This is a genomic window from Cyanobacterium aponinum PCC 10605 (assembly GCF_000317675.1).
GTDB lineage: Bacteria > Cyanobacteriota > Cyanobacteriia > Cyanobacteriales > Cyanobacteriaceae > PCC-10605.
In genome coordinates this window covers 2,652,888-2,768,230 of the sequence record NC_019776.1, presented here as the reverse complement: position 1 = coordinate 2,768,230, position 115,343 = coordinate 2,652,888, and the positions used below count along the sequence as shown (strand labels likewise).

At 35.1% G+C, this 115,343-nt stretch carries 110 protein-coding genes (2 of these 110 cut by a window edge); 56 read left to right on the top strand and 54 right to left on the bottom strand.

What is annotated here, in order from left to right:
- Nucleotides 1-256, top strand: the 3' portion of a protein-coding gene (locus CYAN10605_RS17880) for an ATP-binding protein (RefSeq protein WP_015220130.1). The gene continues 3,479 nt to the left of window position 1, outside the view; 256 of the gene's 3,735 nt are visible here — the last part of the coding sequence; the start codon falls outside the window, past its left edge; the stop codon is at nt 254-256.
- Here the strand turns inward: CYAN10605_RS17880 and CYAN10605_RS11570 are convergent.
- A complete protein-coding gene (locus CYAN10605_RS11570) occupies nt 211-627 on the bottom strand; it encodes a DUF4332 domain-containing protein (protein ID WP_015220129.1) in 417 nt (138 codons plus the stop codon). The two genes, CYAN10605_RS17880 and CYAN10605_RS11570, sit on opposite strands and share 46 nt — an antisense overlap.
- Nucleotides 628-945: 318 nt before the next feature.
- Here CYAN10605_RS11570 and psbB point away from each other — a divergent pair, with 318 nt between their 5' ends.
- The 8 genes from psbB (at nt 946) to mutT (ending at nt 8,457) form a co-directional block, all read left to right on the top strand.
- Entirely contained in the window at nt 946-2,478 is a 1,533-nt protein-coding gene (gene psbB / locus CYAN10605_RS11565) for a photosystem II chlorophyll-binding protein CP47 (protein WP_015220128.1), read from the top strand.
- 125 nt (nt 2,479-2,603) lie between these two features.
- The gene (locus CYAN10605_RS18185) at nt 2,604-2,699 is read left to right on the top strand and encodes a photosystem II reaction center protein T (RefSeq protein ID WP_015220127.1); all 96 of its coding nucleotides are present in this window, start codon (nt 2,604-2,606) and stop codon (nt 2,697-2,699) included.
- An 877-nt stretch (nt 2,700-3,576) separates the two neighbouring features.
- Nucleotides 3,577-4,110 carry a transcriptional regulator NrdR gene (gene nrdR, locus CYAN10605_RS11560; protein WP_015220126.1) on the top strand — a complete coding sequence of 178 codons (534 nt, stop codon included), beginning with the start codon at nt 3,577-3,579 and terminating at the stop codon, nt 4,108-4,110.
- Between the two features lie 433 nt (nt 4,111-4,543).
- Nucleotides 4,544-5,584, top strand: coding sequence for a 30S ribosomal protein S1 (locus tag CYAN10605_RS11555; RefSeq protein WP_015220125.1), 1,041 nt, complete (start codon nt 4,544-4,546; stop codon nt 5,582-5,584).
- 66 nt (nt 5,585-5,650) lie between these two features.
- Nucleotides 5,651-5,809: a hypothetical protein gene (locus tag CYAN10605_RS18880; RefSeq protein WP_165776041.1), complete on the top strand. Its 159-nt coding sequence runs from the start codon at nt 5,651-5,653 to the stop codon at nt 5,807-5,809.
- Nucleotides 5,788-6,147 (top strand): hypothetical protein, encoded by a 360-nt coding sequence (locus CYAN10605_RS11550; RefSeq protein WP_015220124.1) that lies wholly within the window; start codon nt 5,788-5,790, stop codon nt 6,145-6,147. Before CYAN10605_RS18880 ends, CYAN10605_RS11550 begins: the two co-directional genes overlap by 22 nt.
- 261 nt (nt 6,148-6,408) lie before the next feature.
- Complete coding sequence (ffh, locus tag CYAN10605_RS11545) at nt 6,409-7,851, top strand: signal recognition particle protein (RefSeq protein WP_015220123.1); 1,443 nt, start codon at nt 6,409-6,411, stop codon at nt 7,849-7,851.
- 204 nt (nt 7,852-8,055) lie between these two features.
- Nucleotides 8,056-8,457, top strand: a complete 402-nt coding sequence (gene mutT, locus CYAN10605_RS11540) for an 8-oxo-dGTP diphosphatase MutT (protein ID WP_015220122.1) — start codon at nt 8,056-8,058, stop codon at nt 8,455-8,457.
- Between the two features lie 34 nt (nt 8,458-8,491).
- Here the strand turns inward: mutT and CYAN10605_RS11535 are convergent, their stop codons facing one another.
- From CYAN10605_RS11535 to CYAN10605_RS11515, 5 genes are all read right to left on the bottom strand, one after another.
- Nucleotides 8,492-8,743, bottom strand: coding sequence for an HNH endonuclease (locus tag CYAN10605_RS11535; RefSeq protein WP_015220121.1), 252 nt, complete (start codon nt 8,741-8,743; stop codon nt 8,492-8,494).
- A 50-nt stretch (nt 8,744-8,793) separates the two neighbouring features.
- The gene (locus CYAN10605_RS11530; protein WP_015220120.1) at nt 8,794-9,093 is read right to left on the bottom strand and encodes a KGK domain-containing protein; all 300 of its coding nucleotides are present in this window, start codon (nt 9,091-9,093) and stop codon (nt 8,794-8,796) included.
- Nucleotides 9,094-9,157: 64 nt separating this feature from the next.
- Complete coding sequence (locus CYAN10605_RS11525; RefSeq protein ID WP_015220119.1) at nt 9,158-11,545, bottom strand: dynamin family protein; 2,388 nt, start codon at nt 11,543-11,545, stop codon at nt 9,158-9,160.
- A 47-nt stretch (nt 11,546-11,592) separates the two neighbouring features.
- On the bottom strand, nt 11,593-12,174 hold the full coding sequence (locus tag CYAN10605_RS11520; protein WP_015220118.1) for an MFS transporter: 582 nt from the start codon (nt 12,172-12,174) through the stop codon (nt 11,593-11,595).
- Between the two features lie 337 nt (nt 12,175-12,511).
- A complete protein-coding gene (locus CYAN10605_RS11515; RefSeq protein ID WP_015220117.1) occupies nt 12,512-13,564 on the bottom strand; it encodes an aromatic ring-hydroxylating dioxygenase subunit alpha in 1,053 nt (350 codons plus the stop codon).
- Between the two features lie 260 nt (nt 13,565-13,824).
- Between CYAN10605_RS11515 and CYAN10605_RS19165 the strand changes: the two genes are divergently transcribed.
- From CYAN10605_RS19165 to CYAN10605_RS11500, 3 genes are all read left to right on the top strand, one after another.
- The gene (locus CYAN10605_RS19165; RefSeq protein WP_015220116.1) at nt 13,825-17,340 is read left to right on the top strand and encodes a DNA methyltransferase; all 3,516 of its coding nucleotides are present in this window, start codon (nt 13,825-13,827) and stop codon (nt 17,338-17,340) included.
- A gap of 555 nt (nt 17,341-17,895) precedes the next feature.
- Nucleotides 17,896-19,278, top strand: a complete 1,383-nt coding sequence (locus CYAN10605_RS11505; protein ID WP_015220115.1) for an aldehyde dehydrogenase — start codon at nt 17,896-17,898, stop codon at nt 19,276-19,278.
- A gap of 28 nt (nt 19,279-19,306) precedes the next feature.
- Complete coding sequence (locus CYAN10605_RS11500; RefSeq protein WP_041922844.1) at nt 19,307-20,278, top strand: DUF4351 domain-containing protein; 972 nt, start codon at nt 19,307-19,309, stop codon at nt 20,276-20,278.
- 148 nt (nt 20,279-20,426) lie between these two features.
- On the opposite strand, the gene gcvP is transcribed toward CYAN10605_RS11500, so the two are convergent.
- The 3 genes from gcvP to CYAN10605_RS11485 form a co-directional block, all read right to left on the bottom strand.
- Entirely contained in the window at nt 20,427-23,453 is a 3,027-nt protein-coding gene (gene gcvP, locus CYAN10605_RS11495) for an aminomethyl-transferring glycine dehydrogenase (RefSeq protein WP_015220113.1), read from the bottom strand.
- Nucleotides 23,454-23,846: 393 nt separating this feature from the next.
- Entirely contained in the window at nt 23,847-24,998 is a 1,152-nt protein-coding gene (gene devC / locus CYAN10605_RS11490) for an ABC transporter permease DevC (RefSeq protein ID WP_015220112.1), read from the bottom strand.
- Between the two features lie 99 nt (nt 24,999-25,097).
- Nucleotides 25,098-26,375, bottom strand: coding sequence for an HlyD family efflux transporter periplasmic adaptor subunit (locus tag CYAN10605_RS11485; RefSeq protein ID WP_150109001.1), 1,278 nt, complete (start codon nt 26,373-26,375; stop codon nt 25,098-25,100).
- 163 nt (nt 26,376-26,538) lie between these two features.
- Between CYAN10605_RS11485 and CYAN10605_RS11480 the strand changes: the two genes are divergently transcribed.
- The 3 genes from CYAN10605_RS11480 to CYAN10605_RS11470 all read left to right on the top strand — a co-directional run bounded on the left by CYAN10605_RS11480 (nt 26,539) and on the right by CYAN10605_RS11470 (nt 29,763).
- Nucleotides 26,539-27,114 carry a TetR/AcrR family transcriptional regulator gene (locus tag CYAN10605_RS11480; RefSeq protein WP_015220110.1) on the top strand — a complete coding sequence of 192 codons (576 nt, stop codon included), beginning with the start codon at nt 26,539-26,541 and terminating at the stop codon, nt 27,112-27,114.
- A gap of 491 nt (nt 27,115-27,605) precedes the next feature.
- On the top strand, nt 27,606-28,562 hold the full coding sequence (locus tag CYAN10605_RS11475; protein ID WP_015220109.1) for an RNA polymerase sigma factor, RpoD/SigA family: 957 nt from the start codon (nt 27,606-27,608) through the stop codon (nt 28,560-28,562).
- A gap of 109 nt (nt 28,563-28,671) precedes the next feature.
- Nucleotides 28,672-29,763, top strand: coding sequence for a pyridoxal-phosphate-dependent aminotransferase family protein (locus tag CYAN10605_RS11470; protein WP_015220108.1), 1,092 nt, complete (start codon nt 28,672-28,674; stop codon nt 29,761-29,763).
- 248 nt (nt 29,764-30,011) lie between these two features.
- Here CYAN10605_RS11470 and CYAN10605_RS11465 read toward each other — a convergent pair whose 3' ends face one another.
- A complete protein-coding gene (locus CYAN10605_RS11465) occupies nt 30,012-30,467 on the bottom strand; it encodes a phosphoribosyltransferase (RefSeq protein WP_015220107.1) in 456 nt (151 codons plus the stop codon).
- Between the two features lie 141 nt (nt 30,468-30,608).
- Here CYAN10605_RS11465 and CYAN10605_RS11460 point away from each other — a divergent pair, with 141 nt between their 5' ends.
- Nucleotides 30,609-33,566 (top strand): UPF0182 family protein, encoded by a 2,958-nt coding sequence (locus CYAN10605_RS11460; RefSeq protein WP_015220106.1) that lies wholly within the window; start codon nt 30,609-30,611, stop codon nt 33,564-33,566.
- A gap of 94 nt (nt 33,567-33,660) precedes the next feature.
- Here the strand turns inward: CYAN10605_RS11460 and CYAN10605_RS18875 are convergent, their stop codons facing one another.
- The 4 genes from CYAN10605_RS18875 to CYAN10605_RS11445 form a co-directional block, all read right to left on the bottom strand.
- Complete coding sequence (locus CYAN10605_RS18875; RefSeq protein ID WP_015220105.1) at nt 33,661-33,831, bottom strand: hypothetical protein; 171 nt, start codon at nt 33,829-33,831, stop codon at nt 33,661-33,663.
- Between the two features lie 339 nt (nt 33,832-34,170).
- Entirely contained in the window at nt 34,171-35,283 is a 1,113-nt protein-coding gene (locus CYAN10605_RS11455) for an AI-2E family transporter (protein ID WP_015220104.1), read from the bottom strand.
- Between the two features lie 369 nt (nt 35,284-35,652).
- On the bottom strand, nt 35,653-35,991 hold the full coding sequence (locus CYAN10605_RS11450; RefSeq protein WP_015220103.1) for a hypothetical protein: 339 nt from the start codon (nt 35,989-35,991) through the stop codon (nt 35,653-35,655).
- Nucleotides 35,992-36,015: 24 nt separating this feature from the next.
- Nucleotides 36,016-36,585: a hypothetical protein gene (locus CYAN10605_RS11445; RefSeq protein ID WP_015220102.1), complete on the bottom strand. Its 570-nt coding sequence runs from the start codon at nt 36,583-36,585 to the stop codon at nt 36,016-36,018.
- Nucleotides 36,586-36,736: 151 nt separating this feature from the next.
- Between CYAN10605_RS11445 and purN the strand changes: the two genes are divergently transcribed.
- Both purN and CYAN10605_RS11435 read left to right on the top strand, forming a co-directional pair.
- Nucleotides 36,737-37,375: a phosphoribosylglycinamide formyltransferase gene (gene purN / locus CYAN10605_RS11440; protein ID WP_015220101.1), complete on the top strand. Its 639-nt coding sequence runs from the start codon at nt 36,737-36,739 to the stop codon at nt 37,373-37,375.
- 94 nt (nt 37,376-37,469) lie between these two features.
- Entirely contained in the window at nt 37,470-38,225 is a 756-nt protein-coding gene (locus CYAN10605_RS11435) for a PD-(D/E)XK nuclease family protein (RefSeq protein ID WP_015220100.1), read from the top strand.
- Between the two features lie 50 nt (nt 38,226-38,275).
- On the opposite strand, the gene thrB is transcribed toward CYAN10605_RS11435, so the two are convergent.
- Nucleotides 38,276-39,187, bottom strand: a complete 912-nt coding sequence (gene thrB / locus CYAN10605_RS11430; protein ID WP_015220099.1) for a homoserine kinase — start codon at nt 39,185-39,187, stop codon at nt 38,276-38,278.
- Between the two features lie 49 nt (nt 39,188-39,236).
- Entirely contained in the window at nt 39,237-39,839 is a 603-nt protein-coding gene (locus tag CYAN10605_RS11425; RefSeq protein WP_041922842.1) for a Tll0287-like domain-containing protein, read from the bottom strand.
- A gap of 290 nt (nt 39,840-40,129) precedes the next feature.
- Here CYAN10605_RS11425 and CYAN10605_RS11420 point away from each other — a divergent pair, with 290 nt between their 5' ends.
- Nucleotides 40,130-40,645 carry a hypothetical protein gene (locus CYAN10605_RS11420; protein ID WP_015220097.1) on the top strand — a complete coding sequence of 172 codons (516 nt, stop codon included), beginning with the start codon at nt 40,130-40,132 and terminating at the stop codon, nt 40,643-40,645.
- A 39-nt stretch (nt 40,646-40,684) separates the two neighbouring features.
- Nucleotides 40,685-41,572 carry a hypothetical protein gene (locus CYAN10605_RS11415; RefSeq protein ID WP_015220096.1) on the top strand — a complete coding sequence of 296 codons (888 nt, stop codon included), beginning with the start codon at nt 40,685-40,687 and terminating at the stop codon, nt 41,570-41,572.
- Nucleotides 41,573-41,712: 140 nt separating this feature from the next.
- Here CYAN10605_RS11415 and CYAN10605_RS11410 read toward each other — a convergent pair whose 3' ends face one another.
- On the bottom strand, nt 41,713-42,747 hold the full coding sequence (locus tag CYAN10605_RS11410; RefSeq protein WP_199295581.1) for a ribonucleotide-diphosphate reductase subunit beta: 1,035 nt from the start codon (nt 42,745-42,747) through the stop codon (nt 41,713-41,715).
- 196 nt (nt 42,748-42,943) lie between these two features.
- Between CYAN10605_RS11410 and CYAN10605_RS11405 the strand changes: the two genes are divergently transcribed.
- Nucleotides 42,944-44,728 (top strand): serine/threonine-protein kinase, encoded by a 1,785-nt coding sequence (locus tag CYAN10605_RS11405; protein ID WP_150108951.1) that lies wholly within the window; start codon nt 42,944-42,946, stop codon nt 44,726-44,728.
- Nucleotides 44,729-44,745: 17 nt separating this feature from the next.
- Here the strand turns inward: CYAN10605_RS11405 and CYAN10605_RS11400 are convergent, their stop codons facing one another.
- Nucleotides 44,746-45,894, bottom strand: coding sequence for a glycosyltransferase (locus CYAN10605_RS11400; protein WP_015220093.1), 1,149 nt, complete (start codon nt 45,892-45,894; stop codon nt 44,746-44,748).
- Between the two features lie 76 nt (nt 45,895-45,970).
- Here CYAN10605_RS11400 and CYAN10605_RS11395 point away from each other — a divergent pair, with 76 nt between their 5' ends.
- A complete protein-coding gene (locus CYAN10605_RS11395) occupies nt 45,971-46,657 on the top strand; it encodes a Uma2 family endonuclease (protein ID WP_015220092.1) in 687 nt (228 codons plus the stop codon).
- Between the two features lie 285 nt (nt 46,658-46,942).
- Here CYAN10605_RS11395 and typA read toward each other — a convergent pair whose 3' ends face one another.
- Nucleotides 46,943-48,736 carry a translational GTPase TypA gene (gene typA, locus CYAN10605_RS11390; protein ID WP_015220091.1) on the bottom strand — a complete coding sequence of 598 codons (1,794 nt, stop codon included), beginning with the start codon at nt 48,734-48,736 and terminating at the stop codon, nt 46,943-46,945.
- 410 nt (nt 48,737-49,146) lie between these two features.
- On the opposite strand from typA, the gene CYAN10605_RS11385 reads away from it, so the two are divergent.
- Nucleotides 49,147-49,743 (top strand): chorismate lyase, encoded by a 597-nt coding sequence (locus CYAN10605_RS11385; protein WP_015220090.1) that lies wholly within the window; start codon nt 49,147-49,149, stop codon nt 49,741-49,743.
- Nucleotides 49,744-49,794: 51 nt separating this feature from the next.
- Here the strand turns inward: CYAN10605_RS11385 and CYAN10605_RS11380 are convergent, their stop codons facing one another.
- Nucleotides 49,795-50,004 carry a hypothetical protein gene (locus CYAN10605_RS11380; protein ID WP_015220089.1) on the bottom strand — a complete coding sequence of 70 codons (210 nt, stop codon included), beginning with the start codon at nt 50,002-50,004 and terminating at the stop codon, nt 49,795-49,797.
- Nucleotides 50,005-50,459: 455 nt separating this feature from the next.
- Here CYAN10605_RS11380 and CYAN10605_RS11375 point away from each other — a divergent pair, with 455 nt between their 5' ends.
- The gene (locus CYAN10605_RS11375) at nt 50,460-50,858 is read left to right on the top strand and encodes a hypothetical protein (RefSeq protein WP_015220088.1); all 399 of its coding nucleotides are present in this window, start codon (nt 50,460-50,462) and stop codon (nt 50,856-50,858) included.
- 20 nt (nt 50,859-50,878) lie between these two features.
- Here the strand turns inward: CYAN10605_RS11375 and panB are convergent, their stop codons facing one another.
- From panB to CYAN10605_RS19160, 3 genes are all read right to left on the bottom strand, one after another.
- Nucleotides 50,879-51,652 carry a 3-methyl-2-oxobutanoate hydroxymethyltransferase gene (panB, locus tag CYAN10605_RS11370; protein WP_015220087.1) on the bottom strand — a complete coding sequence of 258 codons (774 nt, stop codon included), beginning with the start codon at nt 51,650-51,652 and terminating at the stop codon, nt 50,879-50,881.
- 171 nt (nt 51,653-51,823) lie between these two features.
- Nucleotides 51,824-52,822, bottom strand: coding sequence for a sirohydrochlorin chelatase (locus tag CYAN10605_RS11365; RefSeq protein WP_015220086.1), 999 nt, complete (start codon nt 52,820-52,822; stop codon nt 51,824-51,826).
- A 358-nt stretch (nt 52,823-53,180) separates the two neighbouring features.
- Nucleotides 53,181-53,351, bottom strand: coding sequence for a four helix bundle protein (locus CYAN10605_RS19160; RefSeq protein WP_241212833.1), 171 nt, complete (start codon nt 53,349-53,351; stop codon nt 53,181-53,183).
- Between the two features lie 321 nt (nt 53,352-53,672).
- Here CYAN10605_RS19160 and prs point away from each other — a divergent pair, with 321 nt between their 5' ends.
- The 5 genes from prs (at nt 53,673) to ruvA (ending at nt 58,764) form a co-directional block, all read left to right on the top strand.
- Nucleotides 53,673-54,506: a ribose-phosphate diphosphokinase gene (gene prs / locus CYAN10605_RS11360; protein WP_015220085.1), complete on the top strand. Its 834-nt coding sequence runs from the start codon at nt 53,673-53,675 to the stop codon at nt 54,504-54,506.
- A 143-nt stretch (nt 54,507-54,649) separates the two neighbouring features.
- Complete coding sequence (locus CYAN10605_RS11355) at nt 54,650-56,155, top strand: nicotinate phosphoribosyltransferase (protein WP_015220084.1); 1,506 nt, start codon at nt 54,650-54,652, stop codon at nt 56,153-56,155.
- Nucleotides 56,156-56,243: 88 nt separating this feature from the next.
- Nucleotides 56,244-57,170: a diadenylate cyclase CdaA gene (cdaA, locus tag CYAN10605_RS11350; RefSeq protein WP_015220083.1), complete on the top strand. Its 927-nt coding sequence runs from the start codon at nt 56,244-56,246 to the stop codon at nt 57,168-57,170.
- Nucleotides 57,171-57,478: 308 nt separating this feature from the next.
- Complete coding sequence (gmk, locus tag CYAN10605_RS11345) at nt 57,479-58,063, top strand: guanylate kinase (RefSeq protein ID WP_015220082.1); 585 nt, start codon at nt 57,479-57,481, stop codon at nt 58,061-58,063.
- Between the two features lie 68 nt (nt 58,064-58,131).
- On the top strand, nt 58,132-58,764 hold the full coding sequence (gene ruvA / locus CYAN10605_RS11340; protein ID WP_015220081.1) for a Holliday junction branch migration protein RuvA: 633 nt from the start codon (nt 58,132-58,134) through the stop codon (nt 58,762-58,764).
- 13 nt (nt 58,765-58,777) lie between these two features.
- Here the strand turns inward: ruvA and CYAN10605_RS11335 are convergent, their stop codons facing one another.
- The 3 genes from CYAN10605_RS11335 to psb30 all read right to left on the bottom strand — a co-directional run bounded on the left by CYAN10605_RS11335 (nt 58,778) and on the right by psb30 (nt 61,363).
- A complete protein-coding gene (locus tag CYAN10605_RS11335; protein WP_015220080.1) occupies nt 58,778-59,323 on the bottom strand; it encodes a deoxycytidylate deaminase in 546 nt (181 codons plus the stop codon).
- A 234-nt stretch (nt 59,324-59,557) separates the two neighbouring features.
- On the bottom strand, nt 59,558-61,072 hold the full coding sequence (gene malQ, locus CYAN10605_RS11330) for a 4-alpha-glucanotransferase (protein ID WP_015220079.1): 1,515 nt from the start codon (nt 61,070-61,072) through the stop codon (nt 59,558-59,560).
- Nucleotides 61,073-61,231: 159 nt separating this feature from the next.
- A complete protein-coding gene (gene psb30 / locus CYAN10605_RS11325) occupies nt 61,232-61,363 on the bottom strand; it encodes a photosystem II reaction center protein Ycf12/Psb30 (protein ID WP_015220078.1) in 132 nt (43 codons plus the stop codon).
- Between the two features lie 140 nt (nt 61,364-61,503).
- On the opposite strand from psb30, the gene CYAN10605_RS11320 reads away from it, so the two are divergent.
- Nucleotides 61,504-61,851, top strand: a complete 348-nt coding sequence (locus CYAN10605_RS11320) for a YkgJ family cysteine cluster protein (RefSeq protein ID WP_015220077.1) — start codon at nt 61,504-61,506, stop codon at nt 61,849-61,851.
- A 204-nt stretch (nt 61,852-62,055) separates the two neighbouring features.
- Here CYAN10605_RS11320 and CYAN10605_RS11315 read toward each other — a convergent pair whose 3' ends face one another.
- Complete coding sequence (locus CYAN10605_RS11315; protein ID WP_015220076.1) at nt 62,056-63,225, bottom strand: pyridoxal phosphate-dependent aminotransferase; 1,170 nt, start codon at nt 63,223-63,225, stop codon at nt 62,056-62,058.
- Between the two features lie 336 nt (nt 63,226-63,561).
- Between CYAN10605_RS11315 and CYAN10605_RS11310 the strand changes: the two genes are divergently transcribed.
- The gene (locus tag CYAN10605_RS11310) at nt 63,562-64,782 is read left to right on the top strand and encodes a molybdopterin molybdotransferase MoeA (RefSeq protein ID WP_015220075.1); all 1,221 of its coding nucleotides are present in this window, start codon (nt 63,562-63,564) and stop codon (nt 64,780-64,782) included.
- A 119-nt stretch (nt 64,783-64,901) separates the two neighbouring features.
- Here CYAN10605_RS11310 and zds read toward each other — a convergent pair whose 3' ends face one another.
- Complete coding sequence (zds, locus tag CYAN10605_RS11305; RefSeq protein ID WP_015220074.1) at nt 64,902-66,353, bottom strand: 9,9'-di-cis-zeta-carotene desaturase; 1,452 nt, start codon at nt 66,351-66,353, stop codon at nt 64,902-64,904.
- Between the two features lie 163 nt (nt 66,354-66,516).
- Nucleotides 66,517-66,642: a hypothetical protein gene (locus CYAN10605_RS19310; RefSeq protein WP_277422475.1), complete on the bottom strand. Its 126-nt coding sequence runs from the start codon at nt 66,640-66,642 to the stop codon at nt 66,517-66,519.
- Between the two features lie 15 nt (nt 66,643-66,657).
- On the opposite strand from CYAN10605_RS19310, the gene CYAN10605_RS11300 reads away from it, so the two are divergent.
- The gene (locus CYAN10605_RS11300) at nt 66,658-68,871 is read left to right on the top strand and encodes an APC family permease (protein ID WP_015220073.1); all 2,214 of its coding nucleotides are present in this window, start codon (nt 66,658-66,660) and stop codon (nt 68,869-68,871) included.
- Between the two features lie 97 nt (nt 68,872-68,968).
- On the opposite strand, the gene leuD is transcribed toward CYAN10605_RS11300, so the two are convergent.
- Nucleotides 68,969-69,556: a 3-isopropylmalate dehydratase small subunit gene (gene leuD, locus CYAN10605_RS11295; protein WP_015220072.1), complete on the bottom strand. Its 588-nt coding sequence runs from the start codon at nt 69,554-69,556 to the stop codon at nt 68,969-68,971.
- 281 nt (nt 69,557-69,837) lie between these two features.
- On the opposite strand from leuD, the gene CYAN10605_RS11290 reads away from it, so the two are divergent.
- Nucleotides 69,838-70,917 carry a universal stress protein gene (locus CYAN10605_RS11290; protein ID WP_015220071.1) on the top strand — a complete coding sequence of 360 codons (1,080 nt, stop codon included), beginning with the start codon at nt 69,838-69,840 and terminating at the stop codon, nt 70,915-70,917.
- Here CYAN10605_RS11290 and CYAN10605_RS11285 read toward each other — a convergent pair.
- The gene (locus tag CYAN10605_RS11285) at nt 70,907-71,530 is read right to left on the bottom strand and encodes a response regulator transcription factor (protein WP_015220070.1); all 624 of its coding nucleotides are present in this window, start codon (nt 71,528-71,530) and stop codon (nt 70,907-70,909) included. The genes CYAN10605_RS11290 and CYAN10605_RS11285 overlap by 11 nt on opposite strands.
- A gap of 69 nt (nt 71,531-71,599) precedes the next feature.
- On the bottom strand, nt 71,600-72,670 hold the full coding sequence (locus CYAN10605_RS11280; protein WP_015220069.1) for a sensor histidine kinase: 1,071 nt from the start codon (nt 72,668-72,670) through the stop codon (nt 71,600-71,602).
- Nucleotides 72,671-73,220: 550 nt separating this feature from the next.
- Between CYAN10605_RS11280 and kdpA the strand changes: the two genes are divergently transcribed.
- From kdpA to kdpC, 6 genes are all read left to right on the top strand, one after another.
- The gene (gene kdpA / locus CYAN10605_RS11270) at nt 73,221-74,906 is read left to right on the top strand and encodes a potassium-transporting ATPase subunit KdpA (RefSeq protein WP_015220067.1); all 1,686 of its coding nucleotides are present in this window, start codon (nt 73,221-73,223) and stop codon (nt 74,904-74,906) included.
- A 64-nt stretch (nt 74,907-74,970) separates the two neighbouring features.
- A complete protein-coding gene (locus CYAN10605_RS11265) occupies nt 74,971-75,300 on the top strand; it encodes a hypothetical protein (RefSeq protein ID WP_015220066.1) in 330 nt (109 codons plus the stop codon).
- Nucleotides 75,288-75,506: a DUF2283 domain-containing protein gene (locus tag CYAN10605_RS11260; RefSeq protein ID WP_015220065.1), complete on the top strand. Its 219-nt coding sequence runs from the start codon at nt 75,288-75,290 to the stop codon at nt 75,504-75,506. Before CYAN10605_RS11265 ends, CYAN10605_RS11260 begins: the two co-directional genes overlap by 13 nt.
- Nucleotides 75,507-75,544: 38 nt before the next feature.
- On the top strand, nt 75,545-77,608 hold the full coding sequence (gene kdpB, locus CYAN10605_RS11255; protein ID WP_015220064.1) for a potassium-transporting ATPase subunit KdpB: 2,064 nt from the start codon (nt 75,545-75,547) through the stop codon (nt 77,606-77,608).
- An 80-nt stretch (nt 77,609-77,688) separates the two neighbouring features.
- Nucleotides 77,689-77,895, top strand: coding sequence for a K(+)-transporting ATPase subunit F (kdpF, locus tag CYAN10605_RS11250; RefSeq protein WP_015220063.1), 207 nt, complete (start codon nt 77,689-77,691; stop codon nt 77,893-77,895).
- 76 nt (nt 77,896-77,971) lie between these two features.
- Nucleotides 77,972-78,568 (top strand): K(+)-transporting ATPase subunit C, encoded by a 597-nt coding sequence (gene kdpC, locus CYAN10605_RS11245; protein WP_015220062.1) that lies wholly within the window; start codon nt 77,972-77,974, stop codon nt 78,566-78,568.
- A 526-nt stretch (nt 78,569-79,094) separates the two neighbouring features.
- Here the strand turns inward: kdpC and CYAN10605_RS11240 are convergent.
- The gene (locus CYAN10605_RS11240; protein WP_015219919.1) at nt 79,095-79,388 is read right to left on the bottom strand and encodes a four helix bundle protein; all 294 of its coding nucleotides are present in this window, start codon (nt 79,386-79,388) and stop codon (nt 79,095-79,097) included.
- A 65-nt stretch (nt 79,389-79,453) separates the two neighbouring features.
- On the opposite strand from CYAN10605_RS11240, the gene CYAN10605_RS11235 reads away from it, so the two are divergent.
- The 5 genes from CYAN10605_RS11235 to CYAN10605_RS11215 all read left to right on the top strand — a co-directional run bounded on the left by CYAN10605_RS11235 (nt 79,454) and on the right by CYAN10605_RS11215 (nt 85,312).
- Nucleotides 79,454-79,822, top strand: a complete 369-nt coding sequence (locus CYAN10605_RS11235; RefSeq protein ID WP_083887257.1) for an SDR family oxidoreductase — start codon at nt 79,454-79,456, stop codon at nt 79,820-79,822.
- A gap of 50 nt (nt 79,823-79,872) precedes the next feature.
- Nucleotides 79,873-81,099 carry a glycosyltransferase gene (locus CYAN10605_RS11230; protein ID WP_015220061.1) on the top strand — a complete coding sequence of 409 codons (1,227 nt, stop codon included), beginning with the start codon at nt 79,873-79,875 and terminating at the stop codon, nt 81,097-81,099.
- Nucleotides 81,100-81,272: 173 nt separating this feature from the next.
- Nucleotides 81,273-82,457 carry a glycosyltransferase family 4 protein gene (locus tag CYAN10605_RS11225; RefSeq protein WP_015220060.1) on the top strand — a complete coding sequence of 395 codons (1,185 nt, stop codon included), beginning with the start codon at nt 81,273-81,275 and terminating at the stop codon, nt 82,455-82,457.
- Nucleotides 82,454-84,217, top strand: coding sequence for an ABC transporter ATP-binding protein (locus CYAN10605_RS11220; RefSeq protein WP_015220059.1), 1,764 nt, complete (start codon nt 82,454-82,456; stop codon nt 84,215-84,217). The genes CYAN10605_RS11225 and CYAN10605_RS11220 overlap by 4 nt, the downstream gene beginning before the upstream one ends.
- Before the next feature lie 18 nt (nt 84,218-84,235).
- Entirely contained in the window at nt 84,236-85,312 is a 1,077-nt protein-coding gene (locus CYAN10605_RS11215; RefSeq protein WP_015220058.1) for a phosphotransferase, read from the top strand.
- 507 nt (nt 85,313-85,819) lie between these two features.
- On the opposite strand, the gene pstS is transcribed toward CYAN10605_RS11215, so the two are convergent.
- The 3 genes from pstS to CYAN10605_RS11200 form a co-directional block, all read right to left on the bottom strand.
- The gene (gene pstS, locus CYAN10605_RS11210) at nt 85,820-86,848 is read right to left on the bottom strand and encodes a phosphate ABC transporter substrate-binding protein PstS (RefSeq protein ID WP_015220057.1); all 1,029 of its coding nucleotides are present in this window, start codon (nt 86,846-86,848) and stop codon (nt 85,820-85,822) included.
- A gap of 265 nt (nt 86,849-87,113) precedes the next feature.
- The gene (gene speB / locus CYAN10605_RS11205) at nt 87,114-88,013 is read right to left on the bottom strand and encodes an agmatinase (RefSeq protein WP_015220056.1); all 900 of its coding nucleotides are present in this window, start codon (nt 88,011-88,013) and stop codon (nt 87,114-87,116) included.
- Nucleotides 88,014-88,160: 147 nt separating this feature from the next.
- The gene (locus CYAN10605_RS11200) at nt 88,161-89,582 is read right to left on the bottom strand and encodes a DUF2079 domain-containing protein (protein ID WP_015220055.1); all 1,422 of its coding nucleotides are present in this window, start codon (nt 89,580-89,582) and stop codon (nt 88,161-88,163) included.
- Between the two features lie 42 nt (nt 89,583-89,624).
- Here CYAN10605_RS11200 and CYAN10605_RS11195 point away from each other — a divergent pair, with 42 nt between their 5' ends.
- Nucleotides 89,625-90,224 (top strand): pseudouridine synthase, encoded by a 600-nt coding sequence (locus tag CYAN10605_RS11195; RefSeq protein ID WP_015220054.1) that lies wholly within the window; start codon nt 89,625-89,627, stop codon nt 90,222-90,224.
- 138 nt (nt 90,225-90,362) lie between these two features.
- On the opposite strand, the gene CYAN10605_RS11190 is transcribed toward CYAN10605_RS11195, so the two are convergent.
- Nucleotides 90,363-90,848, bottom strand: a complete 486-nt coding sequence (locus tag CYAN10605_RS11190) for a GNAT family N-acetyltransferase (protein WP_015220053.1) — start codon at nt 90,846-90,848, stop codon at nt 90,363-90,365.
- 306 nt (nt 90,849-91,154) lie between these two features.
- Here CYAN10605_RS11190 and CYAN10605_RS11185 point away from each other — a divergent pair, with 306 nt between their 5' ends.
- Complete coding sequence (locus CYAN10605_RS11185) at nt 91,155-92,042, top strand: AEC family transporter (protein ID WP_015220052.1); 888 nt, start codon at nt 91,155-91,157, stop codon at nt 92,040-92,042.
- Nucleotides 92,043-92,054: 12 nt separating this feature from the next.
- Here the strand turns inward: CYAN10605_RS11185 and CYAN10605_RS11180 are convergent, their stop codons facing one another.
- From CYAN10605_RS11180 to CYAN10605_RS11145, 8 genes are all read right to left on the bottom strand, one after another.
- Nucleotides 92,055-92,462: a type II toxin-antitoxin system VapC family toxin gene (locus CYAN10605_RS11180; protein WP_015220051.1), complete on the bottom strand. Its 408-nt coding sequence runs from the start codon at nt 92,460-92,462 to the stop codon at nt 92,055-92,057.
- On the bottom strand, nt 92,459-92,722 hold the full coding sequence (locus CYAN10605_RS11175) for a hypothetical protein (RefSeq protein ID WP_241212763.1): 264 nt from the start codon (nt 92,720-92,722) through the stop codon (nt 92,459-92,461). The genes CYAN10605_RS11180 and CYAN10605_RS11175 overlap by 4 nt, the downstream gene beginning before the upstream one ends.
- A 420-nt stretch (nt 92,723-93,142) precedes the next feature.
- Entirely contained in the window at nt 93,143-94,024 is an 882-nt protein-coding gene (locus CYAN10605_RS11170) for a hypothetical protein (protein ID WP_015220049.1), read from the bottom strand.
- A 28-nt stretch (nt 94,025-94,052) separates the two neighbouring features.
- Nucleotides 94,053-94,652, bottom strand: coding sequence for a DUF1517 domain-containing protein (locus CYAN10605_RS11165; protein WP_041922494.1), 600 nt, complete (start codon nt 94,650-94,652; stop codon nt 94,053-94,055).
- A 108-nt stretch (nt 94,653-94,760) separates the two neighbouring features.
- Nucleotides 94,761-95,603, bottom strand: a complete 843-nt coding sequence (locus CYAN10605_RS11160) for a universal stress protein (protein WP_015220047.1) — start codon at nt 95,601-95,603, stop codon at nt 94,761-94,763.
- Nucleotides 95,604-96,099: 496 nt separating this feature from the next.
- Complete coding sequence (gene lhgD, locus CYAN10605_RS11155; RefSeq protein WP_015220046.1) at nt 96,100-97,287, bottom strand: L-2-hydroxyglutarate dehydrogenase; 1,188 nt, start codon at nt 97,285-97,287, stop codon at nt 96,100-96,102.
- Nucleotides 97,288-97,297: 10 nt separating this feature from the next.
- Complete coding sequence (locus tag CYAN10605_RS11150) at nt 97,298-98,221, bottom strand: ribonuclease D (protein ID WP_015220045.1); 924 nt, start codon at nt 98,219-98,221, stop codon at nt 97,298-97,300.
- A gap of 98 nt (nt 98,222-98,319) precedes the next feature.
- Nucleotides 98,320-98,751 carry a hypothetical protein gene (locus CYAN10605_RS11145; protein WP_015220044.1) on the bottom strand — a complete coding sequence of 144 codons (432 nt, stop codon included), beginning with the start codon at nt 98,749-98,751 and terminating at the stop codon, nt 98,320-98,322.
- 303 nt (nt 98,752-99,054) lie between these two features.
- On the opposite strand from CYAN10605_RS11145, the gene CYAN10605_RS11140 reads away from it, so the two are divergent.
- The gene (locus CYAN10605_RS11140) at nt 99,055-99,414 is read left to right on the top strand and encodes a hypothetical protein (protein ID WP_015220043.1); all 360 of its coding nucleotides are present in this window, start codon (nt 99,055-99,057) and stop codon (nt 99,412-99,414) included.
- Nucleotides 99,415-99,432: 18 nt separating this feature from the next.
- Here the strand turns inward: CYAN10605_RS11140 and upp are convergent, their stop codons facing one another.
- From upp to sodN, 7 genes are all read right to left on the bottom strand, one after another.
- Nucleotides 99,433-100,086, bottom strand: coding sequence for a uracil phosphoribosyltransferase (upp, locus tag CYAN10605_RS11135; RefSeq protein WP_015220042.1), 654 nt, complete (start codon nt 100,084-100,086; stop codon nt 99,433-99,435).
- A 422-nt stretch (nt 100,087-100,508) separates the two neighbouring features.
- Nucleotides 100,509-101,081: a Uma2 family endonuclease gene (locus CYAN10605_RS11125; RefSeq protein ID WP_015220040.1), complete on the bottom strand. Its 573-nt coding sequence runs from the start codon at nt 101,079-101,081 to the stop codon at nt 100,509-100,511.
- Between the two features lie 37 nt (nt 101,082-101,118).
- Nucleotides 101,119-102,192 carry a small ribosomal subunit biogenesis GTPase RsgA gene (gene rsgA / locus CYAN10605_RS11120; RefSeq protein ID WP_015220039.1) on the bottom strand — a complete coding sequence of 358 codons (1,074 nt, stop codon included), beginning with the start codon at nt 102,190-102,192 and terminating at the stop codon, nt 101,119-101,121.
- A gap of 184 nt (nt 102,193-102,376) precedes the next feature.
- Nucleotides 102,377-102,595: a sulfurtransferase TusA family protein gene (locus CYAN10605_RS11115; RefSeq protein WP_015220038.1), complete on the bottom strand. Its 219-nt coding sequence runs from the start codon at nt 102,593-102,595 to the stop codon at nt 102,377-102,379.
- A 140-nt stretch (nt 102,596-102,735) separates the two neighbouring features.
- A complete protein-coding gene (gene dnaJ, locus CYAN10605_RS11110) occupies nt 102,736-103,866 on the bottom strand; it encodes a molecular chaperone DnaJ (protein ID WP_015220037.1) in 1,131 nt (376 codons plus the stop codon).
- 105 nt (nt 103,867-103,971) lie between these two features.
- A complete protein-coding gene (gene sodX / locus CYAN10605_RS11105; protein ID WP_015220036.1) occupies nt 103,972-104,322 on the bottom strand; it encodes a nickel-type superoxide dismutase maturation protease in 351 nt (116 codons plus the stop codon).
- 32 nt (nt 104,323-104,354) lie between these two features.
- Nucleotides 104,355-104,840 (bottom strand): superoxide dismutase, Ni, encoded by a 486-nt coding sequence (gene sodN, locus CYAN10605_RS11100; RefSeq protein WP_015220035.1) that lies wholly within the window; start codon nt 104,838-104,840, stop codon nt 104,355-104,357.
- Between the two features lie 227 nt (nt 104,841-105,067).
- Between sodN and CYAN10605_RS11095 the strand changes: the two genes are divergently transcribed.
- From CYAN10605_RS11095 to CYAN10605_RS11065, 7 genes are all read left to right on the top strand, one after another.
- Entirely contained in the window at nt 105,068-105,703 is a 636-nt protein-coding gene (locus CYAN10605_RS11095) for an ExbD/TolR family protein (RefSeq protein WP_015220034.1), read from the top strand.
- A gap of 153 nt (nt 105,704-105,856) precedes the next feature.
- Nucleotides 105,857-106,120 carry a phosphoribosylformylglycinamidine synthase subunit PurS gene (gene purS / locus CYAN10605_RS11090; protein ID WP_015220033.1) on the top strand — a complete coding sequence of 88 codons (264 nt, stop codon included), beginning with the start codon at nt 105,857-105,859 and terminating at the stop codon, nt 106,118-106,120.
- A 20-nt stretch (nt 106,121-106,140) separates the two neighbouring features.
- Nucleotides 106,141-106,821, top strand: a complete 681-nt coding sequence (gene purQ / locus CYAN10605_RS11085; RefSeq protein ID WP_015220032.1) for a phosphoribosylformylglycinamidine synthase subunit PurQ — start codon at nt 106,141-106,143, stop codon at nt 106,819-106,821.
- 101 nt (nt 106,822-106,922) lie between these two features.
- Entirely contained in the window at nt 106,923-107,603 is a 681-nt protein-coding gene (locus CYAN10605_RS11080) for a uracil-DNA glycosylase family protein (protein ID WP_015220031.1), read from the top strand.
- 20 nt (nt 107,604-107,623) lie between these two features.
- A complete protein-coding gene (locus CYAN10605_RS11075) occupies nt 107,624-108,922 on the top strand; it encodes a phospholipase D-like domain-containing protein (protein ID WP_015220030.1) in 1,299 nt (432 codons plus the stop codon).
- A gap of 182 nt (nt 108,923-109,104) precedes the next feature.
- Nucleotides 109,105-110,322, top strand: coding sequence for a zinc ribbon domain-containing protein (locus tag CYAN10605_RS11070; protein ID WP_015220029.1), 1,218 nt, complete (start codon nt 109,105-109,107; stop codon nt 110,320-110,322).
- Nucleotides 110,323-110,374: 52 nt separating this feature from the next.
- Nucleotides 110,375-111,211 (top strand): MBL fold metallo-hydrolase, encoded by an 837-nt coding sequence (locus CYAN10605_RS11065; protein ID WP_015220028.1) that lies wholly within the window; start codon nt 110,375-110,377, stop codon nt 111,209-111,211.
- Nucleotide 111,212: 1 nt separating this feature from the next.
- Here the strand turns inward: CYAN10605_RS11065 and CYAN10605_RS11060 are convergent, their stop codons facing one another.
- Nucleotides 111,213-111,788 (bottom strand): DUF4340 domain-containing protein, encoded by a 576-nt coding sequence (locus CYAN10605_RS11060; RefSeq protein ID WP_015220027.1) that lies wholly within the window; start codon nt 111,786-111,788, stop codon nt 111,213-111,215.
- 160 nt (nt 111,789-111,948) lie between these two features.
- Here CYAN10605_RS11060 and nblS point away from each other — a divergent pair, with 160 nt between their 5' ends.
- Complete coding sequence (gene nblS / locus CYAN10605_RS11055; protein WP_015220026.1) at nt 111,949-113,913, top strand: two-component system sensor histidine kinase NblS; 1,965 nt, start codon at nt 111,949-111,951, stop codon at nt 113,911-113,913.
- A gap of 258 nt (nt 113,914-114,171) precedes the next feature.
- Here the strand turns inward: nblS and CYAN10605_RS11050 are convergent, their stop codons facing one another.
- Complete coding sequence (locus tag CYAN10605_RS11050; protein WP_015220025.1) at nt 114,172-114,600, bottom strand: single-stranded DNA-binding protein; 429 nt, start codon at nt 114,598-114,600, stop codon at nt 114,172-114,174.
- A gap of 230 nt (nt 114,601-114,830) precedes the next feature.
- Here CYAN10605_RS11050 and cobU point away from each other — a divergent pair, with 230 nt between their 5' ends.
- On the top strand, nt 114,831-115,343 hold the 5' portion of the coding sequence (gene cobU / locus CYAN10605_RS11045) for a bifunctional adenosylcobinamide kinase/adenosylcobinamide-phosphate guanylyltransferase (RefSeq protein ID WP_015220024.1). It continues 72 nt past the right edge of the window; the window shows 513 of its 585 coding nt (coding positions 1-513); the start codon lies at nt 114,831-114,833; the stop codon falls past the right edge of the window.

Genomic DNA, 115,343 nt, shown 5'->3' with positions numbered 1-115,343 from the left:
TAAAACCTATCAATTAATTTTTATGGATATGCAAATGCCGTTACTAGATGGTGTTGCCACTACCAAAGAAATTAGAAAGTTAGGAAACCAGATTCAACAACCTTGGATTATTGCCATGACTGCTTCTGCTTTATCTACCGATAGAGACAGTTGTTTAGAGATTGGCATGAATGATTATTTAAGTAAGCCCGTAAAATCAGATACTATTATTCAAGCCTTAAAACGATTTGAGTCTTTATCTTGTTTAGCTTCTTGAATCCAACTTTGAACTAGGGAAAAAGAGGGGCATAAATCCCGACGACGTAAGTTTGCAACCTGTAATCTTAAAATTTGTTTTTGTAATTGAGGTGCATTACATTGGCTCAATTGAGCAACGGAAATAATACCAGAATGTAAAATTAAACCGCAATATTCAACCCCAACACTAGGCAAACGAGCTAAATCTGCCAAAGCAAACCATTTATGAACATAACGGGGGCTAACACCCATTTTTTGTGCTAATAATTCTCTATCCTGTTTATTTTTACCCATAACTAGCAACTGTTGTATATTAGTGATTCCTAGATTTTGTAATCTATCAATATCCGTTTTTTGCATACCGGGTAAGTCAGAAATTGCGATCGACATTTTTAATTCAAATATTATTTAGTCACGACTCTTTTATCCTCTAAGCTCAGAACCAGAAGTCAATAAAGGTCAAGGAGCAAAGATAGATAATGTTATATAGGGTTGGGGTGAATAATTAATAACTTCTAACTCTGAACTGCTAACTCCCGACTCTTGCCATTATTTCTAAGAAAAGATAGAATTTTTAACATAAAATTAATACTTTAGGGATATTCTATCAAAAAACCATAAAAGCGAAAACCCAAAAAGGTTATACTAAACTAGATCTATCCCCAAATTTAGAAAAAAAAATTAAATCAAATAGGAGGAGCGTAGTCGATGGGACTACCCTGGTATCGAGTACACACAGTTGTAATTAACGATCCCGGTCGCCTGATTGCGGTACATTTAATGCACACCGCACTAGTCGCAGGTTGGGCGGGATCTATGGCGTTATATGAATTAGCCGTTTTTGATCCTAGTGATCCCGTGTTAAATCCCATGTGGAGACAAGGGATGTTTGTATTACCCTTCATGGCACGTTTAGGAGTCACTGGCTCTTGGGGTGGCTGGAGTGTAACTGGCGAAACCGGTGTTAATCCCGGTTTTTGGTCTTTTGAAGGAGTTGCGATCGCACATATCGTCCTCTCTGGATTACTTTTCTTAGCCGCCGTATGGCACTGGGTATTCTGGGATTTAGAATTATTTACCGATCCCCGTACAGGTGAACCCGCTTTAGATTTACCCAAAATGTTTGGGATTCACTTATTCTTATCTGGCTTACTCTGTTTCGGTTTTGGTGCATTCCACCTTACCGGATTATGGGGACCTGGAATGTGGGTATCAGACCCCTATGGACTAACAGGACACGTTCAACCCGTAGCACCTGAATGGGGACCTGCAGGATTTAACCCCTTTAACCCCGGTGGTGTTGTTGCCCACCATATTGCCGCAGGAATTGTTGGTATCATTGCCGGATTATTCCACCTCAGTGTTCGTCCCCCCGAAAGACTTTATAAAGCATTACGGATGGGTAACATTGAGACCGTTCTTTCTAGCAGTATCGCCGCAGTATTTTTTGCCGCTTTCGTCGTGGCAGGTACAATGTGGTATGGAAATGCTACCACCCCTGTAGAATTATTCGGACCTACTCGCTATCAGTGGGACCAAGGATACTATCAACAGGAAATTCAACGTCGTGTACAAGCTAGTATTGCCGACGGAGCAACCCCCGAAGAAGCATGGGAAGCAATTCCTGAAAAATTAGCTTTCTACGATTACGTTGGAAACAGCCCCGCAAAAGGTGGTTTATTCCGTACCGGTGCTATGAACAAAGGTGACGGTATTGCTCAAGGTTGGTTAGGACACCCTGTCTTCCAAGATAAAGAAGGACGTGAGTTAACTGTGCGTCGTCTTCCTAACTTCTTTGAAACCTTCCCAGTTGTCTTAACTGATGCTGACGGCGTAGTTCGTGCAGATATTCCTTTCCGTCGTGCAGAATCTGCTCTTAGTATCGAGCAAACTGGCGTAACTGTTAGCTTCTTAGGCGGTGAATTAAACGGTCAAACTTTCTCCGATCCTTTAGATGTAAAACGTTATGCTCGTAAAGCACAATTAGGTGAACCCTTTGAGTTTGATACAGAAACTCTGAACTCTGATGGTGTTTTCCGTACCAGCACTCGTGGTTGGTTTGCTTTTGGTCATGCTTGTTTTGCCCTCTTATTCTTCTTTGGACATATCTGGCATGGCGCTCGTACTCTATTCCGTGACGTATTTGCAGGTATTGATCCTGACTTAGATCCTGAACAGGTAGAGTGGGGTATGTTCCAGAAAGTTGGTGACAAATCCACTCGTCGTGCAGAATCTGCATAATTTTTGGTTTTTATAGTAGGATGGATAGAGACAAGTTAATCTTATTTTCTTTGTCATTTATCCTCCTAAATGTAAACTCAGTGCATTTTCATCTTGTCCAATTCAGATAATATAGAGGAATAAAAATGGAAAGTGTAGCTTATATTTTAGTGTTAGCGATGATGATCGCCGTCTTATTCTTTGCAGTAGCGTTCCGTGAACCTCCCAAGATTCAAAAATAAATCATCTGTGAAATGGGACGTTTTCACAAACTTATAATCAAACTTTTTAACTTTAGAGAAGTCTTTTTCATCTATTCCTGACTATGGAGTAGAAAGAGAAAGGCTTTTTTCATTAAATGTTGAAAAAATAATAACTGCAACCTACCTGAGTTCAGACTTTAGATTTCGGAGTTAAAGTTAATAGATTTTTATCAAAATAGTCGATAAAAGGACTCAGTAGTCGGTAGCTAATACCTCAAGTTGGAAAATTAAGCATTTATTTAGCACAAAAGAAGCCATTTATTATGACTCCTAAATTTTATTGACAAATTGATTTTCTTGTTTTCAATATGAGTGAGTAATAAGTCTATCTTTTAAAAATCAAGTCTGAAAACTACTCTTATCCGATATTCTCCTAAGCCGAACTGAGGTTATTTAAGCTAGAATAGTTCATCTTTATCTTTTTAAAATTTAACTCATTAATTAAAAACAATTACATAAATAATAATAATAATTAACAACAATAAATATAGTTATTACTAATATTTTAACTTTATTATTTGTTTCGATAAATTTATTCACGTAAAAAAATCCATAAGGGGTGTTGAAAACGTAATTTTCTTTTATCTAATAAAGTGACGGTAAAATAAATTATTTTGTCTGTGAGATAGAAGCAAAGAGACTTGAACAAGTAGTAAAAACAATAATAAACTATATATTCTTTTCCGAAAGCTAATGGATATTTTAGCTCAACTTTCTATTTTTACTCATAAAAAATGATACATAAATTTTTTAATATTACTTTTTAATTATTATTTTTCTCTACTGGGAATGAGTTTGATACCCCCTTGCTAATCATCAACAATTTTATTGCGATTTTGTCATCTAATTAAAAATTATGCAATGTCCTTCATGTCATTTTAATCAAACAAAAGTAATAGAGTCACGAACTACGGAAAAGGCACAAAGCATCAGACGTAGAAGAGAATGCCTCCAATGTCATCACCGCTTTACAACCTATGAAAGAATAGAATTTGTAGCAATTACAGTGATCAAAAAAGATGGTAGTACAGAATCTTTCGATCGCTCTAAAGTTCTTAGAGGAATAGTAAGAGCTTGTGAAAAAACGGGCATTGAGTCAGAATTACTAGACTCTATTGTGGACAACCTAGAATCAGAAATCGAAAATCAATTTCCGAGAGAGATTACCAGTAAACAAATTGGGAACTTAGTATTAAAACAACTGAGCCAAATTTCCCAAGTAGCATATATTCGATTTGCATCAGTTTATGAAAACTTTACCAGTATTGAAGATTTTGTGGCAACCCTGAAAAAATTGCAAAATTCACCAGAAAATTCAGGAAATAACCCTGAGCCTCAATCTCCCATTTCAGAAAATGAAAACAAAAAGAATCAGACAACAAATCAATAATGATTAACACTTGTCAAAATCTCAATTATAGTGTAGAGTAAAAATTCTGTATAATAATACTATTAATTAAAGATTTTTTATCTTTATATAAGTATTCGGTAGGGAACGACAAATCCCAAACCAATTCCGAGAGGAGTTAAAGGCTTAGGGAGAGAGGCTTTCAGGAAGTTAAAGCAAACGCCTTAGCTTTGATGAAACAACTCGTGCAACTAAGAATGTCCTAACTTTTTTAGTAGGGCTTTGTCTAAATTAACCCTCTAGTGTTTTACTAGAAGGCTTTAAACAAAACTTATTGAAAAACGATAGAGTAGTAAATTTTATATTTAATTCCTATATCTATCTAATCCTGTAAACTTGAAATTTTTTAAGTTTCTGAGGAGGGATCAGAATTATCGCAATAGTAATTGAAAATCAAAAAATAGAAGAAATGCCTATGGTCAATCAAACAGAAACCCTAAATAGTAATGTTAGCTTTACCCATGAGGAGTTTGCTGCCCTCTTAGATCAATATGACTATCATTTCAGTCCTGGGGATGTAGTTCCGGGGACTGTTTTCAGTATTGAGCCTAAAGGTGCTTTGATTGATATAGGTGCAAAAACTGCCGCTTATATTCCTGTACAGGAACTTTCCATCAATCGTGTGGATGATCCTAGTGAAGTCTTACAAGCTAACGAAACCAGAGAATTTTTTATTCTCACTGACGAAAATGAAGATGGACAATTAACTCTTTCTATCCGTCGTATAGAATATATGCGTGCATGGCAAAGAGTTCGTCAGTTACAAGAAGAAGATGCTACCGTTTATTCTAACGTGTTTGCTACTAATCGTGGTGGTGCATTAGTGAGAGTGGAGGGTTTAAGAGGGTTTATCCCCGGATCTCACATCAGTGCTAAAGACACTAAAGAAGATTTAGTTGGTCAAGATTTGCCCCTGAAATTCTTAGAAGTGGATGAAGAGCGCAATCGTCTAGTTTTAAGTCATCGTCGTGCGTTAGTTGAACGCAAGATGAATGGTTTAGAAGTTGGACAAGTGGTTATCGGTTCTGTACGTGGTATTAAACCTTACGGTGCGTTTATCGATATTGGTGGCGTTAGTGGTTTATTACACATTTCCGAAATTTCTCACGATCATATTGATACTCCTCATAGTGTCTTTAATGTCAATGATGAATTGAAAGTGATGATTATTGACTTAGACGCAGAAAGAGGTCGTATTTCTCTCTCTACCAAGCAGTTAGAACCCGAACCGGGTGATATGCTCAAAAACCGTGAGTTAGTCTTTGAGAAAGCAGAGGAAATGGCTCAGAAGTATAAAGAAAAATTATTAGCTGGTGATGCTGAAGAAGCTAATGTTGATTCTGATTCTGTGCAAGAAGTAGCAGAAGGAGAAGAGGTTACAGCAACTGAGACAACTGAAACTTCAGATATTGAAAATCAGTCTGAGGAAGAATTAACCACTACAGCAGTAGAGTAAATTACTTTCTAATCAGTCAGTGGACTTTCAGTTCGTTAAATTTACCTGAGAGTGTAGCTGACTGTTATGAGTAAATTGGAGCATAAATTTAATGCTTTTTATCAATCATCAACTATTATTAAGCAAGGGGTTTACTTTTTTATCCCTTGTTTTTTATTGTCTGTAAAAGATGACAAAAATCTGATAAATTATGATGATGGTTTATGGCTTCTTCAAAAATGTTAACGACTAAAAAAGAAACTGTTAAGATTGTTCCTCTGCCTGAATTAACTTCTGAAGAAAAACTGTTTCAAAAACAAAGGATGAGGGATGTTTATTTGTTGTTGGAAAATTTAACTTTAAAAGAAGAAGCAACCATTAAATTAATTATCGATTGTTTATATGATGTAGGTATCATCAATTTAATTAATAAAAAAATACAGAATCGCCCTTTAAATAAATTAGCGAAGATAATGGCAAGTACCCCCAAACCAATTTTTAAAATTCTTGCTTGGCGGTGGGTGAGGAAAAATTTATCGAATAAAGTGGCAAATTGGCTTAATAATAAAGTGAAATTTAAGTAAGAACCTGAGTTCAAGATAAAATTGTTGGTTATAGTCGGCAATAAGAAAACCCCTCTGTGTCTCCCCTTAAAAGGAGAGAAGGGCAAGGATGCACCGAGGTAACAGTAATTAAGAATTAAAAACACTTGACACCTGCCACCTGCCACCTGAAACCGACCCAAATCGATATTCTTATATCAAACTAAGGTAAAATAAGGGTTTAGTGCCATAACGGTTGCGTTAATAGAATTACTATATATATTTATTTAGATTAAGATTATTATGTTTGACGCTTTAGCAGAACGTTTAGAAGATACATGGAAAAAACTAAGAGGACAAGGCAAGATTAGTCAATCTAATATACAAGAAGCCTTACAGGAAGTTAGAAAAGCCTTATTAGAAGCAGATGTTAATTTTCAAGTCGTCAAAAGTTTTGTTGCCGAGGTAGAAAAAAATGCTCTGGGTGCGGAAGTTATTTCTGGGGTTAATCCTCAACAGCAATTCATCAAGATTGTTTATGATGAGTTAGTGAAGGTGATGGGGGAGAGTAATGCCCCTCTTGCGGAGGCTGATAAACCTCCTAGAGTGGTTTTGATGGCTGGTTTACAGGGTGCTGGTAAAACTACGGCAACGGCAAAATTAGCTTTATATCTACAAAAACAAAAGCGTAGTTGTTTGATGGTGGCAACGGACGTTTATCGCCCTGCGGCTATTCAACAGTTAATTACTTTAGGGACGCAAATTTCTGTTCCTGTGTTTGAATTAGGCACTGGGGCGAATCCTGTGGATATTGCCCGTCAAGGTTTGGAAGAGGCAAAAAATAAAGGTATTGACACTGTTATCATTGATACTGCGGGTCGATTACAAATTGATCAGGAAATGATGGCAGAATTAGCTCAGGTGAAAGATGCTGTTAATCCTGATGAAGTGTTATTGGTGGTTGACTCCATGACGGGGCAAGAAGCGGCTAATGTTACTCGCTCTTTTCATGAGGAGATTGGTATTACTGGGGCTATTCTCACGAAGATGGATGGAGATAGTCGTGGGGGGGCGGCTTTATCTATTCGTACTATTTCTGGGCAACCCATTAAGTTTATTGGGGTTGGAGAGAAGGTTGAGGCTTTAGAGCCTTTTTATCCTGATAGGATGGCTTCTCGTATTCTCAATATGGGGGATATTGTCACATTGGTGGAAAAAGCTCAAGAGGAGTTGGATATTGCCGATGTGGAGAAGATGCAGAAGAAGATGATGGAGGCAAAATTTGATTTTAATGACTTCCTCAAACAGATGCGTCTTTTGAAGAATATGGGGTCTTTTGCCGGGGTAATGAAGTTGATTCCGGGGATGAATAAGTTGGGAGCGGGAGCATTAGAGCAAGGAGAAGTACAATTAAAGCGTACGGAAACAATGATTAATTCCATGACGAAGGAGGAAAGGGCTAATCCTCAATTGTTGGCTCAGTCTCCTAGTCGTCGTCGCCGGGTGGCAAAGGGTTCAGGCCATCAAGAAAAGGATGTTTCTCGTCTTGTTAGTGATTTTACAAGGATGCGATCGATGATGCAACAAATGAGTATGGGCGGTGGTTTGCCCGGTATGGGAGGTATGCCGGGCATGGGCGGTTTAGGTGGCTTATTGGGGGGGGGAATGCCTCGCCCGGGTTATCGTAATCAACCGAAGAAAAAAGCGAAAAAAACTAAGAAGAAAAGAGGTTTTGCTGATTTATAAGTAATTAGGAGATTAGGAAATTGGGGTGTTGGGGGGATGAGGTGTCAAGGAAGACAAGTTAGGAGTTAGTTAGGGGCGAATGGCCATTCGCCCGTACAGGGGTTCGGGGTTTTTAATTCTTAATTCTTAATTCTCAACTATTCACCATTGCCCTTTACTCTCTTTGCCCGTTGCTCTTTTTCTGACAAAATTTATGGTTTAAAAATGAATAAATCTCATAAACATATAGGTGTTGCCATTATTATTAATGATAAAAAGGAAATTCTAATTGATCGTCGTTTACCTACGGGGGTTATGGCGAATTTATGGGAGTTTCCGGGGGGAAAAATAGAAAGGGGAGAAACGCCAGAAGATTGTATTATTCGAGAGATAAAAGAGGAGTTAGGGGTTGTGGTGAGATGCGATCGCATCTTTGCTGAGATTACTCATGATTATGAACAATTTACGGTGACTCTATATGTATATCTTTGTCATATTTGTCAGGGAAAACCTCAACCTTTAGAGTGTGCAGAAATATTATGGGTAAAACCTCATGAATTAAGCCAATTTGAATTTCCCTCAGCTAATCAAGAAATAATTAGTAAGTTGCAAAAAGAGTTTTCTTGATGTGATAATTTTTGGAGAAATAATGGGGTTAATTTTAAGTAAAATAACGACGAAAACGAGGATCAAAATTTGCTTTTTTCCTTTGGTTACATTGATAGCAGAGAGTTTGTAAGTTACTTAAATCATTACTTCCCCCTTTTGCTAAAGGAATTATATGATCGATATTTAACTGAGTTTCATTTTCTTTTTTACCACAACTTTGACACTGAAATTTATCTCTCTCATAAATATATTTTCTCACTGATAAAGGAATGTTTATTCTTTCTGTTTTTATATTATTTCTCATTTATTTCTTAGTAAAATATAGTCAGATATTATTTTTTATCCATTCATAACTTATAAATTGGTTTTTTGTCTAAAATCATCTAGGGGTGATTCTATTTCCGATTCATCAGGAATAAACTCGATCGATAATCTTATTTTACCTTTTCTCCAGGGTTTTCTTGGCACTAAAACTTCAGCTTCCACACCATTGTTACACCATTCTTTTGCTTCAGCGTCTGAGATATAACAATTAGAAAGAGTTGAGATAAAATCATTTACAGTAAAAGTTGTCTGTTTCATTACCCATCTACTTTTATCCTTTTTCATTTGAATTACGTCGTTTTTTTCTAAATGTTCTATTTTTTGATCCATAGTTTTTTCGCTTTAATTTTTAATTAGAAATGGTGGGCAATGCCCACCCTATAGTTTTATATTGTTAGTCGAGAAGGTTAATTAAGGGGAGTTTATTCTCAAAAACTTTCATCGCTTCTAAGCAGTTATTAATTCCAGAAATAGCTTCATTATATACTAGAATATCTTGTTGAATTTCTGTCATTAATTTTTGATTATAGGCGATTTTTTCTTTGGCTTCTTGTTCTAATGTTTGCTGTAAATTATCTCTGGCAATGTCATATTGTTGCAGAATATTATCTGCTAATTGTTTGGCTAAAGGTAGCAAATTTGTCTTGATATTTTGATTGATTGTTTGTCGAAAAACTTGCCGAATTGTTGTGTTTACTTTTGGTTCAAAATCTAGTTTTAATAGTTGTCGAATTGCTGGTTCAGCTTCTACCATTGAAGAAGCATCATAGGCTTGTGATGTCTGTTTTAAGGTTTCTCGGAATTGATAAATGGAAAATGTACCTTCACTATAAAACTGAGGTGTTTCTCTGACATAGCGATCGCATTCTGAGGTTGCAACGGCTTTTAATGCTTGATATAGCTTGTTTTCGAGAGCTGATAACTCATCATAAATTCCCGCATCGCCATTTAATAAGCGAGTCAATTCGAGGTAAAATCCCTGTTTTCTTACTGCCGTCACCAAGTCATTGACGTAATTAAAGACTAAATATTGCAATTCCTCAATCAAGACATCTTCGAGGGAATTGGAGATATAGTATAAAGCCTCTACTAAAACGGCAATTAGAGGGGCTGTTTGATTACGAGGATGAGCTTTAACTGCTAGGCTATAGGTTTCACTGACGGAAAAAGCGTCTAACAATTCGTCAAGGTGATTAACAAAACGACTTTGCAACTGTTGAAAATCCTGATTAAATTGTTTATTTTCTTGATTAATTAGGCGGTTTACTTCTTCATCAAGATAGCTATAAAAATCATTGCCAATTTCCTGTAGTTTATTATTTAAACGAGTTAATTCTTGTTGTTTCATCAACTCAATTTCTTGGGGTTGACTATCTAATTCTCTTTGTTGAGTTTGATAATCTTTCTTTAATGCCAAGCATAAAGGTTGTAAATCATCGGCTAAATTTTTAAACAATTCAGGGCGTTTTTCTTCTGTTAAATAACGGGTGATTTCTTCCTTAAAAAAGATAATGCCACTATCTTGAATTAATTTATCTATTAAAGGCATTCCCCACTCTTTTAAAATTCTGACATAGTTTTGATTTGGGGTATCATAACCATTGACTGATACTCGAAAATTAGTAGCCGTTAACTTACCTGAATTAGCACAATAATTGTTAAATTCACTAACAAATTGAGGGGTTTCTTCTTCTCCACCAATACCTTTAATACTATCAGTAAAAATGCTATCTAAACCAAAGCGATTTACTTCTGATGTGTTTTTAATTTGACTTCCATAAAAGCCTAATAAACCACTGGTTTTATAGACTCGATTAGTATGGCTAAAATCAGAGTTAATCAAATTATCTAATCTTTGTCTTAATTGTCCAGAATACCACGTTTCATCAATGCGATTAAAGACATAAAAAACTCTGTTTCTGATGGCGGGATTTGATTTAATTGTTTCTAGTAATTCTGTTTCTTTTTGGGTTAAATCTCCAGCCGAAGCAGGTTTCAAAACACAGATAACTAAAGAGGTATCAGGATTAGCTATTTTATCAAGGGAGAGTTTAGCATCTTTTTCGATGGGGGCGTCAATACCGGGTAAGTCAACCAAAACGTTACCATCTTCTAAAAGGGGATGATAGCAATAATAGTCAAGGCGTTTTAAGACGGCGGAATTTTTGCCTCGTCTGGCATAACTGGCGGCTTCGGTGAGGTTATTAAAATTAAACTGCTCCATTGAGTAGGTGGCGTTATCATGGGGTTTAATCTTGTCTTTGTTGGTTTCAAAACCCTGTGCTAATAACATTAAGGCGTTTGCCTGTTTTGCCAATTCCGATTTATTTACCCCTCCTTCTTTGTCAATAATTTCCTGACACTTTTGCTTAATGCCGTCAATGATATAGGAGTCGGTAATAGATACGTCTTGGAGGTTAATGTTTACCCTTTGAGAAATGGTGATAATTTGCTGTAAAATCTCCGTTTCACTTAAAAAAGTCATCACAACCCTTTCTTTATCCAAAGGTGCATACTCGATATAACATTCAATACCTGTGGCGTGACCTTCTGCACTATAGAGTAATTCACGCTCTAATAAGGCATTGATTAACATGGATTTTCCTGCACTAAATGCCCCTGCAAATACTATCTCAAAACGGGGTGAAATGGCTTTTCTCAGAGATGTTTCTACAGGATAAGTGTCAAGGTGCGATCGCATCTCCTGATTTTTCTGTAATAATTCTAGTACCTGATTAACTTGAGAGGCAAGGTTTTCGCAGTGAGGGTGAATTTTTGTCATAGTCACAAACATTTAATGCTTTAATATTACTATGATAAATTACCCTGTTAATCATTAATAATTAAAAATTCCTTAATTGCCGTGCCAAGAAAAAGCCAACGCCATCCGATATATGGTTCGAGAATTGCCCCTCCGGCTGAACCTGCGGCCATTCCTCCTTCCATTGCGGCAAATACTAATCCTAATTTTACCCCTCTTTGATCAAAAGGGAATAAATCTCCAATAAGGGCAAAAGTAAGAGGTATTACACCACTAGCTCCAATTCCTGTTAATAAACGCCATGTTGCCATTTGACTAGCAGTTTGAGAAGTTGCAATCAAAGCAGTACACACTACAAAAATAATAAGAGAGAGGCGAATAATTGACCAACGACCAAAACGGTCGGATAATAGTCCATAAAATAATGCCATTAGTGCATAAGAAAGCATATAGGCAGGAACAATAAAACCAATCTCCTGCACCGGCACATTAAACACTTCTGAGAGTCTGGGTATAAGAGGGGCTATCATATAGCCTTGTAAAAAGATTAAACCCGCCGCAATTGAAAGTAAATTAAATAATTCCTTATGTTTTTTTAGCCTTCGGGCTTTGTCTGCTTCTTCGATATGCTGTAGTTGTTTTTTGCTCATCTCCGTTTTTACGATGGTAAACCCTCTACATTTTACATCCTCTCATTTCTCTTTATGCAAAAATTGCATTTTACTTTTTTCGTTTTGACGGAAAAATATCTGATTATTCGCAATTATTAACCTTTACCTGATACCTTGCGTCAGTATATTAATGCAAAAAACAATATCTTTAAAATCAATTTTAATAATTTTTTTGTCAATTATTATCGCTTTTCTCTATTCTAAGCCTTGCCTTGAAAGGAGAGATATAGAGGTGTTGCCCCTATTCCCTACCTTCATCAGTCCATTTTTGGCTAGATGCAAAATCTAAGTTTACTGTTTTTAGCCCTTTGCCTTTTTATAATCTATTCACTGATTGCCATTGGTTTATAATTAGTTTTTGTACAGGTGCGATCGCACCATTTAGTTCATAATTACGCCGTAAAGGATTACGATTAAAAGCCTCTTGTTCTTGTTTTATCATTGCAATATCTTGCTCTACCAATCCATCTAATAAACCCTTTGCCGCATTAAATAAACTATTTTTCACAAAACGACGAAACCACACGGGTAACTTATGTAAACGCCAAAAAGCCTGTAAAGAAGTAAAATGAATTAGATAAGCCTTCGTAGTAGTTTCATCAATGGGGCAGAATAAACAATAAATTTTGAAATCTTCCCCTAAACTTGAACTCCAATGAGGATAAATATAACTTACCCTTAAAGGTTCAGGATGTAAACGTCTTAGGGCAGGAAAAAATAATTGAGAAACAGACCATATTTTATCAATACGATAATAACTTTGAGCAGTATATAAAACATCTATGCGTTGAGAAGTTGTCTCAATTTCCTTTAAATTCGCTTCTGCCCATGCCTGATAATTGTCATGTAAATGCCCGTGATACATATCCATTAAATTTTCGATTAAATAAGAAAAATGTCCGGGGCAGTTAATAGTAGTTACACTAGCAATATAGTTAAGATGCTCCCATTCAGGCAAACCCATAGGCTTAATTTTTTCCGAGTCACCATCACCTAAAAACAACCAAATAAAACCATCTAATTCCTGTACGGGATAAGCCTTTAACTTACAACTTGGCAACCTTTGATTTTCCTGTAAATAAGGTACAAAAGAGCATTTACCCTCCCCATTAAACCGCCAACCATGATAAGCACATTCAATATCATCACCCACTACTACACCATCACTTAACTTTACCTGACGATGGGGACAACGGTCTTCTAAAGCCTTAATTTTTCCTTGAGCGTTACGAAAAATTACAATATTTTCATGCCAAAGAGTCACACAATAGGGTTTATCTGTTACTTCCACACTTCTAGCAACCACATACCAATGATTAGGATTAATTCCACAAGTACGAATATTTGGCTTAACTTCTAGTTGTCCCATACAATATTGAATATTAAATGATTATCTTTAATTCTCTTACAAATATTATCGGAAAATCTCTGTAATTCTCCTTAAAATCCCAAAAAGGTTTTTGAAGGATTAGAGTATTGGGGTGTTGGGTATTAGGGAGAAACAAGTAACGAGTTAGGAGTTATTAATTATCAACTATTTACCTTTGCCCTTTGCCCCTTGCCCTTTTAACTTTACCCTTTCTATCACAAGCAATAATTCAGATATACTCAAAGCAAGAGAGTCAAAATATGCCCTTATTAAGTTGGAATGAAATTAAAAATAGAGCCTTAATTTTTAGTCAAGAATGGCAAGGAGAAATATCAGAAAAAGCTGAATCGCAATCATTTTGGAATGACTTTTTTAATGTGTTTGGTATTTCCCGCCGAAGGGTGGCAACTTTTGAAGAGTCTGTGAAAAAATTGGGCAATAAGCAGGGATTTATTGATTTATTTTGGAAAGGGGTAATTTTAATTGAACATAAATCAAGAGGTAAAAATTTAGATAAAGCCTATCAACAAGCCATTGATTATTTTCCTAATTTACAAGAATTTGAGTTACCAAAATATATTTTAGTTTCAGATTTTGAGCGGTTTAGATTATATGATTTAGACAGTAATAATAATCATGAGTTTTTGCTTAAAGATTTTATTAATTATGTTCACTTATTTGATTTTATAGCAGGATATAAAAAACGAGAATATAAAGAAGGAGATCCAGTTAATATTCAAGCGGCGGAGTTAATGGGAGAATTGCACGATCGCCTCTTAAATATTGGTTATAATGGACATAATTTAGAAGTATATTTAGTGCGTTTATTATTCTGTTTATTTGCCGATGATACGGGCATATTTAATAAAGGCATTTTTCAAGAATATATAGATTTATATACGAAAGAAGATGGTAGCGATTTAGCTATGCACTTGGGTTATATTTTTCATATTTTAAATCAACCAGAAAATAAAAGACTGAAAAATTTAGATGAAAATTTAGCTCAATTTCCCTACATTAATGGTAAACTTTTTGAGGAAGTTTTACCCCCTGCTTCCTTTGACAGTGAAATGCGTCAAATGCTTTTAAAAGCCAGTGCTTTAGATTGGGGGAAAATATCTCCTGCAATTTTTGGCTCAATGTTTCAGGCGGTGATGAATCCCCAACAAAGACGCAATTTAGGGGCGCATTATACCTCAGAGAAAAATATTCAGAAAGTAATTAAACCTCTTTTTTTAGATGATTTATATGAGGAGTTTTATAAAATCAAAAATAGCCAGAATAAGTTAAAAGAATTTCAAGCAAAATTAGCTCAATTAAAATTTTTAGATCCTGCTTGTGGTTGCGGTAACTTTTTAATTGTTTCTTATCGGGAGTTACGAGATTTAGAAATTTTAGTCTTAAAAGAATTACAAATAAAAGGACAATTAGAGTTAGATATTAGTAATATTATTAAAGTTGATGTAGATCAATTTTATGGCATTGAATATGATGAATTTGCCGTTAGAGTGGCAGAAGTTGCAATGTGGTTAATTGACCATCAAATGAATATGAAAGTTAGTAATGAATTTGGTCAATATTTTGTCCGTTTACCTCTGAAAAAGTCGGCTAATATTATTCATGGTAATGCTTTACAAATTGACTGGCACTCCCTCTTAAATCCCCCTCCTTTGAAGGAGGGGTTAGGGGGGGTAGAATCTAAATCTTTAAAGGATGGATTAGGGGTATTTGAATTAACATCTGGAAAAGAAACAACAGAAAATAATTATCCTATTTATAAATCAATAAGCAACCTTAAAGATAAAAAAGAGTTGAGAAAATCTCTAAGAAACAATGCAACTTCAGCCGAACAATTACTTTGGAAAGCCTTACAAGGAAAGCAATTAGATGGTTTTAAATTTCGCAGACAACATTCTATTGGTAATTACATCTTAGACTTTTTCTGTCCCAGTGTTAGTTTAGCCATTGAATTAGACGGTGAAACTCATTATACCCCTGAAGCACAAGAATACGATCGCATCCGAGATAATTTTCTTGCCAATGTCGGAATTAGGGTAATTCGTTATCACAATCATGATGTATGTGATAATTTGACGGGGGTTTTAGAGGATATTCGGCAATATCTTTATAATCCTGATGCTTCTTTCACTCAACGTAAATCTATCACTTCCAACCCTTCTAGCATAGGAGAGTCTAACACCCCTAACCCTTCTAGCATAGAAGAATCTACCACCCCCAACCCCTCCTACATAGAAGAATCTACCACCCCCAACCCCTCCTACATAGGAGAATCTACCACCCCCAACCCCTCCTACATAGGAGGGGAGAATAATGGGCTAGGGGAAGTAAATAACTTTGATTTTATTTTTGGTAATCCTCCTTTTGTGGGTCAAAGTTATCAAAATGCTCAACAAAAAGCGGATATGAGTTTAGTTTTTAATGGAGTTAAAAATGCAGGTGTTTTAGATTATGTGTGTGCATGGTATTTAAAAGCATCTCAATATCTCAACCCCCCTCAATCCCCCCTTGGTAAGGTGGGAGGTTTTACCGTTAACTCCCCTCAATCTTCGATAAATTTCCCTACTTTGAAGGAGGGGTTAGGGGTAGTTAAAACCCGTTGTGCTTTTGTTAGTACAAGTTCTATTTCTCAAGGTGAGCAGGTAGGGGTTTTATGGCAGGAATTATACACTAAATATAAGATTAAAATTCACTTTGCCCATCGGACTTTTTCTTGGAGTAATGAAGCAAAAAATAACGCAGGAGTCCATTGTGTTATCATCGGTTTTGGGTTAGAAAATATGGAGAATAAGCGACTTTTTTCCTATGAAAATATTAAGGGTGAAGCTAGTGAAATTAATGTAAAAAATATTAATCCTTATTTAACAATGGGAGAGGATATATATGTGTTATCAAAATCATCGCCATTGTGCGATGTACCTCCTATTAAAAGAGGAAATTCTCCCTACGATGGCGGTAATTTTTTATTAGATGAGATAGAGAAAGAAAACTTATTAAAATTAGAACCACAAGCCGAGAAATTTGTCAAAAATTTTATAGGTGCAAAAGAATTTATTAATGGAAAAAATAAATATTGTATATGGTTATTAAATGCTAATCCTGCTGATGTAAAACAATGTCCGTTAATCTTGGAAAAAATAGACAAAGTAAGAAAATTTAGACTTAATGCCAAAGGAGCGGAAACCCGTAAATATTCAGCTTTTCCTAGTTTATTTAGAGATAAAAACAACCCTCAAACATTTATTGTTATACCTCGTGTGTCATCAGAAAATAGAAAATATATTCCTATGGGATTTTTTTACAAAAATAGTATTCCTGGTGATACTTGTATGATTATTCCTAATGCAGATTTATATTTATTTGGAATCTTAACCTCAGAAATGCACATGACATGGGTTAAATATGTGTGCGGAAGATTAGAAAGTCGTTTCCGTTACTCAAAAGATATTGTTTATAATAATTATCCTTTCCCTGAAAATGTGACGGCAAAACAGAAAGAAAAAGTAACTAATTTAGCTCAAAAAATACTCGATATAAGAAACAAATATCCTGATAGTAGTTTAGCGGATTTGTATGACCCTTTAACCATGCCTCCCGACTTATTAAAAGCTCATCAAGCCCTTGACAAAGCAGTAGATTTATGCTATCGAAAACAGTCTTTTTCCAGTGAGTTAAATCGCATTGAATTCTTATTTAATTTATATGAAAATCTTACTAATCCTCTCCTGAAATCACAAGGCAAAAAGAGCAAAAAATAATCCTAAAACTTCTCCTCTTTTAAGGGGAGATACAGAGCAGGGTTTTTTCATTCTCAAAAATGTCAATTTTTGCAACTAACAAATAATCTCAGTTCGGTTTAAGAATATCTGATAAGGTTAGGTGTCAGGTGTCAGGTTGCAGGTTGCAGGTTGCAGGTGGTAGGGGTTTTTAGCAAGGGTCTTAAGCCCCTTGTTTAAGTCAGTTCGGATTAAGGCAATTTTATCGTTATTTCTAAGTTATTTCTAAGAAGCTATAAGGTTTTTTGACTACGAGTTGGTCTGCTTTCAGCTTATCCAAAACTCAGGTTAACAAATAGTAACAGATACAGGAGTTTTTAAGTATTAATTAATCAATTATTAAGAAAAAACGCTCCCCTCTACTGTGGGAGAGGGGGTGGGGGTGAGGGCAAGATAATTTTACCCAGACTTTGAAAAAACCTTGGATACAAAGGGGTTTCCCTTTTTCTTACCTCAATGAAATTTATTGCACTCAAAGCAAGAGAGTCAAAAATGTTAAATTAGCAATGTTTAGTTTTATTAAATTTATTTGCCATTATGCTTACTTCTAATTATTCCATTGCTTCTCTACTAGATAAACAAAGACAGTATTTTGCCACAGGGGAAACCAAGTCTGTTGATTTTCGTTTACAACAGTTAAAAAAATTAAAAAGTGCGATCGCATCTCGTCAAGATAAGATATTAGAGGCATTAAAAGCGGATTTAGGCAAACCTACCTTTGAGGGATGCTTTGAATTAGCAGTTTTACAAGATTTAACCTATGCCATTAAAAACCTGAAAAAATGGGTTAAACCCCAGAAAGTAAAAACAGGGCTTGAACTTTTTCCCGCCCAAGCCAAGATTCATCCTGAACCTTTAGGCGTAGTATTAATTATAGGTCCTTGGAATTATCCCTTTTCTTTGATGATTTCTCCCCTTATTGGTGCGATCGCATCTGGTAATTGTGTACTGCTAAAACCCTCGGAAATCGCCCCTCATACCTCTGCTTTACTCACGGAATTAATTAGGGATACATTTCCCTCCGAATATATTTGTATCCAAGAAGGTGGCGTAGAAGTAGCTCAAGAATTATTAGCCTGTAAATTTGACCATATTTTCTTTACTGGGGGTACAAAAATTGGACAAATCGTCATGGAAGCGGCGGCGAAACATTTAACCCCTGTCACCCTCGAATTAGGAGGAAAAAGCCCTTGTATTGTCGATACACAAATCAATCTCACGGAAACCGCAAAACGCATCACTTGGGGTAAATTTATTAACGCAGGACAAACCTGTATTGCTCCTGATTATATCCTTGTGGATGAGAAAATCAAAGCAGATTTAATTAAGGAGATGAAAAAATGTGTTGAAAGCTATTTTGGTGATAATCCTGCTGATAGTCCCGATTTTGCCCGAATTATTAATCATAAACAGTTCGATCGCCTTCAAAATTTATTAACCGATGGTAAGATTATTATTGGTGGTAACTATAACCGTGAAGAAAAATATATTGCTCCCACCATCTTAGATGAAATTTCCCCCGACTCTCCCATTATGCAAGAGGAAATTTTTGGACCAATTCTCCCTGTTTTATCCTATCAAACCCTAGAAGATGCGATCGCGTTTGTCAACAGCAAACCCAAACCCCTTGCCCTGTATTTCTTCTCCCATAACAAAGACAAACAGCAGAAAATCTTGAGAGAAACCACATCAGGGGGATTATGCTTTAACGAAACAATTATGCACGTAGGAGTCACCGAATTACCCTTTGGAGGAGTAGGAGATAGCGGTATTGGTGCATACCATGGAAAAGCAACCTTTGATACTTTTTCCCACCATAAAAGCGTTTTATCCCGCCCATTTTGGGGAGATTTAAACTGGCGTTTTGCTCCCTATAGCGAAAAAAATGTCAAGTTATTTAAACAAATATTTACAAAATAACCTGAATCCAGAAACTTATCGGATAGTAATGACGGAAATCAACGCTAATTATGATGAACCTTGGAAAGAAGCCATAGGAGAATACTTCGATCGCTTCTTGGAGTTCTTTTTCCCACAAGTATATCACTTAATAGACTGGTTAAAACCACCAATTTCTTTAGACAAAGAATTACAGAAAATTACTGCTGATTCTGATGATAGTAAAAGATTGGTAGATAAATTGTTTCAAGTATGGCTAAAAAATAATCAACCAGTGTGGATTTTGGTTCATATCGAAGTACAAAGTCAATATGATAGCGATTTTAATCAACGAATGTTTATCTATCATTATCGCACCTTTGATTTATACCGAAAACCCGTAATTAGCCTTGCTATACTAGGAGACGAAAAAGAAAAATGGCGACCATCGAATTATGGCTATGATTTAGGTGGATGTAAATTAAACTTAGATTTTCCCGTAATTAAACTATTAGATTATCAAGAAAAATGGGAAGAATTAGAAAGAGATTTAAACCCCTTCGCCATAATGATAATGGCACATTTAAAAACCAAGACAACCACAAGTAATTTAACAGAAAGAGAACAATGGAAATGGTATTTAATCAGAAGTTTATACGATAAAAATTTCAGTAAATTGGAAATAGTAAAACTGTTTAAATTTATTGATGCGATGATGACATTACCACCATTGTTACAACAAAGTTTAAATAAAAAAGTTATTGAATACGAGGAGGAAAAAGTGATGCCCTTAATTAGTCCTTTCGAGCAAATGGCGGAAGAAAGAGGTTTAGCGAAAGGTTTGGAAAAAGGTTTAGAGCAAAGAATTGAAAAGGAAAAAGAATTGATTATTCGCTTATTAACACGTAAATTGGGAACAATAAATACTGATTTACAAACTCAAGTAAAAGCTCTAAATATCGAAGATTTAGAAACCTTAGCAGAGGATTTATTTGATATGAATTCCATTGAAGATTTACAACAATGGTTAAGTAATTACTAATTTTTATATCAGACAAAAATCTTGATAGTAGCTTGAAATATAGCTACTTTTTTTATTTCAAAATAATTAAGTAAGCTAATGTTTTTGGTCAATTTTCTCACCTGACACCTAACACCTAACACCTTTTCAACAACGATACTTTTATAAGCTAAGACGCAGTATAACTCTCCATGCCTACACAAGAACATACCAAATTGCGATCGCCTTTAGCATTATCAATACGAGCCACAGAAGTCCAAAATTTATGCTCTTTAGTCCATTTATCAGGATAAGCGGCCATTTCTCTGGTGTAAGGGTGATTCCACTCAGATTTAAGCAACATTTCGGCCGTATGGGGGGCATTTTTTAAGAGATTATCATTTTTATCCATTTCCCCTTTTTCAATGGCTTCAATTTCCTTACGAATGCTAATCATAGCATCACAAAAACGATCTAATTCGGCTTTTGATTCACTTTCTGTAGGTTCGATCATCATTGTACCTGCAACAGGCCAAGACATGGTAGGAGCATGGAAACCATAATCCATTAATCGTTTTGCCACATCTTCCACGGTTATATCCGCAGTTTTACGAAAATGACGTAAATCAATGATACACTCATGGGCAACTAAACCATCTTTACCAGTAAATAGAATAGGATAGTAAGGGGCGAGACGATGTGCCATATAATTAGCACTGAGAATGGCTATCTTCGTGGCATGGGTTAACCCTTCTCCTCCCATCATGGCAATATACATCCAAGAAATGGGCAAAATACTAGCACTTCCCCAAGGGGCGGCGGAAATCATACCAATAGACTCCTCCACATTTCTTTCCTCATTAAGGATAGACTCCTGCGCATCTCCCCCCTTATTAAGGGGGGTTAGGGGGGTTAAAGAAGTAGAAGGTAAAAAAGGTACTAAATGAGAGGCGACACCAATGGGGCCAACCCCGGGGCCACCCCCACCATGAGGGATACAAAAGGTTTTATGTAAATTGAGGTGACAAACATCCGCTCCAAAATCTCCCGGTTTACATAAGCCAACTTGGGCATTCATATTCGCACCATCGAGATATACTTGCCCACCATAACTGTGGATGATACCGCATATATCCTTAATCCCTTCCTCAAATACCCCATGAGTAGAAGGATATGTCACCATTAATGCCGCTAATTTATCTTTATGTTTCTCGGCTTTTGCCTGTAAATCAGCAATGTCAATGTTGCCTTCCTCATCACATTTAACCGCAACCACTTTTAAACCACACATCACCGCACTAGCAGGATTTGTACCATGAGCAGATTCTGGAATAAGACAAATAGTGCGATCGCCCTCTCCTCGACTGTCATGATAACGACGAATAACTTGTAACCCTGCATATTCCCCCTGAGAACCAGCATTGGGTTGTAAAGAGACTCCCGCAAAGCCCGTAATTTCTGCTAACCATGTTTCTAACTGAGAAAAAAGAGCCTGATAACCCTTTGTTTGAGACAATGGTGCAAAAGGATGAATATTATTAAATTCAGCCCAAGTAATAGGTAACATTTCTGAAGTCGCATTTAACTTCATTGTACAAGAGCCTAGAGGAATCATGGAAGTTGTTAAGGATAAATCCTTGCTTTCTAAACGGTGTAGATAGCGTAATAATTCCGTTTCGCTAGTGTGTTGATTGAAAACTGGTTCTGTGAGAAAACGACTTTGACGCTGTAAAGAAACAGGAATCCCTAAACGGCTAATATTATCATCTCCCTGATAGATAGAAGCATCCAATAAAGGAGATTTATTTTCTAATAAGCGAATATAGACAGTATTTTGAGCAAAAATTGCACAAATCTGATTAACTTCTGTGAGAGTGGTTGCCTCATCCAGACTAATACCAACACCATCACGGTAATAGCGGAAATTAATCTGCTGATTTTCTGCTAATTCCCGAATAGAGGCAATTAACTCATTATCATCGATTTTAACCTTGATAGTGTCGAAGAAATGTTCAGATTGTAACTGATAACCTAATTTTTCTAAACTATTGGCTAAAATACGGGTTAATTGATGTACTCTGGTGGCAATATTTTTGATCCCTTTTTCCCCGTGATAAACTGCATAACTAGAAGCAATTACCGCCAATAAAACCTGTGCTGTGCAAATATTACTGGTAGCCTTATCTCTGCGAATGTGTTGCTCTCTAGTTTGTAATGCTAATCTTAAAGCAGGTTTACCCTGGGCATCTACCGAAACTCCCACTAAACGCCCCGGTATCTGTCGTTTATATTCTTCTTTCGTGGCAAAATAACCAGCATGGGGACCACCATAACCTAATGGTACACCAAAACGTTGACTATTTCCCACTGCAATATCAGCATTTAATTCTCCGGGGGATTTTAATAATGCCAATGCTAATAAATCGGCGGCTAGAATCACTAAGCCTTTTTCTTGATGAATTTGCTCAATAATGGCTTGATAGTCGTAAATAGTGCCGTCAGTGGCAGGATATTGAAGTAAACAACCGAAAACGGCGTTTGTAAAGTCATAAGTAAAGGGATTGTCAATAATTAACTCAATATCTAAATATCTCGCCCTTGTTTTAATTACTTCAATGGTTTGAGGATGACATTTTTCATCAACAAAAAACAGCTTTGACTTACTTTTACTTGCTCCATAACTCATCGTCATGGCTTCTGCGGCGGCAGTGCCTTCGTCTAAGAGGGAGGCGTTAGCAATTTCTAATCCCGTTAAATCTATTACCATTGTCTGAAAGTTTAACAAGGCTTCTAATCTTCCTTGGGCAATTTCAGGCTGATAGGGAGTATAAGCAGTGTACCAATTGGGGTTTTCTAAAATGTTGCGTTGAATCACCGCAGGGGTGACACAATTATAATAACCCATACCAATAAAAGAACGATATACCTGATTCTCAGATGCGATCGCACTTAATGTTTTTAATGCCTGAGTTTCAGTTTGAGGAGAAGGTAAATTAAAGGGTTTAGAGAAGCGGATAGATTGAGGTATCGCCCTATCAATGAGAGAGTCAAGGCTATCATAACCCAGTTGTTTTACGATCGAATCTTCTTCATAACTATCGATACCGATATGACGATGAATAAATTGATCTTCCCTAGGTATGCTAACATCACTATTGACTTTCTGCTCACTGTTTTCTGAGACAAAAGAGGAAGCAATATTTTCTAAGTCAAGCATATTTTTTGCAGAGGAAATAAATCTCATATTTACATATCTTAATGTTAACGAAATATTAAGAGATTCGAGCAATGGATTTTCTTCGCTACCAGGAGAGGGTATTGGGGGGGAGAGGGAGACAAGGTGTCAGGTTTCAGGTTTCAGGTTGCAGGTGTTGGAGAAAGTAATAAGTAACGAGTAATGAGTAATGAGTTTTGATAATTTATTATGATTAATTGATTGTTTCAAGATTTTTTATTCTTACTTAAAATCTGCAAGTCAAAAATCCCCCCATCTCCCTCTCCCCTTATCCCCCGCTCTTTTTTCTTTCTCGAAAATGAAACAGCCCTGGGGGATAAAGGGGGGTTTGCCCTTCCCCGTTGCCCCTTCCCGAGTATAATTAAAAATTAGAGCTTAAAAAATATCAGCAGGATCAGCAGATTTTAATTTATTAACTGCGATCGCACCTGAGAAGCCACACATAAACAAAGTTAACAGAAAAACAGAAATAATTAAAGACTTACTTAAAAAAATCGGTAAGCCCGTAGCTTTAGCGGTAACAGAGTAAAGAAAGGCAGAAAATCCTAAGCCGGGTAAAAATCCAATACAAGCGAGAATAATTGCCTGTTGAAAAACCAACACTAACAGATAATTGTTGGTGTATCCCATGGCTTTGAGAGTGGCATATTCGGGCAAATGATCCGCAACATCTGTGTAAAGTATTTGATATACAATTACCGTTCCCACAATTAACCCCATTACCGTGCCAAGGGTGAAAACAAAACCCACGGCAGTAGTATTTTCCCAGTAACTACGCTCATAGTTAACAAATTCATCTCTGGATAAAACTAAAACATCTCCGCTACTGAGTTTGTTTTTGAGAGTTTTTATTACAGCCTCTGTATTGGCATCTTCTTCAAGGTTAATTACCCCTACATCAATTAAACCTTTATCTCTTTGGGCAAATATTCTTAAAAAGTTTAAATCGCTAGTGATGATATTTCCATCTGCACCAAAAGTTGCACCAATAGTGAATAAACCAGCTACTTCAATTTGACGATTACTTATTTCCGTTTTAACTGTTTTTCCTTCTTGAAAAAGCTCAGGAATAGGTCCAAATTCTGGACGAGAATCTGTATCAAATAATACCTGATCTGGTTGTTTTAATTTATCTAAGTTTTTTTGTACTCCTGATAAGTTAAAAATTGGTTCCTTGGGGTTAAATCCCATAATCATTATCTGTCTAGTTTTTTGATTAAGAGGATTTTTCCAAGTAGTGAAACCTATATATAAAGGGTTAATTGATTCAACTTCTTTAACAGCTAAAGCCTCATATAAACGGCGACTAGAAAAACTTTTCATCCCAATTAAAGCATCAGATTGAGGGCTAATTAAAAATATATCTCCTTTTATATTTTCATGAATTCTTACTGCACTATTTAACAAAGCTGTCTTAAATCCTAACTGCATAAACATCAAAATATCAGCAAAACTAATACCTGCGATCGCAATTAAAAGGCGGATTTTTTCTTTACTTAATTGTAGCCATGCAAGGGGAGTTTTCATAATTAATTTTTTATCTAAAATTATTAATAATGGTAAGGAAATAAGAAATAAAAATTTTGATAATTGTCAGTTATTATATTAATTAAGTACAGTTTTTATTTATAAGAGAATATTCACAATGACTTGGGAATAAATTAGGTTTTTTATCTTATTATTATCTTCTGGATTAATCGCAATTTTTACCTCTACTACCCTGGCATCAACGCTGGCGGCTGGATCGGTTTCTAAAACGTCTTTTTTACCTATTTTAGAGCTTATTTCCGTAATTTTGCCCGTAATTATACCATCAAAGCTATTATTCTCACTCCTTATCTGGGTTTCTTGCCCTAACTTTACTTTGCTAATATCGCTCTCATAAATTTCTGCGACAACTATCATCTCCTGAGTATTGCCTATTTCTACTATCCCTTGGTCACTACTGATATTTTCTCCCGGATAAGCATTTATATCGATTATTTCCCCATCTATGGGGGCTTTAATGATAGTCAAATCTAAATCGACTTCTGCTTGATTAACCAGTGCGATCGCACTCTCTACTTGTGCTTGAGCTTGTGCTACATCCACAGGGCGAATTTCCGAAATTTCATTTAAAGTAGCTTGGGCAGAGGCTATCTGTTTATTTAGGGTATTAACTCTTTGAGTGGCAAGGGCTTGAGCCTCGTTAATTTCCTCCGATAGGGTGCTAATGGTTTTTCGATAAATAGCTAAGGCTTCTTGATAACGTTTATCGGCTGTCTCAAGGGTTAATTGACGATCATCTAATTCGGATGCAGAAATTACCCCCTCTTTTGCTAATTGTTCATATCTATTTAATTGGGCTTGAGCGTTATTTTTTTCTGCTTGTAATCGGTCTATGGTAGCTTGTCTTTCCTCCCTTTCAGAAGCTAATTGGGCTTGTAAACGATTGATTTTAGCTCGATCAGTTGCGATCGCACCTTGTAATTCAGCTTGAAGTTGAGAAACAATAGCTTTTTGAGCATTGATTGAACCTTCCTTTGCTCCAGCTTTAACGATATTAAGATTTTCTTGGGCAACAGTTAACTCTTTTTTTGCTCGTTCTAATTCTGCTTTTTTCAAATCATAATCGGAAGTATAGGCAATAATATCACCCTTTTTTAGCCAATCTCCTTCTTTCACTAAAAGAGTTTTGACCCTTGCCCCTGCCAAACTAGGACTAGGGGAAACATTGATAACCTCTGTTCGGGGTTCTATTCTACCTAAACCACCGATGGAAGTAATAGGAACAGGTTGGCTAATCTCATTTTCTGAGGAAACATTCGGCTTTCTTTGACTAACCACATAAAGACCTAGACCAACCATCATTATTACCCCAAATGCCGTTGCAATTATCGTAATGGATTTGCCATATTTTTCCATTATTGAAATTTTAGCTTCCCCCATATTCCCTTTTATGATTTAATGAATGTATAAATAAAAATGGTTTTTCTACCCTGTTATCATACTAGACGGTCTAGTCTAATCTTGTCAAGACAAAAATATTGTCAAGAAAATCAAGAACTTTAAGAAGAAAAAGAAAAGAATGGAAGAAAAAGCGGAAAAAATTTTGCAGGGTGCATTATCACAGTTTTTATCTTATGGTTATGCAGGTACGACCATGGATAAAATAGCTAAATCATCTGGAGTTTCAAAACAAACTTTATATAGTCATTTTGGAGATAAAGAAGGATTATTTTATGCCTTAGTTAGTGACATGGCTTCCCGTAAATTTAAGTTAGTCTGGGAAAAGCCCTTAGAAGGAAAACCACAATTAGTATTAAAAAACCTAGCAGAAACCATCATAAAAGAAGTTAGTGATCCTCTTTATTTAGATTTTATTCACCTCATTGTTACGGAAGTAAAAAACTACCCAGAAGTTGCTCAATTATGTTTTAAAAACCTTGCTAAACCTGCCATCAATCAACTTACTAACTATCTACAAAATAGTCCAGATTTAACCTTAGATGACCCAGAAGCGATCGCACATATTTTTGTCAATAGCATCTTACACTATGTTTTAACTCAAGAAAAACTACAGGCAAAAAAAGTCATTCCTTTAGAGCAAGAGCGTTTAATCAATAATTTAATTACTCTCATCGTTACACCAAAGGGCAATTAGTGAATAGTGAATAGTGAATAATTAATAACTCAGAACACTCATTACTCATTACTCATTACTCATTACTTTCTCCAACACCTGCAACCTGAAACCTGAAACCTGACACCTTGTCTCCCTCATCCCCCAAACACCCTGATACTTAAACTTATCCGATATTCTTAAGCCGAAATGAAGTTAATTATTCTTTGTTGAAGATTTTTAGTATAATTAATCACATTTGCAAAGAAAGCCCAAACCTTAATTAAATCAACAAAGGGAGAAATAGTCAAAAAAAAATTTTACAAAAATTAAATCTATGCTTTATGATGATATAGGGTCAACTTTTCTATTATGCCGTAAGAAAAACAGATAAGACAAGGTTGACTCATTGTATTTGAACTATTGTTCAGCATAAAACCTAAAAAAATTGCTGACTTTTGCACTTTATTTTGTATAATTTTAATTCTCGGAAATATTATTAACTGAAATATATAAAAAAAAATAGAACAATTATGCAAGCACTACCTAAAAATATTGATACCATTAGAGTATATCTCAAGGAAATAGGCAGAATTCCCCTTTTAACTAAAGAGGAAGAAATTGTTTTAGCCAAACAAATTCAAGAGTTAGTTGCGTTAGAAAAAAAACGAGAAACTTTGAAGAAAAAGTTGGAAAGAGAACCTTCTAAAAAAGAGTGGGCAGAAGCGGCAAAAATCTCTGAAAAAAATCTCGATATAAAAATTAGTCGAGGAGAAAAAGCCAAACGTAAAATGGTTGAAGCGAATCTTCGTCTTGTAGTTTCTATTGCGAAAAAGTATCTTAAACATAATTTAGACCTACTCGATTTAATTCAAGAAGGTACTATTGGTATGCAAAGAGGGGTAGAAAAATTCGATCCCAAAAAAGGTTATCGTTTCTCTACTTATGCTTACTGGTGGATTCGTCAAGCTATTACTCGTGCGATCGCAGAAAAAAGCAGAGCAATTCGTTTACCCTTACATATTACAGAAAAATTAAATAAAATCCGTCAAACTCAAAGAAAATTGTCTGAGGAAAAAGGTCGTCCAGCAACCATTGCTGAATTATCCGAAGCCTTAGAGTTAACTACAGAGCAAGTGAGAGATTACTTAGGTAAAGCCCGTCAACCCCTCTCCTTAGATTTAAAAGTAGGAGACAATAACGATACTGAATTAGGAGAGTTATTAGAAGATAAAGGGCAATCTCCCGAAGATTTTACTGACTACTCTTGTCTTCAGTTTGATTTGCGTCGTATGATGTCCGATTTGACTCAACAACAACAAGATGTCATCAGACTTCGTTATGGGTTAGATGATGGAAAACCTTTGACCTTGTCAAAAATTGGTACTATCCTCAATATTTCCAGAGAAAGAGTTAGACAAATTGAAAGAGAAGCCTTAACCAAATTGCGTAAACGGAAAGAGGTTATTGAGGAATATATTGCTAGTTAGTTTAATTAGGAATTAGGTTTAATTAGGAATTAGGAATTAGTAATCAATCATGTTTTTTGTTAAAAATTAATCTATACAATTAACCTAAATACAATAAGGGAAAAAGTTAATGCAAGATAAATTAATGTTAATGATTCCAGGTCCTACTCCCGTGCCTGAGAGGGTATTATTAGCCATGGCACAGCACCCAATAGGGCATCGTAGCGGGGATTTTAGCAAAATCATTGCGGAATTGAATGAAAATTTGAAGTGGCTACATCAAACTAAAAACGAAGTTTGTACCCTTTGTGCTTCTGGTACTGGAGCGATGGAAGCTGGTATTATTAATTTCTTGAGTAAAGGCGATCGCGTTTTAGTCGGAAATAATGGTAAATTTGGTGAACGTTGGGGTAAAGTAGCAAAAGCCTTTGGTTTAGATGTAGAAGAAATTACCGCCGAATGGGGCAAGGGCTTAAATCCCGATGATTTCAAGGCAAAATTGGAAGCCGATACAGAGAAAAAAATTAAAGCAGTAATCGTTACTCACTCTGAAACTTCCACAGGTGTTTTAAACGACTTAGAAACCATTAACAAATACGTTAAAGCCCACGGAGAAGCCTTAATCATTGTCGATGCTGTTACCAGTTTAGGAGCTGTAAATGTACCTGTGGATGAATGGGGCTTAGATGTAGTTGCCTCTGGTTCTCAAAAAGGTTTCATGATTCCTCCCGGTATGGGCTTTGTTGCAGTGAGTGAAAAAGCATGGAAAGCCTATGAAACCTCAAATTTACCTAAATTTTATTTAGATTTAGGAGCATACAAAAAAGCCAATGCCAAAGATAGCTCACCTTTCACCCCCCCTATTAATCTCATGTATGGCTTAAAAGCCGCTTTAGAGATGATGAAAGAGGAAGGTTTAGAAAATATTTTTGCCCGTCATAAATATCTTACTCAAATTACCCGTGAGGGAGTTAAGGCTTTAGGATTACCTTTATTTGCCAGTGATAACGATGCGGCTTTAGCAATTACTGCTGTCGCACCAGATAACCACGACGCAGAAGCAATTCGTAGCGCCATGAGAAAAAGATTTGATATTGCTTTAGCGGGTGGACAAGATCACTTAAAGGGTAAAATCTTCCGTATTGGGCATTTAGGCTTTGTTTCCGAAAGGGATGTTTATACTGCACTATCTGCCTTAAAAGAAGTAATTTCATCTCTCTAGTTCATTTTGGGGACTAGGTTTTGGGGATTGGGGTGTTAGGGAGATAAAGTGTCAGGTTTCAGGCTTCAGGTTTCAGGTTGCAGGTTACAGGTTTCAGGGGGATGAGGGGAAAATTAATTAAACATTGTTGCCCTCCCCCCTCTCGAGGGGGGATAAAGGGGGGTTTGCCTCTTGCCTATTGCCTTGTATTAATTACTAATTACTAATTACCATTGCCCTTTGAACTTTGCCCCACTGCAAAAAGTTTATTAGTCAAAAGGTTGAACTATCCAAACCGAAGCAGGTGTTATCTCACAAAAGTAATCTGCCTGACATTGACTGTGGGATTTTTGCCAAATAACTGCCGTATCCACCTTGACTTGCCATTGATTTTCTAGGGCTTTTTTCACCGCTATCATTGTTACTCCCGTATCTAATAAGTCATCTACTAATAAAACTCTGTTGGTGGGAGGCTCAATACAAGATAGTTGTCCTAATAATAAATTTCCTTGTTGATTCTGTTCAGAATAACTTTTCGCTACAATAGCCGATAAGGGGATATTTAACCTTCGGGAAAGATAATCTCCTAAATAAAAACCTCCTCTTAAAATAGAGATAATTTGAGAATATTCTTGGTTTTCTTGTATGATTTTTTCGGTTACTTTCTGACAATATTGCCAAAATTCATCCCAAGTAAATATCAGTTTTTGATTTTCTTCTAACATTTTTTCTATATCAATGTCCTTTGAATAATATCACTAGAGCTAAAATTTTATTATTAACTCTGAAATTTAAATTAAATTGTAATTATTTTTTTCAGTAAACTACCTAATTCAAATTTTATTATATTTTTTGAATAACCTTTGATGAAAACGATTAAGTCCCCTTTTAATATCTTATTTTTTGCAGTATTTAGTCTATTAATAATTTGGATTATTCTTTTATTAATTAGTTATTTTACTGTTAATGTTCTTTGGTTTGAAGAGTTGGGCTATCCGCAAACTTTTTTTACTCAATTTCTAAGTAAGTTTACTATTGGGGGTCTTGCTTTTATTATTTCCACTTCTTTTTTATGGTTTAATTTAGCGATCGCATCTAGGCAAAGAAAGCAACAAGAACAATTTTTTGCTAAAGGAAAAGATAAATTAACTCCTCAATCTCCTCCCTTAAAATTACGTTTATTATTACCAATAGTAATCAGTTTTTCTGGTCTAATTAGCTTAACTTTATTCTATTATACAAAGTTTTTCACTCAAATTTCTGGGGCTAGTTTATTATTACCAAATTTAAGATCTCCTTCTTCACTACCTTTACAATTAGCTATTTTTACCGATATTGCTAATAATTTACCTCTGAGAATATGGCAGATTATTTTAACAATACTTGTTACTTTATTTTTAATATTTAAACCCAGACAATGTTTTAAATTTATCTGTATTTATTTTAGTATCATAACTAGCTTAATTATTGGTGATTATTGGTCAAGATTTCTTCATTATTTTTATAGTATAAATCTAGGAAAAACCGATCCTATATTTAATATTGATTTGAGTTTTTATTTATTTAAAATTCCTGCTCTTCAGATTCTCGCACTGTGGTTACAGAGTTTATTTATTTTTACAATTTGCACTGTTACCTTAACTTATTTACTATCTAATAAAAGTATTTCTGAGGGAAAATTTGAAGGTTTTTCTCGCTATCAATTAAGGCATTTATATGGTTTAGGTGGCGGTTTAATGATTATCTTAGGGGGAATTCACTGGCTAAATCGTTATTTACTCTTACTTTCTCCCGATGGAGTTGTTTATGGTGCGGGTTATACAGATATTCACATTAATTTGCCAAGAGAAACTATTGCTACAGCTTATGCTTTATTAATGGGCATTTGGTTATTAACTAAGTCTTTTACTGGTTCAGGAAAAAGAAATCATCCTCATTTACAAGCAGAAAAAAAATATTCTTTACCTTTTTCGACTTTACCTTTTATTGGTTATTTCGTCTTATATTCTTTCGGAATTTTATTGGCTGTGATGGTGCAAAATACCATTGTCCAACCCAACGAATTAGCGCTAGAAACTCCCTATATAATTAATAACATTAAAGCCACAAGATCTGCTTTTAATTTAGATGAAATAGAAGTAAAAACGTTTAATCCTGAGGGGAATTTAACCGCCGAAGACATCAAAAAAAATCACCTTACTATTGATAATATTCGTCTTTGGGATACCCGCCCTATTTTACAAGCTAATCGTCAATTGCAACAGATTCGTCCTTACTATGTGTTTGCGGATGCGGATATTGACCGCTATCAGTTAAAGAGTAGTATTAATAGTGATATTAACGAAAATACTCAAGTTATTCTCGCTCCTAGAGAGTTAGACTCCCAACTATTGCCGAATCAAGCACAAACATGGGTAAATCAACATTTAGTTTATACTCATGGCTATGGATTTACCATGTCTCCTGTTAATAGAGTGGCACAGGGAGGACTACCTTATTATTTTATCAAAGATATTGGTACGGCTCAGGATCCGGGGGAATTAAATACTTCTTCAGCAAGAATTAGAGAGAGTATCCCCTTTTCCCGCCCTCGTATTTATTACGGGGAGGTAACAAAAAACTACGTCATGGTAGATACGAAAGTGCCTGAATTTGATTTTCCTAGTGGGGAAGATAATGTTTATCATACCTATACTGGCGATGGGGGAATTAAAATTGATTCTTTTTGGCGCAAGTTTATTTTTTCTGTCTATCTTCGGGATTGGCGGATGTTGTTAACTCCCAATTTTACCCCTGATACTCGCATTCTTTTTCGCCGTAATATCACAGAAAGACTAGGTGCGATCGCACCTTTTTTATATTATGATCGAGATCCATACCTAGTAATAGCACAAACAAACCCTGAAGATAAAAATTCCCTACATTGGCTTATAGACGGTTATACCATATCTGACCATTATCCCTATTCTGACGGTGGAGAAAACCAATTCAACTATATTCGCAATTCAGTAAAAGTCTTGATTAATGCGGAAAATGGCAATACCCATTTTTATGTGAGTGATTCCACAGATAGAATTATTCAAGTATGGCAAAAAATATTTCCCGAATTATTCAAACCTCTTTCGGCAATGCCACCAACTATTAAACAACATATTCGTTATCCCACTGACTTGTTTAATACCCAATCAGAAAGACTTTTAACCTATCATATGATAGATCCTCAAGTATTCTATAACAGAGAAGACCAATGGCAAGTACCCGAAGAAATTTATGGCAATGAAATATTGTCCATGCAACCTTACTATCTAATTATGAAACTGCCCATCGGCAAACAAGAAGAGTTTATTCTTCTTCATCCTTATACCCCTATTTCCCGTGCCAATTTAATTGCGTGGTTAGCGGCTCGTTCTGACGGAGAAAACTATGGTAAACTTTTACTATACCAATTTCCAAAACAAAAATTGATTTATGGACCTGATCAGGTAGAAGCCTTGATAAATCAAGATCCTGTCATTTCTGGTCAAATATCTTTATGGAATCGTCAGGGTTCAAAAGCTGTTCAAGGACACCTGTTAATTATACCCATCGAACAATCATTATTATATGTTGAGCCTGTTTATTTAGAAGCGGATAAAAATAGCGTACCAACTTTAGCAAGGGTGATTGTAGTTTATCAAAATAAAATTGTTATGGCAGATAGTTTAGAAAATGCGATCGATAATATTTTCTCCGATGGAAAGGAAGATAGTTCAGCTATTATTCGCCTTTTGGAAGATGCAGCAATTCCGCTATTAGAACCAAACTTGAATAATACTAACCAATGAGAAAGCAAAGACCTTTTTTTGTTAAGATCCTGCTTTATCGTATAATATAGTTAAATGATTTAAAGTAAAAGGTAGAGCGTTGTTATTCCCCTATTTATCTGGCTAATGAGAAGGTTGAGGGCGAAGAATCTCTACCGTTTTTTGTTCCTTGATTCACTTGACAGTCGGGGCAAGGTACAGGATAATAATCAAAAGAGTTAACGTAGTCAGACAATCTTTGTTCAAGAATCCTACCAGTATTTTTACATTTTAAACAAAACTTCATGATTCCACCTCAAATTTAATAAATGAATAAATGAATATTTGCATCAGACATTTCATATTGTAAATCTTTTGGTTGTAACTATGATCGTTGATATTACTTAATTTTAGACATTTTTAAATGTTAATTTATATTAAGTATTTGGCATTAATTATAAAAAAAATATTAAATTAGTATATTAATTTTACAATTCGTTTAACTTAATTCTATATTTAGTTTTCTCAGATACATTTTTGTCCTAGTAATCCTCAGTAAATTTGCTTAATTTCTGATTATTATTCATTAGTTAATACAGAGAAATTTACTTTTACAAATATCAACTATTAGTTTCTATAAATAGCTCTAAAGCTCATCATCATCATCCAAATTAGCTGATAACTTAAGAGAAGACTCATCAAGAATCATTTTTGGTGGTCTTAAATCGTCAATAATTTTTTTGATGACACTAGCTACAGGTACAGCTAAAAATATGCCTAACAAACCACCTATTTTTGCCCCGAGAAATAAAGAAATAATCAACCAAATAGGATTTAAACCAATTAACTCTCCCATTAAACGAGGTGCAACTACATTATCGGTAACTTGGTCAATAATAGTAGCTGAGACAAAGAAAAATAAAGCTAATTTACCACTCTTAAAAACAATAATTAGAGTACATAATATAGTCAAAAATCCTCCTAAAAGAGGTACTAAACTAGCAATACCAATACCAAAAGCAAATAATAAAGCCGAAGGTACACCTAATAATATAAAGACGACAAGACGAACCACACTAGCAATGCCCACTAAAATTAAACGGCTAAAAAAGTAATCTTTAAAAGTCTGACGAAAATAACGGGGAATTTTCACATTCCAAGGTTCAGGGAAAAAACTATATAAACCCTGCCAAAATTTATCCCCTCCTATCAATAAAAATATGGTAAAAATAACAATAAATAAAACGTCAAAAACGCTATTAATTGTAGTTACAACAATATTGAGAGTTTGAGTTCCTAAAGTCTTAAGAATAGAAGATATTTTATTTGTTATTTCTTGAATAATACCGTCTAAATTAATGGAAAACTTTTCAAATATGGGTAAATCAGAAAGAGATATTAAATATTGATTAGCCTGTTTTATCCAAGTGGGAGAGTTGATAATTAGCTCATTTAGCTGTTGAATTAAAAGAGGAATTAAGATAAAACTATTAACAATGAGGAATATTAAGGCAGATAACAAAACGATTGTAATAGCGATCGAGCGATTTACACCTTGTTTGATTAATAATTTAATGACTAATTCTAGTAAAAAAGCAATAATACTAGCAATAATTAAAAAACTAACTAAAGGCTGTAGATAATCAATAAGAACAAACAGTAAAAAACCGTTAAGAAAAAGAAGAGGAAATAGAAAAAATATTTTCAACCATTGGGGTATTTTATTCCACAATTCAAAAAATTTAAAGTTATCTTTCATTAGAGAAATAATCTAAAGATTTTATGTTTTAGGGAGTGAAAATTGGAAACTTTAATATATAACCTGAGTTCGGCATAAATTTTTATCTATGAGTGATGGCGAAAAGGTCAAAGGGCAAAGGTAAATAGTGAATAGTGAATAATTAATAATTAATAATTAATAATTAATAACTCTGAACACTCATTACTCATTACTCGTTACTTATTACTTTCTCCAACACCTGCAACCTGCAACCCTGTACGGGCGAATGGCCATTCGCCCCTACTTCTCCCTCATCACCTCATCACCTCATCCCCCCAACACCCTCACACCTGCAACCTGACACCTTTTTTTTTGGGATAATTTATCATCTCCAAAGTAAGAGAGCCATTATCTTTTTCCTTGTCTAATTCTTAAACCTTCTTGAAAACCTCGATCATAATCAGGGGAATTTCTTGGATTATCATATCTTAAACCGTTAATACCGTCACTGCGTCCTCGAAAATACTCTTGCTCAGGTGGTACGGGGCGATACCTGTCTTCATTGGCACGACGGTTATTGTTAATAATTACACTTGTACCAACTCCTGCACCTACTCCTAACATAAAATCACCAAAACTAGCCTGTGCAGGTTTGATATTTATAGTACCAAAAGAAGCAAAACTGGTGGCACAAATACTGAAGGTAATTAGCTGATTTTTTAAACTGTATTTTGACAAATTTTTCATGGTTATTTAATATTATTTATTGATTTAAAATTGAGCTTGATCAGAAATAGGTTCTAACCATCCAGAACTTTCTATGTTGATAATTTTTGGTTCATTATCTATCATGGCAAAACGAATTTTATCGGTGCTTAAGGATAGGTAACGATTTCCTGTTTCTGTATCAACTTCTCTGGCTCTTACTCTGGTTAACAATGCCATTTCTCCACTATCATTAATTTTTGTGGTGGTATAAGAAGAAATTATTTTTTTCCCTTTCACTTTTTTGAAACTATCGTTTAAAAAGCCCTCATGATCGTCTTTTCCTTCTACGAAAGTAGTAATTTTTTGATTATCTATTTCCACTGTGATAGAAGTAATAACATAGGGAGCAAGATATTCTAAAATACCTGCAATATTTTCTTCTGCTTCCGCTTGTTCTATTTCTGTCATAATTTGAGTTAAAGTGTCTTCTGTTAGCCCTGTTTGTGTTTCTTGAACTAACAACAATGGTTTTTTCTCTGATACAGTTTCGGCTTTAATAGAATCAGAGAAGGGTATTAATTGACTGGCAATAAAACCCATAATTAAAACACTGATTAAATTATTTTTTTTCACTTTTTGTTACTTATTTTTATTGATTTTGAACTCCTAGAAAATTATATCTTTTATTATGATGATGGAAAGAAATTATAATATTTATTTAAAAATGATAATTATGAAAAAATAGATGTATAATATTATGTTTATGTTTATTAAAGGTTAAATTATGGATCATTCTTCTTCCTCTTTTATTATTTCTCCTTATCCCCAGTCCATCAAGTTAGATAAAACCCTTAAATTAGGGGTTATGGCTTCGGGTAGTGGCAGTAATTTTGAAGCGATCGCGCGTTCTATTGATGAGGGAGAATTAAATGCTAAAATTGAATTGTTGATTTATAACAATCCTGAAGCTACGGTAAAAAATAGAGCTCAAAAGTATCAAATTCCTTCACTTTTATTGAATCATCGGGATTTTTCCAACCGTAAAGCCTTAGATAGGGCAATAGTAGAAGAATTTAAAGCCCGTGATGTGGAATGGGTAATCATGGCAGGTTGGATGAGAATTGTTACAGAAGAATTGTTAAAGGCTTTTCCTCAGAGAGTGATTAATATTCATCCTAGTCTCTTACCTAGTTTCAAAGGGATTAACGCCATTGAACAAGCATTAGAAGCACAGGTGAAAATAACTGGTTGTACTGTACATTTAGTGGATTTAGAGGTGGATAGTGGCCCTATTTTAGTTCAAGCCGCCGTACCAATTTTACCCAATGACACCCCTGAGACTTTACATCAACGAATTCAGATTCAAGAACATCGTATCATAACTCAAGGAATTGCGATCGCAAGCGCACTTCAGGGAAGCTGAGATTGCACATCACCACTTCGTGAATACAGCTAGTGCTGATAGAGAGTAAACTATAGAAAATTCCAAAGTTATCTTTTATTTGCATCCGATAAAAATGAATAAATATTGGAAATTATCTCAAAGTCAACTCAATTTACTGCAAACTTGTCCTCCCCAATTTCAAAAAGTTTATATAGAAAAATATACGTCGATTCCTAATCTTAGCAATGAAGAAAAAACTGTTTGGGGAAAAAAATTTCATTATCTAATGCAACAATATCAATTAGGAGTAAATATAGAATTATTAAAAGATGAAAATCCTGATTTAATTAGAAGTGCAAAAACATTAATCGAGGCAACAGAAGATATTTGGAGTAATCCTAAGATAAAGCTAAGAGAAGCAGAATATCAAATTAATTATCAACTAGATAAATATCTATTCACTGTTATTTATGATTTGTTAGTTTTTTATGATAATAAAGCTATTATTTTTGACTGGAAAACTTATCCATTACCAGAAAACAATAATAGAATATTACATAATTGGCAAACAAAACTATATTTATATATTTTAGCAGAAAATAGTAATTACTTACCTGAACAAATTTCCTTTACTTATTGGTTTGTTAAACAGTCTGATAAGCTCCAAAATTTAACTATTAATTATGATCAGAAAAAACATTCTAGTACAGAAAAAGAATTAAAAAACCTCTTAGTTAATTTAGAAAAATATTATCAAAATTATCGAAATAATAATATAGATTTTCCTCATCATTCAAAATGCGAAACTTGTTTTTATCGGAAAAATTTTGCTCATTTATTTGTTTCTAATAATGAGTTTATTCCTCAATCTCTCGATGATATTTTTTAACCTGAGTTCAATATAAAATTGTCAGTTAACTATTAACTATTAACTATTAACTATTCACTAATTGCTCCCTGAGTGTTCAGATTAAGGCATTTGACGATCGCATTTACACCTAAACTAGCCCAAGTTTGTGCCATAGCCTGAGTAACAGTTTCTTGATGTTGCTCACTGGTAAGAGCCAGTAAAGTAGGCCCCGCCCCACTAATTACCATACCATATCCCCCACCTTTGACAACGGCTTGATAAATCTCGTCATAGCCTTTGATTAAACTTTTACGATAGGGTTGATGAAGTTTGTCTTCTAATGCTTCTCTCAACCAATCTTCGTTTCCTGTCTCTAAGGCTTTAATTAACAAGCCTAAATGGGCTATGTTATAAACAGCTTCACTATAAGTTAAATGAGGGGGTAAAACTTTTCTAGCGGATTCGGTAGATAATTCAAAGTCGGGAATAGCAACTATAAATTTGATCTTTTCATGACAATTAATAGGGACAAAATGCCAATTTCCTTTTTCTCCTACAGATAAAATACAATTACCGAGGAGGGCAGGTACAACGTTATCGGGATGTCCTTCTAGTGCGATCGCCATTTCTAGTAATTCTGTTTGGGTTAATGAATTAGAAGAAAAGTGATTTGCCCCTAATAACCCCGCAATAATAGCTGTTGCAGAACTTCCCAAACCTCTGGCTAAGGGTACATTGATTTTAATAGAAATGTTAACTTTAGGAGGAGTTAAATTAAGTTGTTGATAATAGTAAAGAAAAGACTGATATAAAAGGTTATTTTCATCTAAAGTAATTTTATCTGCCCCTTCCCCTTCAACGGTAAAGGTTGTATCATCTTGACTCAAACTAAATGCAAACTCATTATAAAATTCTAGTGCCGCCCCAATACAGTCAAAACCTGCCCCTAAATTAGCGGTGGTTGCAGGTACTTTTACAACAATAGAATCAGGGTTACTCATGCAATAATCTCTCCAAAAGCAAACATAAATTATTGTACCCTTAAAGATGTTAGTTGTCTTTTAAAGCCTCGATAGCATCTTCGGGAATAAATACCGAATACATACCTCTTAAATCTCCCACATGGAAATTATAGGCTAAATCTTGAGGATATTTTTGTTGAACAAAGCTAGGACGCTCATTTTTTAAGCCATGACAAGCTAAACAACTTGATTCTACGTTAATACGGCGATAATATTTTGTGCCTTTGACTCCATCTACAATTTCTGGTTGCCAAAATCCTTTTAGATTTTCGTCTTGTTCAAATTTGGCTAATGCCATGACTTCCTGTAAATTTTGGGGAGCATGGTTAGGATTACGATATTTTTTCGCTATTTGCTTTGTTTGCCAACCATTTTCTTCCCCCAGTTGTTTCATCTTCATACCCACTGGTTTACACACTTGTTTAAAAGTATCTGGAGTTGGTTTGTCTGGGGTTGATTCCAAAAAACTAGCAAGATGCGATCGCATTTCATCCAAATTTTCAATTTCTGTCACTGCTTTTCCCAAATCATTGGGAAGGGTATCCGCATGAAGTATCTTATTCCCACCACTAAACCAAATTAGAGAAACACAAAGAATGCTCAACACCATTTTCCATAATTTTTTTATCATAAAGACCTCAAAATTTAAAGCTACAATATCAATTATATAACTCAATAACCATATGGTTTTAATTAAACGTAAGATAGGCTCGGTTAGTAGTAAGGGCTCGGTTTCATTATTTCAAGAACGTTTAAAACCTCTAAAGGGGTAACTACAAACTTTCTTTTATTTAATTGGCTCTACTTATCATCGCCAGTAAACAAAAATGCACTCCTAGCTTATCTATATTTTTTATTTACCTAAAATTTTCTGAAAAATCTCAATATAATATTGCTATCAAGATAAATTTAACTGAGCCAATGTTTAAGAAAAAAATATCTCATTTAATAGTTTCTGTTTCTTTACTTTTTCTATTAACATTAACTGCTTGTTCTCCTCAACCTCCTTCTCGTTTTGAACAAGCACAACAAGATAGTATTGCCGCAGGAAATAAAAACACGGCGGTGAGTAAAGATGCTGTTAAAGGGGCTAGTTTTAATCAATTTTTTCCTGTTAGTAGTGGTGATTATGAACGGGTTTTCACTCAAGAAAAAACAGGTTTTGTTCAAGCAAAATTAAAATTTCAAGGGCAAGATGTTGCTACCTTAGCTATTTTTGATACCATCAGCAATCCCACTGCTAAAAACGATTTTGCCAATGCCACAGAAACAATTAAGGGCTTTCCCACTGTGGAAAAGGGGTCTAATAACACTGCTGTTTTAGTAGGCGATCGCTATCAAGTAAGTATCAGATCCAGTGATCCTAATTTTACCGCAGAAGAAAGAAAAGAATGGTTAAATAAATTTGATTTAGCCAATTTAGCTCAACAAAAATAAACAAAAAACAGCATTTTTTAATATTCAAAAAAAAATATCATGAGCAAAGCAATTTACGAATTAGTTAACGAATTACCCCAAAATAATATTACGACTTTAGCTCTAAAAAGTCTGGATAAATTCATCCCCGGACAATGGGAAAATATTACGAATTTTGAAGAAATGATTCGTCAGGTAACAGGGGAAAACGATGAAGAAATGATCCAAAAAATAGGCGATCGCGCTGTCTGGTTATTTAACGATAAGACTCAAGGGTATCAAAACGCCCTTTGGCTATATCAAACCGTAGATAAAACCGATTACGCTTTAGGGGCGGCGGCATTAGCCAATAAAGTAGGAGAAAAAATCAAGTTACTAGGTTTCCTTAACCGTCTCACCCCCAATAACGAAAAAGCCCAAGCCATCGATTTAGCCATTAAATTAGTGGTGGAAGTGGTGGCATTTTGTCAGATTAACGGTTTACCCGGAGATAGCATTAGTGACTTTGTCAAAGCATTAGGAGAATACGAAAAAGAAGCCCTAATTCGTATGGGAGGGTTAGTTTGTTTTGATGGTTTAATTCCCTTTGGAGGAGATTTTATCCTGCAAATCGAGTCAACCTTGAATAATCTTTCAGGAAAAGAATTGAGTAATAATTCCTCTTTTTCTCAAGTTAGTCGTTTAATTCCGGGAGATAATCCCGCAGGACAATTACAATTTATTCACGATAGCTTTTCGGCGGTAAAAGGTTGGATGACAGGATTTGTCGCCAATCATAGCCTAACCAGAGATAAACTCTTAAGCAGTCTTCATAATTTTATTGAATTTTCTGAGGATCAATTTGACTATGTGGCCGCCTTTCTTGATATGTCCACTAATTATTTTGAACACACAGGCACTCAATCCATTGCTAAAAGTTTAATTTCTCGTGCTATGTTTGAAGTTTAATGCTTTGGCATCATAGCAAAGGGCAAAGGGCAAACCCCCCTTCATCCCCCCTCTCGAGGGGGGAAGGCAAGGTAAATAGTTTATAATTAAAGATTAAGAATTAAAAGCTCCTAAACCTAGCACCCTAAGCCCTTATCTAATTAAATTTCTTCCCAACCAGCAACTCCAGAAGACATCACATAGCTAGTAACACTAGACTCAAAGAAATTAGCTTTAGTATTACCATCTTTTTTCGTGTCTGAGAATTTTTCTAAATGGGTGTAAGGACTTTTGCTATACTCAGGATCTGTATAGAGAGGATCAAGTCCGATCGCTCTTAGTCTAATATTTGCTAGATATTTTGTATAGCGTTCTGTGCTTGATTGGGTTATTCCTAGGATATTATCCCCTACAATGTGATTAGTCCAACGACATTCATGCTGTACCGCAGTATCAAACATTTCATAAATTTGATCAAGAGAATGTGGAAACGATCGCATCGCTTCAGGGATCAATCTTTGATATAGTCTAACGTGGGATAATTCATCACGATTAATCATTTTGAATATATCTGCACTCCCGGGCATCAACATTCTTGCGGCGAGATTATAAAAGTAAATAAAGCCGTTATAGAAATAGAGACTCTCTAATAAATAATCAGCTAACAAGGCAATAAAATAATTCTCCTCAGTGGGATTATCAATGTATTTTTGATACATCCGAGCAATAAATTCACACCTACCTGCTAATACTTTATCTGTACGCCAAAAATCATATACCTTATCTCTCTTTTCACTGGGAATAATGGTTTCAATCATGTATTGATAAGCGTGATTGTGCATCCCCTCTTGAGAAATTTGTTCTGCCATACATAAGCTGATTTCAGGGGCAGTAATGGAACTTTTTAAGTGGGGGATATTGCAGGTTTGAACAGAGTCTAAGAAGGTTAAATATGATAAAATCCCCTCAAAGGCACGACGTTCATCATTAGTCAAATTCCAGTAATCTGTGACATCTTGTGTAATATCTAGTTTCTGGGGAATCCAAAAATTTTCCCGCATCTGTTGATAAAGTCCAATCGCCCATGAATAGCGTACATCATTAAGTTGCATCAAGTTTGTAGTGTTACCGAACCAAATAGTTCTGTTTTCGATGCGATCGTCCCCTTGGGGGTTAAAAATCGGTGTTAGGGGCATTCTATGTTTATTTTCTGGGAATATGGCGACCATAAATAAATGTTTCAAAAATATAATTGCGGTGTAAATTAAAATTATAACTTTCTATGACTTGTAATAAACACAGTTTACAAATCTCTATGTATTGTAAGATACATAATGTCATTATTACATGATAAACTCAAAATTTACGTCGGTTCGTTGTGAGATAAAATCCGTGCAAAATTCACACTACAGAATAGTTGGTTTGGCAGGAGAAGGACAATTTGGGAAAGTCTATGCCGCTATACATCGTCAAACAGGAGAATTAGTGGCACTGAAAGAATTAAATCCTTTTAAATTCTCGACAAAAAAATTCTTAAGAGAGATTCGCATTTTACTAAGTTTAGATCATCCTAACATTATTCGTTGTTATGGAGTAGAGCATTATCAGGACAAAAGATATTTAGTCACAGAATATTGCGATGGAGGCACTTTAAGAGATTTACTCGCTGCAAATAATAATAGGGTGAATATTGAATATAAGCTAAAAATCATTATCGATATATTAGAAGGTTTAAGTCATGCTCACAAAGAGGGAATCATCCATCGAGATTTAAAGCCAGAAAATATTTTACTCTCCGTTACTTCTCAGGGATGGAAAGCTAAAATTTCCGATTTTGGTATCGCTAAAATTGAGGTTGAAGATGCGATCGCAAACATTAGTAATATGGGTGATACTGGTTCTCCTGCCTATATGGCACCAGAGCAATTTTACGGTAAATATTCTTATGGGTCTGATATTTATTCTGTGGGTATTATCTTATATGAGTTAATTACAGGAGTTCGTCCTTTTTCTGGCACTCCTTCAGAAATAATGTTTGCCCATTTAAACAGACAACCCAAATTTCCTAAAAATTTATCTCCCAATTTGCGTTTAATTTTAAGAGAAGCCTTACAAAAATTACCACAACATCGTTTTCGCACCGCCTCAGAAATGAAAGCACAAATTTTACAATGTGTTTTAGATTTAGAAAATAAAGATGTTGGTTTCTATGAAGAAATTAGAAAAAAGCCCCTTTATTTAGAATTAATACAAGAAGAACTAAATGATAAAGAAGACATTATTTGTTTAAAAACTCAAGGCAACTTATTATATCAAACCAGTGCAAAAAAAGTAACGGTTAAAACATTTAATTTTCATCATCAAAAAATTAATTTTTGCTTTAAAAATAACTATCTTTTTCCTGAGAATATTATTGATTTAAAAATCATTAATAATGGCTGTGTTGTTGTTACCAAAGATAGCAAAGAAAGAGATGTATATAAACTCCATTTATGTCAAGATAAAAAAAGAAGTTTAATTCATATAAAAAGTGATTATTTTCATTATGGAATAGATAGTAATTGTCGTTGGTTTGCGGTGACGAAAACTGAGGGTAATGAGCAGGGCTTTCAAATAATCAAAACACAAGATTTATCCCCGATTACTCCTTTAATTACTGATTTTATTCCCTCAGAAATTATTATTCTTGATTCCTGTCATGGAATTGTTATTTATACTCAAAATGATATTGATAAAAACCGAACTTATTTTAGATTATTTAACCGTCGAGGAGTTTGGTATGATACTTATACCGTATTTTTACCATTAAGAAGAATCGTTTATCATTCCCGACATTCTAAGACTTTATTGGCAGGAGAAAGAAAAACAAATAATTTAATTTTGCTTAAGTTTTATCCCTTTTCTGTTAAGCGCATTCCCCTTCATTTTTACCCAGATTTTTATTATCCCATGACCACCGGCTTTATTTGTGCTAGTACTTCGGGAAATGTTGCTTTATTAAATTTAGAGGGAAACTTACTAGGTTTATCCCATTTTCAACATAATATAAGAGCGATCGCACCTTTAAATGAAGATACCATTATTACTATCACTGGGGATAATAGTGAGCAAAAACAACTAATTTACCGCTTTAAAACCATTAAAAATAATAAAGTTATTCCTATTAATTTTTCTTAGCATAAATACAGTTTTTACTAAGCAAGACTAATAAGAAACTGATGGGCGAAATTGTGGATATTATGAATATTGCGATAGCTTTCCTGCATTTTTTTTAACTTGCATCTCGTTTCCTGACAATGAAAAACTTTTTCTATATGTTGCCACACAGATTCAGGATTTTCCCAACTAATTATTAAATTATCTAAACCAAATTTTAACAATTCCCTTGCCATCCAAGTATTCGTAGTTGTTAAAGGAATATTTCCCGCCATAACTGCCTCAGTGAAAACACCTGATGTTCTCTCTTGATATGCGATCGCATCATAGGGTATCAACATAATATCAGTTTTTTGCAACCAATGAATATAATCGAGACGAGACAAATTATCATCAGTAGTAATAACTTTTACTCCCCCATTAATAGAGATTAAATCAGCACTTTTTGCTGTAACTAAAACGAAATTATCGCCATTTTTTATCGGATAGTCTGCCAAACTTCTAATTACTTGCCATCCTTTCTCTTCACGAGGAGGACCTGCCCACCAACAAATGATAGAATTATTTTCAAGATCCCTATTTTTATCCACAAATTCTGTATGAGGAATAGGCATTACCGTAAAACTTTCATTAAAATACTTCTCCATAGAATTAGCCAATAACTCGCTGTCACTAAAAAGATGGAAATGGTCTTTTTTTACAGACTTTTTGAGAAGTTTATTTAATAGTTTATATATGCCTTTAGTTTTATGCTGATGAAAATTATGACGATATAAAACCCAAATATATAAATTATCCTTTGGCAAATTATTAATAGCTAATAATAAAGAAAATAATTGTAAATGAATAAACCTTTCAACAAAAATAATTATCGGTTGATTACTATTAGAAATTAGCCTTTGTTCCAGAAAAATTTTGATAGTTTTAGCAAATAAATCTACATCCTTAATAGTTTGAAAAATATTAGCTTTTTCTTCTAGTTGATTACCCTTAACACAACCCTGCCAATGAGAAGGTAAAGAAGGTAAATTATCCTCCGTTGAATAAATAACTTCATGGTGCCACCCCAAAATATTCATCGCCTTAGTAATTGACTGATGATAGGGGATAATATGCCCTTCCCCTCCCATTAAATTGGGTATTAAAGAAATAAACAGAGGATTATTTTTTGTTTGGCTATTAATCATAAAGTTGAGTTCAGAATTGGGAGTTAAAATTAAATATAGAATATCCCCTTTAACAATTATATATAGATTGTCTATTATGACTCTCTCCGTAGAACATCAAATCATTTATCCCGAAAGCGATGGGCAACCGATGGCAGACAATACAAAACAATTTCGCTGGATTGTATTTTTGAAAGAAAATTTGGAATGTTTATTTGCTAACAACTCTAATGTATTTGTCGCCGGTGATTTACTCTGGTATCCCCAACAGGGAAAACCTGATATTCGGGTTGCCCCCGATGTTATGGTAGTATTTGGTAGAGCTAAAGGTGATAGAGGTTCTTATCGTCAATGGGAAGAAGATAATATCGCCCCTCAAGTGGTATTTGAAATCATCTCACCCAGCAACACCATGAAAGAAATGTTGAAAAAACAGCAATTTTATGAACGTTATGGGGTCGAAGAATATTACATCTATGATCCTGATCGCCATGACTTCACTGGATTTCAACGAATCAATGATAAATTAACCCTCATCGATCATATTAATACTTGGATTAGTCCGAGATTGGGGATAAAATTTGTCTTCACCCAAGAAAATTTAAAAGTCTATTACCCCGATGAGAGTCCGTTTTTAACCACCATTGAATTAAAACAAAAGGCAGATGCGGAAAAACAACGGGCGGACATGGAAAAACAACGGGCAGATTCAGCCGAGTTGGAATTAGAAAAATTAAAACAGTTTTTGCAACAACAAGGTATTGATTTACCCAAATCTGAGTAACCTCAGTTCGATTTAAGAATATCCGATAAGGTTAGGTGTTAGGGTGATGAGGGGAGAGGGTGAGAGGGGGAAGTAGGGGCTGAATATATTTTTAACGTCAGTTCGGGTTAAGGCAATTTTATCGTTATTTCTAAGAAGCTATAAGGTTTTCTGACTAGGAGAAAATAAAATAACGCTTTCAGCTTATCCAAAACTCAGGTTGAGCAACAAATAATGGTGGGCAATGCCCACCCCACAATAAAAAATAAAAGTGAAACAGGCATCTTGCCTGTATTATCCAGAGATTTATCTTTTAGCTAATTTCTTACTAGGTAACTTGCGTAAACGAATAGACTCAGGAGTAACCTCCACTAACTCATCAGGTCCAATATATTCCAACGCCCTTTCTAAAGTCATTTCTACAGGAGTTTGCAACTGCACTAATTCATCCCCTGTGGCAGAGCGATGGTTAGTTAACTGCTTAGTTTTACAAACGTTTAACTCTACATCTTGGGCACGGTTACTTTCTCCGATAATCATACCCTTATAAACTTTAGTACCGGGGTGAATGAAGAATACTCCTCTGTCTTCAGCGTTTTTCATAGCGTAGAAAGTAGAAACACCCTCTTCAAAAGCGATTAAAACACCGTTGTAACGGGTTTCTAACTCACCAACTAAAGGACGATATTCATGGAAACTATGGTTCATGATACCTTCACCCTTAGTCATGCGAATGAACTCACCACGGAAACCAATTAAACCCCGTGCAGGAATAATAAATTCCATCTGAGTACGTCCATTGCCACCAGACTGCATATCTTGCATTTCAGCTTTTCTTTGACCTAAACGCTCAATACAGCTACCCTGAGCCTCTTCTGGAACGTCTAAAACGAGATATTCAAAGGGTTCGTAGGGTTGTCCATTGACTTCACGGTAAATAACTTGAGGCTGAGATACTTGGAACTCAAAACCTTCACGGCGCATATTTTCGATGAGGATACCTAAATGTAACTCACCACGTCCAGAGACGATAAATTGTTCTGCAGATTCACCATCTTCTACCCTTAAAGCTACGTTGGTTTCTAACTCACGGGTAAGTCTGTCTCTGATTTGACGAGAAGTAACGAATTTACCTTCTTGCCCTGCAAAAGGAGAGTTATTAACAGAGAAGGTCATTCTTAAGGTAGGTTCATCCACCTTAATTAAAGGTAAGGCTTGAGGTTCATTGGGGCAAGTGATAGTTTCACCGATATTTGCATCAGAAAAACCAGCAACCGCTACGATATAACCTGCACTAGCTTTTTCTAATTCAACTCTTTGTAAGCCTTCAAAGCCTAATAATTTGCTAATTCTGGCTTTAACCATGCTACCATCTTCTTTCATTAAAGCCGCTTGTTGTCCTGCTTCAATGGTTCCATTATGGATTCTGCCAATGACAATACGTCCTAAATATTCGGAATAGTCGAGGGTGGTAACTTGTAATTGTAAAGGCTTTTCGGGATCTCCTGCTGGGGGTGGAACATGGTGTAAAATTGCCTCAAATAGAGGTTGCATATCCACTTCCTCATCATCGAGGTTCGCTTTGGCAAATCCTGCTAAACCAGAGGCATAAAGGGTGGTAAAATCGCATTGATCATCATCTGCACCTAGTTCGACAAATAAGTCAAATACTTTATCTACAGCAGTATCAGGTTCAGCACGGGGGCGATCGATCTTATTAACAACAACAATAGGACGTAAACCTTTTTCAAGGGCTTTTTTGAGTACAAAACGGGTTTGAGGCATAGGTCCTTCATTGGCATCCACAATCAAGATACAGCCATCAACCATTCCTAAAACTCGTTCTACTTCACCACCAAAGTCAGCGTGGCCGGGGGTATCAACAATATTAATTAAAGTATCTTTATAACGTACTGCGGTGTTTTTAGATAAGATGGTGATTCCTCTTTCTCTTTCAATATCATTGGAATCCATCACGCAGGTGGGTATTTCTTCTCCTTCTCGGAAGATACCAGATTGTTTTAATAAAGCATCAACTAAAGTGGTTTTGCCGTGGTCAACGTGGGCAATAATCGCAACATTGCGAATGGGGAGAGACATAAATATTATTTAACTTAATGTAATGATTATTCATATATCCTTTTCATCTTAACCGATCATTGTTATTTTTTGTTAAATTGTTTACCTATTTTGACTTGTCTAAGCTAGGACTCTCAAAAAAAGTCAGGATGAGTTCACCTGATTTAAGTAACCTTAGTTTGGGGTTAGGAGCTCGGAGGTGATGAGGTGATGAGGTGATGAGGGGAGAGGGAGACGTAGGGGCGAATGGCCATTTGCCCGTACAGGGTTTCAGGTTTTAGAAGAAAGTAATGAGTAACGAGTAATTATCAACTATTCAGTATTCACTCAGAAATGAAAATTTATCCCGAACTCAGGTTAAGTATCTCGAAAAATAGCCATCACTCTCTCATATTGCTAAGATAATATTAAGTTTTGTAAAGACAAGAGGCATGATTTTGAAAACGGAAAACATCGTAACCTCATGGCATAAATTGGAGAATATTTGGCAAGGAGGAGAGGAATTAGTCAAGATAGGTTTACCTCATAGTCAACTTGCACCCCCATGGCAGATACTTTTATTGGGGGATGGTTCACCCACTCGACACTTAAGACTTTTAACCAGTGAAACCATTAAAGTTGACATCATTGATATGTCATTGGTGGGTAATAGTCATGATAATGCACCTGCTGATATAGAAAAAGTACCAGGTCCTAGACTCAGAAGGCAAGTATGGTTAAAAACTGCTAGTGGTAAGAGATTAGCTTATGCCTCTTCTTGGTGGGAAGCTAGTCAGGTAGATGATTATTTACAAAATCGCAATTTACCTATTTGGGAGAGTTTATCTAGCCTACACACTGAGTTATACCGAGACATTCAGGGGATTTATTATGGTCATAGTCAAGCCTTAGAAGAAGGTTTTGGGGAAAAAGGCGCATTTTGGGGGCGACATTATCTTTTTTGGCACGCTAGAAAGCCTTTAACCCTAATTTACGAAGTTTTTTCTCCTTATCTTACTAAATATTTAGGAGATATGAATTATAGTTAAAGTATTGTTTAATTCCAATCTAACTAAGTTTTGTAACAAAAATAGTAGTGATTATTTTAATTTATGAGAAATGGACAAACCACCCTTAATAATTTGCTTTAAGATAGGTTTTGCCATTTTTGCTGTGGCTGGAATTACTACTGTGCCTACTAAAATTGCTCCTAATCCTGCTAAAGCGGTGCGATCGCCTCTATTATGATCTTCAATAATTTCTTTTAAATGTAAACTCAAAACCGATTTATCCCAATGAACAACAGACATTAGCTATTCTCCTAATTAATAAAACTTATTATATATTGATTTTATTATTGCATAAGATTTGCATTTGTAAAGAGGATAAGGTTAAATTTTATCAACAGGAGTATTTTCCTCTGCTTGTTGTCTTCTGCCTTTTGCTTAACTCTTCCTGATGATTTAGATGGTTTCTAGCTTAATAATTAAGTTAAATAATAATTAAGTTAAAACAGACATATTGCTGTGTAATTTAAAATCTTTTGCAAAACTAAACTGTGTTATTCCATATATTTAGTAATTATCATTAAGAAAAACTTTGATTATGCGATTAATTCTATGAACTTTGAAATAAAAAGTCTTTAGAAAAAGACACAAAATCAAAATAAGGAACTATAATGATAAGTGTAAAGGTTAAACTCCCTAAGAATGCTAAATAGTGGGAAAACCAAAATTAGTTTTAGTTTAAGAATAAGGAGATATTCATGATGAAAAGAAGAGGTGGATTTCGCCAAGGTGCAGGACGTAAACCCATGTGGCAAAATGGAGAAACTCAAACTATTCGTGTGCCTGTCGCTCTTAAAGATGATTTAATTACTATTGGTAGAGAATTAGATCAAGGGCGAGGGGTGATAATGGGAAAAACCTGCTCCCAGTTGGAAAATATCGTGGAACGATGGGAGGCTAAGTGCGAAGAAAATCAGGGTCAGGAATGGGATAATATTCGGCAGTTAATATTGGAAATCAAAGAGGTTTTAGCTCAAAGACAGAATAAGGGTAGAATGGGGAACAGACATCAACATCAACAAGGACAATGTCATAAAAAACAAATGAGAAGGGGTAATCCCAATTGGGTTGACACAGAGGCGGATATTGTTGACTAAAACTATTCGTTACTGTTGAGTTAAGGAAAGCGACGATTTCTAACATCTTCGGCAAAATAGTTCACTGATGTTAGGATAGTTTCTCTTAAATTGGCGTAGGGTTTGGCAAAGGGAGGCAGTTTATCGGATAAGCCAAGTAAGTCAGAAGTGACTAAAACTTGTCCATCACAGCTATTTCCTGCACCAATTCCAATGGTGGGGATAGTTAACTCTTTAGTTATCTTTTGGGCTAAATCTGCGGTAATGTGTTCTAAAACAATGGCAAATGCACCGGCTTCTTGAAGTGCGATGGCTTGATGAAAAATTTTTTCCTGTTGTTCGGGGGTTTTTCCTTGTTTTTTATAGCCTAAAATCCTTACTGATTGAGGAGTTAAGCCCACATGAGCCATAACAGGAATGCCAACTTCTGTCAAACGGGTTACAGTATTGATCATGGCAGGATAGCCCCCTTCTAATTTAACTGCTCCTGCGTTGGTTTCTTTGATTATTTTTCCTGCGGATTCTATGGCTTGACTTACATCTCGTTGATAGGTTAGAAAGGGTAAATCACATACCACTAAAGCCCGATTAACTCCTCTACAAACAGCTTTTGTATGATGGATCATTTCTTCTAGGGTGACGGGCAGGGTACTAGAATGACCTAGTGCTACCATACCCAGTGAATCCCCTACTAAGATTAAATCAACTCCTGCTGAATCTAATAATTGTGCGATCGCATAATCCCAAGCAGTTAAAGAAACAATAGGGCGTTTTTCCCCTTTCCATTGTTGTAAATTTTGAATTGTTACCTTCATTTAAGAAATTAGAAATTAAGAATTAGATTTCAATTAGGAATCAGGAATTAGGAATAAAAAACCCTCGTCTCTTGCCTTTCCATAAGTGCCGAATATCTCTAGTATCTTTTATTTTGTTATAGAGTAAACCATTATATATCCCTCATTCTACATTTTACATTAGACCTTTGCTTAAGGGGTTTGCCAAATACGTTCATGATAAGCAGTCGGATCTATTAAGGGATCGTTATCATGATGATGGTGATGATGCCCATGGGAATGATCATGGTGGTGATGGTGATGATCATTATTTTGTAAAGCATTGAGACGGAATTTGCACATTTCACAATTCATCTTTACTTCTCCTAATTGGGTTTCTATTTCTCTTTCTCTCACCAATTGCAATAATTCTGGTTGAATACCCATTTCTGGTAAGCATTTAATTTCTATTTCAGGATAAGTTGTTTGATGCTCTTGTGTAATAGTAAATATTTTTTTCATCAATGCACCCATAAAAAGAAAGTAGGGTAAAACAATAATACGCTTCGGTTGATAGAGTAAGGCACGACGGAAACCTTCTTCCAAACGAGGGTGAGTAATGCCAATAAAACAGGTTTCTACAGTTTTGTAGCCACTTCCTTCCCACAAAATACGGGCTAATTTATAAACGTCTCCGTTGGCATCTGGATCACTTGAGCCTCTACCCACAAATAGTAAAACCGTATCTTCTCTGGTAATTTGATGAGGGTTATATTCTTTTGAGTCTAATTGATTTAAACGCTCTTGCCACAAATTGATAATACTGGGGTTTATACCAAAATGTCTGCCATAGTGGAAAGTTAGTTGAGGATATTTAAGACGGGTGCGATCGAGTTCATTTGTAACATCAAATTTATTATGACGAGCGGCAAAAAGCAATATCGGTAAAGCAGATATATCTGTGTATCCTTGCTCTACACAATAGTCAACTCCTGTCATAATATTGGGTTCAGTTAATTCTAAAAAACAAGGAATGACAGGACGAGATGTGTCTAATTTTTGATAAGTTTCTACAAATTCGAGAAAGATTTGTTTACCATGAGGATCTTTTGTACCATGACCAATCATTAGAAGCGGACGTTGATAAGGTAAAGGAGTTAAAGTAATTTCTTGCTCTTGTCTGGGTAATTGTTCGATAATTGCAGTTTGCATTAATTAAATTTTTTAATCCATGAGATAAATAAAATTCCTTTTAAATTATAGCCATACCCTGAAATGACGGTAAATGCCTTCAGGGGGGGATTAAGAATTAAGAACTGATGTTACGCAAAAAGATAATTAGTTGTTGTTTTGAGGTATCAGGTGTCAGGTATCAGGTGTCAGGTTTCAGGTTGCAGGTTGCAGGTGTTGAGAGAAAGTAATGAGTAACAAATAATGAGTGTTCGGGGTTTTTAATTCCTAATTCTTAATTTTTCCTTTGCCCTCCCCCCTCTCGAGGGGGGATAAAGGGGGGTTCGCCTCTTGCCTCTTGCCTTTTGCCTTTTTTTCTCCATCATTCATAGATGAAAATTTATCCCGAACTCAGGTTAAGATAGCCTAATCGTCCTACAATCATCAAATGAGTTTCTAATTCTTTGAGTGAGCCATTTGCCATAGAAAGATGACGAATATAATCACCCAAATGATTTCTCCCTTTTCCTTCTGCGATGTTGGCAGGAATTGAAACTGCGGCTCTTTGTATTTGACTACTTAAACCATAAATTTCTGTTTTGGGAAATTGAGAAGTTAATTGATAGATAACATATTACTACCAAATCCATTGATTTTTGCCAAACCGTTAAATCTCGATAACTTTTTAGTTCAATCATTTTTATTATTTCCTGAAACCTGAAACCTGAAACCTGAAACCTCCCTTAACTTAACACATCAATAAGTGCGTAACGTCAGTTAATAATTGAGATATTTCTAGGTTTTCAGTTCATTTATACTCTTGTCAATATTATTGTCTCTGTGCCATCATTAAATTAATTGGCTTAAAGCCATTTAAAGAGAGGAGCAAAAAATGCCTATTTTTATCAATGATGAGCAGATTTTTTCCTTCGTTTTTCCTGCAGGAGAGTCTCACGTCAGGATTTCCCCCGAAATGATTAAACCCATAACGGTGATAGAGGCATGGTTGTATAAAGCAGAGGATATTATGGCTTTATTATTATCTGTTGATGCGATTCATCGTTTTTCTTTGGGTGTCAAAATTCATTTAACTATTCCCTATTTTCCCTATGCTAGACAGGATCGAGTTTGTAATCAGGGAGAGGCGCTCAGTGTTAAGGTAATGGCAAATTTAATTAATAGTCTCAGGTGCGATCGCATCTTAGTTATTGATCCCCATTCTGATGTAACCCCTGCCCTATTAGATAACTGTCAAGTCAAAACCCAAGCAGATATTATTTTTGATAGTGTTTTAAAAAATATCTTAATTGAAGATAATTGGGCGTTGGTTGCTCCCGATGCGGGGGCAGAGAAAAAAGTTTTGACAGTGGCACAACGTTTAGGATTAAGAGATGTTTTCTGTGCAAGTAAAATTCGTGACTCAAAAACAGGAAAAATAACTGACACCACTTTTCATGATGAGGTTAAAGGGAGGAAAGTCTTAATAGTGGACGATATTTGTGATGGAGGTAGAACTTTCATTGAATTGGGTAAATTATTACGAGAAAAACAAGCAGAAACAATTTATTTATATATCACCCACGGTATTTTTTCTAAAGGCTTACAGGCTTTAAATCCCTATTTCGATCATATCTATTGCTATCACTCTTTTTTACCCATAACAGAAGAAAATCAAGATTTTATAACAGTTATATCGTCTCATGACAGGCACTCTCAGCCATCATAAAAAACCTCAGCTTGATAACAAGAATATTTAATTGAGGCAGGTGTCAGGTTTCAGGTGTTTTTAATTATTAATTACTAATTGTTAATGGGTATGAGGTTAAAGAATTTAGAAAAAAGTTTGAATCATTAAAAGGAGTAAAAGCCATGAATATAAATCCTCTTCACGCCATTGATTTTTATAAAACCGATCATCGTCGTCAGTATCCTCAAGGTACAACGGAAGTCTATGCTAACTTTACCCCTCGTAGTGGACGTTTAGCTAAAGTTTTAGATTCTGATGATGTCAGTGTTATTTTTTTCGGGTTACAGTATTTTATTCAAGACTATCTTATCGATTGTTGGAATGAAAATTTCTTTAAGCAAGACAAGCAAAAAGTAATCTCAGCTTATAAAAGACGCATGGATAATTCCCTTGGTGTGGGTGCAATTCCAACTAATCATATTGAAGCCTTACACGATTTGGGTTATTTACCCCTAAGAATTAAAGCCTTACCTGAAGGAAGTAAAGTTGATATTGGTATCCCCTTACTAACAGTGGTTAATACTCATCCTGATTTTTTCTGGTTAACCAACTATATTGAATCAGTTATGTCAACTTATCTTTGGAAACCAATTACTTCGGCAACTACTGCTTTTCAATATAAGAAACTGCTGACAAGATATGCTTTAAAAACAGGTACATCCCTAGATTTTGTTCCTTTGCAATGTCATGATTTTTCTTTTAGGGGTTTATCTGGCATTCAAGATGGAATCATTAGTGGTTCGGCTCATCTTACCTCATTTTATGGCACAGATACGGTACTTGCGATCGATCTTTTAGAAAATTATTATCATGCTGATGTAACTAAAGAAATAGTAGGTGTTTCTGTTCCTGCAACGGAACATTCAGTCATGGCAATGGGTTTACAAGATGGAGAATTAGAGACATTTCGTCGTTTAATTGAAGATTTATACCCCAGTGGAATTATTTCCATTGTTTCGGATACATGGGATTTTTGGAAGGTGGTAACAGAATATACTGCTATCTTGAAAGAAAAAATTTTAAATAGAGATGGCAAAGTTGTTTTACGTCCTGATAGTGGCGATCCTGTTAAAATAATTTGTGGGGATGAAAAAGCACTCCCCTACACCCCGGAAAATAAAGGGGCTATACAATGTCTGTGGGAAATTTTTGGCGGTACAATGACCCCTCAAGGTTATAAAATGCTTGATTCTCATATTGGACTTATCTACGGAGATTCTATTACTCTTGATCGCGCTTCACAAATATTATCTAAATTAGAAGAAAAAGGATTTGCATCAGGAAACGTAGTATTTGGCATCGGCTCTTATACTTATCAGTATGTAACCCGTGATAACTTCGGTTTTGCCGTCAAAGCCACTAGCGGAGTAGTCAACCATCAACGCCGTAATATTTTTAAGAACCCAAAAACTGATAATGGGGTGAAAAAATCGGCAAAAGGATTACTAAGAGTTGAGCAAGAGGGGGATAGATTTGTGTTATACGAAGAACAAACAGAAGCACAAGAAAAACAAGGGGTATTGGATACGGTATTTTTGAATGGAAAACTAATCAAAAGCCATAGCCTTGCAGAAATTCGTCAAAGAATATGTGAACTATCTTTTTGCCCAACAGAGAATTATCTCTAAATCACTAAAAAATATCGTACCTGAATGGTCAATAGTTTGTTATTCTTGGTGTGAGCAAGTAAACATAGTAACGGTGGGTTAAAATTTGATGTTTGGGTCGGGTTTTCCTGACAATTTATCTTCTTTTATTGTTTTTTTCCGTCAATTTCTCGATTTAGGTTTTGCAGTTTTCTCTTTTTACTATATTTCAGTTTTAATTAGAGAACGTCGTGCACAACGGATGATTCGGGGATTATTTTTCCTTTTTATCATTTTTTATGTGAGCGATCGCATCTTTCAGTTAAAGTTATTTAGCTTTTTCTTAGAAAGACTAATTTTAATATGCTCGTTGTCACTGGCATTAGTATTCCAGTCCGATTTCCGCCGTTTTTTGGAACAAATAGGCAGATGGCAATTTGATTTTTCTTCTTCTAATTCTTCACTACCAAAAGAAGATAGTGCCATTGATGAAATGGTAGAAGCAGTCAAAGACCTTTCTCAGAATAGGGTTGGAGCATTAATTATTGTAGAAACATTTAATACTCTTGAAGAAAGAATTTTTGTCAATCCGGGGGTACAGTTAAACGCTATTGTCAGTAAAGAACTATTACAAACTATCTTTCAAACAAAAAGCCTTCTCCATGATGGCGCAGTATTTGTCAGAGGAAATGAAGTGGTTTCCGCAGGGGTAATATTACCATTATCAGATCGTAGTGCTTCTCGTCAATTAGGAACTCGTCATCGTGCGGCAATGGGAATCACGGAAAGAGTTGATAATTGTATTTGCATTGTAGTCTCAGAAGAAACAGGATCGATTTCTTTGGCGGAAAAAGGTACTTTAAATCGTCCTTTAACCAGTACAAAATTAAAAGAGTTACTAGAGGAAAAATTATCTCAACCTTCCGAGGGAGAAGTTGTCACGGGAGTTAGTCGTTTAAGTAAAAAATTGAGTTTTGGCGGTCGAAAATTTTTGGCAAATCTGTTTAAATTCGGGAAAAAGAAAAAGTTACTTGAACAACAAAAAAAAAGAAATTAAGACAAGGCAATAGTGAATAGTGAATAGTGAATAGTGAATAGTGAATAGTTGATAATTAAAAACTCCTAACTCTCATCCTCATTACTTATTACTCCCCGAAAGGGTTGAATATATTCAACCCCTACAACCTGAAACCTGCCACCTGCAACCTGATACCTCTTTCCTAACTCCAAACTCGCCTCTGTTTCCCCAAACTTAAGTAACTTTCTTGCATCGTATCGTAATTAGTCATTACACTATTAAACTTATATCTAAAAAACTTTTTTTTACAACAAAAACCAATCAGAAAAGTATTATATTGACACATAATGAACCAACAAGAAAAACGAGGGAAACTAATTGTTATTACCGGACCTAGCGGTGTGGGAAAAGGAACAATAGTTAAGCAATTACTGGCTAAACACTCACAAATTTTTATTTCGACTTCGGCTACGACTCGTAAACCCCGTGAGGGAGAAATTCATGGTCAGGATTACTTTTTCCTCTCTCAAGATGAGTTTAAACAGATGATTGATAACTCTCAATTGTTGGAATGGGCAGAATATAACGGTAACTATTATGGGACTCCGAAACAACCAGTTATTGAACAAATTGAACAAGGGAAAATCGTTATTTTAGAAATTGAGGTTTTGGGGGCAAGACAAGTTAAGGAAACTTTTCCAGATGCTCTCAGAATCTTCATTTTACCTCCTTCAGAAGCGGAATTGGAGCGAAGATTAAGAGGTAGAGGAACAGACTCAGAATCGGCGATTATAAAGCGTTTAGAAAAAGCTAAATTTGAGTTATCCACCTGTAATGAATTTGACTATCAAGTTATTAATGATCAATTAGAAAATGCGATCGCATCCGTTGAGAAAATCATAACAGGAGTTCGGGGTTTTTTTAATTCTTAATTCTTAATTCTTAATTACTAACTCCTATCTAAATCAAGACACTCTTGCTGAACAAATGAGATTAAATTATGTTTAATTATTTTAAGGGAATAGTTAATAGTATAAATGCTAATAATAATCGTTATTTTTTAATATTAGAAGTTAATAATATTGGCTATGAAATTCAAGTTCCTAGTCGCTTTACCAGACAATTAGAGTCAAATTCAGACCAGATTATTAGTGTTTTTACCCATTTTCAAGTAAGAGATGATCAATATATACTATATGGTTTTGAAAATTCTGCTCAACGAGATTTATTCCGACAATTAATTAGTGTTTCTGGGGTTGGTTCTCAAACTGCGATCGCACTTATTGATACTTTAGGATTAGAAGAATTAGTTCAAGCTATTGTCACGGGAAACATTCGTTTATTATCAAAAACTCCCGGTATCGGACAAAAAACCGCCGAAAGAATAGCCTTAGAGTTAAAAACGAAACTTGCCCAATGGCGGGTTAATGCAGGGGTTAGAGTTGACAGTGGTAATTTTTTACCTAGTGAGGAAATTATGGCAGATTTAGAAATGACTTTATTGGCACTAGGATACACCAACAACGAAATTCAACAAGCGATTTCTGTTATCAGTCAAGATAATTTATTACAGAAAAATCCCCATGTAGAAGAATGGATTAGAAGCGCGATCGCATTTTTATCCCTGAATTGATAAATCTTGATTTTTATTTAAAATCTAACAGAGAAACTGGTTCTAAAAGAAAACGACTGGCATTAGAAGCGATAGCCTCCCTAACATTCATTTGTTTTAAGGTAACTAAATTATCAGCAACAAAAGCATCTCGCACTAATAACTTATTTCCTGAATTAAAATTAGTCTCGTAAAATACTTCTCTAATTCCTGCTGAAATAATTAATTTCAAACAAGCAATACAGGGTTCAAGAGTTACGTAAATAGTTGCCCCTTGGGTAGCAATACCGTGTCTAGCCGCCTGTGCGATCGCATTTGCCTCCGCATGAACCGCCCGAGAAGGTAGAGTTTTACTTGCATCACAACTGCTCAAGCCCTCATAACAATAACCCTGTGCAGTACAATGAGCAGAGCCTGATGGTGAACCATTATAACCTGTAGCTAACACTTGACGATCCTTAACAATTACCGCACCAACGGGAAAAGCAAGACAAGTTGATCTAGTCGATGCTAACTTAGCCATCAACATAAAGTATTCATCCCAAGTTGGGCGATGTATTTCTCTTTCTAATGTGGACATGATTTTGAGTTCAGAGTTCGGAGTTGGGAAAGAGGTTTCAGGTTTCAGGTGACAGGTTTCAGGTGTTTTTATTATTTATTATCAACTATAAACTATTGCCTCTTGCCTATTGCCTTGTTTTAATTACTAATTACTAATTTAATTTTTAATTACCTTTGCCCATTGCTTTCCCCCCTCTCGAGGGGGGATAAAGGGGGGTTTGCCCTTTGCCCATTCATTGCCCATTGCCCTTCATCAATTATTTTTCCTACCATAAAGATAAGTTAAATAACGAAAATGACCAGTAACATCAAGGTTTAAAGCCCCTTCAGGAAAACGCCAAGTCCAATTATTCTCTATAGTGCCGGGGGTGTTCATTTTTGCATCTGAACCTAAGCCTAATAAGTCTTGTAAGGGGAATATTGCCCAGTTAGCAACAGAGGATAAGGCTAATTGAATCATACTCCAGTGAATACCGCGATCGCAAACTGCCCCTAAATAATCAATTACTTTTTGTTTATCTTCGTGGGAGCGTTTTTCAAACCAACCGATAGTCGTATCATTATCGTGAGTACCAGTATAAACAACGCAATTGTTTTGGTAATTGTAAGGTAAAAAAGGATTATCACGATCAGAATCGAAGGCAAAATGTAAAACTTTCATCCCGGGGAAACCATATTTATCCCTCAAAGCCTCCACTTCAGGAGTAATAACCCCTAAATCTTCCGCCACAATGGGTAAAGTACCTAATTCCTGCTTTAACACCGCAAAAAATTCATCTCCGGGGGCTTCCTTCCACTCTCCATTCATAGCAGTGGTTTCCCCTTGAGGTACAGCCCAATAAGCCTCAAAACCCCTAAAATGGTCAATGCGCATTACATCTACATATTCCAACATTCCTTTAATGCGTTTAATCCACCATGCAAACTGAGTTTCCTGGAGCTTTTGCCAATTATAAACAGGATTACCCCAAAGCTGACCAGTAGCACTAAAATAATCTGGTGGTACACCTGCCATCGAAGCCGCTTCTCCTGTTTCTTCATCTAAACAAAAAATACTTTGATTCGCCCATACATCGACGCTATCGTGAGCAACGTAAATAGGAATATCGCCAAAAATATGGATTCCTCTTTCATTGGCATAGTCTTTTAAATTACGCCATTGACGAAAGAAGCTAAACTGTAAAAATTGATGGAAAAGCATTTCTTCTGCCAGTTTTTTCTGCCAAGTTTTAATGGCTTCTGGTTTTCTTCTGGCAATATCTTCATCCCACTGAAACCAAGGTTTATCTTGGTAGTAATCTTTTAAAGCCATGTACAGGGAATAGTTTTCTAGCCAGTCTTTATGAGTTTGGCAAAAATCAATAAATTCTTTGGTGTATTCGTCTTTTTCTCTTTCCTGAAAGGCATTAAAGGCTTTGCGTAAAATAGGATACTTAGTTTGAATGACTAAATCATAATCAATATGAGTAGGGGAATGAGAAGCGAAAGCATTGCTAAGACTATCTAAATCTTCTTGAGTTATTAAGCCATCCCCAAATAAAATATCAACACTGATTAAAAGAGGATTCCCCGCTAAAGCAGAATAAGCTAAGTAAGGTGAATTTCCAGCCCCCGTAGGACCTAACGGTAAAATCTGCCATACCCCTTGATCACTTTCGTTCAAAAAATCGACAAAACGATAAGCACTATTTCCTAAATCTCCAATACCGTAAGCATTGGGCAAAGAGGTGGGATGGAGCAAAACACCGCTCAATCTACGATTTAACATAAAAACTATATCCTAAAAATGTTGTCTATAAGCCTGTGTACGTAACTTGCAGGGGGAATGAAAAATAAAAACAAAGAATATTCTGACTCTACAAAGGGGTTTTGTGTTGTCAACTGTCAAGGGTCAATTGATAGTAATAATTACTCGAATTATCGTAATTTAGAGATCTCCACGCAAAGCATAAAGAATAAACACAATTACAGGACCGGCAATTAAGATAAAACTAACAGAGGTCAATTGTAAAATGACTTCTAAGTTTAGATTACTAAAAAAATTGCTAATAAAATCCATAGTAACTCCTAGCTTTTTAATTGATAATTTTAAATTTTATTTCTTAGTCTCACCAGAATATATCATACTAGGAAAAGTTCTCCTATTCATCTGTCTGTTTAGGGAAAATTTATTAAGTTTTGTTACAGATTTTATCTTCTATGAATCAATGGCGTTGTATTGAAAACTGTGGTGCGTGTTGTAATTTAGATCCGAGCGATCGCCCCGATTTAGAGCAATATTTAACTCAGGAGGAATTAACCTTATATTTGAGTATGGTGGGAGAAGATGGTTGGTGCATTAACTATAATCATGAGCAACGTAGGTGTAATATTTACGATGATAGACCTCGTTTTTGTCGTGTAAAACCTGATATTTTTGAGCAGATGTATGACATACCCTTAGAAGAATTTGAAGAATTTGCGATCGATTGTTGCCATCAACAAATTGAGGCTGTTTACGGTGAGGAAAGTGAAGAAATGGAGAGATATATTAGTCAAGTAGGTTAGAAGATGCTTAAACACTATATTTTTGCTGTTGCCCCACCCTGTAATAAATTATAAAACAGAGTTTGTAGTTACCCCTTTAGGGGTTTCAAAGTTTCCGAGAATAAGGGAACCGAGCCCTCACTACTAACTGAGTCTATCTACGTTATTTAACCCCTACCACCTGACACCTGTTTCGTAACCCTGAACTCCGAACCCGGAAAACCCCTAATTAATTGACTGAATAAAGTTGTTTAACCTATTAATTCCTTTTTCAATGGTTGTCATATCTGTTGCATAAGAAAGACGGATACAATTATCATCGCCAAACGCAATACCGGGAATAGCGGCAACTTTTTCTTGTTGTAAGAGTTTTTCGCAAAATTCGAGGGATTTTAAGCCTGTTGAGCTAATATCCACAAATAGATAAAATGCTCCATAGGGTAAAGGGCAACTAATACCCTGAATAGATTGTATGGCAGAGTACATAAATTTTCTTCTTTCGGTGAAGGCTTCTAGCATTTCTTTCACGCAGTCTTGGGAAGATTCTAAAGCTGCGATCGCACCATATTGAGCAAAGGTACAAACATTAGAGGTGGTATGACTTTGAATCGTTGTCATGCCTTTTATTATGTCCACGCTACCTGCAATATAACCCACACGCCAACCAGTCATAGAATAGGCTTTGGCAAATCCATTACAAACAATAGTGCGTTTAAAAACTTCTTCGCTGACAGCACCGATACTCAGATGGGTTGCTCCTTCGTAAAGGATTTTTTCATAAATTTCATCTGAGACTACTAATATATCGTGTTTGATCACAATTTCTGCAAGAGAGTGGATTTCTTCGGGGGTATAAACTGCCCCTGTGGGATTAGAAGGGGAATTGAGAATTAAGAGTTTGGTTTTAGGAGTGATAGCCGATTCTAATTGCTCAGGAGTAATTTTATAATTGTTTTCTGCGGAGGTAGTAACAAAAATGGATTTTCCTCCCGCTAACGTGACCATTTCAGGGTAACTTAACCAATAGGGTACGGGGATTATAACTTCGTCTTCAGGCTCAATTAGGGCGAATATAAGGTTAAATAAGGCGTGTTTTCCCCCATTGGTAACAATGACATTTTCCGCTTGATAGTTTAAATTATTATCCCTCTGTAATTTAGATGCGATCGCATTTCTTAAGGCTAATTCTCCAGCCGCCGCTCCATATCTAGTTTTACCCTCATCTAGGGCTTTTTTCGCCGCTTCTTTAATATGATTGGGGGTATCAAAATTTGGTTCTCCTGCACTAAAACTACATACGTCTAAGCCCTCAGCTTTCATTGCTTTAGCTTTTGCAGAGATAGTTAAGGTAATAGAAGGAGTTACTTGGGAGATGCGATCGGCTAATTGTGTCATGGAATTTATTATAAGAAAAAAATTATCTATTAGTAAATAATAATTATTTAATCTTGATCAGTAAAAAACATTACCATAATTTGCTAAAAAAGTATTAGCCATGTTCAGGATTTGGGCTTCGGAAAGAGGTGTCAGGTTTCAGGTTTTACTGTTGCAGGTGTTAGGGTGTTAGGGTGTTAAGGTTAGTGTTAATTAACCACTTTTGCCCTTCCCCCTCGAGAGGGAGGATAAAGGGGGGTTTATTTTAAGGGGAGATACAGAGGGGTTTACCTCTTACCTCTTGCCCTTTCGCTGTTAGAATCTTACAAATTAATCAAATCAATCTCTAATTAATTCATGTTAAATGTTAATGAAGTAGAACAAATTATTTCTGATTTAATTAAACCCATTAAAGATATAGAATTAGTTTCTCTCTCTTCAGTTGATAATCGTGTTTTAGCTCAAGATATTACCTCTGATTTAGATTTTCCCTATTGGGATAACTCGGCAATGGATGGCTATGCAGTTAAATATAGTGATGTTGCCCTTACATCTGAAAAAAATCCCGTAATTTTAAAAGTAATAGAAGAAATTAAAACAGGATATAGTCCCCAAAAAAAACTAAAAATGGGAGAAGCTGCCCGAATTTTTACGGGGGGGATGTTACCTCAAGGGGCGGATACTATCGTTATTCAAGAAAATACCCTCCGTCAAGGGGATAATGTCTTAATTACTCATCCCCCTCTCAAAGGAGAATTTGTAAGGCATAAAGGTTCATTTTATCAGGCAGGAAAATGTTTAATTCCCGCAGGAAGTCGTATTAATGCCCCTGAAGTTGCCATTTTAGCCACAGCACAATGTTTAGATATACCTGTAGTGCGATCGCCTCGTATTGCCATTATTTCCACTGGAGATGAATTAATTAGTCCTCAAGATACCCTAAAAACAGGGAAAATTATCGACTCTAATCAATACTTAATCGCTAGTTTCTTGAAACAAAATGGGGCGATTCCTTTACCATGGGGTATTATTCCCGATGAATTAGATGCCCTTGAAACCGAGGTAAAAAAAGCCTTAGCCGAAGCTGACTGGATTATTTCCACTGGGGGAGTATCTGTAGGAGAATATGACTATGTGGACAAAGTGATTGAAAAATTAGGAGGAGAAATCAAGGTTAAAAATGTCAGAATGAAACCGGGTAAACCCTTAACTATAGCCACATTTGGCGAAAATAAACTATATTTTGGTATTCCAGGAAATCCCGTTTCCACCATGGTTACTTGTTGGCGTTTTCTAAAAAGTGCGATCGCAAAATTATCAGGGGAGATAAATCCTTCTTCTTTACCCATTGTTAAAGGTATAACTTGTAATCATTTGCGTTCTCAAGGAACAAGAGAAACTTATTTATGGGGCTATACTAATCTTGTGGATGGTTATTATCAATTCACTATGGCAGAAGGTTCTCATAATTCTGGTAATTTAATTAATCTGCAAGGAGTAAATAGTTTAGCCATTATTCCAGTGGGGGTTAATTTAATTGAAATGGGAGACGATGTTTCTATATTTCTTATAAAGTAAAAGTTATTTTTTGATACTACAAAAAGCAAAGGTGAATAGTGAATAGTGAATAGTTGATAATTAAAAACTCCTAACTCCTGTACGGGCGAATGGCCATTCGCCCCTAACTGACTTCGAACTTATGAGATTGCGGCCACTTTTTGATTACTCTTAAGAATCGCTCTCGCCGCTTGTAATCCAGAAATTGTCGCTCCTTCCATACTGTCGATATAGTCTTGTTGAGTATAACTACCTGCAAGGAAGAAATTAGAAATAGGTGTAGCCTGAGAAGGGCGATAAACATCCATCCCCGGAGCTTCACGGTAGAGAGATTGAGCTAACTTAACCACGCTATACCAAGTCATATTTAATTCACGAGAAGAAGGAAATAACTCATGAACTTGTTTTAAGACATGATTAGCAATATTTTCATTGCTTTCTTTGATAAAAGGATCACCGGGAGTTAAAACTAATTGTAATAATGATCCTTGTCCCTCTCGATAATAATCTGCAGGACTAGATAAAGCTAAATCAGAAAAACAAGAAAAATCAGCATCCGCAGTATAGAGTAAATTATCAATCCCCTCTGCTTTCTCTAATTGACGGCGTTTTTGAGGATCATTTAATTCTGTTACCCAACCATCAAATCTTAGTTGTACTGTAGCTACTGGTACAGCCGTGAGCTTGTAGATATTATCAAACTCTGACCACTTACGCCAACCATCAGGAATTAATTTTTGAATACCCGGTACATCACAAGCACAAACGTAAGTATCTGCTATAATAACTTCTTCGGTTTCTCCTTTAGCAATTAATAAACCTGTGACAGTGGTATCATCTCCTTCTTGATATAAAATTTCTCTAACACGACGACGGGTATGAATTTTTACGCCCCTCGATTCCAAATAGTTAATAATGGGTTTATGTAAATATTCGTGGGGTGAACCTTCTAACATTCTTAATACAGAAGCCTCAGTTTTTGCCGCAAAAAATTGGAAAATGGTTAACATACAACGGGCAGAAATATTTTCTGTATCGATAAATCCTAAAGCATAGGCGATGGGATTCCACATTTTATCCAAACTGCCTTGATTACCCCCGTGTTTACGAAACCAATCAGCAAAACTAATACTGTCTAAATTTCTAATTTGACGCATTGCCCCATGAAAATCAATCAAACCTCTAACAATAGGGCTAGTGCCAAGGGCTAGAGAATTGGCAATCTTATCCACCGTTGAGAGTTGAGAAGTGGTAAAAAAGGCTTTTAAACCATTGAATGGAGCACCAGTGGGAAAACGAAAATCTAATTCCCCGACTCTACCACCTTGATTAATAAAAGTGTGAGTATGCTCTTTTAAACGCAAATTTTCGATCGCACCTACTTTTTCCATTAAAGCAAAAAGATTATAGTAACAACCGAAAAAAACGTGTAAGCCCATTTCAATATGATTACCGTCATTATCAACCCAACTGCCGACTTTTCCACCAACAAAAGGGCGAGACTCAAATATTTCCACTTCACAACCTGCATCAACTAATTCAATGGCTGTGGCTAATCCTGCTAATCCAGCACCTACTATGGCAACTCGCATTCTCTATCCTAAATATTTGCTTAACTTTTCTTTACATATTTTACTCGATTGTGGGGTCATTCGGAGTTCAGAATTAGGAGTTATAAAATAGGTTTCAGGTTGCAGGTTGCAGGTGGTAGGGGTTGAATATATTCAACCCTTACGGAGATGGGGTTAGTGTTAATTAAGCACTTTTGCCGTTTGTCTCTTGTCTCTTGCCCCTTGCCCTTTTCACTTTGCCCTTTTTTTCTGGATAGTCTATGAGGTAGGCTATATTGAGAAAGGTTTGTCCATTTTCAATCACTACCATAGTTAATAATCTTATATGAATACTAACCAGCAAAAAACATCGGGTTTAGGCACTTTTGGCGGTGTTTATACCCCCTCTATTCTCACTATTCTGGGGGTAATCATGTATCTGCGTTTTGGTTGGGTAGTGGGAAATGTTGGTTTATTCGGTACTTTTATTATTGTCACTCTTTCTAATCTCATCACCTTTCTAACCGCTTTATCTGTATGTGCGATCGCAACTGACCGAGTAGTTAGGGCAGGAGGGGCATATTATATGATAAGTCGTTCTTTAGGCATAGAAACAGGGGGAGCAGTGGGTATTCCTTTATATTTTGCTCAAGCCTTATCCGTTGCCCTTTATACCCTCGGTTTTGCTGAAAGTGTGGTGCAAATTTTTCCTAGTTTGGAAGCCTATGAAGTTTATATTGCCTTAGCGGTGACGATTGGGGTGGGAATTTTAGCTTTAACCAGTGCCCAAATTGCCATTAAAGCCCAATATTTTATTATGGCGGCCATTGCACTTTCTTTAATTTCTTTCTTTTTAGGGCATCCAGTGGAACAAACCCACGTTGAGTTATGGAGAACCACAGATGTTTCTTTTTGGCAAGTATTTGCCGTCTTTTTTCCCGCCGTTACGGGTATCATGGCGGGGGTTAATATGTCTGGAGATTTAAAAGACCCCACAAAAGCCTTACCCATTGGTACTTTAGCCGCCGTTGGGACTGGTTATGTTATTTATATGGTTATTCCCTTATTTCTCGGTTTACGGGCTGATGCTCAAACCCTTGTAGATGAACCATTTATCATGGCTAGAATGTCTTTTTGGGGAGGTGCGATCGCTCTTGGAGTATGGGGTGCAACCCTTAGTAGTGCTATAGGTAGTATTTTAGGAGCACCCAGAGTTTTACAGGCATTAGCAAGGGATGGAATTTTGCCCAATCAACTCAATTTTTTAGGGCAGGGAAACGGTAGAAATGACGAACCTCGTGTCGGTACAGCAGTAACTTTAGGGGTTGCCATTGCGGCAGTCTGTTTAGGGGATTTAAACTTAATTGCCCCGGTATTGACAATGTTTTTCTTGACTACTTATCTAGTTTTAAATGCTTCGGCGGGAATTGAAAGTTTTTTACAATCTCCTTCTTTTCGTCCTACTTTTAAAGTAAATTGGTTTCTTTCTTTTTTGGGGGCAGTGGGATGTTTAGCCGTAATGTTTTTGATCAATGCGATCGCAACTATTGTGGCAGGTATAATTGTTTCAGGAATTTTTATCTATTTACAAAGACAAGAATTAAAAGTAACTTGGGGAGATAGTCGGCGAGGAATGTGGATGGCATTTTTACGCACGGGTATCTATCAATTAGACCAATTAACCGATCCCAAAAATTGGCGCCCTCATATTATTGTCTTTTCCGCTTCCCCTCATAAAAGTTGGTCATTGATTGAATTAGCAGATAGTTTTAACCACAAAGGATTATTGACTGTAGCCAGTATTGTACCCGAAAGGAGAGAATACGAAAGCAAAAAAAATCTCGAAAGTACCATCAAAGACTATCTCAGTAAAAATAATGTCCAAGCCTTAGTCAAAATAATTCGCTCCAATCAAAATTACGCCGTTATTCCGCAAGTGGTAGAAACTTATGGTATTGGTGCATTAATTCCTAACACCGTTTTACTTGGCAATAGTAATGCTAGTTTTAATCAAGATTGGGAAAGCCATAAACAATATTGTCAAACCATCGCCCAACTACATCAACTCAAACGCAATATTATTATTCTAAAAGAAAATAGCGATCGACAAAGTCGTACTTTCGGTGAACACAAATTTGGCAACTATCAACGAATAGATATATGGTGGAGTGGTATTCAAGCTAATGGTAGTTTTATGTTACTCCTTGCCTATTTACTCAAAAACGATTGGCAATGGCGTAAAGCAAATATCTTTGTCAAACTGGTTATAAAAAATCCTCACGCCTCAGAAACGACTCAAAGCAATCTTAGTAATCTCATCGAAAAACTAAATATTGATGTTATTCCTCAAGTTATCGTCTCGGAAGAAACCTCTTTTGAAAAAATCTTGCACCAATATTCAGATAAGGCGGATTTAATCTTTTTAGGATTAGCTGAACCTCAAGAAGATTTTGATCAATATTATTATCAATGGCAACAAAAAACAAAAAATTTACCCAGCGTTGTCTTTATGATGGCGGCTAATGATTTTCCCTTTGAAGAAGTGTTGCAAAAAGACTAATGAGTAATGAGTAATGAGTAATGAGTGTTTGGGGTTTTTAATTCTTAATTCTTAATTATCAACTATTCACTATTCACTATTCACTATTCATTAAATATTACCACGCTAAATAAGGTAATTTTTCCGCAGTATTTTTGATTTGGCTAATATTTTTAATTAATAAACTGCAAGTATCCCATTTTCCAGTAACGAGCATATTTCTAGCACCAGAATCAATTTTTATTGCACTGCTATAGTGACCACATTTAACCTTTAAACTTTCCAAATCCAAAGTCATTTGAATGTCTGGATTTTCTTGCAATAAATTCTGAATACTTTTGATATTTTCTGCCGAAGAAGTTACACAAGGAATGCCCATTGCTAAGCAATTACCAAAAAAAATCTCGGCAAAACTTTCACCAATTATTGCATCAATGCCCCAACGTGCGATCGCTTGTGGTGCGTGTTCTCTACTAGAGCCACATCCAAAATTACCATTGACAACTAATATCTTGGCATTTTGATACTGAGGTAAATCAAAGGGATGTTGACCATTTAAAGCCTTTCTATCATCGGCAAAAACCTGCTCTCCTAAACCATCAAAAGTAACGCAACGTAGAAAACGGGCTGGAATAATGCGATCAGTGTCAATATCATTACCAACTAAAGGAAGACCTTTTCCAGTGATAACAGTTCTTTCACTCATACTCTTTTATGTGTAGAAAATAATTTGATTTAGTAACCCTTATTTTACCTCAGTTCGATACAGGAATGTATGATTTAGCAGGTTGTAGATTTATTGAAGATTAAGTGGCAGAATTAGCAATTAGAACTAGCAATTAAAACTAGCAATTCACGTTACTATAACAAGATAGAACAATTTGAGAATAAAGTATTAAAGTTTGCACTGTCTGACTTTACCCTACCAACGATTATTACTTTTCACGAGTCACAGAGGATTATAAGGGAAAAATATGAAATAGTTTTATGTTAAGAAAACAAGGAAAGCATAAAATATTTATTGGTATGGCACCAGGTGTTGGTAAAACCTATAAAATGCTTCAGGATGCTAACATTCTAAAAAAACAAGGTATTGATGTCGTCATTGGACTATTAGAAACTCATAACCGTCAAGAGACTTTATTACAAGCTGATGGTTTGGAAATTATCCCCCGTAAGTTTATTTCCCAAGATAATCTTACTCTAACGGAAATGGATACAGAAGCGATTATAAATCGTCATCCTCAGTTAGTGTTAATAGATGAATTAGCCCATACTAATATTCCAAACTCTCGTTATCAAAAGCGTTATCAAGATGTAGAGGAAATTCTCAAAGCTGGAATAGATGTCTATTCTACCGTTAATATTCAACATTTAGAAAGTTTAAATGATCTGATTGCTAAAATTACGGGAGTAGTGGTTAGAGAGCGTATTCCAGATCGTATTTTAGATGAAGCGGATCAAGTAGTCGTTATTGATGTGACTCCAGAAACCCTTGAAGAACGTCTATTAGCAGGTAAAATTTACGCTAGTAATAAAATTGAGCAATCTCTACAAAATTTCTTCCAACGTAAAAATTTAATCGCCTTGAGAGAGTTAGCATTGCGAGAGGTGGCTGACACGGTAGAAGAAGAAGGAGAAGAATCAATTCCTTTTGCTCAATCTTATCTCATTCAAGAAAGGGTTTTAGTTTGCGTTTCTACTTATCCCAATTCTTTGCGTTTACTAAGACGTGGTGCGAGATTGGCTAATTATATGAATGCTCCTCTTTTTGTTTTATTTGTCAAAAATCCTGATCATTTTCTCTCTAAAACAGAAGCCTTACACATAGAAACCTGTCAACAACTTTGTCGAGATTTTGAAGGTACTTTCCTGCGTGTAGAAGATTATAATGTGGCAAGTGTAATCGCCTTGATAGCTGAACAAGAAAAAATTACTCAAATTGTCATCGGTGAAAGCCGACAATCACGATGGAAACAGTTATTAAGAGGTTCTTTCACCCAAAAATTGATGAGGTTAATCTGGAAAAAACAAATTGATTTACATATTATTGCGACTAATCATTAAGATTCTGAAATAATAGAATAGCCTGAGTGCGATCGCATACTCCTAATTTTTGAATCATAGAATGAGTATGTACCCTAACCGTACCAGAAGTAATATAGAGCATTTTAGCAATTTCTTGATTTGATTTTCCTTGTGCCATCAATGTTAAAATCTCTCGTTCACGTTCAGTCAGAGCATCTAAAATAGAATTAGAAGGAGAAGTAAAAGCTGATTGAATTTCTTGAGTTGCCTTAGAGTCCCACCATGAAGCACCAGCAACCACAGAACGAATAGCTAAAATTAAAGTTTCAGCAGGAATACCCTTAAGACAATAACCTTGAATACCAACCTCGATCAAACGATTAATTAAAGAAGGTTCTGAGTGAGATGTAAGGGCAAGAATAGCTAATTTGGGATGATTTGACTTAATTTTGTAACAGGCTTCTAAACCACTCATACGAGGTAATCCTATATCAAGTAGAACTAAATCTAAGGGATGACGATTTGTGAGATTAACGGCTGTTTCTCCGTCTTCTGCCTCCGCCACAATGTGTAAATCAGTTTCTTGTTGTAATCTAACTGAAAGTCCTAAACGGAATAACTCATCATCTTCTACTAGGAGAATTTTTAACATAATCACAAAACTCCTTTGTATCTTTATTTTTTTGTATCTTTCTTTGCGACTACCTTTATGAGAGAAAAATCAACCCTGATAAACGGGAAGAGTAAAACCAAAAATAGCACCTTTAGAGTGATTCTCTGCCCAAATTTTACCACCATGAGCCTCAATAATTTGACGACAGAGATATAAACCTAAACCAGTACCCTTTGCTTGTCGATCGCTGTTAGACTGGTAAAATCGATCGAATAAAAAAGAGAAGTCATCTGGTTTAATACCTGAACCATAGTCTAATATTTTAACAGTGTTTGAGGATAAAATAATCTCGATGCGATCGCCTCGACGAGAATGATTGATAGCATTGATAAGCAAATTTGTTAAGACTCGCTTTAACTGAAAAGCATCCCCATTAACCCATAAAGATTGACGAAAATCCGAATCACCATAGTTGAAGGTAAGATAAACCTGATTTGATGAAGCTAAGGAAGTCAAACTGTTCGCTACTTCTTCCACTAAAACCGTTAAATCTAAGGGGTATAACTTCAAATTTAAGCCTTCTAAGTCATTGCGATAAACGTCTAACAAAGTATTGACTAATTGTAGGCTAGATTGATGAGAACGAATCATCGTGGCTAGTACCTTTATCTGAGTAGGTGTAATTTCCCCAAATTGCTTATTTTGAAAGGCTTTTATAGTTTCGAACGCACCTAGTAAGGGTGTTCTCAAATCATGGGTAAGGGTAGAAGCAAAATCTTGTCTTAATCTGACTAACTCTTCCTGAGATTGTAATTTAGTTTGTTGTTCAACTATTTTTTGTTGATAGATACGATTACTGTTACTTAACCAACCAGTGACGATTAAAGAGAGAGTTGCAATTAAACGATTGGCAAGAGTTGGTAATTCAATTACAGTACCAATATGGACATACAAATTAAGGAGAGTTAGGAATACGGAAACAATTGTAGCGATGAAAGTTGCTTTACCACCATAGAACACATTAACTAATAAAATTGCACCGGTGTAAAGATAGCCAAATACATAAGCTGGAGGAGTTTTAAATTCAAGGATGATAAGGATAATGAATACAGAGAGAATCAAAAGTTTTTTTTTCTCCCAAAGGTGTAAAGTCACCAAGGGTTTTAAGGTTGGTTGCATGGCTTGAAATAGGAGAGAAAATTTATTTTTTCATTTGTTTTTTGATGACCCAAATTACGAATAAAAATACAATGCTTAGTAAGGTTATTTTAGATATGGGTGCTATATATTTTTCTATTAAAGTATAATTTTCACCTAAGATATAATTAGTACTTGTTAGTAATGAAACCCAAATTAATGTGCCAACAGTAGAATAAATTATAAAAGAATTTATCTTCATAATTAATTCAGAAGGAATCGGAGGAAATAAGTTTTCAGAAAACATCAATAAGGCAATTCCCACATATCTCAAAGAATTCATTGTATTTATGATCCATTCAGTCATAAAAAATAACACTACCTTTTATTGTTAATTTAATAAATAATTTAATTAGAATTGAGTTTAATATTATGGCATGGAATAGTCATTTTTTTATGGAAAAACTATCAAAATTTTAAGAGGTTTAGATAAGTGTTTATAAAATATAAACACAAAGTTATACATTTGTTTAGAGACTTATGAAGTTGAATTTTTTAACATTTAATTAATGAATTTTATTTTTATCAACTCATGTGGCAAGGTTTTTTACAAATTATTTTAACCCTTGTATTGGTGGTGATTATCACTCCCATATTGGGTAATTATATGGCTTGTGTGTTTTTGGGAAAGCCTACCTTTTTGGATAGGTTTTTAAAACCCATTGAGAGTCGGTTATATTCTTTATTTGGACTAAGAATACTCGAAGCCACTAATAGCAATGGTTATCAGTATGTTAAGGATGTTATCGCTAGTAACTTAGTTATGGGTATTTTGGTTTATCTAATTCTCATGACTCAGGGATTTTTACCTCTTAATCCCACTGATTTATCTGCACCAACTTGGCATTTAGGGTTACATACTGCTATTTCTTTTCTCACGAATACCAACCAACAGCACTACTCAGGGGAAACTACTTTTAGTTATGCCTCTCAAGTATTAGCTTTGGGGTTTTTGATGTTTACCTCTGCAGGTACAGGATTAGCAGTGGCGATCGCATTTATTAGGGGTTTAACAGGACAAAGATTAGGCAGTTTTTATGTGGACTTAACTTTATCTATTACTCGAATTTTATTACCCATTTCCATTGTAGGGGCGATCGTGCTAATAATCTCAGGAGTACCCGAAACCTTATCTCCACCAGTAACAGCGACAACCTTAGAAGGAGCAAATCAAGTAATTGCGATCGGACCTGTCGCCCATTTTGAAATTATCAAAGAATTGGGGGAAAATGGAGGCGGTTTTTTTGGCATTAATTCCGCTCATCCTTACGAAAATCCTAATCCTTTCTCCAATCTATTTACCATTCTGGCTATGATGAGCATTCCCACATCTCTAATTTATACTTATGGGGTATTTGCCAATAATAAACGTCAAGCATGGTTAATCTATGGGATGGTGTTTAGCATCTTTGTTGTCTTAATAGCCATAAGTGCAGTAGGAGAATATTACGGTAATCCTTTAGTTAATAACTTATTGGGAGATACTCAACCCAACTTAGAAGGGAAAGAAGTAAGATTTGGTTGGAGTCAAACCGCTTTATGGGCAGTGATGACAACGGCTACTATGTGCGGTGCTGTGAATGGAATGCACGATTCACTGATGCCCACGGGGGGGTTTAGTACCATATTCAACCTATTTTTACAGATAATTTGGGGAGGACAAGGTACAGGAACAGCTTATTTATTCATTTATCTGATTTTAACCGTATTTTTAACAGGATTAATGGTAGGAAGAACACCTGAATTTTTAGGGCGAAAAATCGAAAAACCTGAAATCGTCTTAGCCAGTGTGATTTTATTAGTGCATCCCATCGCCATTTTAATCCCTAGTGCCATCACTTTAGCTTTTCCAGAAGCTCTAGCAGGAATAAGCAACCCCGGCTTTCATGGCATTTCTCAGGTGGTGTTTGAATACGCCTCCGCCGCCGCTAATAACGGTTCAGGATTTGAAGGATTAGGTGATAATACTCTTTGGTGGAATCTAAGTGCAACCTTTAGTTTAATTTTAGGTAGATATGTGCCAATTATTGCCTTGTTGTTGTTAGCTGATAATATGTCACGGAAACAACTTGTGCCTTTAACTTCTGGTACTTTACGCACAGATACGGTGCTATTTACGAGTATAACCGCAGGAGTTATTTTGATCTTAGGTGCATTAACATTTTTTCCTGTATTAGCGTTAGGTGCGATCGCAGAGGGTTTTCAATTAGCAGGATGATCTATTCTATAGATATTTTAGACAGAAATCATCTTTTTCATGACAATATTGTATATCAATTAACATGAACAATTCAGAAAAAGACAGTATTTTATTTGAAATAATAACTCCTCTTGGTTTTGTAGTTAGGACAACTGTAGGTTATTGGAATATAATTTCCACCGTGAAACATCCGATTATGCAAAACAGATTAGAAGATGTTATGCAAACTTTAATGTCACCAGATGAAATTCGTGTTAGCAAAAATGATGAAAAAGTATTCTTATTTTATCGAGCAGATGGTAATAAAAGATGGGTATGTGCCGTATCCAAAAAGTTAGAAATTGATGGATTTTTAATAACGGCATATCGCACCAGTGCAATTAAGGAGGGAATTTTATTATGGCAGAAGTAAGACAAGTAAAAGTTTTTTATGACTCTATGGGAGATAGTTTAGTTGTCTGGTTTGACAATCCTGAAAATGAGTACGAGGTAGAAGAAACTGGTAATGAAGTCATTTTAATGAAGGATAAAAATGGGAAAGTTATCGGTTTTGAAAAGTTAAATTTTTTCTCACAAAATAAATCTTTACCTATAGCTTTTGAAACTTTAGCTATTTAACTAAATATTAAAAAATCTTTAATCCTTAATATTTTACTATGAATAAACCACCACGATCGCAACGAAAACATACACCCAAAGCCAAAAATCAAGGGCTTTATACCAGAGCAATTAAACAATCTTTTATCAAATTAAATCCTAAAATTGCCATCAAAAATCCCGTCATATTTCTTGTCTGGATTGGCACAATTATCACCCTTTTAGTAACAATAAATCCTAGTCTTTTTGGTAATTTTAATGACTCTAATGAAAGACTTTTTAACGGTTTAATAACTCTTATTTTATTCTCAACTGTTTTATTTGCTAATTTTGCAGAAGCAGTGGCAGAAGGTAGGGGTAAAGCTCAAGCGGATGCTCTCCGTGCTACTAAAAGCGATACGATCGCTCGTCTAATTCTTCCTAATGGCTTAATTAAAGAGGTTAATTCTACCAGTTTAAAACGAGATGACCAAATAAAGGTCATTGCGGGGGATATAATTCCTGCCGATGGTGAGGTTATTGGTGGTATGGCTTCGGTGGACGAATCCGCTATTACAGGGGAATCTGCTCCTGTTTTAAAGCAACCGGGTACGGATATTGCCAGTTCGGTGACTGGTGGTACTCGTATTATCTCTGATGAGCTAGTTATCAGGGTTACGGCTGATCCGGGTAAGGGTTTTATCGATCGCATGATTAGTTTGGTAGAGGGGGCGCAAAGAAGCAAAACCCCTAATGAAATTGCTTTAACGGTGCTTTTAGCGGTTTTAACTCAGGTTTTCTTAATCGTTATCGCTACTATGCCTCCCATTGCCAATTATGTAGATAATCCTGTTAGTATCGCCGTGTTAATTTCTCTCTTAGTTGCCCTTATTCCTACTACTATCGGCGGTTTACTTAGTGCGATCGGCATTGCAGGGATGGATCGAGTTTCTCAATTCAATGTCATTGCTACTTCTGGCAGAGCCGTGGAAGCCTGTGGGGATATTAATACTCTAGTATTAGACAAAACAGGTACTATTACATTAGGTAATCGCTTAGCAGAGGAGTTTATCCCTGTAAATGGTCATACTTTGGCAGAAGTGGCGAATATTGCCTTGATTTCCAGTCTTTTTGACGAAACCCCCGAAGGAAGATCGATAGTTGATTTAGCTCAACAATTAGGCTCTCAAGCTGATTTTGATATTAATACGGCTACAGGGATTGAATTTTCTGCTCGTACTCGTATGAGTGGTACAGATTTAGACACTGGTATCGAAATTCGGAAAGGTGCAGTGGATGCCATCAAAGGTTTTGTGCGTTCCAGAGGTGGGAATGTTTCCAATGATCTCGATCGCACCTACGAAAAAGTATCTCGTTTAGGAGGCACTCCTTTAGCGGTCTGTCAGGGTGATGATATTTATGGGGTAATTTACCTTAAAGATATTATTAAACCCGGTATCCGAGAACGTTTTGATCAAATGCGTCGTATGGGTATTCGTACTATTATGTTAACAGGGGATAATCAAATTACTGCGTCTGTCATTGCCCAAGAAGCAGGAGTGGATGACTTTATCGCTGAAGCTACCCCCGAAGACAAAATCGAAGTAATCCGCCGTGAACAAGCAGAAGGTAAACTGGTAGCTATGACGGGAGATGGTACAAATGACGCTCCGGCACTTGCTCAAGCTAATGTGGGTGTTGCCATGAATTCTGGTACACAAGCCGCCAAAGAAGCTGCTAACATGGTGGACTTAGATTCTGACCCCACTAAGTTAATTGATATTGTTACTATCGGTAAACAGTTACTTATCACTCGTGGTGCGTTAACTACATTTTCGATCGCCAATGACGTTGCCAAGTACTTTGCCATTATTCCTGCAATTTTTGCTAGTACGGGGATTGGGGCATTAAACATTATGGATTTAAGTAGTACTCAATCGGCCATTTTATCGGCTTTAATTTACAATGCTTTGATTATTCCAGCGTTAATTCCCATTGCACTCAAGGGAGTTAAATTTCGAGCTTTGACTGCTGATCAATTATTGCAACGAAATATCTTAATTTATGGTTTAGGCGGGGTAATTGCTCCTTTTATTGCCATTAAAGTTATTGACATGATGGTTAGTGCGGCTGGTTTGGCTTAAGTATCTTGCAAAGGTGCAAAGTCTTTAAGAGAGTACAGAGGTTGTTTTATCTGTTTCTGTAATTTACTGTTTTTAAGATTATGAAAATTAGATTTTTTTCTGATAAGTTATCTGTTTATTTGTTTTCGATTTTAGTGGTTAATATTTTGATTTCACCTCTAGTTTATGCTAGTACAAATCAGGTTTTTTCTAGGGGACAATCCTATGCTTTAGGACTATTAGGATTGGTGACAATGAGTTTATTTATTTACCTTTTTGTCGTTATCTTTCAACCCGAAAAATTTTAACTTTGTTTCGTTCCTTTCTTCTTTGCATTTTTGCAAGATCAGAATATTCTACTTTTTTTAACGGAGAATAATTAAAATGCTTTCTGTCAACGATTTTTCTAAAGCTATTCGAGCCACCCTTATTTTATGGCTAATTACTGCGATAATTTATCCTTTATTTATCCTAATTTTTGGACAAATATTTTTACCATATCAAGCTAATGGTAGTCTCATTAAAGACAATCAAAATAATATTATTGGTTCTAGTTTAATTGGTCAGTCTTTTCAGAGCGATCGCTATTTTTGGAGTCGTCCCAGTGTGATTAACTATAGTACTGGTGAGGATGGGGGCGAAACTGGTGTATCTGGTGCAAGTAATTTAGCGCCTAGTAACCCTGATTTAGTCAAAAATATTGAAGCAGAAATCACCAAACTCAAACAAGTTGGCATTACTCCCACTGCTGACTTAGTTTATACTTCAGGTTCGGGTTTAGACCCTCATATTAGTATCCAATCTGCTCAAAATCAAATCGAAAGAATTGCGATCGCACGTAATCTTGATCCCAATCAACTACGAGAATTAATAAAAAGTCATACTGAAGGAAGATTCTTAGGCATTTTTGGTGAACCGAGAATAAATACACTTAAACTTAATATTGAACTCGATGAATTTTCAAAAGAAATTGGTTATTAATCTAGTTTCCGACAAAAGTCCCAATTCTTCTTGGCCTCCAGTTTAATTTTCCTTGTTCATTTTGGCGAATGTATTGTCATAATTACAAGGATCGCTTCTTTAGTAACTGATGTTAGGCAAAAAGATAATTAGTTGTTGTTTTGAGGTATCAGGTGTCAGGTATCAGGTGTCAGGTTTAAAGTCAGAAAAATTCACCCTTTTTTATTTTGACTTAGTTTTTCGATTAAACTATGTAACATTCTGCCAATTTCCTCACATTTGTTTAAAGTAACTTTTAATTCTTGCTCTTTAAGATAACCTCAGTTCGGTTTAAGAATATTGGATAAGGGTAGGTGTCAGGTTTCAGGTTGCAGGTTGCAGGTGTTGAGAGAAAGTAATGAGTAACAAATAATGAGTGTTCGGGGTTTTTAATTCCTAATTCTTAATTTTTCCTTTGCCCTCCCCCCTCTCGAGGGGGGATAAAGGGGGGTTCGCCTCTTGCCTCTTGCCTTTTGCCTTTTTTTCTCCATCATTCATAGATGAAAATTTATCCCGAACTCAGGTTAAGATAGCCTAATCGTCCTACAATCATCAAATGAGTTTCTAATTCTTTGAGTGAGCCATTTGCCATAGAAAGATGACGAATATAATCACCCAAATGATTTCTCCCTTTTCCTTCTGCGATGTTGGCAGGAATTGAAACTGCGGCTCTTTGTATTTGACTACTTAAACCATCAATTTCTGTTTTGGGAAATTGAGAAGTTAATTGATAACATATTACTACCAAATCCATTGATTTTTGCCAAACCGTTAAATCTCGATAACTTTTTAGTTCAATCATTTTTATTATTTCCTGAAACCTGAAACCTGAAACCTGAAACCTCCCTTAACTTAACACATCAATAAGTGCGTAACGTCAGTTATTTAATTGATGTTAACATCAAAGGAACGGCAAATGTGATTCGTCATGTTGTTCCCGTAATGATGAAGAGGAAGCAGGGTATCATTGTTAATCTTAGCTCAGGTTGGGGGCGATCGACCTCTCCTGAAGTAGCTCCCTATTGTGCCTCAAAATGGGCTATAGAAGGATTAACCCAATCATTAGCCCAAGAATTACCATCTGGTATCGCAACCATTGCCCTTAACCCCGGTATTATTCATACCCAGATGTTAGATATTTGTTTTGGGGATGAAGCCCAATACTACACACCCATTAACCAATGGGTAGAAAAAGCTGTACCCTTTTTACTGAAATTATCCACAAAAAATAAATGACTCTTCTACAATTATTATGATAAATTAAGGCTTTTATCTTTATCTGAAAAATGAAACAGCCATGTAAAATAGCTTACATCTTAAAACGTTATCCCCGTTACTCAGAAACCTTTATCGTCAATGAAATCTTGGCCCATGAATCCGCAGGTTTTGCCATCGATATTTTCGCCTTACGCCCTCCTAGCGATACTCATTTTCAAAATATTATTTCCCAAGTTAGGGCTTCCGTTACCTATATCCAGAAACCAACTCAAGGCAGAAAAAGTAATTTTCTTAATACCCTTTCCCCCACTCCCGCCAGTTACTTTTGGGCAGAATTACAAGAAACCGCTCAAATCATACCCGATATTTGGCGAAAACTCCCCTTAGCCACAGGAGAAAGGGCAAGTGTTGTCTATCAAGCATTATGGTTAGCCAGAGAAGTGCGTCAGAGAAATATTACCCATTTACACGCTCATTTTGCTTCGGTTGCTACTAGCGTCACTCGTCTAACCTCTCATTTTACTAATATTCCCTACACTTTTACCGCCCACGCCAAAGACATTTATCATCAAAGTGTTGATTTTAACGATCTCCAGAATAAAATCAAAGATAGTAAAATTGTTGTTACTGTCAGTGACTATAACCGTCAATATTTGCAGGAAAATTATGGAAAAGTAGCTCAATCAGTTAAAAGAATTTACAATGGCATTGATTTGGCTAAATTTACCTATCTTTCCCCCGAAAATCGTCCACCAAAAATTATTTCAGTGGGGCGTTTAGTTGAAAAAAAAGGATTATCAATCTTAATTAAGGCTTGTGATTTACTCAAACAATGGGGATGTCATTTTTCCTGTCAAATAGTGGGAGGCGGAGAGTTAGAGACATCCCTAAAAAATCAGATAGAGGAACTAAATTTATCAGATAAAGTCATTTTAATCGGTTCACGCCCTCAAAATGAAGTTTGTGAATTAGTACAAAATTCCGCAGTATTTGCCGCCCCTTATATTATTGCCAAAGATGGTAATAGAGATGGTTTACCAACGGTGTTATTGGAAGCAATGGCATTAGGCACTCCCTGTATCGGTACGAATATAACTGGTATCCCTGAACTAATTAGAGATGGAAAAACTGGTTTGATTGTACCCCAAGAAGACGAAAAGGCTTTAGCAGAAGCATTAAAACAACTTCTATACAAATCTGATTTAAGGGTGAAATTAGCTCAATCAGCAAGGCATTTACTCGAATCAGAATTTGATATTCACAAAAATACTGCTTTATTGAGGAATTTATTTTAAGTGTTGGGAATTGGGAAGATGGGGAGGCATAGGAAGTATGGGAAGCATGGGGGAGTTGTTTATTAGTTTTTAAAAATGACTCAAACGCTTACCTCTTGCCTCTTGCCTTTTGCCTCTTGCCTATCTCCACCAATAGACTTAGATGCAAACTAGCTTACAACAGGGGGTTTAATTTGAAAGTTGCTTATGTCTGTGCTGATGTGGGTATTCCCGTATTTGGGCAAAAAGGATGCGCAATTCATGTACAAGAAATAATCCGCTCATTCTTGGCGAAAAATATCGAAATTTCCCTATTTACCCCTCGTTTAGGGGAAAAAAAACCCTGTGATTTTGAAAAAATTAATATTTATCCTCTTCCTCCCATTCCAAAGGTAGAAAAAGGTGAAAGGGAGAAAATAGCTTTAAGTATTAACTCTGATTTAGATTCCTTATTAACTTTAACTCAACCTTTTGATTTTATTTATGAGCGTTATTCCTTGTGGAGTTATGCAGGAGTAGAATTTGCTCAAAAAAGAGGTATTCCTAGTATTTTAGAAGTTAATGCTCCTTTGATTATAGAACAAGATCGACATCGGGGTTTGGTTCATCGTCAAGAGGCGGAAAAAATCGCTCAAAGGGTATTTGAGTCGGCAACTGTCATTATTGCTGTGTCAAAGGAAATTAAAAGTTATGTTAGTCAATATGTAAGCAATCCAGAGAAAATTACAGTTATTCCTAATGGGGTTAATGCTCAAAGATTTTCTGATGATGTCATTAAAAATAGCCATAAAGAGTCCAATTATCGTTTTACTGTGGGTTTTGTTGGTTCTTTGAAACCTTGGCATGGTTTACCAATATTAATCGACAGTTTTGCTCGTTTTAATCGAGATTACCCTGAAAGTCGTCTTTTAATTGTGGGGGATGGCGCAGAAAAAGATTTTTTAGTGGAAAATGTTGAGCAACGTCAATTACAATCTGCGGTACAATTTGTGGGAGCGGTATCTCCTGACATGATTCCTTATTGGTTAGGGAAAATGGATGTCGGTGTTGCACCTTATCCTTCTTTGGATAATTTTTATTTTTCTCCTCTCAAGGTTTATGAGTATATGGCGGCAGGTTTACCTGTAATTGCGAGTAATATTGGGCAAATTAAGGAATTGATAGAGGATGGGGTTGATGGTTTACTGTGCGAGGCTGGAGATAGTCTTGCTTTAACTAATGCTTTAATAACTTTAGCTCGATCGCATCTTCTTCGTGATAAACTGGGTACATCTGCTAGAGCAAAGATTTTAAGTCATTATACATGGAATAAAGTCGTTGATAAAATTTTAGCCTGTGTGGAACAATCTAGGTTAAGGATAAAGGAGGGTAATTCATGACATCCGCAAAATCCTTAACAAAAACTCTGTCCATTCTCTCAGAATTATTAAGCTATTTTTCCCCCTATCTACATCAACAAAAGTGGTTAGTGATTATAACCTTTATCGCTATCGTGGCAGAAGTTGGTTTAAGAGTTTTAGAGCCTTTACCCTTAAAATTTATATTTGACTACGTTTTAGGAGATACTCACACAACTCCTCTCATTCTGAATCAAATCTCACCTCTTTCTCTATTAACCTTAAGCAGTCTCTCTATTTTACTGATTACCTCTTTAAGAGCTTTTGCAGGGTACTGGAGTACTGTAGTCTCTGCCATAGTTAGCAGTAGAGTTATGACACAAGTAAGAGATGATTTATATTGCCATCTACAACAACTTTCTCTCAATTATCACAACCAATCCAGAAGTGGAGATTTAATTATTCGAGTTAGCAGTGATGCTAGTCGGTTACAAGAGATTTTGCTAACAGCTACTTTACCCCTGATTATCAGTAGTTTAACCTTAGTGGCAACCCTTGGGGCAATGTTGTGGATTGATGTTAAGTTGACTTTATTGTCTTTATTAACAGTACCTTTGTTCGTATTAGCTGGAAATCTTCTTAGTTCTAAGATACAGGAATCTTCTCTTAATCAACGGAAAAAAGAGGGGTTAGTTGCTTCTACGGCGGCGGAGTCGATGATGGCAATTAAACTGATTCAATCTTTGTCTTTAGAAAATGCCTTTGCCCAAATATTTTCTCATCAAAATCAGGCTAGTTTAACAAAAAAAGTTGAAACTCAACGTTTATCGGCTTCTTTAGAAAGGATTGTCGATATGATAATTGCTTTGGGCATTGCTTTGGTTTTATGGTATGGTTCTTATTTAGTGTTGCAAGATAATTTGACGGCAGGGGATGTAATTGTTTTTTTTACCTATCTCAAAAACGCTTTTAAACCAATCCAAAATTTTGCTAAATATACTGGGCGTTTAGCTAAGGCTTCGGCTTCTGGAGAAAGAATTTTAAATATTTTCAAGGAAACTCCCGAAATTCGAGATTTACCCCATACTATCAATGCTTCTCCTCTACAAAGAGAAATAACTTTCAAAAATCTTAGTTTTACTTACCCGTCAGGGAAACAAACCCTTGATAATATCAATTTAACGATAAAAGCAGGTCAATTTGTCATGATTACGGGGATTTCTGGGGGCGGAAAATCTACTTTGATGAGTTTATTATTACGTCTTTATGAGCCTACTTCTGGGGCAATTTTAGTCGATGGTGAGGATATTAGAAATTATACCCTTAAATCGTGGCGATCGCAAATTAGTGTAGTTTTACAAGAAAGTCTGTTGTTTGGGGCGACTATCAGAGAAAATATTGCTTACGGGGTGAAGAATGTTACTGATAAAGAAATTGTTGAAGCTACCAAATTAGCCAATATTCACGACTTTATCTCCAATTTACCCCACGGATACGATACCATGATCGGAGAAAGAGGTACAACCCTTTCAGGAGGGCAAAGACAGCGAATTGCGATCGCACGAGCGGCTATTCGACAAACTCCCATCTTAATTTTAGACGAACCAACCACAGGACTCGATCGTCACAATGAAGAAATTGTTATGGAATCCCTACAAAAATTAGCTCAAAATCGCACTACTTTTTTAATTACCCATGATTTATCTTTAGCAGAAAAAGCGGATTTAATTCTTTATTTAAACAACGGAAAAATAGAAATTTTATCTAATTGTGAACATCTAAATAAATTAGTTAAATTATAAGATTATTCAAAAAAAATAATGAATTGTACTATTATTAATAATTATCAAATTCATCCAAAAGATAAACTAATTAACCATATTAAAAATGCTATTAATCCTCATCAAGTAATCAAAATTTTTAGCGAAAATATATCAATTCTTCAGGAAGATAATTATAAATTAATTAAAATCGAATTAATACGTTACAAACCACAAAAACGCTGTTTAATTGAATATCATTTTCAAGGTAAAAATAATTTAATTTTAATAGGTAAAATTAGGGCAAAAAAGACAGATTTTCATAGTTTTCAATTACAAAAAAACCTCTGGCAAAATGGTTTTGATGAAAATAGCCAAGATAATATTTCTGTCCCTGAAGTTGTTGGTATCGTTACTCAATGGCAAATGTGGTTACAAAAAAAAGTGTCAGGGCAAATACTAAGTCAATATTTAACAAAAAATCAACCCATTAAAATTTATCAAAAAGTTGCTTATATTGCTCACAAATTGCATAAAACAAATATTCCCACCAATCGTAATCATATTATTACAAATGAATTAAATATTTTGTATGAAAAATTACCATTACTAAAGAAATATTATCCCCATTGGCAAAAAAGAATTGAAAACTTACTAAATCAATGTGATATTTTAGCCTCAAAAGTTATTGAAACAGAATTATGTGGTATTCATAGAGATTTTTATTTTGATCAGATTATTATTGATAATAACTGCTTTTACTTATTAGATTTAGACTTATATTGTCGAGGAAATCCTTGTTTAGATATTGGCAATTTTATCGGACATATTAGTGAATATAGCCTACGTCAATTTGAAGATATATCTGCGTTAAAATATCAAGAGTTAGCATTAAAAAATGAATTTATAAATATTCATAAAAGGGAAAAGCAAGACCATTTATCCCTATCTGAATTAAAAGATTTAAAAACTATTATTAACAACAATATTGATATTTATAGCCTACTAACTTTAGTGCGTCATATTTATCTTAGTACCCAATTTATTGAACGTCATACTTATACAAAAAAACTATTTGATTTCTGCGAGGAAAAAATAAAACTAGCTTTGACTTTCTCACTTTCTTCGTCATTATAGGGAAAAGGGAAAAATATTTATAATTGACATAAACTGCTGTTCAACTTATTTTAAGTAGTGAATAATGAACAGTTAATAATTAATAATTAAAAACTCCTAACCCTGAATTTCTCTTTCCTCATTTTCCTTTTTATCATTACTCCGTTAAACCTAACACTCGCAACAATGAGGGTTGAACAATGTTCAACCCCTACAACCTGCCCTTATGGCACATTCCTAAACAAAACTGGGGTTAAATAACCTGAGTTTTGGATAAGCTGAAAGCATTATTTTCTCGTAGTCAGAAAACCTTATAGCTTCTTAGAAATAACGATAAAATTGCCTTAATCTGAACTGACTTAAACAAGGGGCTTAAGCCCCTTGCTAAAAACCCCTACCACCTGCAACCTGCAACCTGCAACCTGACACCTGACACCTAACCTTATCGGATATTCTTAAACCGAACTGAGGTTAAATAGGTTGATTGATAAGTACTTCTCCTAACTCCTAACCCCTAAACCTTGACTCTTAAGCAATAGTATTAATTGCCTGGGTTACTTTTTGAATAACATTATCAGGTAAAGGTACATAACCTAATTGAGAGCTATATTGTTGTCCGCCCGTTTTGCTAACACACCACTTGAGAACATTTTTCAAAGCCTCAGCTTTCTTAGCGTCAGAATATTTTTTATAAGCTAGAATCCAAGTGTAAGTAACAATAGGATAAGAACTATCTCCTGTAGGATCAGGAATAAATGCTCTTAAGTTAGCTGGTAAAGTTACTTGAGATAAAGTTTTACTCGCATTTTCTAAAGTCGGAGTAACATATTTACCAGCTTTGTTTTGTAACTGAGCAGTTTTCAAATTATTATTTTTAGCGAAACCATATTCTACATAACCGATCGCACCATCAGTTTGCATAATGGTAGCAGTAACACCCTCATTACCTTTTGCACCAATACCACCGGGCCACTGAACAGTTTTACCCTCGCCAACTTTGCTTTTCCATTCACTATTAATTGCACTCAAATGAGAAGTAAATACAGCAGTTGTGCCACTACCGTCAGAGCGATGAATAACTTTAATAGGCTTACTTTTAGAAGCTCCTAATTGTTTCCAATCTTTAATTTTGCCCAAGAAAACATCAACTAATTGCTGACGAGAAAGTTTAAGATTAGATACATCTTTATTGTTGTAAGCAATTACGATACTACCAGCAGTCACAGGTAACAAAACAACTCCACGGGAAACCTTAGAAATTTCATCATCTTTCATGGCTACATCACTAGCTCCAAAGTCCACTGTGCCACCCATGAATTGTTTTACACCTGCACCACTACCCACAGACTGATAGTTTACTTGCACATTTCTATTTATTCTGTTGTATTCCACGAACCAGCGTTGATATAAAGGGGCAGGAAAAGATGCACCAGCACCATTTAATCTCATAGCTTGAGCAGAAGCAGACTCAAAAGGTAACTGACTAGCAATAACGCTACCAGATAAACCGGCTAAACCGTATAAAAAATCTCTTCTTCTAATTTGAAAATCAGTCATTAGATTAATGCTACACCATAAAAAACTATTTACAGCTTAAATTCTAAAACAAATTGCCCTATTTTTAATCTTTTTAAATAATTGTTTTTTCTTATCTTTTTTTACTATGACAATTATGATATTTTTCTTCTTTTCATGTTATCTATAACACTAAATTTTTGCTAGGTTTAAGAATAAATTAAAACAAGGTTAATCAAAGTTTAAGACTTTTGAAGTGATAGAGTCTTACTTATTACTTATTATTTGTTTTCCTCTCATCTCCTTATCACTCTATACTTCTGACTTTTGAGTTATTTTGTTGCCAGTAGCCAATTAATTTATAGATTAGTTTAGCCGCAGTAAATTCAGAAACAACGGAATCTTTTGTTGGTGCTAATTCCATAACATCACAGCCAATTACATCAAAGCTCGAAAAAATTAAATTCATAAAAGCTAATAGTTGATACCAGTCCATGCCACCGGGTTCAGGCGTACCAACTCCGGGCATTAAACTAGGGTCAATTCCGTCTAAATCAATGGTAATGAATACTTTTTTCGTTTTTATGTTACTGATAGCTTCTGCCATCCAATGGGGATTAAAATAAATGTTTCTCGCCCACATTACGGGTATATTTTTTTCTTTGATTAAATCAGCTTCCTCTTGACAAATTGCTCTGATTCCCACTGGTAATGTCGGCAAGTCTAATTCTAATATTCTTCTCATAACACAAGCATGATTATGAATTGACCCCTCAAATTCGTGTCTCATATCTCCATGAGCATCTATCTGTATTACTGTAAAGGGTTCATCAAGGGTTTGTTGATAGGCTTGGACTACTCCTGTCGTGATAGCGTGTTCTCCGCCAACGGCAATGACAAATTTATTATCTTTGATCAATTTTGTAACGGTTTCTGTTGTGACTTTCAACATATCATCTGCCGTTAGATTTTTGTTGATGCGGGTATCGGCGATATAGTCATGGGTAAAAATAGGGGCATGAAAACAAGTTTCCATTCCTAATTCTTCGTCATAACATTCTAGCTGATCAGAGGCAGTTAATACGGCATCAGGCCCATATTCGCACCCTTTACGATAGGTAGTAGTAATTTCATAGGGGATTGGTAAAATAACTATTTTTGCTTCTTCATAAGTAGAGATAATTTCTGATTCTAAAAACTGTTTCATTGCTTATATTTTTATGAGTTAGAAAAGATGATGTTTTTTATTTTTAGGATTAATAAAATTTTAAATCCTTAAGATTTATAAAACTATAACATCTAAAAATTTTACAAGATTTAAGTCTTTTTGTCTAGTTAGTTTTTTTCTTTATTGCTATTTAATTTTTTTAAATAAAAATATATTATCTTGATTATATTTCAACTGAAATTCTCTATTTTTTTCTAAAAAGTTAATTAGATTTTTAATATCTTCTTGAGAACTATATCCAGTGGGGTTGTCTAGGTTTAAGAGTACATAATGAAATTTATTAACTTGATTATAATCAATAGAATCGATCGCAAGATCTAAAGTTAAACGATGAGTTAAATGAGGGGCAAATTGAGGAGCAGTAAAAACACTTTTTGAGGTATTTATCAGACTAATAGCTTCATTACTAGCTTTCCATGTATGTAAGTTTTTTAAATATAAGCCATTGGGGAAAAAATAAACATATTTAGCTAAGGCTAAAAATAAAATTAATGACCAAATTCTAATTTTTGTATTTTGATAAAACCATGTTTTATGATGAGCCAAACTAGCAATTATAGTAAAGATTAAAAAAGGAATTATCGGTAAAGAATATTGATGGACTAAGTCTTTTTGAGGTTGATATTCAGTAAGAAGATTGAGAAACAGAGTGGGAATAGCGGGGATTAAATTAGGTATTTCTTGCCAAGCTAAAACGGGAATTACTGGTAAGAATAAAAGTAGTAAATATTCTGCATTAGCTAAAGTAAAAAGATGAGATAAAATAATTTGGGGTTTAATAATTAAATTCAGGGCTATTTCACTAACAGAATCTCCTAAAAAAGCATAACGACTGACTGCCGCGGCTTCTTCTCCACTAAAAGCAGGAATAATCAATTGAGTAGCAATAATAAACCAAAAAATACCACTAAAAATTGCGATCACCGAAGGTGCGACTACGTCGAACGCACCATAGTTTTTTTTACGATAAATAAGAATTAGCCATACCCCCATCATTACTACATTTAAAGCTAAAACTGCTTTACATCCTAAAATAAGTAAAATAGAGACAATAAACCAAATAATTTTATCTAATTTAACAGCTAAAATAGCGATAAAAAATAAAGGTAAAGCAATAACTTCTGGATGAAAATCAAATAGATTAACATTGAATATTAAGGGATATAAAATATAAATTAAGCAGATAGTCTTAGCTTTAGAATCACTTAAATTATTTAATTTACTTAGTTTCCAAATAGGTATAAGTGCGATCGCACTTGCTAGAGATTGAATAAAAAAGAGCCAATAAACAGAAGGAAAAAGGAAGTAAAAAGGAGCGATAAAATAAAGAATCCAAGCGGCGTGATCCCCTAAAATATGTAATTCTCTGAAAGAAACATAAGGATTTTTTCCTTGAGAAATAAGATAAATTCCATTATCAAAAATACCTAAATCAAAAGCATGGGAATTAAATAAAATATGGCGAAAGCTACTAGCAATAAATAAAAGAAAAAAACTAATTAATATATATGTTATTATATTGTTATATTTTGCAAAAAAAATTTTCATTAAATTAACGATAAAAAATATTTATTGATATTAAATTAAGCTATGAAATATAAGTATATTTTATTTTATAAACCCTATAATGTTCTATGTCAATTTACCGATGATAGTCCCCATAAAAACCAAAGACAAACTCTCAAAGACTATATTAATATACCCCATATTTACTCAGTGGGAAGACTGGATTTAGATAGCGAAGGATTACTTTTATTAACAAATAATCCCAGAGTAAAACATCGTCTTTGTGAACCTAGTTTTGCTCATCCTCGCACCTATTGGGCACAAGTAGAAAATATCCCTACCGCAGAATCATTAAAACAATTAGAAGAAGGAGTTATTATCAAAGGGAAAAAAACAAAAAAGGCAACAGCATCGATGTTAAAATCAGAGCCAGAATTGCCCCCTCGAAATCCCCCCATTCGTTACCGTCAAAATATCCCTACTGCTTGGTTAGAGTTAACTTTAACAGAAGGTAGAAATCGTCAAGTAAGAAGAATGACTGCGGCGGTAGGTTATCCTACTTTACGATTAATAAGAGTAAAAATCGGCATTACCCAACAACTATCTTTAACTTTAGAGGGTTTGAATGTAGGAGAATACAGAGAATTAACTACCTCAGAAATAAAAATATTAGACAATCTATAAATAACCTGAGTTCGATATAAAATTGTCAGTAAAGGTAGGCAACGGGCAACAGGTAGGGGTTTAAATCATTTTTAAGAATTAGTAAAAAGGTAAGTTTAATGGGTTTTAGCTTATAGTATTTGTAACTTGTAATATTACTTAAGAATTTAACTTTTTCTGCCAAAATAATGCCCTGCCCATGTCGGGATTCAACTGATAACCGTCAAAGCCAAAAGCCTTATAAGCCGCTTGAGCGACTTGATTACCTTCTAATACTTCTAGGGTGAGTTTACAGCATCCTAACTCTAGGGCAATGTCTTCTATTCTCTGTAACAATAACTTACAAATACCCCGACGACGATAAGCAGAAGCAACCACCACATCATGAATATTTAATAACGGTTTACAAGCAAAAGTTGAAAAACCTTCAATGGCAATAATTAACCCTGCTGGATTATCATTCACAAAAGCTAAAACAGTATGAATATATTTTCTCTGTGCTAATTCATTAGCTAAATTGTTTTTGGCAAAATCTGATAATTCTTCTCCTCCTCCCATATAATCAAGGGCATAGGTATTCATCAACTCCACTACGGCTTCTCGATGAGCGGATATATTCAAATCTGCGTCAATAACTTTTATCATTTAGATTGGTTTAATTTGGCGAAAAATGTTCTTATTTTACTTTTACCTCAAATTTTTGAAACTGATTCAAACTCTTATATTACTTCAGTTCGCTATAAAAATATCCCATTTGGATAGATTTCAGGTGATGAGTTTGACGGTTTGATTTTTTGAACATTAACTATTTTTGTCAAAATCTATTAACTTTAACTCTGAAATCTCAACTCAGGTTTATATTTCCCTTTTGCTTACCTCATCAGTAAACTTAGATGCACTCAAGGCTCATAAAAATCAAAAATTTTTGCCTTATTTACTTTAACTTTTGTTATGAATATAATTCTTCAATCTGTTTTACCTGTTGCTTTTATTATTATTATTGGTTATGTTGCAGGAAAAAAATTGAGTTTGGAGCGCTCTACTCTTTCGCAATTAACGGTTTATATTCTCGCACCTGCTTTAGTTACAGATAGCTTTTATCGCAATTCTATGGGAGGAGATGTTACTTTACGCTTTTTATTAGCCTATGGTCTTATTTCTGTAATTTTGTATGGTGGGATAATCTTAATTGGTAAAGTGATTAAGTTATCGTCGGAAAATCATCGCAGTTTATTCGCAATTTTGTTATGTCCTAATAATGGTAATATGGGGCTTTCAATTACCGCATTTGCTTTAGGAGAAGGGGGATTAGAAAGAGCAGTAATTTATATGATTGGTTCAAGTATTGTCTTATTTGGTGTTTTACCTGCGGTTTTGAAGGGTGAATCAATTATCAAGGGTATAAAAATGACTTTTCGCCTTCCTTTGATTTGGGCAATGATATTAGGAGTCTCTCTTCATTTAGCTCATATTACTCTGCCGTTTAATTTGGGGAAAAGTATTGAATGGTTAGGGATGTCTTCTATTCCCATCGCTCTTTTAATTTTGGGAATGCAGTTAACAAATACTCGTTTTCAATTTGATTTTATTCACTTTTTAATCAGTTTAGGTAAACTTGCGATCGCACCTTTAATTGCTTATGGAGTGGGTAAAATAATGGGTTTAGAGGGCTTAGATTTACAAGTATTGGTTTTACAAACTGCCATGCCTACGGCTATTAATACGGCGGTGATGATGCAAGAATTTGGAGGGGATATAACAATGGTATCTAGGACGATAATTCTTTCCACTCTGATGAGTTTTATTACTATACCAATGGTTATGTTTCTAATAATTTAATCTATTTGTAATCTATATAGTCATTAGAGAGATAACTTTGATGTCTGTCACTCGATGGAGAGGTTTAGTCGGTTTTTCTGTGGTAATAAATTCCTCAGCATTGACAGAAATACCACTAGCTATTTGTAAAGCATCTAAAGCATTTAAACCATATTTACTGGCTAAATTTTCTGCTAAGTTAATAATAGTATTTAAGTCATTTGCCCATACATTACACATATCAAAAAAAGTATTATAAAAGTCCACTTCATCTATTTGTTTATGGAATATTGCTTTTGATAAAGTCTCTAATTTAACAAAGTCACTACTCGCAAATTTTCTGGTACAATCATCCACTATTTCTTGTGCTTTTAAAGCTAAATTATCACTAGCTCTAAATAAAGTAATTAGTACTCCAGAGTCAAGATAGGTTAAAGTCATTCTCTAATACCCCCTCTTCTATCAGCTAACTCTTTTTCTACTTCATCCCAATTATTTAATAATGGTTGACTACCTAAAGATTTTTGTCTTAAAGCCCATAACTTTTTACCTAATTCCGTTTTTGGTTGATAGTTTAGTGGCTCACTATCATTTTCCTCATTATCCTTAATTAAATCATCTATTAAAGCCAAAACTTTAGCTTTTTTTTCAGTATCTAAGGATTGCCATTTTATTAATAATAATTGTTCTGTAATCATCATCTTATACCTCTATTTTTTACATAAGAGTAACCTCAGTTCGGTTTAAGAATATCCGATAAGGTTAGGTGTCAGGTGTCGGGTTGCAGGAACAGCAGGTGGTAGGGGTTTTTAGCAAGGGGCTTAAGCCCCTTGTTTAAGTTAGTTCGGATTAAGGCAATTTTATCGTTATTTCTAAGTTATTTCTAAGAAGCTATAAGGTTTTCTGAGTACGAGAAAATAATGCTTTCAGCTTATCCAAAACTCAGGTTAAGAGTAGAAAAACAACAGTTTTTAGTAAAATACTTCTAATGATATAGAAAATAACTCCTCTTACCAATATTTGACTTTTTTCACTGGCAATTAGCAATTAGTTAATAATAAATAATCAATCGTTAATAATAAAAAACTCCGAACTCCCAACTCATTACCTACTCAGAGACTTTAACGACGACGACGGCTACCGAATCCCCCACTTCTTCTAGCGGGAGTAGTTCTTCTATAACCACTTGATTTATTACTGCCAAAGCTATTTTTGCTAGGCTGTTTATATTTGCTGGAATTACCACTGTTTTTCAGATCACTTGAGCCAAAACCTGACCCAGTAGCTTTACTATTGTTACTATTGACCCGATTAATAGTATTACCAGAACTATTTTTAAGAGTGCCTGTAGAGCGGAAAGATTGACGATTTTTTTCTACTGTGGGGACAGAATTATAGTTACTACGATAGCTTTGCACTGCCTGATTATAAGTGCTTCCATAGCCACCAATACCTGATAAATTGCCACCGGAATAGACAGGAGGAACATAATATCTAGGAGTAAATAATAAACTACCTAGGGCTTGTCCTGCCATCGCCCCTGCAAAAGGAGTCCAAAAATTGGATTCTCGTCTAACAATAACGGTTTCTTGTCTGCCTGTATCTGGATTGGTGACAGTTTGAGTTTCGTTGTGGACATATTCAATGCGAAAATCCTCTGTGAGGTGCATTATTGCTTCGTTACCCTTAATTTCAGCGTAGGTACTTTGTCCTTCTTTGATTTCTTCATCCGTTAAACGAGCCATTTGTAAGTTAGTGGTACGAAAAACAGGACTGCTACCGGCTGGAGTATTTAACAACATGAGGGTATATTCACCGTCTATATCATTAAATGTTGCCTGTTGTACGGGATATTTACCACTAGCAATGTTATTACTAGGAATATTGGTATTATTATTAAAATTGTTGGAGTTGCTAACGGCTTCACTATTAGGTGTGCCACAAGCAAAAGTCCCAAAAGAAAGGAAGATTGTTAAAAATAGGGCTACAATTCGCTTAAACATCGTTTTTTATGGTGTTATTTTTTCTTGACTAGAGGGGGATTAATTCAGAAAAATTAATTAAGATTTGCTCAGAATTAAGTTGTTCTCCCAGTCTAGCCGGAGAGAAATGAATTGCGATCGCTCTATATCTTTGTTTATAATGTAAGCTAATTAGGGCTTTCAATCCATCTTTTAAACTATCTCTCTGGGCTAAATCCGTTTCAATTTCTGGCACTTCTCCCTCAAAAGCTACTGTGATCATAACAATAATATTATCGGTTACGGGGAGGGATAAACCGTCATTTTCCTCATCGTCTTCTAAGTCTGGTTGGCTAAGATACCGTTGAGCAGAATCAGTAAATAACTCCGTTACATAATCTCCTGCATCTCCCTCATTCCAAAATACATCCCCTTCATTAGAAGCACTTTTCCAGTAAAATTCGTATTGCAATAAACCTTCGCAAATGTTGACTAAACATTCTCCCATAGTGTCCATTTCACCATCGGCATCTACTGCCCTACGGGCATTTTGGTTTAAAATACCCAAAAAAGGAGCTACTTCTTCTCCCTCAAGATGGACAAAGATACGGGAAACCACATAGCGAGTTTTGCCGATAAATTCATTAATGCGATCGCCTATACTCATGATAATTTTAAATTTGGAAGGAATTACGAGTTATTAATTTTATATATTATTATTTTATAATTACTAATTACTAATTGCTAATTTCTGCTTAAAAGTGAGTTTACTTTTAATTTATTTTCTGACTAATAAAACAGGGCAATTTGCATTAACCCTTACATAATCAGATAAAGAAGTACCTAATAAACGGTCTAAATCTACTAAATTTTTAGCAATAGAAGGACGACGATCAGGAGATCCTAATAAGAGTAAATCAATATTATTATCATCAGCTAATTTGCAAATTTGTTGTGCAGGTTTTCCGCCTTTAACAATACATTTAGCAGAAATTCCCATTCTTTTCGCTTGTTGTAAAGCAGGAGCTAAAATCGGATTTTGCTCCATTTCCGCCGTCGATAATTCTAAATCTGCATTCATATCAGGATTAACTCTGACTAAATACAACTCTGCCTCACGATAATCTCTGAGAAGATATAACGCCATTTCAAGGGCATAGGAAGAAGACTCGGATTTATCCAAGGCTAACATTACTTTTTTAATTTTTCTTACATATATATCATCTTTCACAAGTAACATGGGGCGATCACTCAATTGAAACACATACTGGCTAACAGAGTTTTCCAAAAAGGACTCTAAACGTTTCAAACCACGAGACCCCATTAAAATTAGGTCTGCATTAATTTCCTGTGCCGTATTACAAACCGTATCTTTAGGATCGCCTTGTTTTAAAATAGTAGCAACCTTAGAAGGATCGATATTAACATTTTTGACGATTTCAGAAAGTATTTTCCCACCTTCTTCCCATTTTTCAGCTAAAGCATCCGCAGAAACTTGAGGGGGAATAACATGAAGAATATTTATTTCACTGTTTTTAAATGCTGGTATATCAAGTAAAATTTTCAGCATTTCTTGAGTGTGACCAGTACCAGAATCGGCATATAAAATTTTATCTAACATATTCTACAACAGTATTTTAAATTAAACTCTTTATCTCTAAAATACAGCGATTAGGTACAGCAATATCTAACATTTTGTAAATAGGGTGTTTGGGGTTCGGGGTTAGGTGTCAGGTGTCAGGTGGCAGGTTGCAGGTGATGAGGGGATGAGGTGATGAGGGGAGAGGGAGATAAGGTGTCGGGTGTCAGGTTTTAGAAGAAAGTAATGAGTAACGAGTAACGAGTAACGAGTAATTATCAACTATTCACTATTCACTATTCACTAATTGCCTTGTCTTAATTACTAATTGCTAATTGAACCTGAGTTCGGGATAAGCTGAAAGCATTATTTTCTCCTAGTCAGAAAACCTTATAGCTTCTTAGAAACAACGATAAAATTGCCTTAATCCGAACTAACTTAAACAAGGGGCTTAAGCCCCTTGCTAAAAACCCCTACCACCTGCAACCTGACACCTAACCTTGTTGGATATTCTTAAATCGAACTGAGGTTAATTGAATTAAAAAGCGACATTCTGAGAAATTACTTCTCCAATTTTTAAAGATGCTGTAGCCGCAGGAGAAGGAGCATTACAAACATGAAGGGCATTTTCTGTCGGTAATAAAGCAAAATCTTGTACTAAAGTACCATCTTGATTTAATGCTTGCGCTCTCACCCCCGCAGGAGAGGGAATAATATCATCTTCTTGTACTTCGGGAATTAGGGTTTGTAAACTTCTAACAAAAGCTGTTTTACTAAATGAGCGGATAATTTCCTCTATTCCTTCCTCATAGTATTTACTCACTAATTTCCATAATCCAGAGTAAGTAACTGTTTCCCAAAATTCTCCCAAAGCAAAATCTGTTTTTTTGTATCCTTCTCGTTTTAATGACAAGACAGCGTTAGGCCCTGCGTGAATATTGCCGTCAATTAAACGGGTGAAATGCACTCCCAAAAAGGGAAAATCTGGGTTAGGCACAGGGTAGATTAAATGTTTAACTAAATACCGTTTTTCTGGCTTTAGTTCGTAGTATTCTCCCCTAAAAGGGATAATTTTCATTTTTGGATTGATACCGCCTAATATAGCGATTTTGTCACTGTATAACCCTGCACAGTTAACTAGATATTTTGACGTTATTTCCCCTTGATTTGTGATGATAATATGTTGAGAATCTTGATATTTAAGGTTAACTACTTTTGTATTCAATCTAATTTCTCCGCCAATATTACAGAATATTTCTGCGTATTTTTTTGCTACTTCCTTATAGTCAACAATTCCTGCTGTAGGTACTTTTATGGCTTGAATACAATTAACATAGGGTTCAATTTCTTTAGCTTCTTCCCTTGAAATTTTAGTGACGGCAATGCCGTTTTGTAATCCCCGTTGATAGAGATTTTCTAATTGAGATAATTCTTTTTCTTTACAGGCAACAATTAATTTTCCACAGACATCATATTTGATATTGTGGGTTTGACAAAATTCAACTAAGGCTCGATTTCCTTGAGTGGTTAACTTTGCTTTGTAGCTACCGGGTTGATAGTAAACTCCCGAATGAATAACTCCGCTATTATGGCCAGTTTGATGAGTTGCACAATGATTTTCTTTTTCTACAAGGATAATTTTTTTCTGAGGATATTTTTGTTGTAAATTCATGGCAGTGGCTAAACCGACTATGCCGCCTCCTATAATTGCTATATCGTAAGTCATGTTTAATTTGTTATTCTGGTAATTTCTCTTTTAAAGAATAATATTGCGAGGTTTCTGATTGAATCTCTATTTCTTTTAAATTATTGCCTAATTTTTCCTGTATTGCTTTAGTTAAGGTGATGGGAAAATTAATATTAACTTGTTTTTCTTTGATCAATTTCACTAATTCTTGTAAATCTGCTTTGATAGTTTTTTTTGAGGTTGATTGTATTTTAAAACATTTGTTTTCCTTAATATTTTGAGAAATCATTGACTGTTTTATTCTTTCTTTTAAAAAGCCTATTTCTGAAGTTAATCTTAGATAAATATCTTCTATTTCTTCATATCTTTCTAACAAATTTTCAATATTTTCGGTTTGGGGATCATATTCTAATTGTTTACTTATTTCTGTTAATTTATAATAAACTTGAGCTAAATAAACACAGTCTTTTTTCGCATATTCCAGCTGATTTGTGCTTAGTGGTCTTATACCCCAATCTCCACTTTGTTCTTGTTTATCAACTTTAAAGTCTGTCAAATATTCTGTTAAATATTTTAAATTATATCTTTTTACAGGTAGTAAATAGTAAGGTATTTTTCTGGCAAATTGATAAGTACAAAATATATTTTTAGCTCTTTTTTTATCAAAAAATCTTAAATCATAATTAGCGTTGTGGAAAACTTTTTTAATGTTTTCGTTTACCATAATATAATCAATAAAAAATTCTATTATTTCCGGTTTTTCTAATACATCAATTATATAAGTGCGTGCTGCATAGCAGATCCCTTCGGGATCGCCCCTTGTATCTTGAGGATAGGCTAAAACTTGAATAAGAGATAAGCGAGGATGAGAAGTTTGATAATCGGCTACTTCAGTATCTAACCAAAGAATATCAGTATCTGTTAAATCAAGAATAATCTCTTTTATTTCTTCAACTTCCGTTAAATAAACCATTTATTTTTTATTTTAATTTTCGTCTCTTTTAACACCTAGATTAGTCATTAATTCTCAAATATTAAATCTAAATAATTAGGGTTTTACCTACGTTTAAATTATTGCTGATTATTGGGGTTATTTGTTTCTTCATCTTTAGGTAATTTATCTTTCAATATAAACAAATGATCGTAAACTTGTTGATATACTTTTTTCTCATCATTAGTGATACTATCACTAACTAGATATTCATTTAGTACATTTAAACATTTTTCCAAGCCCGTCAAAGTATTTTTACCTTCATTTTTACTAATCAATAAATAGGTGGCACGAGAATCTCCAGCACGAGAACGAATATAATAGTAGCGACAACGCTTGGCTAATACTGAAAGCGTGTCGGAAGATTGGTTGTCTTGCGCAACGGAAAAATTCATTAAACCAGTAAATAGACAAATCAATATTAGTACAAATAGACTAAAAACAAGTCTATAATGAGATCGCACAGTGCCACTTTGTATTCTTATTCGTTGGGCTTTTAAATTAGGTTTCATAATAATACAAAAAAAGAGATTTTTAGATTAGATTTTTAGATTCAAGATAATAATTTTACTTCAGACTAAATGAAACATAAATTAGGAAAAAATGCTTTTAGAGAAAATAAAGAGCAAATAAAAATAACCATAAATTTTATTTTTTATCTTATGAATAAATATAGCAAACCTTAAAATTTTCCGTCTGATAATCATTCAATATTTGTAAAAAGTAAAGATTCATAATTCTATTCATTAGGGTTTATTGATATTCAAAGATAGCTTTTACAATAAACAAAGAGAATTTAAGAGTAATTGGATTACATGACTAAGTTAGTAGTATTAAATTTAGGCGCAGGAAACTTAAACGATGGATTTCCCCATATTATCGCCCGATTAAGGGCTAACCAAGGCACAATAGAGCAACAATTTGTTGGTAGTTTACCCCCTGCTCCAGAATTAGAGAATCTTAACCACCAATGGCAATCCCTTTACTATGCTTTACATCAACGTTTTGATGTGGCTAAACGCAGACTTAGGCTTTTTGAAGTGGAAACTCAGGAAATGACGAATGTTTCTGTCGTAACTTTTCAAGAGCTTTGTCAAGAAGATGTTATCTACAAATATCAGAAAAAGTTAAAAGAAATTATGGATAATTATATGATTAATATTGATAATAAATAACTCCTAACTCCTAACTCTCTATTCAGTACCAAAAGCGCGATCGCCTGCATCGCCTAAACCGGGTACAATAAAACCATTATCATTGATCTGCTCGTCAATCATGGCACTATAAATATTAAGAGTAGGATAATTGGCACTTAATTTTTGTAAAGCAGGGGGGGCAGATACCACGGAGATAATTCTGGTGAGATCAGGATTTCCACCTCGTTTGATAATTTCTTCCATCGCTAATATAATTGTACCGCCAGTGGCTAACATAGGGTCAAGAATTAAAATATGGGTATCAGCAGTAAATTGTGTTGGTAATTTGTTCAGATAACAGGTTGGATTAAGTGTTTTTTCATCTCTTATCATTCCAAGATGATAAGTGGAAGCTAAGGGTAATATAGTTTGACTACCTTCGGCAAGGGTTAAACCTGCTCTCAATATAGGGATAATAGCTATTTTTGTTTCAGGATTTAGAAAAGTAGCTGGTGCAAGGGCGAGGGGAGTTTCAACTGTCACATCCATTGTCGGCAACCATTCTCTAATTGCTTCATAGGTTAACCAACGTCCCAATTCCACCATAGCGGTTTTAAATAGAGTAGAAGGTGTATTTTTATCTCTTGCAACTCCGAGCCAATGTTTGATTAGAGGATGAGGGGGGACATATATTTTTAATTGGGGCGCCATTCAACTTTATTCTAATAAATTATATAAGAGTTTAATTTCGTGTTTAATTATACCCTAACCTCAGTTCGATCTAAGAATATCTATCAACTAACCTGTAGGTTTCAGGTATCAGGTTTGACGGTAAAGATTTTCTGAACATTTGTTAGTGAGTCAAAGAAGTAATAAAAGCTCGCAGCTCTTATTTCTTTTGTTCTTCAACAGTGGTTATGATAAATTAATAGAAAATAACTAATAACTTCTATAACCTTTATTGAATAGTGTTTATAGTAAGAGAAAAACTAAAAGTTTATAAATTACTATTTAATAATCGCCTATTACCTATTGCCTATTGCCTGTTGCCTACCCTGATCAATAATTTACATACTCAAAGTGATAAAGCCATTTTTTTTAATCACATTATTCTAACTACTGTAGAAAAAAATTTATTTGATTTTTAGCCAAGAAAATATATTGTTAGGGGTTATGGGTAAATTAATATTTTCGATAATAGGTAATGTCTCATCTTGACGATAAATTTTAAGGGGTTTTTCTGCTTGGAATACCATAATTATTTTTTCTTGACTATCAATTAACCATCCTAATTGTGAGCCGTTTTCTAAACAGAATAAAATATTATCAATTACTCTAGTTGGTGTTTGATTCGGTGATAAAATTTCTATAGTCCAATCTGGATAAGAGTTAAATTGATTAGCAATTTCTCCTTGATTGTCTAAGGGTATTCTTGCCCAATAAAAAACCGCAATATCTGGTACTATAGAACGATTAGAAAAACTGCAACGCAATTCGGGTAAAGCGTAAACAATTTTCTCTTTTTCAGATAATTGATTGATTGTTTCACAAATTTTATACTGAATTTGACTATGTTTTCCTTGAGGCATAGGTTTTCTGATTATCTGATTATCAATATATTCATAAGCAGGGGATTCATCAATATAATCTTGTTGCAAAAATTCTTCTAAGGTTAATCCTTTTATTTGAGTAGATGCAATTGTCATAAACTTTACTGAATAATGGTTTCTTTTATTTCTGTAATTACTCTAACTCATCAGAATCGAGATTTTGAAGGTTATATAAGTCTTCTAATTTTTGATTACTCACTTTACGGGAAACTCGCCGATATTTCTTGCTTTCTAGCTTTGGCTCGGTATATTTTTTCCCGTTGGCTTTAAATTTCGTTTTTACTGTGGATTCCTCATCCTTTTTATGGGCAGTAGCTTCTTGAAATGCGATCGCTTCTTCTAAAAATTTAAGATAATATGGATAACGTTCCCAATCTCCTTTAACCGCACAATCAGGCTCATCTTTATGAATGCAGTTATGGAATTTACAAGTATTTTCCGCTAATCTTGCCCTTGCTTCGGGAAAATAGTTAACTAAAGATTCTACACTAAAATCAAAATGAGGTTGATTAAAACCCGGACTATCTGCGATGTATCCCCCAGAAGGTAACTCAAATAACTCTACATGACGGGTGGTATGTCTGCCTTTTTGCAACTTTCCTGACACTTCCCCTACCCTCACCTCAATTTCGGGAATTAACAAAGATGTTAAACTCGATTTACCTACTCCACTAGGACCTGCTAAGATAGTAATTTTGTTCGCTAAAACTTTTTGTAAAGATGGAACTCCTTGAGAGGTCTGCACACTAAAAAAATAAGGCTCATATCCCCACGCACAAAGGCGTTCTTGCCATGCTTTTTGCTTTTCAGGGCAAATTAGATCAACTTTATTTAAACCCAGTAATAGTTTTAATTTTGTGGACTCAGCTTTAACTAAAAAACGGCTTAACTGTACTGGATCTAAAGTGGGTTCTTCTAGGGCAAATACTAACAAAATCTGTTGAGCATTGGCAATGGGAGGACGTTCTAATTCTGTCTCTCTTGGTAAAACAGATGCGATCGCACCTCTTTCAAATTCCGTGGATTTCACCAAGACGCGATCGCCAACAAACACCGATTGACCGATTTTTTTTAACCGTGTGGGGCGTGTACATAAAAGACTTTCGTTACTATCAAGACGAACCTGATAAAAATTAGCCTGAGAAGCGATAACAGTGCCTTGAATTAAATCAGATTCAGTAATATTTGCAGAATTAGAATTAACCATAGAAATTAACTGAGTTCGGAGTTCGGAGTTCGTAGTTAAAAATCATAGTTATTAACAAAAAAGCTGAATAAATTAATTTCATACGAGTTTTTTCTAAGTTTAATTATTTTTTCTGGTGAAATTTGCTCGGTGATAACTCTCAAAGCCTTATTTTTCAAGACCTTTTTCATCGAACTCAGATACATTAGGCACGAACAGATAAAACGAAATATTCTCCCTTGTCTTCAATGGCTTCAATACTATAACCTTCCATGGATAAACTATTAGGAACTTGCTCAATAGGTTCACCACCATCAAGATGAATTTCTAAAACATCACCCTGAGACATTTTTTCTAACTGTAGTTTACTGCGAATAAAATTAATGGGGCAAGGAGTGCCACGTAAATCTAATAACTGAGCCATATAAAAAAGAAAAAGTAAGTTTTAAACAAGAAACACGGTACATTCACTTTTCCCGAACACTTTCCCTAATACCTTAACTAATTGCTAACCAAATAAATAACTACTTTCTCACTCAAATTCCCTAACTTAAGGAAAAGTCGCTATTTATGAAAAATACTTTCAAGGAAACCCTCAAAACCTTTCTTCGAAGTATGTTCACCCTTAATTTGAGCTAATTTTTCCAGCAAGTCTCTTTCCTCACCACTAATTTTAGTAGGAATGTCAACTTTTACCGTTAATAAATGATCCCCACGACTGACAGAATTACCTAATTTTGGTACACCTTTATCCTCTAAAGTCAAAACAGTATTTGGTTGTAAACCAGCAGGAATTTGCACCTCAAAATCGCCATCAATAGTAGGCACTTTTATCTTACAACCCAAAATTGCTTGTAAATAACTAATACTAATCTCAGATAAGATGTTAATACCCTCACGACGGAAATGAGAGTCAGATTCCACCGTCAAATAAACATATAAATCTCCCGCAGGACCTCCACGAGTGCCGGCATCCCCTTCAGAACTCACTCGCAAACGAGTACCATTATCAACCCCCGCCGGAATAGTAATTTTTAATTTTTTGTTAACCTGTTTTCTTCCTTGACCACCACAGGAATCGCATTTCTCCTCAATGATTTGTCCTTCACCATTACAAGTAGGACAAGTTGACACTTGAGCAAAACTACCAAAGGGAGTACGAGTAGCCCTACGTACTTGACCAGTGCCGCCACAAGTTCCACAGGTTTTTGCACTACTACCCTTTTTCGCCCCAGAACCATTGCAACTACTACAGGTTTCTAAATGGGGAATTTTGATCTCTTTTTCACCACCGAAAACCGCTTCTCTAAATTTCAAGCGTAAGTCAAGCCGTAAGTCATCTCCTCTTGTCGGTCCGCGCCTACGGGTTTGGGTACTTGTACCCCCGCCAAAACCACCACCAAAAAAAGTTTCAAAAATATCGGCAAAACCGCCCATATCAGTGGGATCAAAACCTACGCCGCCACTTCCGGCACCACCAACTCCTGCCTCTCCGAAGCGATCGTATCGAGCCTTAGTTTCAGGATCTGATAATACCTCATAGGCACGGCTAATTTCTTTAAAACGTTCTTCTGCCCCCGGATCTTGGTTAACATCTGGATGATATTTGCGCGCCATTTTGCGATAGGCGGATTTGATTTCATCTTTACTTGCATTCCGAGAAACACCTAGTATTTCGTAATAGTCACCTGCCATATTTCTTGATAATAATTTCCTTACTAATCTGCTCTATACACTATGGTTTAACATTCTATTCTATTAGGTTAACATTTTTTTACGAATCTTTAACTTTAAAAGACTTTAAGGAAATCGAGCGATTACTTTACCAACTATCAAACTCTGACTAATTAAGCCAAAGTGTCTGCTATCAGTACTAAAATGTTGATTATCACCAATAATAAAGTATTTATCCCCAATAATTTGATTTATTCTTTTAACTATTTTGAGTTGAGATTGTAAAGGATGCTCAACTATAACAATATCATTAACTTGAGGAGAAATATTACGGTAATAGTAAGGATCAATAATAATTTCCTCTTCGGGAGAAAGTAAAGGAAGCATAGATAGACCTGTCACCCTAAATCTACGCCTCCTCCTAGTCACTAGCAGTAAGAAATCAATAAAACTGCAATGAGGTATTTCTGACTGCATTATTTTTTTTATCCACAATCAAGATAAAATCATTAACTAGCTTTGTAGAAAGTCACATCACGCTCTTTAGAAGCCCAGAACATATTATGGATTTTTTCCACTGCCGCCATTAATTCTTCAGCGTGTTGGAGACTAACTTCTACTTTACAAGCAGAACATAATTTAGCTGCTTTCCAGAAAGTATCGTGTAAGTCAGGATATTTTTCTAAATGCACAGGTTTAAAGTAATCAGTCCACAAAATTAATAAATCTTCTTTGGTTTTCTGTGCCTGTTCCTCTTTAATAGCGATATAGCGAGAAAGAGTATTGTTATATGCTACAACCTCTGCAGGACTAGCACCAGGTGCAGGTGCATCTAAGGCAAGAATTTTTTTGGTCATGGAAAGTACAGCTTCGGCGGTGATTCTAGCGGAAGCGGGATCATAAACTCCACAAGGACCATCACAATGAGCAGAGACGGTTTGTGCAGGAAACCAATTCTTGATTTGTTGAGCAATAGCTTGAGATAACTTCATCATAAATTGCGAACTTGATCTTATTTCTTCACTTTCTCACTTTACTATATATGAGTATATTTTGCTAGGGGAGGGGATCAACACCTCTTCGTTAATAACTATTTTCTGAGCTTTGGGTATTGGGGCATTGGGATATAAGAAACAATGGGAGATAGGGAAAGAAGAGAGTGAGATTAATTTTTGCAAAAAAAAGTCTAAAATTATTATGAATTTACCATTACGATAAAAATATGTCTGTCCCCACTCAAAACACGGAATCAACTCCAAATAACGTTGTAACAAAATCACAAAAATCTCCTGCTAAACCTTTCAAATTATGGCAGGATATTCAGAGTCATCAAGAGGTAAGAATTGAGATTGTACCTATGATTGACGTTATTTTTTGTATTTTGACATTTTTCATTTTGGCGGCGGTGGGTTTTTCTCGTCAACAAGCGATTAGTCTGAATCTGCCTAAAGCGGTTACAGGTACTCCTCAAATGCGAGAAATTTTAGTGGTGAGTTTAGATAATCAAGGTCAGCTTTATTTGGAAAAACAACCTGTTAGTCAGGTACAGTTGTACAGTGCTATTAAAAATTATCATAGTCTTAACCCCACGGGTTTAATGGTTCTTCATGCCTCCCAAGATGTCCGTTATAGTGAAGTAATTGAAGTGCTAGATATGTTAAAAGAAGTAGGAGGCGATCGCGTTGCTCTAGCTACCCTAGCCGGTAAGTCTAATGCCCCAACTCAAACCGTTGATCCTTATTCTGGTTTTAATCCTTACTATCCCAGTCCTAACCCTAGCAATCCCACAGCCCCCCCAATGCCTTCTCAACCTCCTTCTCCTTCCGCACCTCCCTCTCCCGAAGGTTTTAACAACTAACCCTAATCCCCTAATACCCCAACACCTGCAACCGTCAAACCTGACACCTCTTTCTTAACTCCGAACCCCTATCCTCTACATCCAAAACCTTTAACTTTTACCCCGAACGGCTATAAAATGTAATAATATTAACTGTTCATTCACACTGCATCCATGAGTCAAAAATTCAATTCCCGTGTTTATGTCACCCTCAGACCATCTGTATTAGATACTGCTGGTACGGCAGTGGAGTCTGGATTACATCAATTAGGTTATCAGGGGGTAGAAAATGTGCGTATTGGGAAATATATAGAATTGAGTATTACTGCCGCCAATAAAGAAGAAGCGGATCAACAATTACACGCTATGTGTGACCAACTCTTAGCTAATCCAGTTATTGAAAACTATTGTTTCGAGTTAATCCCCGTCGAAGAATAAAATCAAGAGGAAAAAGATAAATGAAATTTGGTGTAATAGTGTTCCCCGGTTCCAACTGCGATCGCGATGTTGCCATGGTAACAGAAGGAATTTTAAATCAACCTACCCGTATGGTATGGCATCAAGAAACAGATATTGATGATTTAGATGTAGTCATAATTCCGGGAGGATTTAGTTACGGAGATTATCTTCGTTGTGGTGCGGTAGCCCGTTTTTCTCCAGTGATGAAAAGTGTAATTCAACACGCAGAAGCAGGAAAATATGTCTTAGGAATTTGCAACGGTTTCCAAGTTTTAACCGAATCAGGCTTATTACCCGGGGCGTTAATCCGTAACCGAGATTTACACTTTATTTGTGATCAAGTTCCCGTAAGAGTAGAACATAATAACTCTGTGTGGACAAAAAATTATCAATCATCTCAAGTAGTTTGTTTTCCCATTGCCCACGGGGAAGGGAACTATTATGCTGATGATGATACCCTCAAAGAATTGGAAGATAACGGACAAATATTATTTCGCTATGCCAGTGAAAAAGGAGAAATAAACTCCGAATCTAATCCTAACGGATCATGTAAAAATATTGCAGGAATTACTAACAAAAAAGGTAACGTTTTAGGTATGATGCCCCATCCTGAAAGAGCAAGTGATTCCGCCTTAGGCTTTGTGGATGGTAAAGACTTATTTACAAGTTTATTAGGTTAATTAAACGGGAATAAGGAATAGGAAATCATACGAATAAATTAAACATCGGCAAGTTATTAAAATTTGTTTATTTTTGTTAAAAACTTAAATCTAAATGAAGAATGCAACCCATTGAAAATTTAATAGATCAAATTCAAAAAGAAGCTCAAAGAGAAGAATTTCCCATAGATATTCCTGTATATAAAAATTGTGAAAAAGATCCCACTAAGCCAATTTTATACTATGGCAATTTAAAGAGTAATATTTGTTTTTTCGGTAGAGACTTAGGTAGGGATGAAGTCAAAGCAGGACAACCTTTGATTGGAGCGGCGGGGCAATTGGTGAGACAGGGTTTTTATAAGGCTATTTACCAAGAAGAATTAATAAACGAAGAAAAATTAGCATCTATAAAAGAACGTTTAATCTTGACCAATACAGTCCCCTATAAACCTCCAGAAAACAAAGCCTATGCGATGAAAGTAAAAAAAAGATTTAGACCTTTTATTGAGCAGTTATTAGTTATTTATTGGCAAGGAACACAAATAATTACTTTAGGTACAGAAGCATTCAAGTGGTTTGAATATTATAGTAATAAAGACAAATTTAATGCCTTTTGGTCAAAAGGTGATTCTCGTTATGAAAGTAGCTTAAATGTTACCATTTCTACCATGGGAGATAAGGGAAAAACCTATCAGAAAAATGTTACTATTTATCCTCTACCTCATCCTTCCCCATTAAATCAAAAATACTATAATCGTTTTCCTTCAATGTTAGAAAATACATTGTCCCGATTAGCGTTTTAAGAAAATGAATAATAGTTAAAATGCTTAAAATAATTAGTTTTCCCCTAGGGATAATTTTTGGCTTAATAATATTGGGTGGTTGTCATAATTCTCCACCTAAATTGCCACCTTTAGCTCAAGAGGAAAGCATTCAAGTTTATTTTAATCACAATCAAGCTAAAGGGAAAGAATACGAAGAACCCTATCGTAAAATTAAAAGATTTGGCGATGATTTAGAAACAGTTTTAATTGAGCAAATTAACAGTGCAAATCAAACTATTGATATAGCAATTCAAGAATTAAATTTAGCACGATTAGCAAGGGCGATTGTAGAGAAAAAAAAGCAGGGTGTAAAAATAAGAATTGTCACGGAAAATAATTATAATAAACCTTTAAATCAGTTGCCTAATAATCATGGTTTAGCAATTTTGAAAAGAGCTAATATACCTATCATTGACGATACGGAAGATGGGAGTAAGGGTAGCGGTTTAATGCACCATAAATTTGTTATTATTGATCAGAAAAAAGTTGTAACCGGATCAGCAAATTTTACTCTTAGTGGTATTCATGGAGATTTTGATAATCAAGAAACAAGGGGAAATACAAATCATTTAATTGTATTTAATAGTCAAGAAATGGCTAAAATTTTTACTCAAGAATTTAACTACTTATGGGGTGATGGAGTCGGAAAAAAGAAAGATAGCTTATTTGGTTTAAATAAACCAGAAAGACGCACAAAAATAGTAAATATCGGTAGTAGTTCTATTGTGGTAAAATTTTCTCCTAATAGTCGATCAACTCTTTGGGAAAATAGTAGTAATGGTATTATTGCTAGGGAATTGGCAAAGGCGAATAGCTCCATCGATTTAGCGTTATTTGTTTTCAGTGATCAAGAAATAGCAAATACCCTTGAAAAAGAATCATTATCGGGGGTTAAAATAAGGGTTTTAATCGATCCTAATTTTGCTTATCAATATTATAGTGAAGGGCTTGATTTATTAGGTGTTGCAATACCAAGAAAATGTGTTTATGAGAATGATAATAATCCTTGGCAACAACCCCTAAAGACTGTTGGCATTCCAGCTCTACCATTAGGAGATAAATTACACCATAAATTTGCTATAATCGACCGTTACATAGTTATTACAGGTTCTCATAATTGGTCTAATTCTGCCAATCATATTAATGATGAAACTTTATTAGTTATTTATAATCCTCTAATCGCTCAACATTTTCAAAGAGAATTTGATTATCTTTATCACGATGCAATATTAGGAGTTTCTTCGGAGTTAAAAAAGGAAATTGATCAAGAAAATTCAAAATGTGGGCTATCGAATTAATAAGCAACCAATAAATCAAAAATCTATGTTTTTGTTAATTATTTTCTCTGAATTGGTTAATTATGACTCCTGACTCCTACTATTCTCATTCAAATGTTCCGTAGGTGCAAGATCTGATTTTTCGTTATAAGATGATGATTGATTCAAAAAGCGAGAAGATAAACCAAATGGGGTAGGGGAATATGTGGAATAGAATTCGTGACTTTATCAGGGTATTTTTTGCAAAATCGAGAAAAATTGAAGACGAACCTATAAATAAAGTTAGTTTGATTGTAATTATTATCATCGATTTATTTATACTAGGTAACGTTTTCTATGGTTTAGATGATATTAGTCGCTGGCCTTTATCTCCTACTCAGGCTTATCCTTGTTATCAATCTTGGCAAAATTATCAAGAAGACTCTTCTTCCCCAGACAACTATCAATTCATTCGGGATTTTATTGGTGAAAATCAAAACTCATTATCTTTTAACTCTGTAGAAGAAAATCATCTGGGAAAAATGTCCCCCCTATGTTTACAGTATGAAAGTTTAACTCAGGCTTTAAATAGTAACACCAATCAGAATATTGTCAGAAGAATTGATGAAAAAAATACTCAAATTAGACTATTAGAAGATAAAAATAAACAAATTCGTCAACAATACGATTCTACGTTGCTCGAAGAAATTGCAGGGCAACCGAGAGAATTATCTATCAATGAAATTGAGGCAAAAACAGCCAAAGAAGAATTAACTAATAATCAAAGTAATATTAATTTATTAACTGGAGAAATTAAAACACTTAAGGGGGAGTTATTAAATAAAAATGAGTCTGTTGCTTTGCTAAATTTTGTTAATTCTCAGGATAAATTTAGTCAAATTAAGAGTAGTTGGGAAAGAGCTAATTTTTGGTATCCAACAATTCAATTATTGTGGCAAATGGTATTTTTAGTACCTTTAATTATTATTAGTTCGCTAGTGCATAAATGGTCAGATAACAAGGGTTACGGTTTAGTATCCCTAATGAGTTGGCATTTGTTGGTTATCTTTTTTATTCCCTTACTGATTAAATTATTTGAGTTTTTACAGATTGGATTTATTTTTGAGTCGTTATTCAATATTGTTACAATTCTTTTCGGGGGTTTACTATTTTTAGTCTCTTATTTATATATATTTATTATTCCCTTAGTGGGCTTTTTATTAATTAATTTTTTTCAAAAGTTTGTTTTTAATCCTTATACTCAAGCTAGTAAAAGAGTGGAAAAATCAAGGTGTTTGAGATGTGGTAAAAAAATTAATCATGACACTGCCTATTGTCCTCATTGTGGTTTTTATCAATATCAAGAATGTAGTAATTGTCATAATTTAACTTATAAATATTTATCTTATTGCTATCATTGTGGTACTAAGCAAAATAACTAAACTTAACAGTAAAAAACAGTAATTTCTATTAATTTTATTCGAGAGAAAAATCATGATTTCGTCGTTGAAAATAACGATTTTAGTGGAAAATACCGCAGGGGGGCGAGGTTTATTGGGTGAACATGGTCTTTCTTTTCTGATAGAGGCGGATAACTCTCGAATTCTTTTTGATACTGGTCAAGGGATGACTTTAATTCACAATGGAGATATATTAGGAGTTTCTCTGAATAATTTAGATGCGATCGCACTTAGTCATGGACATTATGATCATAGCGGAGGGTTAGTTCATTTATTACCTTTGTGCAAAAATACTGACTTATATCTTCATCCTAATGCCTTGATGCCCAAATATAGCCCTAGAGGTGATATTGGCTTCAGCCTAGACGAAGAAACTTTGAGCAGAAGTTTTCAGTGTGTGATTAAAACAGAAAAACCTACCGAAATTGCAAAAGATATTTACATCACAGGTAGTATCCCCCGAAATCATCCCCTAGAAGAAACAGGAGGCTTATTTTGGCACGATCAAAATCATCATGAGGTTGACCCCATTCTCGATGATCAAGCCCTTTATTTAGACACATACAAGGGTTTATTTGTGATTTTAGGGTGCGCTCATGCAGGAGTTATCAACACTTTAGATTATATTAGTCAAATTACTAATAAGAAAGAGATTTATGGTGTGATAGGAGGAATGCACCTCTTACGAGCAAGTCAAGAAAGATTAATGACAACGGTAGAAACCCTCAAAAAATATAATATACAATTATTAGGAGCAAATCACTGTACAGGTATAGATGCGATTTCGTTTTTGTGGCATGAATTAAAATCCATTGATTGTAGAGATTGTCGAGTCGGGACTATTTTGGAGATTGAATCTATGGGGAAATAGTTTAATTTCCTTTCTCTAGCCACTCATCAAAGTTTCTTTCCAAAGCATATTGAAAACTTTTAGAAACTAAATAAATCTGCGGTTTTATCTTTTCTTTTTCTGGAAAAATTACCTCTGCATAAATTTGAGTATCATCAAAGTTAGACTTACCTAATATCATCTGATAGCGATCGCTGTTTTTTAGGGTTATAGTGATAGTGGGAGAGTTGTTGTTAATGCCATATTCTTTTCTTTGCTCATCTGTTGCTAATAATTCTATTTTTTTGTTGGCACTGGGAAAAAGATTCAGTAAAAATGCGATCGCAGCATCACTCGCCTTGGTGTTTTCTGGTTGTTTCATCATCCAAGATAGTGGCTCATTACCAGTTTTTTCAAAAGCTATAAACTGATCATCTATTTGAATCTCTAAGGCTTGTATTTCCTCAGTCTTAAAAGGAAAAATAGACGGAATATTATCCTCTTGTTTACCGACGGGAGAAATATTAAAACCGTCTTTCCTAATTTCGGTTAAAAACACCAATCCCATTAAACTAAATGCAGTGATAAATAAAATTATTGTATTGCGGTTTAAGTTCATCTCCCTTTCTTTTTGCCAGAGCCTGATGTTTGTAGCTTTTTAAAATGGGTTATTTTAACCAAAGATTTGTAAAACAAAATAGAGGTTAGGTAAACAATCATGGTAAATATTAACATAGTTAGTAAATCAGTTTTTTATTTCATCATTGAAAATAAATCCCGTGCAAGTTTTTAAGGAAATTATCGCCCGTTGGTGGTCAGAATTTACATTACAAACTAAATTAATGGCGATCGCTACTTTAGTAGTATCTTTGTTTATGAGTAGTATAACTTTTTGGGCAGTCAACTCCATTCAACAAGATGCTCAAATGAATGACACTCGTTTTGGCAGAGATTTAGGATTGCTTTTAGCCAGTAATGTCGCCCCCTTATTAGCGGAAGAAGACTTAACCCAAGTCGCCAGATTTTCAGGGAGATTTTTTCACAGCACTTCCAGCGTTCGTTATATCATCTACAGTAATAAAGAAGGGGAAATAATTTTCGGCATACCTTTTTCTCAACAAGAAGTAAAAAACTCATTTACCCTCCAACGCAAACTACAATTACCAGAAGAATATAACCCAGAAGTAAATATCCCCGTTGTTAGACAACATCTCACCCCTGATGGAAAAGTGACTGATGTTTTCGTACCCATTTCCAGCAACAATGAATATTTAGGGGTTTTGGCCATTGGAATTAATCCGAATCCCACCGTTGTAGCGTCTTCCAACTTAACCAGAGATGTTACTATTGCAGTATTTATCTCCATTTGGGCAATGGTAATTTTAGGAGGAGTATTCAATGCCCTAACCATCACCCAACCCATAAAAGAATTACTTATGGGGGTGAAAAACATCGCCGCAGGAAACTTTAAACAGAGAATTGACTTACCCCTCGGAGGAGAATTAGGGGAATTAATCCTTAGCTTTAACGATATGGCGGAGAGACTAGAAAAATATGAAGAACAAAACATCGAAGAATTAACCGCCGAAAAGGCTAAATTAGAAACTCTTGTGGCAACTATTGCCGATGGTGCAATTTTACTCGACTCACAGTTAAAACTTGTATTAGTCAATCCTACCGCTAGAAAAATGTTTGGTTGGGAAGAAACCCACATTCTGGGAGAAAATCTTTTAGAATATCTCCCCCAAGAAGTTACTCAACAACTGCAACAACCCCTAGAAAACATTTCCCATGGAGAGCATCCCGAAGAAGAAAACAATAACAATAGTATCCTGCCCACTAGGGGAGAATTTACGGTTACGATTACCAAACCTCAACATCACACTTTTCGCATTCTCTTAACTCAAGTATTAGACCAAAATAGGGAAAATATTAAGGGTATAGTCATGACAGTACAAGACATTACCAGAGAAGTGGAATTAAATGAAGCAAAAAGCCAATTTATTAGTAATGTATCCCACGAATTGAGAACTCCCTTATTCAATATCAAATCTTTCATTGAAACTCTTTTTGAATACGGAGATGATTTAACAGAAAGCGAAAAACTGGAATTTTTACAAACTGCCAATCACGAAACAGACAGACTAACACGCTTAGTTAATGATGTTTTAGACCTATCACGCCTTGAATCTTCCCGTAGCTATCAATTCAATTCTCTTGATTTAGCTCAACCCATAGAACAAACCTTAAGAACATATCAACTCAATGCCAAAGATAAAAATATTGAACTTGTTCAAGAAGTAGAGCCTGATTTACCATCTATTTGGGGACATTACGATCTTTTATTACAAGTATTTACCAATTTGGTGGGCAATGCCCTTAAGTTTACCCCAGAAGGTGGAAAAGTCACAGTGAGGGCTTACGGAGTTAAAGGAGACCCAGAAAATAGTAATGATATAACTCATGTTAGGGTTGAAGTCGCAGATACAGGCATTGGTATTGCACCTGAAGATCAAGAGGCAATATTCGATCGCTTCTTTCGAGTAGAAAACAGGGTTCACACTTTAGAAGGGACAGGTTTAGGCTTATCCATCGTCAAAAATATCACGGAAAAACATAATAGTCGTATTCATCTAATCAGTGAAGTGGGAGTGGGTACAACTTTTTGGTTTGATTTATTGATTTATCAACCAGAAACAAAATTGAATAATCACCAAGAAGAATTAAAAACTCTTACTAACTAACCTGAGTCTGCGATAATTATCGATGAGTGATGGCAAAAAGGGCAATGGGCAAAGGTAAATAGTGAATAGTGAATAGTGAATAGTGAATAGTGAATAATTAATAATTAATAACTCCAAACACTCATTACTCATTACTCGTTACTTATTACTTTCTCCAACACCTGCAACCTGAAACCTGAAACCTGACACCTTATCCCCCTATCCCCAACACCTGACACCTACCCTTAACCGAACTGAGGTGAATTAATGAAAAACTTATTAAAAGGGTATATTATCTAAATTTTTACCATCTATTTCCCCATCATCAAAACTATAATCATCAACATCTTCATTGGATTGATAACTATTTAAACTAACGACATTATCGGGATTATGAGGAGGATTACTACCCGAAAGAGGATAAATATGAGAAAGAGTCAACTCGGCAACTTTTTCTTTATAATTTTGTCTCTCTACTAAATCCATTTTCAAACGCCCCGTCACTACGACTTCATTACCTTCTATGTAATTTTTTTCTATATCCAAAGCTAAATTACCCCACGCTACCACTTTTAAGGTATTAGGAGGACTATTGGGCGATATATTTTCAAATTCTACCATCATCTCTGCGATCGCCAACTGATTGTCCTGAGTATATCGTAATTGAGGACTACGAACAATTTTCCCCATTAAAACACAACTATTCATAAATATATCTTTTATTTTTGCTAGTTAACTATCTTTATTTTGCCACAATCTTTCAACAATAGTAGTTTAAAAATACTAATATTAACCTGCCTTCGCTGTAAAAATATTATTCTCTAGTAAATTTCGGGCTTTAAATTTTAAGTTAATTTGTGTTAACTGTACTATACTATGTTGGTTATTATATATTCAGTCAATCTTTAAACCTTATTGATTTAATTCTTATTTAGCAAATGTCTATAACTCTAGTTACCGGTGCGGCAAATTCTGGGAAAAGTGAATGGGCGGAATATTTAGCTTCTCAATGTCAAAAGCCTGTGATTTATATTGCGACAGGACTTAAAAATGATCATGATATAGAATGGCAAAAAAAAATTGAGCAACATCAAATCAGAAGACCAGAAAACTGGCAAACATTAGAAATTCCATATAATTTAGTAGATGCGATCGCACTTAATTTTTCTGATAACTGTATTTTAGTTGACTCTTTAGGAACATGGGTTGCTAATTATTTAGATAAAAACAATGATGATTGGCAGAAAGAAATCAATCATCTTTTGGAAACTTGCCGAGAATATAAGGGGGAAATAATCTTTGTGGGAGAGGAAACGGGGTGGGGAGTTGTACCTGCTTATGAGTTAGGGCGATTGTTTCGCTCTCGTTTGGGTAATTTGATTCGTTTGGTGGGGGGAATCGCTAATTCAGTTTACTTGATGGTGGGCGGTTATGCAGTAGATGTGGCTAAA

Bases quoted from the DNA above. Each gene is read 5' to 3' on its own strand.
- CYAN10605_RS11070 (WP_015220029.1), top strand. From the start codon at position 109,105: ATGTGGAATAGAATTCGTGACTTTATCAGGGTATTTTTTGCAAAATCG.
- CYAN10605_RS11215 (WP_015220058.1), top strand. From the start codon at position 84,236: ATGAATTGTACTATTATTAATAATTATCAAATTCATCCAAAAGATAAA.
- CYAN10605_RS11230 (WP_015220061.1), top strand. From the start codon at position 79,873: ATGAAACAGCCATGTAAAATAGCTTACATCTTAAAACGTTATCCCCGT.
- gcvP (WP_015220113.1), bottom strand. From the start codon at position 23,453: ATGCTTGACTTAGAAAATATTGCTTCCTCTTTTGTCTCAGAAAACAGT.
- CYAN10605_RS11530 (WP_015220120.1), bottom strand. From the start codon at position 9,093: ATGGATCAAAAAATAGAACATTTAGAAAAAAACGACGTAATTCAAATG.
- CYAN10605_RS11240 (WP_015219919.1), bottom strand. From the start codon at position 79,388: ATGATTGAACTAAAAAGTTATCGAGATTTAACGGTTTGGCAAAAATCA.
- malQ (WP_015220079.1), bottom strand. From the start codon at position 61,072: ATGTTAAATCGTAGATTGAGCGGTGTTTTGCTCCATCCCACCTCTTTG.
- CYAN10605_RS11115 (WP_015220038.1), bottom strand. From the start codon at position 102,595: ATGGCTCAGTTATTAGATTTACGTGGCACTCCTTGCCCCATTAATTTT.
- sodN (WP_015220035.1), bottom strand. From the start codon at position 104,840: ATGATGAAGTTATCTCAAGCTATTGCTCAACAAATCAAGAATTGGTTT.
- CYAN10605_RS11145 (WP_015220044.1), bottom strand. From the start codon at position 98,751: ATGAAACCTAATTTAAAAGCCCAACGAATAAGAATACAAAGTGGCACT.
- CYAN10605_RS11140 (WP_015220043.1), top strand. From the start codon at position 99,055: ATGACTAAGTTAGTAGTATTAAATTTAGGCGCAGGAAACTTAAACGAT.
- CYAN10605_RS11410 (WP_199295581.1), bottom strand. From the start codon at position 42,747: ATGCCCCTAACACCGATTTTTAACCCCCAAGGGGACGATCGCATCGAA.
- CYAN10605_RS11455 (WP_015220104.1), bottom strand. From the start codon at position 35,283: ATGAAAGATAACTTTAAATTTTTTGAATTGTGGAATAAAATACCCCAA.
- CYAN10605_RS11260 (WP_015220065.1), top strand. From the start codon at position 75,288: ATGGCAGAAGTAAGACAAGTAAAAGTTTTTTATGACTCTATGGGAGAT.
- CYAN10605_RS11320 (WP_015220077.1), top strand. From the start codon at position 61,504: ATGAATCAATGGCGTTGTATTGAAAACTGTGGTGCGTGTTGTAATTTA.
- CYAN10605_RS11415 (WP_015220096.1), top strand. From the start codon at position 40,685: ATGAGCAAAGCAATTTACGAATTAGTTAACGAATTACCCCAAAATAAT.
- purN (WP_015220101.1), top strand. From the start codon at position 36,737: ATGGATCATTCTTCTTCCTCTTTTATTATTTCTCCTTATCCCCAGTCC.
- CYAN10605_RS11460 (WP_015220106.1), top strand. From the start codon at position 30,609: ATGAAAACGATTAAGTCCCCTTTTAATATCTTATTTTTTGCAGTATTT.
- typA (WP_015220091.1), bottom strand. From the start codon at position 48,736: ATGTCTCTCCCCATTCGCAATGTTGCGATTATTGCCCACGTTGACCAC.
- CYAN10605_RS18185 (WP_015220127.1), top strand. From the start codon at position 2,604: ATGGAAAGTGTAGCTTATATTTTAGTGTTAGCGATGATGATCGCCGTC.
- kdpA (WP_015220067.1), top strand. From the start codon at position 73,221: ATGTGGCAAGGTTTTTTACAAATTATTTTAACCCTTGTATTGGTGGTG.
- prs (WP_015220085.1), top strand. From the start codon at position 53,673: ATGCCTATTTTTATCAATGATGAGCAGATTTTTTCCTTCGTTTTTCCT.
- zds (WP_015220074.1), bottom strand. From the start codon at position 66,353: ATGCGAGTTGCCATAGTAGGTGCTGGATTAGCAGGATTAGCCACAGCC.
- ruvA (WP_015220081.1), top strand. From the start codon at position 58,132: ATGTTTAATTATTTTAAGGGAATAGTTAATAGTATAAATGCTAATAAT.
- lhgD (WP_015220046.1), bottom strand. From the start codon at position 97,287: ATGACTTACGATATAGCAATTATAGGAGGCGGCATAGTCGGTTTAGCC.
- CYAN10605_RS11190 (WP_015220053.1), bottom strand. From the start codon at position 90,848: ATGATAAAAGTTATTGACGCAGATTTGAATATATCCGCTCATCGAGAA.
- gmk (WP_015220082.1), top strand. From the start codon at position 57,479: ATGAACCAACAAGAAAAACGAGGGAAACTAATTGTTATTACCGGACCT.
- mutT (WP_015220122.1), top strand. From the start codon at position 8,056: ATGAATAAATCTCATAAACATATAGGTGTTGCCATTATTATTAATGAT.
- CYAN10605_RS11310 (WP_015220075.1), top strand. From the start codon at position 63,562: ATGTTAAATGTTAATGAAGTAGAACAAATTATTTCTGATTTAATTAAA.
- pstS (WP_015220057.1), bottom strand. From the start codon at position 86,848: ATGACTGATTTTCAAATTAGAAGAAGAGATTTTTTATACGGTTTAGCC.
- CYAN10605_RS11315 (WP_015220076.1), bottom strand. From the start codon at position 63,225: ATGACACAATTAGCCGATCGCATCTCCCAAGTAACTCCTTCTATTACC.
- CYAN10605_RS11500 (WP_041922844.1), top strand. From the start codon at position 19,307: ATGACGGAAATCAACGCTAATTATGATGAACCTTGGAAAGAAGCCATA.
- CYAN10605_RS11425 (WP_041922842.1), bottom strand. From the start codon at position 39,839: ATGATAAAAAAATTATGGAAAATGGTGTTGAGCATTCTTTGTGTTTCT.
- ffh (WP_015220123.1), top strand. From the start codon at position 6,409: ATGTTTGACGCTTTAGCAGAACGTTTAGAAGATACATGGAAAAAACTA.
- CYAN10605_RS11050 (WP_015220025.1), bottom strand. From the start codon at position 114,600: ATGAATAGTTGTGTTTTAATGGGGAAAATTGTTCGTAGTCCTCAATTA.
- CYAN10605_RS11060 (WP_015220027.1), bottom strand. From the start codon at position 111,788: ATGAACTTAAACCGCAATACAATAATTTTATTTATCACTGCATTTAGT.
- rsgA (WP_015220039.1), bottom strand. From the start codon at position 102,192: ATGGTTAATTCTAATTCTGCAAATATTACTGAATCTGATTTAATTCAA.
- CYAN10605_RS11150 (WP_015220045.1), bottom strand. From the start codon at position 98,221: ATGGTTTATTTAACGGAAGTTGAAGAAATAAAAGAGATTATTCTTGAT.
- CYAN10605_RS11080 (WP_015220031.1), top strand. From the start codon at position 106,923: ATGCAACCCATTGAAAATTTAATAGATCAAATTCAAAAAGAAGCTCAA.
- panB (WP_015220087.1), bottom strand. From the start codon at position 51,652: ATGAAGGTAACAATTCAAAATTTACAACAATGGAAAGGGGAAAAACGC.
- CYAN10605_RS11095 (WP_015220034.1), top strand. From the start codon at position 105,068: ATGTCTGTCCCCACTCAAAACACGGAATCAACTCCAAATAACGTTGTA.
- CYAN10605_RS11420 (WP_015220097.1), top strand. From the start codon at position 40,130: ATGTTTAAGAAAAAAATATCTCATTTAATAGTTTCTGTTTCTTTACTT.
- CYAN10605_RS11480 (WP_015220110.1), top strand. From the start codon at position 26,539: ATGGAAGAAAAAGCGGAAAAAATTTTGCAGGGTGCATTATCACAGTTT.
- sodX (WP_015220036.1), bottom strand. From the start codon at position 104,322: ATGCAGTCAGAAATACCTCATTGCAGTTTTATTGATTTCTTACTGCTA.
- CYAN10605_RS11450 (WP_015220103.1), bottom strand. From the start codon at position 35,991: ATGAAAAATTTGTCAAAATACAGTTTAAAAAATCAGCTAATTACCTTC.
- CYAN10605_RS11300 (WP_015220073.1), top strand. From the start codon at position 66,658: ATGAATACTAACCAGCAAAAAACATCGGGTTTAGGCACTTTTGGCGGT.
- CYAN10605_RS11220 (WP_015220059.1), top strand. From the start codon at position 82,454: ATGACATCCGCAAAATCCTTAACAAAAACTCTGTCCATTCTCTCAGAA.
- CYAN10605_RS11335 (WP_015220080.1), bottom strand. From the start codon at position 59,323: ATGTCCACATTAGAAAGAGAAATACATCGCCCAACTTGGGATGAATAC.
- CYAN10605_RS11195 (WP_015220054.1), top strand. From the start codon at position 89,625: ATGAAATATAAGTATATTTTATTTTATAAACCCTATAATGTTCTATGT.
- CYAN10605_RS11125 (WP_015220040.1), bottom strand. From the start codon at position 101,081: ATGACAATTGCATCTACTCAAATAAAAGGATTAACCTTAGAAGAATTT.
- CYAN10605_RS11550 (WP_015220124.1), top strand. From the start codon at position 5,788: ATGGCTTCTTCAAAAATGTTAACGACTAAAAAAGAAACTGTTAAGATT.
- CYAN10605_RS11400 (WP_015220093.1), bottom strand. From the start codon at position 45,894: ATGATTAATAGCCAAACAAAAAATAATCCTCTGTTTATTTCTTTAATA.
- CYAN10605_RS11160 (WP_015220047.1), bottom strand. From the start codon at position 95,603: ATGTTAGATAAAATTTTATATGCCGATTCTGGTACTGGTCACACTCAA.
- CYAN10605_RS11075 (WP_015220030.1), top strand. From the start codon at position 107,624: ATGCTTAAAATAATTAGTTTTCCCCTAGGGATAATTTTTGGCTTAATA.
- CYAN10605_RS18875 (WP_015220105.1), bottom strand. From the start codon at position 33,831: ATGAAGTTTTGTTTAAAATGTAAAAATACTGGTAGGATTCTTGAACAA.
- kdpF (WP_015220063.1), top strand. From the start codon at position 77,689: ATGAAAATTAGATTTTTTTCTGATAAGTTATCTGTTTATTTGTTTTCG.
- purS (WP_015220033.1), top strand. From the start codon at position 105,857: ATGAGTCAAAAATTCAATTCCCGTGTTTATGTCACCCTCAGACCATCT.
- CYAN10605_RS11470 (WP_015220108.1), top strand. From the start codon at position 28,672: ATGCAAGATAAATTAATGTTAATGATTCCAGGTCCTACTCCCGTGCCT.
- CYAN10605_RS11525 (WP_015220119.1), bottom strand. From the start codon at position 11,545: ATGACAAAAATTCACCCTCACTGCGAAAACCTTGCCTCTCAAGTTAAT.
- CYAN10605_RS11505 (WP_015220115.1), top strand. From the start codon at position 17,896: ATGCTTACTTCTAATTATTCCATTGCTTCTCTACTAGATAAACAAAGA.
- CYAN10605_RS11570 (WP_015220129.1), bottom strand. From the start codon at position 627: ATGTCGATCGCAATTTCTGACTTACCCGGTATGCAAAAAACGGATATT.
- kdpC (WP_015220062.1), top strand. From the start codon at position 77,972: ATGCTTTCTGTCAACGATTTTTCTAAAGCTATTCGAGCCACCCTTATT.
- CYAN10605_RS11185 (WP_015220052.1), top strand. From the start codon at position 91,155: ATGAATATAATTCTTCAATCTGTTTTACCTGTTGCTTTTATTATTATT.
- CYAN10605_RS11375 (WP_015220088.1), top strand. From the start codon at position 50,460: ATGATGAAAAGAAGAGGTGGATTTCGCCAAGGTGCAGGACGTAAACCC.
- psb30 (WP_015220078.1), bottom strand. From the start codon at position 61,363: ATGGATTTTATTAGCAATTTTTTTAGTAATCTAAACTTAGAAGTCATT.
- CYAN10605_RS11555 (WP_015220125.1), top strand. From the start codon at position 4,544: ATGGTCAATCAAACAGAAACCCTAAATAGTAATGTTAGCTTTACCCAT.
- CYAN10605_RS11265 (WP_015220066.1), top strand. From the start codon at position 74,971: ATGAACAATTCAGAAAAAGACAGTATTTTATTTGAAATAATAACTCCT.
- CYAN10605_RS11520 (WP_015220118.1), bottom strand. From the start codon at position 12,174: ATGAGCAAAAAACAACTACAGCATATCGAAGAAGCAGACAAAGCCCGA.
- nrdR (WP_015220126.1), top strand. From the start codon at position 3,577: ATGCAATGTCCTTCATGTCATTTTAATCAAACAAAAGTAATAGAGTCA.
- CYAN10605_RS11280 (WP_015220069.1), bottom strand. From the start codon at position 72,670: ATGCAACCAACCTTAAAACCCTTGGTGACTTTACACCTTTGGGAGAAA.
- CYAN10605_RS18880 (WP_165776041.1), top strand. From the start codon at position 5,651: ATGAGTAAATTGGAGCATAAATTTAATGCTTTTTATCAATCATCAACT.
- CYAN10605_RS11535 (WP_015220121.1), bottom strand. From the start codon at position 8,743: ATGAGAAATAATATAAAAACAGAAAGAATAAACATTCCTTTATCAGTG.
- CYAN10605_RS11515 (WP_015220117.1), bottom strand. From the start codon at position 13,564: ATGGGACAACTAGAAGTTAAGCCAAATATTCGTACTTGTGGAATTAAT.
- CYAN10605_RS19310 (WP_277422475.1), bottom strand. From the start codon at position 66,642: ATGGTAGTGATTGAAAATGGACAAACCTTTCTCAATATAGCCTACCTC.
- kdpB (WP_015220064.1), top strand. From the start codon at position 75,545: ATGAATAAACCACCACGATCGCAACGAAAACATACACCCAAAGCCAAA.
- CYAN10605_RS11475 (WP_015220109.1), top strand. From the start codon at position 27,606: ATGCAAGCACTACCTAAAAATATTGATACCATTAGAGTATATCTCAAG.
- CYAN10605_RS11365 (WP_015220086.1), bottom strand. From the start codon at position 52,822: ATGCAAACTGCAATTATCGAACAATTACCCAGACAAGAGCAAGAAATT.
- speB (WP_015220056.1), bottom strand. From the start codon at position 88,013: ATGAAACAGTTTTTAGAATCAGAAATTATCTCTACTTATGAAGAAGCA.
- cdaA (WP_015220083.1), top strand. From the start codon at position 56,244: ATGTTTGGGTCGGGTTTTCCTGACAATTTATCTTCTTTTATTGTTTTT.
- purQ (WP_015220032.1), top strand. From the start codon at position 106,141: ATGAAATTTGGTGTAATAGTGTTCCCCGGTTCCAACTGCGATCGCGAT.
- CYAN10605_RS11170 (WP_015220049.1), bottom strand. From the start codon at position 94,024: ATGTTTAAGCGAATTGTAGCCCTATTTTTAACAATCTTCCTTTCTTTT.
- CYAN10605_RS11465 (WP_015220107.1), bottom strand. From the start codon at position 30,467: ATGTTAGAAGAAAATCAAAAACTGATATTTACTTGGGATGAATTTTGG.
- psbB (WP_015220128.1), top strand. From the start codon at position 946: ATGGGACTACCCTGGTATCGAGTACACACAGTTGTAATTAACGATCCC.
- CYAN10605_RS11435 (WP_015220100.1), top strand. From the start codon at position 37,470: ATGAATAAATATTGGAAATTATCTCAAAGTCAACTCAATTTACTGCAA.
- dnaJ (WP_015220037.1), bottom strand. From the start codon at position 103,866: ATGGCAGGTGACTATTACGAAATACTAGGTGTTTCTCGGAATGCAAGT.
- CYAN10605_RS11200 (WP_015220055.1), bottom strand. From the start codon at position 89,582: ATGAAAATTTTTTTTGCAAAATATAACAATATAATAACATATATATTA.
- CYAN10605_RS11180 (WP_015220051.1), bottom strand. From the start codon at position 92,462: ATGACTTTAACCTATCTTGACTCTGGAGTACTAATTACTTTATTTAGA.
- upp (WP_015220042.1), bottom strand. From the start codon at position 100,086: ATGGCGCCCCAATTAAAAATATATGTCCCCCCTCATCCTCTAATCAAA.
- CYAN10605_RS11290 (WP_015220071.1), top strand. From the start codon at position 69,838: ATGTTAAGAAAACAAGGAAAGCATAAAATATTTATTGGTATGGCACCA.
- CYAN10605_RS11485 (WP_150109001.1), bottom strand. From the start codon at position 26,375: ATGGAAAAATATGGCAAATCCATTACGATAATTGCAACGGCATTTGGG.
- leuD (WP_015220072.1), bottom strand. From the start codon at position 69,556: ATGAGTGAAAGAACTGTTATCACTGGAAAAGGTCTTCCTTTAGTTGGT.
- CYAN10605_RS11385 (WP_015220090.1), top strand. From the start codon at position 49,147: ATGATTTTGAAAACGGAAAACATCGTAACCTCATGGCATAAATTGGAG.
- CYAN10605_RS11065 (WP_015220028.1), top strand. From the start codon at position 110,375: ATGATTTCGTCGTTGAAAATAACGATTTTAGTGGAAAATACCGCAGGG.
- CYAN10605_RS19165 (WP_015220116.1), top strand. From the start codon at position 13,825: ATGCCCTTATTAAGTTGGAATGAAATTAAAAATAGAGCCTTAATTTTT.
- devC (WP_015220112.1), bottom strand. From the start codon at position 24,998: ATGAAAACTCCCCTTGCATGGCTACAATTAAGTAAAGAAAAAATCCGC.
- CYAN10605_RS11395 (WP_015220092.1), top strand. From the start codon at position 45,971: ATGACTCTCTCCGTAGAACATCAAATCATTTATCCCGAAAGCGATGGG.
- CYAN10605_RS11380 (WP_015220089.1), bottom strand. From the start codon at position 50,004: ATGTCTGTTGTTCATTGGGATAAATCGGTTTTGAGTTTACATTTAAAA.
- CYAN10605_RS11175 (WP_241212763.1), bottom strand. From the start codon at position 92,722: ATGATGATTACAGAACAATTATTATTAATAAAATGGCAATCCTTAGAT.
- CYAN10605_RS11285 (WP_015220070.1), bottom strand. From the start codon at position 71,530: ATGTTAAAAATTCTCCTAGTAGAAGATGATGAGTTATTCCGTTTAGGA.
- CYAN10605_RS11355 (WP_015220084.1), top strand. From the start codon at position 54,650: ATGAATATAAATCCTCTTCACGCCATTGATTTTTATAAAACCGATCAT.
- thrB (WP_015220099.1), bottom strand. From the start codon at position 39,187: ATGAGTAACCCTGATTCTATTGTTGTAAAAGTACCTGCAACCACCGCT.